General features: G+C 60.7%; 101 protein-coding genes and 2 pseudogenes (1 of these 103 running past the window's edge). 45 read left to right on the top strand and 58 right to left on the bottom strand.

Annotated features, from left to right (window positions below; translation table 11 throughout):
- From ABID12_RS14395 to ABID12_RS14375, 5 genes are all read right to left on the bottom strand, one after another.
- On the bottom strand, positions 1 to 719 hold the 5' portion of the coding sequence (locus tag ABID12_RS14395) for a carbohydrate ABC transporter permease (RefSeq protein ID WP_319520552.1). Its footprint begins 211 nt before the window's first position; only the first 719 of its 930 coding nucleotides appear in the window; its start codon is at positions 717 to 719; its stop codon lies beyond the left edge, outside the window.
- Positions 716 to 1,603, bottom strand: coding sequence for a carbohydrate ABC transporter permease (locus ABID12_RS14390; protein ID WP_354434810.1), 888 nt, complete (start codon positions 1,601 to 1,603; stop codon positions 716 to 718). The genes ABID12_RS14395 and ABID12_RS14390 overlap by 4 nt, the downstream gene beginning before the upstream one ends.
- A gap of 222 nt (positions 1,604 to 1,825) precedes the next feature.
- The gene (locus tag ABID12_RS14385; protein WP_354434809.1) at positions 1,826 to 3,112 is read right to left on the bottom strand and encodes an ABC transporter substrate-binding protein; all 1,287 of its coding nucleotides are present in this window, start codon (positions 3,110 to 3,112) and stop codon (positions 1,826 to 1,828) included.
- 40 nt (positions 3,113 to 3,152) lie between these two features.
- A complete protein-coding gene (locus tag ABID12_RS14380) occupies positions 3,153 to 4,913 on the bottom strand; it encodes a DUF2264 domain-containing protein (RefSeq protein ID WP_354434808.1) in 1,761 nt (586 codons plus the stop codon).
- Between the two features lie 7 nt (positions 4,914 to 4,920).
- Complete coding sequence (locus ABID12_RS14375) at positions 4,921 to 6,105, bottom strand: YyaL domain-containing protein (protein WP_354434807.1); 1,185 nt, start codon at positions 6,103 to 6,105, stop codon at positions 4,921 to 4,923.
- A gap of 215 nt (positions 6,106 to 6,320) precedes the next feature.
- Between ABID12_RS14375 and ABID12_RS14370 the strand changes: the two genes are divergently transcribed.
- Complete coding sequence (locus tag ABID12_RS14370; protein WP_354434806.1) at positions 6,321 to 7,370, top strand: LacI family DNA-binding transcriptional regulator; 1,050 nt, start codon at positions 6,321 to 6,323, stop codon at positions 7,368 to 7,370.
- Positions 7,371 to 7,469: 99 nt separating this feature from the next.
- On the opposite strand, the gene ABID12_RS14365 is transcribed toward ABID12_RS14370, so the two are convergent.
- From ABID12_RS14365 to ABID12_RS14335, 7 genes are read right to left on the bottom strand one after another with little or no spacing between them, the layout of a single operon-like run.
- Positions 7,470 to 8,423, bottom strand: a complete 954-nt coding sequence (locus ABID12_RS14365) for an ABC transporter substrate-binding protein (RefSeq protein WP_354434805.1) — start codon at positions 8,421 to 8,423, stop codon at positions 7,470 to 7,472.
- Between the two features lie 37 nt (positions 8,424 to 8,460).
- Positions 8,461 to 9,495, bottom strand: a complete 1,035-nt coding sequence (locus tag ABID12_RS14360) for an ABC transporter permease (protein WP_354434804.1) — start codon at positions 9,493 to 9,495, stop codon at positions 8,461 to 8,463.
- Positions 9,495 to 10,253, bottom strand: a complete 759-nt coding sequence (locus tag ABID12_RS14355) for an ATP-binding cassette domain-containing protein (protein WP_354434803.1) — start codon at positions 10,251 to 10,253, stop codon at positions 9,495 to 9,497. Before ABID12_RS14355 ends, ABID12_RS14360 begins: the two co-directional genes overlap by 1 nt.
- Positions 10,250 to 10,582 (bottom strand): hypothetical protein, encoded by a 333-nt coding sequence (locus ABID12_RS14350; protein WP_354434802.1) that lies wholly within the window; start codon positions 10,580 to 10,582, stop codon positions 10,250 to 10,252. The genes ABID12_RS14355 and ABID12_RS14350 overlap by 4 nt, the downstream gene beginning before the upstream one ends.
- A complete protein-coding gene (locus ABID12_RS14345) occupies positions 10,575 to 11,351 on the bottom strand; it encodes a hypothetical protein (protein WP_354434801.1) in 777 nt (258 codons plus the stop codon). The genes ABID12_RS14350 and ABID12_RS14345 overlap by 8 nt, the downstream gene beginning before the upstream one ends.
- 2 nt (positions 11,352 to 11,353) lie before the next feature.
- Positions 11,354 to 12,196 carry a BtpA/SgcQ family protein gene (locus tag ABID12_RS14340; protein WP_354434800.1) on the bottom strand — a complete coding sequence of 281 codons (843 nt, stop codon included), beginning with the start codon at positions 12,194 to 12,196 and terminating at the stop codon, positions 11,354 to 11,356.
- Entirely contained in the window at positions 12,193 to 13,086 is an 894-nt protein-coding gene (locus tag ABID12_RS14335) for a carbohydrate kinase family protein (protein WP_354434799.1), read from the bottom strand. Before ABID12_RS14335 ends, ABID12_RS14340 begins: the two co-directional genes overlap by 4 nt.
- Positions 13,087 to 13,323: 237 nt before the next feature.
- Here ABID12_RS14335 and ABID12_RS14330 point away from each other — a divergent pair, with 237 nt between their 5' ends.
- Positions 13,324 to 14,067 carry a GntR family transcriptional regulator gene (locus ABID12_RS14330; RefSeq protein WP_354434798.1) on the top strand — a complete coding sequence of 248 codons (744 nt, stop codon included), beginning with the start codon at positions 13,324 to 13,326 and terminating at the stop codon, positions 14,065 to 14,067.
- 54 nt (positions 14,068 to 14,121) lie between these two features.
- Here ABID12_RS14330 and ABID12_RS14325 read toward each other — a convergent pair whose 3' ends face one another.
- The 7 genes from ABID12_RS14325 to ABID12_RS14295 all read right to left on the bottom strand — a co-directional run bounded on the left by ABID12_RS14325 (position 14,122) and on the right by ABID12_RS14295 (position 22,612).
- The gene (locus ABID12_RS14325) at positions 14,122 to 15,120 is read right to left on the bottom strand and encodes a Gfo/Idh/MocA family protein (protein ID WP_354434797.1); all 999 of its coding nucleotides are present in this window, start codon (positions 15,118 to 15,120) and stop codon (positions 14,122 to 14,124) included.
- 37 nt (positions 15,121 to 15,157) lie between these two features.
- Entirely contained in the window at positions 15,158 to 15,970 is an 813-nt protein-coding gene (locus ABID12_RS14320) for an HAD hydrolase family protein (RefSeq protein WP_354434796.1), read from the bottom strand.
- Positions 15,967 to 16,980 carry a Gfo/Idh/MocA family protein gene (locus ABID12_RS14315; RefSeq protein ID WP_354434795.1) on the bottom strand — a complete coding sequence of 338 codons (1,014 nt, stop codon included), beginning with the start codon at positions 16,978 to 16,980 and terminating at the stop codon, positions 15,967 to 15,969. The genes ABID12_RS14320 and ABID12_RS14315 overlap by 4 nt, the downstream gene beginning before the upstream one ends.
- 1 nt (position 16,981) lies before the next feature.
- Positions 16,982 to 17,980, bottom strand: coding sequence for a Gfo/Idh/MocA family protein (locus tag ABID12_RS14310; protein WP_354434794.1), 999 nt, complete (start codon positions 17,978 to 17,980; stop codon positions 16,982 to 16,984).
- Positions 17,977 to 19,017: a Gfo/Idh/MocA family oxidoreductase gene (locus ABID12_RS14305; protein WP_354434793.1), complete on the bottom strand. Its 1,041-nt coding sequence runs from the start codon at positions 19,015 to 19,017 to the stop codon at positions 17,977 to 17,979. The genes ABID12_RS14310 and ABID12_RS14305 overlap by 4 nt, the downstream gene beginning before the upstream one ends.
- Positions 19,018 to 19,228: 211 nt before the next feature.
- On the bottom strand, positions 19,229 to 20,644 hold the full coding sequence (locus tag ABID12_RS14300) for a glycoside hydrolase family 1 protein (protein WP_354434792.1): 1,416 nt from the start codon (positions 20,642 to 20,644) through the stop codon (positions 19,229 to 19,231).
- Positions 20,645 to 20,656: 12 nt separating this feature from the next.
- The gene (locus tag ABID12_RS14295) at positions 20,657 to 22,612 is read right to left on the bottom strand and encodes a beta-glucoside-specific PTS transporter subunit IIABC (protein WP_354434791.1); all 1,956 of its coding nucleotides are present in this window, start codon (positions 22,610 to 22,612) and stop codon (positions 20,657 to 20,659) included.
- Positions 22,613 to 23,439: 827 nt separating this feature from the next.
- Here ABID12_RS14295 and ABID12_RS14290 point away from each other — a divergent pair.
- The 7 genes from ABID12_RS14290 (at position 23,440) to ABID12_RS14260 (ending at position 34,396) form a co-directional block, all read left to right on the top strand.
- Positions 23,440 to 24,303, top strand: coding sequence for a PRD domain-containing protein (locus ABID12_RS14290; RefSeq protein WP_354434790.1), 864 nt, complete (start codon positions 23,440 to 23,442; stop codon positions 24,301 to 24,303).
- Positions 24,304 to 24,351: 48 nt separating this feature from the next.
- Positions 24,352 to 24,759, top strand: a complete 408-nt coding sequence (locus ABID12_RS14285) for a PTS sugar transporter subunit IIB (protein WP_354434789.1) — start codon at positions 24,352 to 24,354, stop codon at positions 24,757 to 24,759.
- 87 nt (positions 24,760 to 24,846) lie between these two features.
- Positions 24,847 to 26,910, top strand: coding sequence for a phosphoenolpyruvate--protein phosphotransferase (ptsP, locus tag ABID12_RS14280; RefSeq protein WP_354434788.1), 2,064 nt, complete (start codon positions 24,847 to 24,849; stop codon positions 26,908 to 26,910).
- 514 nt (positions 26,911 to 27,424) lie between these two features.
- The gene (locus ABID12_RS14275; protein ID WP_354434787.1) at positions 27,425 to 29,218 is read left to right on the top strand and encodes a sigma-54-dependent Fis family transcriptional regulator; all 1,794 of its coding nucleotides are present in this window, start codon (positions 27,425 to 27,427) and stop codon (positions 29,216 to 29,218) included.
- Between the two features lie 136 nt (positions 29,219 to 29,354).
- Complete coding sequence (locus ABID12_RS14270) at positions 29,355 to 31,499, top strand: hydantoinase/oxoprolinase family protein (RefSeq protein WP_354434859.1); 2,145 nt, start codon at positions 29,355 to 29,357, stop codon at positions 31,497 to 31,499.
- A gap of 22 nt (positions 31,500 to 31,521) precedes the next feature.
- Positions 31,522 to 33,831, top strand: a complete 2,310-nt coding sequence (locus tag ABID12_RS14265) for a hydantoinase B/oxoprolinase family protein (protein WP_354434786.1) — start codon at positions 31,522 to 31,524, stop codon at positions 33,829 to 33,831.
- Between the two features lie 61 nt (positions 33,832 to 33,892).
- A complete protein-coding gene (locus ABID12_RS14260; RefSeq protein WP_354434785.1) occupies positions 33,893 to 34,396 on the top strand; it encodes an acetone carboxylase subunit gamma in 504 nt (167 codons plus the stop codon).
- A 205-nt stretch (positions 34,397 to 34,601) separates the two neighbouring features.
- Here ABID12_RS14260 and ABID12_RS14255 read toward each other — a convergent pair whose 3' ends face one another.
- The 5 genes from ABID12_RS14255 to ABID12_RS14235 all read right to left on the bottom strand — a co-directional run bounded on the left by ABID12_RS14255 (position 34,602) and on the right by ABID12_RS14235 (position 40,062).
- Positions 34,602 to 35,558, bottom strand: a complete 957-nt coding sequence (locus tag ABID12_RS14255) for an ABC transporter substrate-binding protein (RefSeq protein WP_435528238.1) — start codon at positions 35,556 to 35,558, stop codon at positions 34,602 to 34,604.
- Between the two features lie 48 nt (positions 35,559 to 35,606).
- A complete protein-coding gene (locus ABID12_RS14250) occupies positions 35,607 to 36,593 on the bottom strand; it encodes an ABC transporter permease subunit (RefSeq protein WP_354434784.1) in 987 nt (328 codons plus the stop codon).
- A 30-nt stretch (positions 36,594 to 36,623) separates the two neighbouring features.
- Positions 36,624 to 38,153 (bottom strand): sugar ABC transporter ATP-binding protein, encoded by a 1,530-nt coding sequence (locus ABID12_RS14245; protein ID WP_354434783.1) that lies wholly within the window; start codon positions 38,151 to 38,153, stop codon positions 36,624 to 36,626.
- Positions 38,150 to 38,935, bottom strand: coding sequence for a DeoR/GlpR family DNA-binding transcription regulator (locus tag ABID12_RS14240; protein WP_354434782.1), 786 nt, complete (start codon positions 38,933 to 38,935; stop codon positions 38,150 to 38,152). The genes ABID12_RS14245 and ABID12_RS14240 overlap by 4 nt, the downstream gene beginning before the upstream one ends.
- Positions 38,936 to 39,297: 362 nt before the next feature.
- Complete coding sequence (locus tag ABID12_RS14235) at positions 39,298 to 40,062, bottom strand: SDR family NAD(P)-dependent oxidoreductase (RefSeq protein ID WP_354434781.1); 765 nt, start codon at positions 40,060 to 40,062, stop codon at positions 39,298 to 39,300.
- Between the two features lie 233 nt (positions 40,063 to 40,295).
- On the opposite strand from ABID12_RS14235, the gene ABID12_RS14230 reads away from it, so the two are divergent.
- Positions 40,296 to 40,946: a TetR/AcrR family transcriptional regulator gene (locus tag ABID12_RS14230; RefSeq protein ID WP_354434780.1), complete on the top strand. Its 651-nt coding sequence runs from the start codon at positions 40,296 to 40,298 to the stop codon at positions 40,944 to 40,946.
- 15 nt (positions 40,947 to 40,961) lie between these two features.
- On the top strand, positions 40,962 to 41,378 hold the full coding sequence (locus ABID12_RS14225; RefSeq protein WP_354434779.1) for a hypothetical protein: 417 nt from the start codon (positions 40,962 to 40,964) through the stop codon (positions 41,376 to 41,378).
- Positions 41,379 to 41,711: 333 nt separating this feature from the next.
- On the opposite strand, the gene ABID12_RS14220 is transcribed toward ABID12_RS14225, so the two are convergent.
- A complete protein-coding gene (locus ABID12_RS14220) occupies positions 41,712 to 42,404 on the bottom strand; it encodes a GntR family transcriptional regulator (protein WP_354434778.1) in 693 nt (230 codons plus the stop codon).
- Positions 42,405 to 42,901: 497 nt separating this feature from the next.
- On the opposite strand from ABID12_RS14220, the gene ABID12_RS14215 reads away from it, so the two are divergent.
- The 12 genes from ABID12_RS14215 to ABID12_RS14160 all read left to right on the top strand — a co-directional run bounded on the left by ABID12_RS14215 (position 42,902) and on the right by ABID12_RS14160 (position 59,538).
- Entirely contained in the window at positions 42,902 to 44,164 is a 1,263-nt protein-coding gene (locus ABID12_RS14215) for an ABC transporter substrate-binding protein (protein WP_354434777.1), read from the top strand.
- Between the two features lie 113 nt (positions 44,165 to 44,277).
- Positions 44,278 to 45,240, top strand: coding sequence for a carbohydrate ABC transporter permease (locus ABID12_RS14210; RefSeq protein WP_354434857.1), 963 nt, complete (start codon positions 44,278 to 44,280; stop codon positions 45,238 to 45,240).
- Positions 45,241 to 45,242: 2 nt separating this feature from the next.
- Positions 45,243 to 46,325, top strand: a complete 1,083-nt coding sequence (locus ABID12_RS14205; RefSeq protein ID WP_319520519.1) for a carbohydrate ABC transporter permease — start codon at positions 45,243 to 45,245, stop codon at positions 46,323 to 46,325.
- Between the two features lie 14 nt (positions 46,326 to 46,339).
- Positions 46,340 to 47,422: an ABC transporter ATP-binding protein gene (locus ABID12_RS14200; RefSeq protein ID WP_319520518.1), complete on the top strand. Its 1,083-nt coding sequence runs from the start codon at positions 46,340 to 46,342 to the stop codon at positions 47,420 to 47,422.
- Between the two features lie 32 nt (positions 47,423 to 47,454).
- The gene (locus ABID12_RS14195; protein ID WP_354434776.1) at positions 47,455 to 49,122 is read left to right on the top strand and encodes a glycoside hydrolase family 43 protein; all 1,668 of its coding nucleotides are present in this window, start codon (positions 47,455 to 47,457) and stop codon (positions 49,120 to 49,122) included.
- 156 nt (positions 49,123 to 49,278) lie between these two features.
- Positions 49,279 to 51,450 (top strand): alpha-glucuronidase family glycosyl hydrolase, encoded by a 2,172-nt coding sequence (locus tag ABID12_RS14190; protein WP_354434775.1) that lies wholly within the window; start codon positions 49,279 to 49,281, stop codon positions 51,448 to 51,450.
- Between the two features lie 433 nt (positions 51,451 to 51,883).
- Positions 51,884 to 52,951: a LacI family DNA-binding transcriptional regulator gene (locus tag ABID12_RS14185; RefSeq protein ID WP_354434774.1), complete on the top strand. Its 1,068-nt coding sequence runs from the start codon at positions 51,884 to 51,886 to the stop codon at positions 52,949 to 52,951.
- Positions 52,952 to 53,070: 119 nt separating this feature from the next.
- On the top strand, positions 53,071 to 54,342 hold the full coding sequence (locus ABID12_RS14180; RefSeq protein WP_354434773.1) for an ABC transporter substrate-binding protein: 1,272 nt from the start codon (positions 53,071 to 53,073) through the stop codon (positions 54,340 to 54,342).
- A 128-nt stretch (positions 54,343 to 54,470) separates the two neighbouring features.
- Positions 54,471 to 55,367: a carbohydrate ABC transporter permease gene (locus ABID12_RS14175; RefSeq protein WP_354434772.1), complete on the top strand. Its 897-nt coding sequence runs from the start codon at positions 54,471 to 54,473 to the stop codon at positions 55,365 to 55,367.
- Positions 55,364 to 56,188, top strand: a complete 825-nt coding sequence (locus ABID12_RS14170; RefSeq protein WP_354434771.1) for a carbohydrate ABC transporter permease — start codon at positions 55,364 to 55,366, stop codon at positions 56,186 to 56,188. Before ABID12_RS14175 ends, ABID12_RS14170 begins: the two co-directional genes overlap by 4 nt.
- Positions 56,189 to 56,198: 10 nt before the next feature.
- Complete coding sequence (locus ABID12_RS14165; RefSeq protein ID WP_354434770.1) at positions 56,199 to 58,463, top strand: glycoside hydrolase family 2 protein; 2,265 nt, start codon at positions 56,199 to 56,201, stop codon at positions 58,461 to 58,463.
- A complete protein-coding gene (locus ABID12_RS14160) occupies positions 58,456 to 59,538 on the top strand; it encodes an ABC transporter ATP-binding protein (RefSeq protein WP_354434769.1) in 1,083 nt (360 codons plus the stop codon). The genes ABID12_RS14165 and ABID12_RS14160 overlap by 8 nt, the downstream gene beginning before the upstream one ends.
- 63 nt (positions 59,539 to 59,601) lie before the next feature.
- Here ABID12_RS14160 and ABID12_RS14155 read toward each other — a convergent pair whose 3' ends face one another.
- Positions 59,602 to 59,733, bottom strand: a complete 132-nt coding sequence (locus ABID12_RS14155) for a hypothetical protein (RefSeq protein ID WP_354434768.1) — start codon at positions 59,731 to 59,733, stop codon at positions 59,602 to 59,604.
- A 357-nt stretch (positions 59,734 to 60,090) separates the two neighbouring features.
- On the opposite strand from ABID12_RS14155, the gene ABID12_RS14150 reads away from it, so the two are divergent.
- From ABID12_RS14150 to ABID12_RS14125, 6 genes are read left to right on the top strand one after another with little or no spacing between them, the layout of a single operon-like run.
- A complete protein-coding gene (locus ABID12_RS14150) occupies positions 60,091 to 61,125 on the top strand; it encodes a LacI family DNA-binding transcriptional regulator (protein WP_354434767.1) in 1,035 nt (344 codons plus the stop codon).
- A 20-nt stretch (positions 61,126 to 61,145) separates the two neighbouring features.
- Complete coding sequence (locus ABID12_RS14145) at positions 61,146 to 62,099, top strand: ABC transporter substrate-binding protein (RefSeq protein WP_435528237.1); 954 nt, start codon at positions 61,146 to 61,148, stop codon at positions 62,097 to 62,099.
- A complete protein-coding gene (locus tag ABID12_RS14140) occupies positions 62,096 to 62,905 on the top strand; it encodes an ATP-binding cassette domain-containing protein (protein WP_354434766.1) in 810 nt (269 codons plus the stop codon). Before ABID12_RS14145 ends, ABID12_RS14140 begins: the two co-directional genes overlap by 4 nt.
- Complete coding sequence (locus ABID12_RS14135) at positions 62,902 to 63,909, top strand: ABC transporter permease (RefSeq protein ID WP_354434765.1); 1,008 nt, start codon at positions 62,902 to 62,904, stop codon at positions 63,907 to 63,909. The genes ABID12_RS14140 and ABID12_RS14135 overlap by 4 nt, the downstream gene beginning before the upstream one ends.
- Positions 63,909 to 64,988 carry a phosphotriesterase family protein gene (locus ABID12_RS14130; protein ID WP_354434764.1) on the top strand — a complete coding sequence of 360 codons (1,080 nt, stop codon included), beginning with the start codon at positions 63,909 to 63,911 and terminating at the stop codon, positions 64,986 to 64,988. Before ABID12_RS14135 ends, ABID12_RS14130 begins: the two co-directional genes overlap by 1 nt.
- 19 nt (positions 64,989 to 65,007) lie before the next feature.
- Positions 65,008 to 65,778 carry a glutamine amidotransferase gene (locus ABID12_RS14125; protein ID WP_354434763.1) on the top strand — a complete coding sequence of 257 codons (771 nt, stop codon included), beginning with the start codon at positions 65,008 to 65,010 and terminating at the stop codon, positions 65,776 to 65,778.
- A gap of 42 nt (positions 65,779 to 65,820) precedes the next feature.
- On the opposite strand, the gene ABID12_RS14120 is transcribed toward ABID12_RS14125, so the two are convergent.
- The gene (locus tag ABID12_RS14120; protein ID WP_354434762.1) at positions 65,821 to 66,720 is read right to left on the bottom strand and encodes a PfkB family carbohydrate kinase; all 900 of its coding nucleotides are present in this window, start codon (positions 66,718 to 66,720) and stop codon (positions 65,821 to 65,823) included.
- 23 nt (positions 66,721 to 66,743) lie between these two features.
- Between ABID12_RS14120 and ABID12_RS14115 the strand changes: the two genes are divergently transcribed.
- Both ABID12_RS14115 and ABID12_RS14110 read left to right on the top strand, forming a co-directional pair.
- Complete coding sequence (locus tag ABID12_RS14115) at positions 66,744 to 67,589, top strand: BtpA/SgcQ family protein (RefSeq protein ID WP_354434761.1); 846 nt, start codon at positions 66,744 to 66,746, stop codon at positions 67,587 to 67,589.
- A gap of 11 nt (positions 67,590 to 67,600) precedes the next feature.
- Positions 67,601 to 68,257, top strand: a complete 657-nt coding sequence (locus ABID12_RS14110) for a TenA family protein (RefSeq protein WP_354434760.1) — start codon at positions 67,601 to 67,603, stop codon at positions 68,255 to 68,257.
- Between the two features lie 109 nt (positions 68,258 to 68,366).
- Here the strand turns inward: ABID12_RS14110 and ABID12_RS14105 are convergent, their stop codons facing one another.
- From ABID12_RS14105 to ABID12_RS14065, 9 genes are all read right to left on the bottom strand, one after another.
- A complete protein-coding gene (locus ABID12_RS14105; protein WP_354434759.1) occupies positions 68,367 to 69,209 on the bottom strand; it encodes a BtpA/SgcQ family protein in 843 nt (280 codons plus the stop codon).
- Positions 69,210 to 69,299: 90 nt separating this feature from the next.
- A complete protein-coding gene (locus ABID12_RS14100; protein WP_354434758.1) occupies positions 69,300 to 70,571 on the bottom strand; it encodes a M20 family metallo-hydrolase in 1,272 nt (423 codons plus the stop codon).
- A complete protein-coding gene (gene allE / locus ABID12_RS14095; RefSeq protein WP_354434757.1) occupies positions 70,552 to 71,349 on the bottom strand; it encodes a (S)-ureidoglycine aminohydrolase in 798 nt (265 codons plus the stop codon). Before allE ends, ABID12_RS14100 begins: the two co-directional genes overlap by 20 nt.
- Before the next feature lie 81 nt (positions 71,350 to 71,430).
- On the bottom strand, positions 71,431 to 72,255 hold the full coding sequence (locus tag ABID12_RS14090; RefSeq protein WP_319520497.1) for an ABC transporter permease: 825 nt from the start codon (positions 72,253 to 72,255) through the stop codon (positions 71,431 to 71,433).
- Entirely contained in the window at positions 72,252 to 73,163 is a 912-nt protein-coding gene (locus ABID12_RS14085) for an ABC transporter permease (RefSeq protein WP_354434756.1), read from the bottom strand. Before ABID12_RS14085 ends, ABID12_RS14090 begins: the two co-directional genes overlap by 4 nt.
- On the bottom strand, positions 73,147 to 74,130 hold the full coding sequence (locus ABID12_RS14080) for an ABC transporter ATP-binding protein (protein WP_354434755.1): 984 nt from the start codon (positions 74,128 to 74,130) through the stop codon (positions 73,147 to 73,149). The genes ABID12_RS14085 and ABID12_RS14080 overlap by 17 nt, the downstream gene beginning before the upstream one ends.
- 72 nt (positions 74,131 to 74,202) lie before the next feature.
- Positions 74,203 to 75,489, bottom strand: a complete 1,287-nt coding sequence (locus ABID12_RS14075; protein ID WP_354434754.1) for an ABC transporter substrate-binding protein — start codon at positions 75,487 to 75,489, stop codon at positions 74,203 to 74,205.
- Positions 75,490 to 75,546: 57 nt separating this feature from the next.
- A complete protein-coding gene (hydA, locus tag ABID12_RS14070; RefSeq protein ID WP_354434753.1) occupies positions 75,547 to 76,998 on the bottom strand; it encodes a dihydropyrimidinase in 1,452 nt (483 codons plus the stop codon).
- Between the two features lie 264 nt (positions 76,999 to 77,262).
- Complete coding sequence (locus tag ABID12_RS14065) at positions 77,263 to 77,646, bottom strand: Rid family hydrolase (protein WP_354434752.1); 384 nt, start codon at positions 77,644 to 77,646, stop codon at positions 77,263 to 77,265.
- A gap of 227 nt (positions 77,647 to 77,873) precedes the next feature.
- Between ABID12_RS14065 and ABID12_RS14060 the strand changes: the two genes are divergently transcribed.
- The 4 genes from ABID12_RS14060 to ABID12_RS14045 are packed head-to-tail and all read left to right on the top strand — an operon-like array spanning position 77,874 to position 80,743.
- Complete coding sequence (locus ABID12_RS14060) at positions 77,874 to 78,647, top strand: transporter substrate-binding domain-containing protein (RefSeq protein ID WP_435528240.1); 774 nt, start codon at positions 77,874 to 77,876, stop codon at positions 78,645 to 78,647.
- Positions 78,648 to 78,704: 57 nt separating this feature from the next.
- A complete protein-coding gene (locus ABID12_RS14055) occupies positions 78,705 to 79,379 on the top strand; it encodes an amino acid ABC transporter permease (protein ID WP_354434750.1) in 675 nt (224 codons plus the stop codon).
- Positions 79,372 to 80,022: an amino acid ABC transporter permease gene (locus ABID12_RS14050; RefSeq protein WP_354434749.1), complete on the top strand. Its 651-nt coding sequence runs from the start codon at positions 79,372 to 79,374 to the stop codon at positions 80,020 to 80,022. Before ABID12_RS14055 ends, ABID12_RS14050 begins: the two co-directional genes overlap by 8 nt.
- Positions 80,009 to 80,743: an amino acid ABC transporter ATP-binding protein gene (locus ABID12_RS14045; RefSeq protein ID WP_354434748.1), complete on the top strand. Its 735-nt coding sequence runs from the start codon at positions 80,009 to 80,011 to the stop codon at positions 80,741 to 80,743. Before ABID12_RS14050 ends, ABID12_RS14045 begins: the two co-directional genes overlap by 14 nt.
- Positions 80,744 to 80,788: 45 nt before the next feature.
- On the opposite strand, the gene ABID12_RS14040 is transcribed toward ABID12_RS14045, so the two are convergent.
- From ABID12_RS14040 to ABID12_RS14000, 9 genes are all read right to left on the bottom strand, one after another.
- The gene (locus tag ABID12_RS14040; protein WP_319520487.1) at positions 80,789 to 81,538 is read right to left on the bottom strand and encodes a GntR family transcriptional regulator; all 750 of its coding nucleotides are present in this window, start codon (positions 81,536 to 81,538) and stop codon (positions 80,789 to 80,791) included.
- A gap of 321 nt (positions 81,539 to 81,859) precedes the next feature.
- Entirely contained in the window at positions 81,860 to 83,065 is a 1,206-nt protein-coding gene (locus tag ABID12_RS14035; protein ID WP_354434747.1) for a 3-hydroxybenzoate 6-monooxygenase, read from the bottom strand.
- 160 nt (positions 83,066 to 83,225) lie between these two features.
- A complete protein-coding gene (locus tag ABID12_RS14030) occupies positions 83,226 to 84,488 on the bottom strand; it encodes a TRAP transporter large permease (protein WP_354434746.1) in 1,263 nt (420 codons plus the stop codon).
- Positions 84,485 to 84,979 carry a TRAP transporter small permease gene (locus ABID12_RS14025; protein ID WP_354434745.1) on the bottom strand — a complete coding sequence of 165 codons (495 nt, stop codon included), beginning with the start codon at positions 84,977 to 84,979 and terminating at the stop codon, positions 84,485 to 84,487. Before ABID12_RS14025 ends, ABID12_RS14030 begins: the two co-directional genes overlap by 4 nt.
- Positions 84,976 to 85,965, bottom strand: a complete 990-nt coding sequence (locus ABID12_RS14020; RefSeq protein ID WP_354434744.1) for a TRAP transporter substrate-binding protein — start codon at positions 85,963 to 85,965, stop codon at positions 84,976 to 84,978. The genes ABID12_RS14025 and ABID12_RS14020 overlap by 4 nt, the downstream gene beginning before the upstream one ends.
- 72 nt (positions 85,966 to 86,037) lie before the next feature.
- Entirely contained in the window at positions 86,038 to 86,685 is a 648-nt protein-coding gene (maiA, locus tag ABID12_RS14015) for a maleylacetoacetate isomerase (protein WP_354434855.1), read from the bottom strand.
- The gene (locus tag ABID12_RS14010) at positions 86,685 to 87,386 is read right to left on the bottom strand and encodes a fumarylacetoacetate hydrolase family protein (RefSeq protein ID WP_354434743.1); all 702 of its coding nucleotides are present in this window, start codon (positions 87,384 to 87,386) and stop codon (positions 86,685 to 86,687) included. Before ABID12_RS14010 ends, maiA begins: the two co-directional genes overlap by 1 nt.
- Positions 87,387 to 87,412: 26 nt before the next feature.
- Positions 87,413 to 88,009, bottom strand: a complete 597-nt coding sequence (locus ABID12_RS14005) for a maleylpyruvate isomerase N-terminal domain-containing protein (protein WP_354434742.1) — start codon at positions 88,007 to 88,009, stop codon at positions 87,413 to 87,415.
- Positions 88,006 to 89,082, bottom strand: coding sequence for a cupin domain-containing protein (locus ABID12_RS14000; RefSeq protein WP_435528236.1), 1,077 nt, complete (start codon positions 89,080 to 89,082; stop codon positions 88,006 to 88,008). The genes ABID12_RS14005 and ABID12_RS14000 overlap by 4 nt, the downstream gene beginning before the upstream one ends.
- Before the next feature lie 171 nt (positions 89,083 to 89,253).
- Here ABID12_RS14000 and ABID12_RS13995 point away from each other — a divergent pair, with 171 nt between their 5' ends.
- A complete protein-coding gene (locus ABID12_RS13995; protein WP_354434741.1) occupies positions 89,254 to 89,724 on the top strand; it encodes a MarR family winged helix-turn-helix transcriptional regulator in 471 nt (156 codons plus the stop codon).
- Positions 89,725 to 89,823: 99 nt separating this feature from the next.
- On the opposite strand, the gene ABID12_RS13990 is transcribed toward ABID12_RS13995, so the two are convergent.
- From ABID12_RS13990 to ABID12_RS13975, 4 genes are all read right to left on the bottom strand, one after another.
- On the bottom strand, positions 89,824 to 90,324 hold the full coding sequence (locus ABID12_RS13990; RefSeq protein WP_354434740.1) for an Lcl C-terminal domain-containing protein: 501 nt from the start codon (positions 90,322 to 90,324) through the stop codon (positions 89,824 to 89,826).
- A 139-nt stretch (positions 90,325 to 90,463) separates the two neighbouring features.
- Positions 90,464 to 90,865: a DUF2000 domain-containing protein gene (locus ABID12_RS13985; protein ID WP_354434739.1), complete on the bottom strand. Its 402-nt coding sequence runs from the start codon at positions 90,863 to 90,865 to the stop codon at positions 90,464 to 90,466.
- 66 nt (positions 90,866 to 90,931) lie between these two features.
- Positions 90,932 to 91,738 carry an AraC family transcriptional regulator gene (locus ABID12_RS13980; RefSeq protein WP_354434738.1) on the bottom strand — a complete coding sequence of 269 codons (807 nt, stop codon included), beginning with the start codon at positions 91,736 to 91,738 and terminating at the stop codon, positions 90,932 to 90,934.
- 329 nt (positions 91,739 to 92,067) lie between these two features.
- Positions 92,068 to 92,976: an ABC transporter substrate-binding protein gene (locus ABID12_RS13975; RefSeq protein ID WP_354434737.1), complete on the bottom strand. Its 909-nt coding sequence runs from the start codon at positions 92,974 to 92,976 to the stop codon at positions 92,068 to 92,070.
- Positions 92,977 to 93,073: 97 nt separating this feature from the next.
- Between ABID12_RS13975 and ABID12_RS13970 the strand changes: the two genes are divergently transcribed.
- Genes ABID12_RS13970 through ABID12_RS13960 form a run of 3 tightly spaced genes read left to right on the top strand, consistent with a single transcriptional unit; the run spans position 93,074 to position 95,872 of the window.
- The gene (locus tag ABID12_RS13970; RefSeq protein ID WP_354434736.1) at positions 93,074 to 94,069 is read left to right on the top strand and encodes a FecCD family ABC transporter permease; all 996 of its coding nucleotides are present in this window, start codon (positions 93,074 to 93,076) and stop codon (positions 94,067 to 94,069) included.
- On the top strand, positions 94,066 to 95,079 hold the full coding sequence (locus ABID12_RS13965) for a FecCD family ABC transporter permease (RefSeq protein ID WP_354434735.1): 1,014 nt from the start codon (positions 94,066 to 94,068) through the stop codon (positions 95,077 to 95,079). Before ABID12_RS13970 ends, ABID12_RS13965 begins: the two co-directional genes overlap by 4 nt.
- Positions 95,072 to 95,872 carry an ABC transporter ATP-binding protein gene (locus ABID12_RS13960; protein WP_354434734.1) on the top strand — a complete coding sequence of 267 codons (801 nt, stop codon included), beginning with the start codon at positions 95,072 to 95,074 and terminating at the stop codon, positions 95,870 to 95,872. The genes ABID12_RS13965 and ABID12_RS13960 overlap by 8 nt, the downstream gene beginning before the upstream one ends.
- Before the next feature lie 7 nt (positions 95,873 to 95,879).
- Here ABID12_RS13960 and ABID12_RS13955 read toward each other — a convergent pair whose 3' ends face one another.
- Entirely contained in the window at positions 95,880 to 96,812 is a 933-nt protein-coding gene (locus ABID12_RS13955) for an ABC transporter substrate-binding protein (RefSeq protein ID WP_354434733.1), read from the bottom strand.
- A 280-nt stretch (positions 96,813 to 97,092) separates the two neighbouring features.
- On the opposite strand from ABID12_RS13955, the pseudogene ABID12_RS13950 reads away from it, so the two are divergent.
- Positions 97,093 to 97,250 (top strand): annotated as a pseudogene (locus ABID12_RS13950) (winged helix-turn-helix domain-containing protein); the annotation flags it as partial.
- Between the two features lie 165 nt (positions 97,251 to 97,415).
- Here the strand turns inward: ABID12_RS13950 and ABID12_RS13945 are convergent.
- The 8 genes and pseudogenes from ABID12_RS13945 to ABID12_RS13910 all read right to left on the bottom strand — a co-directional run bounded on the left by ABID12_RS13945 (position 97,416) and on the right by ABID12_RS13910 (position 107,803).
- A complete protein-coding gene (locus ABID12_RS13945) occupies positions 97,416 to 99,365 on the bottom strand; it encodes a MacB family efflux pump subunit (RefSeq protein ID WP_354434732.1) in 1,950 nt (649 codons plus the stop codon).
- Between the two features lie 3 nt (positions 99,366 to 99,368).
- On the bottom strand, positions 99,369 to 100,589 hold the full coding sequence (locus ABID12_RS13940; protein WP_354434731.1) for an efflux RND transporter periplasmic adaptor subunit: 1,221 nt from the start codon (positions 100,587 to 100,589) through the stop codon (positions 99,369 to 99,371).
- A gap of 235 nt (positions 100,590 to 100,824) precedes the next feature.
- Complete coding sequence (gene garD, locus ABID12_RS13935; protein WP_354434730.1) at positions 100,825 to 102,369, bottom strand: galactarate dehydratase; 1,545 nt, start codon at positions 102,367 to 102,369, stop codon at positions 100,825 to 100,827.
- Between the two features lie 17 nt (positions 102,370 to 102,386).
- Positions 102,387 to 103,220, bottom strand: a complete 834-nt coding sequence (locus ABID12_RS13930) for an aldo/keto reductase (protein WP_354434729.1) — start codon at positions 103,218 to 103,220, stop codon at positions 102,387 to 102,389.
- Positions 103,217 to 104,500 (bottom strand): glycerate kinase type-2 family protein, encoded by a 1,284-nt coding sequence (locus ABID12_RS13925; RefSeq protein ID WP_354434728.1) that lies wholly within the window; start codon positions 104,498 to 104,500, stop codon positions 103,217 to 103,219. The genes ABID12_RS13930 and ABID12_RS13925 overlap by 4 nt, the downstream gene beginning before the upstream one ends.
- A 121-nt stretch (positions 104,501 to 104,621) precedes the next feature.
- Positions 104,622 to 105,533 (bottom strand): annotated as a pseudogene (locus ABID12_RS13920) (2-hydroxy-3-oxopropionate reductase); the annotation flags it as partial.
- A 21-nt stretch (positions 105,534 to 105,554) separates the two neighbouring features.
- Positions 105,555 to 106,346 (bottom strand): 2-dehydro-3-deoxyglucarate aldolase, encoded by a 792-nt coding sequence (garL, locus tag ABID12_RS13915; RefSeq protein ID WP_354434727.1) that lies wholly within the window; start codon positions 106,344 to 106,346, stop codon positions 105,555 to 105,557.
- Between the two features lie 92 nt (positions 106,347 to 106,438).
- Positions 106,439 to 107,803, bottom strand: a complete 1,365-nt coding sequence (locus tag ABID12_RS13910) for an MFS transporter (RefSeq protein ID WP_319520735.1) — start codon at positions 107,801 to 107,803, stop codon at positions 106,439 to 106,441.
- Between the two features lie 206 nt (positions 107,804 to 108,009).
- Here ABID12_RS13910 and ABID12_RS13905 point away from each other — a divergent pair, with 206 nt between their 5' ends.
- From ABID12_RS13905 to ABID12_RS13885, 5 genes are all read left to right on the top strand, one after another.
- The gene (locus tag ABID12_RS13905) at positions 108,010 to 109,635 is read left to right on the top strand and encodes an IclR family transcriptional regulator domain-containing protein (protein ID WP_354434726.1); all 1,626 of its coding nucleotides are present in this window, start codon (positions 108,010 to 108,012) and stop codon (positions 109,633 to 109,635) included.
- Positions 109,636 to 110,066: 431 nt separating this feature from the next.
- On the top strand, positions 110,067 to 111,098 hold the full coding sequence (locus ABID12_RS13900; RefSeq protein ID WP_354434725.1) for a Gfo/Idh/MocA family protein: 1,032 nt from the start codon (positions 110,067 to 110,069) through the stop codon (positions 111,096 to 111,098).
- Position 111,099: 1 nt separating this feature from the next.
- Positions 111,100 to 112,173 carry a Gfo/Idh/MocA family protein gene (locus ABID12_RS13895; RefSeq protein ID WP_354434724.1) on the top strand — a complete coding sequence of 358 codons (1,074 nt, stop codon included), beginning with the start codon at positions 111,100 to 111,102 and terminating at the stop codon, positions 112,171 to 112,173.
- A 30-nt stretch (positions 112,174 to 112,203) separates the two neighbouring features.
- Positions 112,204 to 113,565 carry an MFS transporter gene (locus tag ABID12_RS13890; protein ID WP_354434723.1) on the top strand — a complete coding sequence of 454 codons (1,362 nt, stop codon included), beginning with the start codon at positions 112,204 to 112,206 and terminating at the stop codon, positions 113,563 to 113,565.
- 256 nt (positions 113,566 to 113,821) lie between these two features.
- Positions 113,822 to 114,844 carry a LacI family DNA-binding transcriptional regulator gene (locus tag ABID12_RS13885; RefSeq protein ID WP_354434722.1) on the top strand — a complete coding sequence of 341 codons (1,023 nt, stop codon included), beginning with the start codon at positions 113,822 to 113,824 and terminating at the stop codon, positions 114,842 to 114,844.
- Positions 114,845 to 115,343: the final 499 nt, after the last annotated feature.

The following is a 115,343-nucleotide window of genomic DNA, read 5'->3' as shown; positions in this document are numbered from 1 at the left end:
TTCATCGTCCAGATGAACTGAAACAGCGCCGCCGAGATCAGTGCCGGCTTCAACAGCGGCACCACGATATGCCACAGCAATTGCAGGGCATTGCAGCCGTCGATGATGGCCGCCTCCTCCATGTCGCGCGGTATGCCCCGCAGGAACTGGACGAACAGAAAGGTGAAGAACGTATCCGTCGCAAAGGCCGACGGCAGGATCAGTGGCCAATAGCTGTCGATCATGTGCATCTCCTTGAACAGGAGATATTGCGGAACCCGCAGGACGATCGGCGGCAGCAGCATGGTTGCGATCATGATCGCGAAGAGGATCTTGCGCCCGGGATATTCGAACCGCGCGAAGGAATAGGCCACCAGCGTGCACGACAGCAGCGTCACGAAAACCCGCGGAACGGTGATCAGCAGGGAGTTCATGAAATAGGTCGCGAATGTATATTCCGTCCGGGTGGTCCAGCCGTCGACATAGGCGCTGAAATCCAGCAGCTGGCTGAGATCGTGCGGCAGGAACCAGATCGAGGTGAAGATCTCCTGATTGGTCTTGAACGATGCGCCGACCAGCCAGAGCAGCGGATAGAGCATCAGGACGCCGACCACGATCAGGATGATGTAGCGCAGGGCCGCATTGATCCGCTGGCGCCGGCGGGTGCGTTTGATCTCCGAATGCGAAAGAACCGTGTTTCTGAGCGCGGCAGATGTGTCGATTGCATTGAGGCTGCTCATTTTGTCCGCTCCTTTTCTCCGGAGTAAAACACCCAATAGCTCGACGACCAGAACAGCAGCCCGGCGAGAAGGACGATAACCAGGAACAGCACCCACGAAAGCGCGCTTGCATACCCCATGTTGAAGTATTCAAAGGCTTCCTCGTAGATATACATCGCCATGACATAGGTCGAATACATGGGCCCGCCGTTTGTAATCATGTACGGCGCGTTGAATTCCTGAAAACAATTGACGATCTGCATGATCATGTTGAAGAAGATGACAGGCGTGATCAGCGGGACCGTCACATTCCAGAACTTGCGCCACATCGAGGCGCCATCGACTTCCGCCGCTTCGTAAAGCGAGACCGGCACGCCCTGCAGGGCCGCAAGAAAGATCACCATGGCCGCGCCGAACTGCCAGACATTGAGCAGCACGATCGTCCAGATCGCATAGTGTTCGCTTGCCAGCCACTGAATGGGCTCGATACCCACGACCGAGAGGATCAGATTGACCAGACCGTGGGTCTGGAAAAGATACTGCCACAGGATCGAAATCGCGATCGAACCGCCGAGGATTGTCGGCATGTAGTAGGCAGCGCGAAAGAAGTTGATGCCGCGCAGCTTGAAGTTCAGAACCTGCGCCATGAACAGCGCGACCACGAGCCGCAACGGCACCACGACAAAGGTGAAGGCGACCGTGACGAACAGCGACTGCCAGAAAAGTTCGTCGTCGAAGAACATCTCCTGATAGTTTTCCAGGCCGGTATAGGTGGGCGAGCCGATCAGCGGATAGTCGGTAAAACTCAGCGCAAAGGAGGCCACAAAGGGAAACAGGTTAAAGGACAGGATTCCCAATATAAAGGGCAGAACAAACAGGTAGCCCAGTCGCTTGCTTTCATACATTCGTATCACCAAGAAGCGTTTGCGCAGCCGTGAATTGGACGCACTGCGGCAGGAATATGCGATGGTTGAAGTCTGCGCGCTCCAAAAGAATGACAGGAAAGACGACCTGCCATTTTACCGAAGCGCCCTACGGTCTTCACCGGCACAAAAATCGGATCCCGGAACTGCGAAATTCCGGTTCGATCCGGCGGCAAGACACCTGCCCTGCCGCCGGGACGGTTTTCAGAGTTTGGAAAGAATCCTGTTGCCCTTCTTCATCAGGGATTCGGCCCCCTGTTCAGGCGTGATCTTTCCGAAGGACAGCTGTTCGAAGGTATCGTAGAGCAGCCGGTACATCAGCGGGTGTTCGAAATAGAGCGAGAATTTCGGCACCAGTCCGGCTTCCGTCAGTTCGGTAATCTGATCGGTGCCCTCGACCTGGATCGGCGGGATGAGATTTTCGCTCACCAGCACGTCCCACTGCGCCTTCGAAGCCGGGATGGCTCTGGAAACACCGATCACGCGCGCAACATCCGGATCGGTGGTCAGGTAGTTGATGAACTTTGCCGCCGCTTCCGGGTGCTCGGAATTCTTGCTGATCGAATAGACGAACCCGGTGCGGCTCATCATGCCCGTGGTCTCGGCCCCCGGGATCATCACATACGGGCCGACATCCAGCTGGTCGAGGCCATCCGGCAGCGTATCGCCGCGCGAGGTCAGCGTCGCATCCTGCGAATAGATGCCGCCCCACTTGCCCTCGACCCATTCCGACATTTCCGTGGTGGGTTTTTCCGCGCCGCCAAGCGCGATGCGGTCCTTGATCGAGACCATGACATGCTCGTCTTCAAGCCTTTTGAAGAAGCTGAGCCAGTCGGCAATCTGTTCTTCGGTCATGGCGATTTCGGGTTTATCCGGATCGACGAAGTTGACGTTGTACTTCTGCATCGCCCAGGACAGCGAAATCAGGATACTGCCCTGGATGGTCGGATCGATGGGATAATAATCCTCACCGAGCCGTTCGCGCATCAGGCCGGCATCTTCAAAAAGATCGTCCCAGGTTTCCGGATAATCGAGCCCGGCCTCTTCCCACGGAACCTTGTTCCATACGAACAGGAACCCCGTGGAGCCCACCGGAACGCCCTGAAGCCTGCCATTGATGGTGACCTGATCGAGCGTCGACTGCAGGAACTGGCTGAGATCGATGGTATCCGACACTTCGTTTATGTCGTAAAAGCCGTCGCCGTCTTTCGAAAACAGCGGCAACCATGCCAGCAGAACCTGGCTGATATCCGGCTCAGCGCCACCGGCAAACTGCGTGGAAAGGCGGGTCTGATAGCCGTTATAGCCGGAATATTCCGCCTTGACGGTGATGTCGGGATACTTCTCCTCGAACATCTCGATGACCTTGAGCGTGTTGGCCGCGCGGGCTTCATTGCCCCACCAGCCAAAACGGATTTCGGTCTGCTCTGCAAGAGCGCTGCCTGCCGACAGCGATACGAGCGCTGTTGCCGCCATTGCGGCAAGTGTCAAATTCCTGAAAATGGTACTTCCTCCCAAGTTTTACGGTGGTTCAGATGACTGCCGGCGACCTCCGGCCCGCAGTCAGACGGGTTCGCAGTTCCGTGCGCCCGACCGGAACAGAGCCGATCAGCGCCGGAACCGCGCAACGGGGATAAATAAGGTTGGTATTGGGCGCGCTCGGCAGAACCCGGCGCGCCATCCGACCGTCGAGATCGCGCAGGTCGCTGAAAAGCACACTGCCGATGGCGGCAGGCGCATCACCCGCAGGTTCCTCGTCCTCGACAACCTGCTGCAGCGATCGCGGTGCAACCCAGAGATCGGCGGCATGACCGGTAGCGACAAGCTGTAATGGCTTATCCGTCTCGATGATGCTGGTGCGCAGCTCGCCATCGCCATCCGGTTTCTGCAGCGTGGTCACACGGCAACCGGCAAAGGGCGAGAATACGGTTTTGAGTTCTCCGTTTTCCAGAGAGGCATCTTCTGCTTCATCGCGGAAATACCAGTCCTGCCCGTCGCGGCTGAGCGCCAGGATATTGTCGCCGGCAAAGCCACTGGAAAGCCATTCCAGCGCCTCGACGCAAAACCCGTGATGCGAGGAATAGGCAAATTTCGCGTATTTGTCGGCACTGCGACGGACTTCGCGGTGGCGCGGCGGCGGGGCCATCAGATAGGCCACACCGCCGGCGTGCCAGTTGATCTGCTTCGTCGCTGCGACATTGCGTATTGCGGGCGACGCATCCGCCTGCGCCGGCTCCGTCCAGAAAGGATGGTCGGCCGGCAGCAGGAGCGGTGCAAACGCCTTGAGCGCCCATAACGGCGACTGCGCGCTGTTGTAAAACTCGCTCATCAGCAGGTTCGGATAGCTGTAACCCACCGTGAACCGGCCTTCACCATCCCAAAGCGGCTGACCGAACCACCAGCGGATGGCGCGCGACCAAAGCCCGCGCAGCACGCCGGGGCTCAGCTCCGGGTGCCCGAACCCGGCCAGAAGCCCCCAGAAACCGGCCGATGCAAAACGATATGTCAGCGACCGGCCATAAGCGACCGCCGCGCCGTCTTCGGCAAACCAGTGGCGATAGGACAGGGCGAATTCCTGTGCCCGCTCGACAAAGCGGCGGGCGCGTTCAGGGTCATCATCCGCGTGCCAGCGGGCATAGAGCAGTCCGTAAAAGTGGAAGGCCAGCGGGTTGTAATAGTCAAACCGCTGCGCATATTCGCCATCCCGATACCAGCCATCGCCGACATATTGCCGGTCGATGAAATCGAGTTCACGCGCAAGGCAATCCTGATCGACGGGCCATCCGAGACTGGCGAGCGCATCGATCACCAGAACCCGGAAAAACCGCCAGTTGCTCGGATTGATATGGACAGTCTGGATGGTCGCTAGAAAGCGGCAGAGATTGTCCCGCGCCTGCTGCGACAGGCCGTCATTCACCAGCGCCGGCGTCTCGCGGATAAGAAAGGCAAGAGCCGCCATTTCCACCAGCCGCTGGTCCATATCGCCGGGTTGGCGCCAATAGGCCGGGTTTTCGGGATCGGTACCGTTGGCGATGCCGTTGAGGATGCGATCCAGCCCCGTCACCTGAAAACCACCGGCAACAGCGGGAACGATCCCCCAAAGCAGACGCGAAAATCCCTCCATCTGCGCCGCACCGGCATCGAACGCGGCGGCGGTCGGACCGATCTCCATTCCGGCATCGCCCCGGACGAGTGCGCCGAGATGATTGCCGACGATCCAGTCCAGCAGGCGACCGGTTTCCTCGCGTCCGAGATCCGCGGTTATATCGAATGGGGGGACAACGTGTTTCATGAGGCGTTCACCAGCCGAACCGGCGGTGGCCCAGCGACCGCATCAGCGCTTCCATATAGTAGTAATCGCCATAGGGAAGCATGGTGTCATAGCTGCCGCGCGGCACATTCGCCGCGCCGCCGGACAGGAGCCCGAGCGCGCCTTGCGTCTGCGTCAGGTCGCAGTTTTTCACAAGACCGTCCAGCAGGCGCTCGGCCAGCGCCCGCCAGTGCAGGCTTTCCTCGCCGGTGGTCACATCCGCAAGAATGAACAGACCCGCCGACATGACCGCGCCGGCCGAACTGTCCAGATGCTGCGGTTCGCCAGCCGGCAGGCGGAAATCCCAGAGCGGAACCGCGTCATCGCCGAGCAGAACTTCCGCAGCCGATGCCAGACGGCGCGCGGTTGCGAGATAATCGGCGTTGCCGGTGGTCTGATAGCACAGGGAAAAACCGTGAATGAGCCAGGCCTGGCCCCGCGACCAGCAGGAATCATGGGCATAGCCCTGATGCGTTTCACCGCGCAGCGGCACACCCGTGACCGGATCGAAGACATAGGTATGAAACGATGTTCCATCATCGCGGACCAGCGTTTTTCGCGTGGTTTCGGCGTGGCTGTCCGCAACAGCCTTGAAATCCGGGTTTCCCGTCTCCGCATGCGCCCAGTACAGGAGCGCAAGGTTCTGCATCGTATCGGCGATGATCCGGCCGGCGACGAATGCCGCGCGCTCGGGCCTCTCCGGCCCTGCCGCATTCCAGGCCTGAATATAGTTTCCCGCGCAGTTGAACCGCGCCCGCAGCGCGTCTGCCGCCCGCAGCGCAAGCGCCCGGGACGCCTCATGCCCCGTGAGCTTCCAGTCGGCGACGCAGTTCAGCGAGAAGATGAAACCGAGATCGTGGTCCTGCCCGGCCACGGTGTCGAGCACCAGCCGCAGATCGGCCTGCCGCGCCCGCGCCAGATTGGCGAGCGCCGGATTGCCGCTAAACTGGTAGGCCAGCCACAGCTGGCCGGCATAAAAGCTGATGACCCAGTCGAACGGATCGCAATAGTCCCAGCTCAGATCCGCCCGCCCGACCCTCGGGTTTCGAAGTCCGATGACCCGGGATGTTTCCGAAACGCGCGCAACACACCGGTCGAGAACAGCCTGCCGGTCAGCGGCCAGCGGCGAGGTCATCTGTGTAGCATCGGCAAGGGGGGCAGTGCTGATGGTCATGCGTCTCGTCCTTTCAAGATACAAAAAGGTTACTGCTATAACGAAAAATTTGTCAACAGAAAAAACTTTTCGTTATTTTCGCAAATGATGCTAGACCGTCGGACACCGGCGCAAAAGCGCCGTGGCAAGGCCGTTGACCTCGCGAAAGTTTTCGTTCTTGATGCAAGGCCGCGCCCGGCCGGTGTGCCGCGGCAACAGAAGGAATGGTTTGCGAAATGAGTGACAGGCGAAAGCTTGCGACAGCAACGCTTCAGGATGTGGCCAATGCTGCCGGCGTATCCGTCGGGACCGTTTCGAAGGCGCTCAACCGCCGCGAGGGGGTCAGCCCGGAAGTCACCTCTCGGATCATCGACACGGCGCGACGGCTGGGTTACCAGAAACGCCAGCTTGCCCCCCAGCCGGTCTACGCAATCGGCAGCACGACAATCGTCACATTCGACCACTTCATTGTCAGCGGCCAGTTTTACGGAGAGATCCTGGATGCGATTCTGGAGGAGTCCGAACGGCAGGGCATAGCCACATCGGTCGAACTGGTCCCCTCGGGCAATCTGGAATCGTTTCTGGAGCGCGGACGGCTGTTTACCGCGCAAAGGCCGGAAAGCATCATCGTGCTGGGTATAGACCAGCCCGAGCTTGTCGATGCCATCGCCGCGCTGGGCTGTCCGGCCGTTCTGGTGAACGGCGCCGACCGGCACATGCGGGTTTCGAGTGTTTCACCGGATTATCATTTTGGCGGATGGGCTGCCGCCCGTCACCTGCTGGAACAGGGACATCGCAACATCGCCCATGTGACCCATCTGCGCCGCGTTTCCTTCGCGCTCCGCCTGGATGGGTTTCGCGATGCGCTGGCAGATTTCGGCATTGCCTATGATCCGGAAATCCATCTGATCGACACGCAAAGCCCCGCACTGATGAGTGAAGATGCCCGGCTGGCCGTGGAAGCGCGCATGTCTGCGGGAACCTTCGATTATACGGGCTTTGTCTGTGCCGCCGACATGCTCGCCGTCGGCGTCATGCAGGCCGCCGCAGGCGCGGGCCTTTCCATCCCCGACGACATATCGGTGATCGGTTTCGATGACCTGCCGATCTGCGCCCACTGCAATCCGCCGCTCAGTTCGATCCATGTCGACCGGCGCGAGATCGGCCGCACGGCGGTCAGCCTTCTGCTGGAACGTTCCAGCCTGCCTCAACTGCCCGAACGCCGCCTTGCCATGGGCGTATCGGTAACGCCGCGCGCCTCCGTCAAGGACCGCACCGCAAGCTGAAGACCGACGGCACGGACAGCTGCAAGCCCGCAAACAAAACGGCAAGAAAAAGCCGGACGGAAACATGCTTCCACCCGGCTCTTTCATGTTGGACAAGGATTACATGCAGTCGGCGATGTACTCGTACTTGTCGGCCAGCTCCGGTTGATCGGCGGTGATCGTGACGATTTCGGTCATGGTCACCTTGTCGAGTGTTTCGCCATTGATCAGCGCCGCAGCTGCGTCCATTGCCGCTTCGCCCTCGGCCTTGGGGTTCTGGGCGATCAGTGCCTGGATCGCGCCGTTTTTCAGCGCTGCGACTTCGGCGGAAGCGGCGTCATAGGCGACCATCTTGACCTTTCCGACGGCGCCGGCCTGACGCAGGCCGGTAATCGCGCCGATTGCGCCCTGGTCGTTGGTGGAGAAGATCGCGGCCAGATCGGGATGCGCCGACAGCGTCGATGTCACGATCTCGGCCGCCTTCTGGGGATCGTCGGACTGGTATTGCGGACCGAGATATTCGATGTCCGGATATTTGGCGATTTCTTCTTCGAAACCGGCGGTGCGGGCATCCTGCGCCAGCGAGCCGGGCGGCTGCGTGATGACCATGACCTTGCCCTTTTCGCCGATGAGCTTGGCCATAGCATCCGCTGCAAGCTTGCCGCCTTCCTCGTTGTCGGTGAGAACCTGGGTCTCGATGAAGGATGTATCGGCCAGTGTCTGGTCCACCGTCAGCACCTTGGTGCCGCGTCCGGCCAGTTCCTTCATCGGCTGCACCAGTGCCTGCATGTCGGTGGGCACGATGACGGCAGCGTCGGGCGCGGTTGCGGTGACGGCGTTGACGACCGGGATCTGACTGTCGGCGGCAAACTGGTCCGGCGCCGAGACGGTAAGATCAAGGCCCAGTTCATCGGCACGGGCCATCGCGCCGCACTGAAGCGCCTGATAGAAAGGGCTGCCTTTCACGCCGAGAACCAAAGAGACCGTGCCGTTTTCAGCGGCATGGGCCGGCATTGCCGTTGTTGCGAGACCGGCGGTAAGAAGAAGAGCCGATGCGATTTTCATTGCAGTCATGCTTGTTCCTTTATGGTTGGTTTTATTCCCGCGCGGTTCATCCGCGCTTTCTGAGCCGCCTTTTAAGCTGATCGATCCAGACGGCGAGGATCAGCACCGCCCCCATGGCAACGGTCTGCCAGAAGGGCGGTATTCCAAGGATGACGAAGCCATTGAGCAGGATGATCGGAATGAAAACGCCGATCACGGTTCCGAACATGCCGCCGGCGCCGCCGAAAAGACTGGTGCCGCCCAAAACCACGGCCGAGATGGTGGTGAGGTTGTCCATCGTGTGGCCGTTGATCGTGGTGGTGGCAAAGCGGGCATTGGCCATGACCGCGGCAATGCCGGCCATGGCGCCGGAAACGGCATAGACCGTCATCATCCGCGCCGTAACCGGAATGCCGCTGCGGCGCGCGCCTTCCTGGTTCGAGCCAACGGCATAGACATGCAGGCCGAAGCGGGTGAGTTTCAGCACAGCACCGGCAATCACCACGCAGACGACGGCGATGACCACCAGTGACGGAATGCCGAGAAGCCGCCCCGCACCGACATGGGTGACGAGCCGCTCCGGCATGGCCCGCACATCGACGCCGCCGGACAGGATCTGTGCGCCGCCGAGCGCCATGCCCATCGTGCCGAGCGTAACGATCAGCGCCGGAATGCGGGCAACCGCAACGAGAAAACCGTTCAGCAGCCCCCACAGGACACCGGTTGCGACCGCCGCCAGCGCGCCGATGGCGATGACGCCCCAGCCGGCCGATGTCGTGCCGAATGTGGTGCCGGCATCGCCGGAAAGCGCCAGCATGACTTGCGCCGAAACCACCGAGCAGAACACCAGAACGGACCCGATGGACAGATCGATACCGGCTGCGATGATGACATAGGTCTGGCCGGCGGCGAGCACCAGAATGATCGCGGCATTGATCGCGATCTGCTGCATGTTGTAGCCGGAGCCGAACTGGGCCGGACGAAACGCAGTGAAAATGCTGACCAGAACCAACAAAAGCAGAAAGATCCAGCCCGAGGCCAGAAGGCGCAGCAGCCGTCCGTCGCCGGATTGCGGCATGTTGAATTCTTCGCTGCTGCTCATCAGTGCTGCTCCGCTTTTCCGCTGGTCATTGCCTTTACGAGGTCGTCCACCGTGACGTCGGCCGCCCTGAGGCTGGCCACCGACTGGCCAAGCCTGAGAACGTGGACGCGGTCTGCGACTTCGAGAACCTGCGGCATGTTGTGGCTGATCAGGACAACGGATGTGCCGCTGTCGCGAACACGCTTGGCCAGTTGCAAGACCCGTTCGGTCTGCACCACGCCGAGTGCGGCGGTCGGCTCATCGAGAAAGACGATCTTTTCCGCCCACATGGCCGCGCGGGCGATTGCGACCGACTGGCGCTGGCCGCCGGACAGCGTTTCCACGGCCACGCTTTGCGATTTGAGTTTGACGCCGAGCTCATCGAAGACGGTCGCCGCCCGCCTGCGCATCGCCGGCCGGTCGAGCAGGCCGAGCTTGCCGGCAAGGCCCGGCCGCAGCATCTCGCGGCCCAAAAACAGGTTTTCCGCCGGCGGCAGGTCGGGCGCCAGCGCCAGGTCCTGATAGACGGTGGCAATGCCGGCTTCCTGCGCTTCGCGCGGCGATGAGAAATGAACCGGCCTGCCGTCGATCTTCAGTTCGCCGCCATCCGGCCTGTCTGCACCGGAGAGGATTTTCACCAGTGTCGACTTGCCGGCGCCATTGTCGCCGATCAGGGCGACGATCTCGTTCGGCCGGACTTCGAAATCGACACCGCGCAGCGCCTGAACATGTCCGAACGTACGGCGTATACCCTTGGCCTCAAGCAGCGGAGACGTCATTCCGCCTCTCCACCCATCGCCAGGCCGATATTGTTCGAGAAGGCGAAGAATTCGCTGTAGCGAGCCTCGACGAGCGCCTGCCAGTGATCATAGGCAGCCTGGCTGCCGGGAAAACGCCAGACGTCGACGGTTTCGAAATCGTGCTGGCCGCGGATATGAAACCGCCCCTGGAATGTTGCGCCGTTTGCGCCCGCGTCAGCGCGGATGTCCTGCCAGCGGCGCGTCAGTTCCTGTTTCACGGCCTCTTCCGTCAGATACCAGTGCGGCCGGGGGCGCGCATAGTGCAGCCAGATGCAGTTGGTATCGCTGTTTGTTGCAAGGTCAGCCATTGTGCCTCTTTTCCTTGTCGTCGCCCTTCTCGTCGCTCTTGTCATGGACAGGTTCGATCAGTTCGCTCAAAGGGCGAATGCGCCCGACGATGTGCCGGGATGTGGTGAATTTGAAATCGGCCACGCGCTCGTGACCGCGAATGGCGCTGTCGGCGATATCCGGCCCGGCGATTTCCCAGTAGCCGAGGTGATGCCAGTGATGGGCGATATCGAGACGCATGCGCCCGGAGATATTGACCTCGTGATCGAGGTCGCCCTTGAAGGCTTCGTCGCATTCCAGATCGTAGGCATTGCGCTCATCGACGCTGGCCTCGCACCACTGGTCGTTCCATTCCCAGAGCGCCAGAAACGCCCATTGGCGATCGGCATGTGCGCCCTTGCCGAAAACCGGTGCAAATTCGCGCAGGCCGATCATCCATTCGGTTTTGAAGGCGCGCGACCATCCGGCCTTTTCGAGGCGGACCGTGCCGTTCAGCGCCGCGTCGAGGCTCGGGGCCTCGAACACGCCGGCGAAATCGTGGGCATGGGTGAAACCGGTATCGATCCCCATCGGTCGATTTTCGGCATCGGGATCGAAGACGCGCCGCTGCGACAGGATCCAGCCTTCTTCGGCAAGTTCGCGCAGAACCGTTTCGATCGCGGCGGCATGGGCGCGTGTGTAGATGCCGGGCAGGTCATCCTGCCGGGTGGCGGTAAACAGTACGCAGGCGCGGGCTGCCGCCGTCTTTTCGGCGGTGAAGACATCCGTGTCTCCGGTCAGTGCGCTCATGATCAGCGCGCCTTCAAAACGGCCGTCATCAGCCGTTCGACACGGTCCGGATCGACCGGGTTCCACCACACACCGTCCTTCTTCAGCCACTGGCCGACGATGGCGCCATCGGCAACCGACATCAGCGAGGGCACCTGTTCGGGCGAGAGGCCGGAGCCGACGATGACCGGAAGATGAGTGCCGGCGCGAACCTGCTCGACTTCGTCCGGCTGGGTCGGTGAGCCGGTCCGCTGGCCGGTGGCGATCAGCACATCGGCATCGAACCATTCGGCATCGGTTGCCTGTTCGGTGATCGTCCGGTCGGCGGTGATGGCATGCGCGCCGAATTTCACATGAACATCGGCGAGGATCGCGACATCCTTGGCGCCGATATTGGCGCGGTAGCGCAGCGCTGCCGAGGCGGCGCCGTTGAGAAAGCCCTCATTGGCGACATAGGCATTGGCCCATTGGTTGACGCGCACCCATTTGGCCTCCACTGCCTTGGCGACGGCAAGGCCGGGGATCGCGCCATTGGCAACGCAAGTCAGCCCGATCGGCGTATCGACGGCCGCCCGGACGGCCTCGCAGGCCGCCGTCAGGCAGGAGACCGTCTCAAAACCGATATCCTCCGGGCGGGCGAACGGCATGTCGCCGGCGTTTTCGATCATGATGCCGTCGACACCGCCTTCGGCAAGCGTTTTGGCATCGCGCACGGCCGCGGCATAGATTTCGCGCACCGGCATGCCTTCGTAACGCGGCGCGCCGGGAAGCGCTGCCAGATGGATAACGCCGATGATCGGTTTGCTGACGCCAAACAACCGCTCAAGCGTATTTTCCTTCGGCGGCATTACTACGGGAGCTGTCATTTTGCCCTTTTTTCCTTTTTTTCATTGAATTCTTCGAGAGACGGGTAAGCGGTCTGCGCGCCCTCGCCGCTGCATGACATGGTTGCCGCGAAAACCGCGTCTTCCAGTGCTGCAGCCGGGGAAAGGCCGCGCGCGCGGCCGGCAAGAAACCACCCCGCCAGGCAATCGCCCGCCCCTGTCGTGTCGCGCACCGGCATCCCTTGCGGCGCGGAAATGGAAATGCTGGTGTCTGCCGCGTGATATTCGGCGCCCTCGCTGCCGCGCGTGCGGATGACGGCCTGGGCGCCCATCGCCAGCAGGCGTAGAACCGGATCGTCGCCGATCAGGGATGCGGCCCGGTCGTTGACGAATAGAACGGCTGCGCCGTCAATGGCATAGGCCAGTTGCCGGATACCGTCGGGAAAGGTCGCCGGTTCGAGATCGAGCGACCAGCCGATGCCCGCCTTGCGCGCCATCTCGATCAGCGGCCGGCCGGCCGACCCGTAAATGGCGGTATGAAGATGGGAAACACCGACAAAATCGAGCAATTCCAGGTCGTCCGGCGCCGGATAGATCGAAACGCCGGGGTAAAGGGCAAGCCGCTTTTCGCCATGCGGTTCGATGATCGAGACAACGCGGCACAGCATGCCCTCACGGCGCGCCAGCACGGGGCGGATGCCATTCTCCCGCATGTGTTCTTCGAACCGCAAGGATATCGCATCGGTCCCCGTCCGCCCCATGAAGACGACGCCAGCTCCCGCGCGTGCAGCGGCAACGGCACTGTTTGCGGCCACACCGCCAAAACCGTCGGTGACACCGTCCGCGATCACTTTTTCATCCGGCAGCGGGAAGTGGGAAACCCGAAAGGTCTCATCCCAGCTGATGTCGCCGACGAAGACAATGCCACTCATTGAACACCTCATTTGTAATGATGATTACTATCAATGTAATGACATTTTCCGTCAACAGTTTTAGATTATTTTTTGGACAAAAATTATCTTGGTACAAAATATGTGCAAAATTCCATCGAAATGACGGAAATCAAGGCGACAAACCATCGTTTCCAGCTGTTTTCCGTTCATATGTTGCTGTTGCGATGCCGTGCAAAAACTGCGAATGTAATGAGGAAATGATACAAATGGTGCCTTATGAAATGGACTGAGCGCGAAATCACGGCCAATGGCGCATCACGATGGCAGCAGATTGCGGAGATATTGCGCGAAGCCATTGAAGGCGGTGAATTCAAGGCTGGCCAGAGCATCCCGACAGAGGCGGAGATCAACAAGACCTTCGGCGTCAGCCGGACAACCACCCGCGCGGCCATGCAGAAGCTTGTTCAGGATGGGCTTGTCTCGCGTCACCCCGGTCTCGGCACCATCGTTTCCGACCGGCGGCTCGACCAGCCTCTTCATCAGATCCGCAGTTTTGCCGAGGATATGCGCAGCCGCGGGATGACGCCGTCTTACGAGGTTCTCCGCTGCGGCATGACCGCCGCCACACCGGAAGCCGCGCACGGGCTGGAGTTGGCGACAAGCGACCGGCCCTATCACGTCGAACGCCTTCTGAAAGGCAATGGCCGGCTGATCGGCCACTCGCTGTCGTTCATCCGTCCCGACATCTTTTCGGACATTGAACCGCCGGACGCGGCCTTCCTCGCGCAAGGTTCGCTCTATGACTGGATTGCACAGGAATGCGGGATCGAGATCGCCGGCGGCGTCGAGTTCATCGAGGCAAGCCTTGCCGGTGGCGAACTGGCCGGCACGCTGGGACTTTCCGGCGGTGATCCTGTCCTGATCGCACGCCGTATCGCCCGTTCGGAAAACGGGCTACCGATCGAATTCGCCGTGATCACCTACCGGGCAGACCGCTACAGGTTTCGGGTGGAACTGTAATCTTTCCGGTTTTCCACGACCTTGCAGATCAGGCAGGCGTCCGCTGCTGAGCCCTCATCCCTCGCGCCGGCCGAGCGCATGATCGCCCCAGCGTTCCAGAAGCGTGTTGGTCACGAGCGAATCCGACCAGGGCATTTCCGGGGTCTCACACCGCCCTTCGGCCAGCGCGTGGGACAGGCTGTCGGCCTCGCCGGCCATCGGGTTGACGGTCGGGGTTTCGATGGAGCGCTGCAGGCGGCCATGACGACGAAGCTGGATGACGGAAGCGCTTGCCGCTCTGCTGCCCCAGCCGTTCGGCAGAACGATTGTGCCTTTCGAGCCGCGAATGCGCACGGTGCGGGTGCGCGGCGTGATGATTGAAGCATGCACCGCGGCGGTAAAATCCCCGGTGCGCAGCCGGGCATGAATGGTGCCGTCAACGCCGTGGGTCATGCGCGCGCCGGCGCTGTCCACCGTCGCGGTTTCAAGCGCAATGCCCACGGCCGAAGCCATGCCGGTTGCAAAGGCCAGCGGATAGCCGCCGACATCGTATAATGCCCCTCCGGCAAGCGCCGGGTCGAAAAGCCGGCCCGTCCGGCTGCCCGCCCTGAAACCGAAAGACGCATCGAGCGCGCAGACGTCGCCGATTTCGCCTTCGGCCAGCAGCGCGGTCAGTGTTTTGAAAAATGGGCCGAAACGGAATTTATAGGCTTCGACGAAGGGCAGACCGGCTTTGCGGGCGGCTTCGATGACCCTCTGCGTTTCGGCAGCCGAGAGCGCCATCGGCTTTTCGCAGAGCACGGCCTTGCCGGCGCGAAGGGCCGCCAGCGTCAGTTCGACATGGGTCGTGTGAACCGTGCCCACATAGACCGCGTCAACGTCATCACGGGCGAGAATATCGGCGTAAGTGCCGCTATGCGCTGCGCCGTGTGTTTCCGCAAACCGGGCGGCCCGCGACGGATCGGAACTGCCGATGGCATGCAGCATGCCGAATTCGGAAACGGCCAGAGCCGCGGTGAAATCGCGGCAGATTGCGCCGGTGCCAAGGATGGCCCATCGTGTTTTTGCCGTCATGTCCGCCGTCTCCCGATTACGCGTTTCCCGATACCGTTTACGTCAGGCCAAGCCGGGCAAAAAGCGGCGCCAGACCGCCATGTTGCGGGCCCGGCGCGGTCATGTCGGCAACGGCCAGGACGGCGGGCGGCGCGCCTTCGATTGCGACACCGGTTCCGGCCCATGACAGCATTTCAAGGTCGTTGTAACCGTCTCCGACGGCAACGATGTCCTGCACTTCGGCGCCGAATGCGTCGGCGGCGAGACGCGCGCCCCGTTCCTTGTGCTCGTCGGCGAGAAAAATCTCGCCGGCCGACGACCCCATATCCGGCATGGAACTCGGCAATGTCGCGACTGCCGCTCCAATCATTTCGCCAAGCCGCGGAACGGGAACGGAGGATTCGAAAACCGTGATCTTGCTGAACGGCGTTGTCAGGGCGTGCGGTTCGGTCAGCACCTCTCCCAGCACGGCCGGCGTGGAACGCGGTGCGCCGGAACGGTCCTTCAGCCGGCCGAAGACGGTCGCCAGCCGTTCGGCGATATCCGCAGGCCCGCTGAGATTTTCCGGCGCTTCGAGAAGATAGGCAACCTTGTGCGTATCGAGCACGCAAACGGCCTTTTCCGCCAGATCCTGCGGGAAACGCCGGTCGCGCAGAACCTTCCCGCCGACTTCCACATAGGCGCCGGCGCTGGCGACAACGCCATCGAAGCCGGCGCCGGAGATCGACGGCGGCAGCATGCAGGCGGGGCGGCCCGTGCACAAAAGCACGCGGTGGCCGCGGCTGCGCGCCGCGCGCACCGCCGCCGCATTGGCTTCGGGCACGATGCCGTGATCGGCATAGGTTCCGTCAACGTCGAGAAAGATGATCATCCCGCTGCCTCGTCGGACGGGAAACGGACGCCGACCTGACGGCGGGCTTCATCCAGAATTTTATGGGTGATGACGGTATTTTCCAAGGGATGCACCTCCGACTCATGCGCGCCAGCGCGCAGAAGTGTGATAAACGCATCGATCCCGTAAGCCAAATGGTTCCCCGCGCGTTCGCGCGTCAGATCCTCGACCGGCTCCATACGTCGGGATGCGCCGCGTTTCAGAAAATCGATACGGCGCGGCGTGGCGATGTCGTCGAGTGTGAGCGCCTCGCTTTCGCCTGCCAGTTCCGAGACGAGGGCCGAGCCCGCGATCTTCGAATGCAGGCAATCGACCTCGAAACCGTCATAGCCGAGGATGATCGAACCCTGGCCATCGACGCCGGAAGACAGCATCAGCCCGCGCGCGATGACGCTTTGTGGCGCGCCGAACAGATGAACCGCCAGCGATACCGGATAAAAGCCGAGGTCAAGAATCGAACCGCCGCCGAATGCCGGATCGAATGCGGCGGGACGTTTGCCCGCCTTGAAGGCATCATAGGCCGAGGAATACTGGTTTTTCACCAGCACCGCGCGGCGCAGCTGGCCGATACGCGGCAGGGCCGCGCGCAGGGCGGCGATATTGGGCTCGAACGGGGCTGGATAAAGCTCCAGCAAGAGCCGGTCCGCCGCACGCGCCGCTTCCACCATGGCGGTAGCCTGACGGGCATTGGCGGCCAGGGGCTTTTCGACAAGCACATGCTTGCCCGCCCGCAGCATCGCAATTGTGTGTTCGGCGTGCTGCGTATTGAGGCTGACGACATAGACGGCATCGATGCTTTTATCGGCGCCCAATGCTTCATAGTCATCGTAAACGGCAGGCACGTCGAAGCGGGTTGCGAAAGCAGCCGCATCCTCGTCACCTGCCGGGCAGACAGCGCGTATCGACACACCGTCCGTTTCGCCGATGGTGCGGGCGAAGAATTCCGCCATGGTGCCGGCGCCGATGAGGCCTATTCCGATTGTCTCCATGTCACGCTCCCGCCGGAGCCGAGCCAAGCCGGATGCCGGCATCCTTCAGCGCCGTGCCCGCAAGTTCGAGAACCAGTTCGGAGTGATCGAGTGAACGGTCGCGTGCGGCAAGGTCGCGGTCGCGGATCATCGCCGCGAAAGCCCGGAATTCGCCGATCATGCGATGCGGATGCGCCTGCGCATCGATCGTTTCCGGATCTTCGCCGCGCAGCGCCAGGGTAAAGCCGCCACGGGCCGAATTCGGCGTGCCTGTCATCACGATGGCGCCGTCTTCGCCCTGGATCTTGGTGCGGATCGGACCGCCGGAATCCTTGGCGCAGATGCATACGGCGCTGAAATCGTCATAGGCAAGCACGGCGATGCCGGACGTATCCACACCGCGTTCGACATTGGCGGTATAGGTGATCGATTTCGGACGACCAAACAGGCCGGCGACGAAATGAAGCGTATAGATGCCGATATCCATCAGCGCGCCGCCGCCCCTGGCCGGGTCGAATGCGGGCAGCACCTCGCCCGCCTGAAACGCGGGATAGCGCGAGGAAAACTGAGAATATTCGCACTGAATCAGCCTGATCCTGCCAAGGGCGGGAACACACTCCCTGATCGCCGCGTAATTGGCGAGATATAGCGTGGTGATCGCTTCGACCAGAATGAGGTTGTTTTCTTCCGCGATCCTGCGCAATTGCCGGAGTTCATCGAGGTCCAGCGTGAACGGCTTTTCGCAGATCACATGCTTGCCGGCCTCAAGGGCGCGCCGGGCGAACTCGAAATGCAGACCGTTGGGCAGGCCGACATAGACCGTATCGATATCCGGGTCGGCCAGACATGCGTCATAATCGACATAGACCTTGCCGATCCCGTGTTCCGCCTGAAGCCGTTCCAGCTCGGGGCGGGTGCTCTCCTGCCCGAAAATCGCGGCAAGGACGAGGCCCGGGATTTCGTCGGCGATCGACAGGAAATCCCTGACGATCATGCCCGATCCGAGGATGGCGAGTTTCATGCCTGCCCCTCCCGTTCCAGCATCGGGCGCAGGCCGTCCTCGAGGATGGAAATCAGCTCGATGGTCTGTTCCGGCGTCACCACCTGCGGCGCACCGTTGATGATCGCATCGTAAATGCCGTCATACATGCGGCCATAATCGCCGACCTCGGAAATCACCTTTTCCTCGTGATAGCGACCGTCATCGTCGTAATAGGTCAGCGTGCCGTAATGTTCCGGCTGGTCGACGCCGAAACCGGGTTCACCGGGCATGTAGAACATCTTCAGATGGTCTTCCTGACGGTCCTTGGTTTCCTTCACGAACATGCCCTTCGTGCCGTAAACGACGAAGCTCGGGCGATCCTTGACCCGGAAATAGCTCGATTTCACCGAAACCTTGAGCGGGCCTTCGTAAAACAGGTCGATGTCGAAATAGTCGTTCATCCGGCCGGGGCCAAGCAACTGCCGCACATCGCTGCGCACTTCCTTCGGGCTGCCGAAATAGCTCAGCACCTGGTCGATGGTGTGGACGCCGTGGGCGAACAGATAGGTGCGCTTGGGGGTGAAGACCGGCACCTGTTTCGTCGGCACTTCGGGGCGGTAATAGTCATAATGCATCTCGACTTCCAGGAGATCGCCGAGGCGGCCGCTTTCGATCACCTTCTGCACGGTGAGGAAGTCGGAATCATAACGCCGGTTCTGGTAGCTCTGCAGGAACAGCCCCTTTTCCTTCGCCAGCGCGAACAGTTCGCGCGCTTCCGCTGCACTCGGCGCGAAGGGCTTTTCGACCAGCGCGTTCTTGCCGTGTTGAAGGATCTGGCGGGCGATCTCGACATGGGTTGCCGATGGCGTGCAGACAACGACGAGCTGGATTTCCGGATCATTCCAGATGGCATCGAGATTATCGACATAATTGACGCCGTCCATGGGCGCCCATGGCGTATCCGACCCTGAAGGCGAATAGATCGTTTTCACCCGCAGATTGTCGCGGGTTTTCACGAACGGCAGATGGTAGCGGTTGGCGCTCTTGCCGTTTCCGATATAGGCGATCGTCAGCATGGTTTGCTTCTCCTTCGGGCCGGACATGCGCAGCACTGGATCTCGCCGGCGGTCCCCGTTTTCAACGGGGCGGACAATTTTCGGCGCGCGATGCCGGATATTGCAGTTTTGGTCATGCGATTTGCATCCCCGGCGGGATGCACGAATGCGCGGCGGTCGGGCCGGTCGCGCATTCGCAGGCTTCAGTCAGTTTCGTTTCCGCGCGGCGGCCTCAGCCGAGATCGGTGCCATTGGAACCGATCACACCGTGATACCAGTGGAAACTGTCCTTCTTGATCCGCGCAAGGTCGCGCAGGTCCTGTTCATCGCGGTTGATATAAATGAAGCCATAACGCTTCGCCGCGCCCTGATGGGTCGAGATCAGGTCGATGGCCGACCACGGGCAATAGCCGAAAATGTCCACGCCGTCGCCGAGCGCCATCTGGATCTGCTCGATATGCCGGCGCAGATAGTCGATGCGATAATCGTCATGGATCTTGCCGTCGACCACCTCGTCGAACGCGCCAAGGCCGTTTTCGGTGATGATCAGTGGCAGGTGATACCGGTCCCACAGCCGGCGCATGGTGGTGCGCATGCCAATGGGGTCGATCTCCCAACCGAAGGCGTTGGTCGGCAGGTGCTCGTTCTTCACCGCGCGATAAAGCCCGACCTCGCCGCGCACGATCTGCTGGTCCGCACCGCGATGCTGCAGGTCGCTGGCATCGCCGCGTGAGGCCCCAACCGTCTGGGTCGAGTAATAGTTGAAGGCGATGAAATCCGGGTGGGCGGCGGCAAGGGCTTCCGCATCGCCATCCTCGAAGGTCGGGGCCCAGCCCTTTTCCTTCAGGTAGGTCCAGGCCAACGGGTGGTAGATGCCTTTGACCGCGATATCCAGGTACATCAGGTTGCGCACCGCATCCCAGTCGTCCGCCGCGATCACGTCTTCCGGCGCGCAGCTTGCCGGATAGACCGAAACGATGTTCGGCGCGGGGCCGATCTTCGCTTCGGGCAGGATGTCGTGGCACAGCGTCATCACCTTGGCCTGCGCCACGAACATGTTGTGGTTCTGCTGGTAGATGACGTCCTCGGAAGCCACGCCGCTGCGACCGGTCGTGCCGATCGCCTTGCCGTGCAGAATCATCATGTTCTGTTCGTTGATGGTGATCCAGTAACGGACCTTGTCGCCGAATTCATCGAACAGAACCCTGGCATAGCGAACGAAGGCTTCAACCGTGTTGCGGTCCGACCAGCCGCCCTTGTCATCAAGGGCGGCGGGCAGGTCGAAGTGGTACATGGTGACGACCGGTTCGATGCCGCGTTCATGCAGGGCATCGATCAGGCGGTGGTAGAAGGCCACCCCTTCCGGGTTCACCGCACCGTCGCCATCCGGAATGATCCGGCTCCAGGCGATGGAGAAGCGATAGGCCTTCAGGCCGAGTTCGGCAAACAGCGCCACGTCTTCCGCATAATGGTGGTAGTGGTCCGAGGCGACCTTGTAGTCGGCGACGCCTTCGGCCCGGTGCATATAGGTATCGATGATCGAGGGGCCCTTGCCGTCCTCGTTCCACGCGCCTTCCGTCTGGTAGGCCGAGGTCGAGGCGCCCCAGAGAAAATCGTCGGGGAACGGTGTCTTTTTACTGTGTTGCATGCGTGTCTCCCGTCAATGCTTGATCGTGATGATGTCGGCGCCGGACGAGACGGGACCGGCATCGGCAACCGAAATTTCAGCGCCGTCGGCGGCATTGGTGACCACGACAACGACGGTTGCCGGATGGCCGGCGGCCTTGATGGCGGCGAGGTCGGCGGTGACCAGCGTCTGGCCGGCAACAACGCGGGTGCCCTGCGGAACGGCGCCGGCAAAGCCTTCGCCCTTCATCTGCACCGTATCGACGCCGACATGGACCAGCACCTCGGTTCCGTCTTCGGTGACGATGCCGAAGGCGTGCCCGGTATCGACCGCCGATTCGACGACGCCGGAAACCGGTGCGATGATTGTGCCGTCAGCCGGTTCGACGCCGACGCCGGGGCCCATGGCGCCCGATGAGAAGGCCGCGTCCGGCACGTCGCTCAATGCAACGATTGTGCCGTTGCAGGGTGCGGCGATAGCGGCTGTGGCAACCGGCGCTGCTGCCGGAACGGCGGGCGCGGCGGTGGCGGCGACACTGGCTGCGGGGGCCGGTGCAGGCGCAGCGGCGGGGCTGGCCGGAACCGGGCCGGCAGCGGCTGCGGCAACTGTCTGGCGCTTTTCGAAGTAGAACGACAGCAGATAGGTCAGGACAGCCGTGACCACGGTGGTAATCGCCAGAGCGATCAGGATGTTGACCAGATAGCGGGTGGTGTTGTCGCCGATATAGAGAACGACGGCCGGAAGCCCCGAAGAGCCGACGGCGAAGCGGCGGGTTGCCGTCAGACCGGCATAGAGGCCGCCGACGCCGCCGCCAATAAGCGTTGCGATCAGCGGATAGCGCTTGGGCAGCGACACGCCGTAAAGCGCCGGTTCCGTCGGTCCCATCAGGGCGGTAAAGCCGGTTGCCGTTGCCAGCTGGCGGGTCTTGGCATCCTTGGTGATCAGCATGACGGTGAGCATGGCAACGCCGGTGGCGATGTTCGAGCACAGCGCGCCGGGGCCGAAAATGCTCTCATGACCGAAAGCTGCCAGCTGCGCGAAGCCCAGCGGGGCAATGGCGTTGTGAATCCCAAACATGACCATAATCGGCAGCAGCGAACCGATGATGACCGGCGGCGCCCAGGGCGCGTTTTCGGTCAGGAACGAGAAGAAGATCGCCAGATAGCCACCGAGGAAAGAACCGATCGGGCCCAGCAGCGCCATGGCCAGCGTGCCCATGATCAGGAAGGTCATCATCGGCACGACCACCAGCTTGGCGGCATTCGGCGTGATCCGGTCGAGCCAGCGTTCGACATAGGACTGCACGAAGACGATCAGCAGGATCGGGATCACCGTCGAGCCATAGGTCGTCAGCGTCAGCGGAATGAAACCGAAGAGATTGACCGGCTCGCCGGCAGCGACCATGGCATTCCAGTTCGGATGCAGCATCATCGCGGCGACGACACCGGCCATGATGCGGCTGGTCTTCAGCTTGTCGGCAGCCGAAATCGCAACGAACACCGGCAGGAAGTAGAAGACGGCATTGGAGAAGAAGGCCAGAACCCGGTAGGTCTGCGAATCCGTCGTGATCACATCGAAGACGACGAGCACGGCCAGCAGGGCCATGATCATACCGGCGCCGGACAGTGCCGGAATAATCGGCTGGAACGTGCCCGAAACGAAGTCGATCACGACGCTCAGAAAGTTCCTGTGCTTCGGCGTCACGGTCATGTCCGGGGCCTGCGCCTCGACGCCCGCATCGCTCATTTCGCGGTCGACCTCTTCGAAGACGTCCTTCACATGGGTGCCGATCACGACCTGGAATGTGCCGCCCGAAGACGCGGTCGCGGCAACGCCGTCGAGGGCATTGAGTTCGGCGTTCCTGACCGCGGCTTCATCGCGCAGGGCAAAACGCAAACGCGTCTGGCAATGGTAGACGGACTGGACGTTCTGCGGCCCCCCGACCAGTTCGATAATCTCATGCGCCAGCGGCGCGTATTTCTGTGTCATTGCGTAAACCTCCTCCATTGAGGCGCAAAAAGGCAAAAAAAAGGACCTGAGCGACACCTGACCTTCCGGTTTCAGTGTCAAATCTCAGATCCTGCTCCGCGACGTAAAAACGCACGGATTACATTCTGTTTTATCGCGGTCGCCGTGACCGTGGCCTTTACGCTAAGCGCCGTGAGGTACGGAAGTCAAGACGGTGAATCGGGGCAAAGCGGCGATCTGTGCAGCTTGCGCTATCGGTTGCAGGCCACGTTTCCGCACACGCGAAGAACGGGCGAAAGGCGGCAAGTCTCCCGTTGAATCAGGGCGGAGAAGCCCAAATATGGCGAAGAAGTGGCAACGCCGGAAAAGGCATACTAACAGCGCGTTCTGCGCCAGATTGTCGCATATCCAGACGAAGGTCCGCTGCAGGACGATGCCCTGTTGCAAGACAGCCGCAGCGCCGCTGACGGCCCGTGAAAACGGCAGACGCCAGACCGTTTGGGAACGCCCCGGGCACCGGCTCCGGCAGTGCCGCGGCGGTAACCGGACGACGGTTTCCTGCGACCTTCCGCGGCGAGGTACGTCTTGCAAACACAAAAATAAGAGCCTATTTGAAGGTCATGGATTGTAACCGCTTCGGGCGGGCAAAACCTGGGTTCGGCTTGCTGTGGCCGTCTCAGGTTTTTTTTTGCCCTGATGAGCGTGTTGAACCGGGAGAGAACATGCAAGATCGTCCTGAAAGGCTCCGCTCCGCGCCGACCGGCAGATGGCAGCGCGATGCCCGTTTCGGGTCGACGAACAAGGCGCCGGCGGAGGAACACCGGCGCGGGAGCGGGAGGGAGACGCCGATGCTCGTGCTGAAGATATTCAACAACAATGTTGCGCTGGTGCGTGACGAAACCGGTCGCGAGGTCGTCGTGCAGGGACGCGGCCTGGCGTTTCAGGTGCGTCCGGGCGATCAGCTCGACCCGACGGTCGTCCAGCGCCGCTTTGTGCCGGAGCCGTCCTATACGCCCGAAAACTTCGCCCAGCTCATAGCCGAAATCCCGCCCGGCCACATCGCCATTGCCGAGACGATCCTGGGCATGGGCGAAAAGGTCGGGCTGAAGCTCGACCGGCATGTCGTCGTCGCGCTGGCCGACCACATCTCGATGGCGATCAAGCGCCAGCTTTCCCATCAGTCGTTCGAAAATCCGCTGGAATGGGAAGTGCATCTTCTCTATGTGCGCGAGGCCCGGCTGGGGATGATGGCGCTCGACGAGATCGAAAGACAGACCGGCGTCCGCCTGCCCGATATCGAAGTGGTGCCGCTGGCGCTGCATTTCGTCAATGCGCAGGTCGGTGCGCGGCAGCTGAGTTCCGCAGTGCGCACCGCGCGGCTGATCCGGGATATCCTCGCAATGATCGAGGACGAATTCGGCATCAAGATCAGCGCCGACGATTCGCTTGGCAGCGCGCGCTTTGCCACCCATCTGCGCCACCTGTTTCTCAGCCATCTGAGCGGCGAAACCTATACGCCGCTGATTGCCCAGCTGGCCCAGACATTCAAGGCGGAAGATCCGCGCGTTTATGAATGCGCCGAGCGGATCGGACATTATCTCACGGAAAAGATGGACTGGACCATCAGCGAAGACGAGACGGTTTACATCGCCCTGCATATCCAGCGCATGACACGGCGCGCCTTCAGCAATCCCGACATTCCGAAAGAGTAAGGAAAGCCACGCGCAGCCGGCCACAGGCGCGCGGAAAAGGACGGAACCATGAACGACACCATCGGCAAATCATCACAGAAGATCGTGGCCCTCATCGGCGGTCCGGCCAATGTCGAATCCGTCACGCACTGCGCCACCCGTCTCAGGTTTAATCTGAAGGATGACAGCAAGGCCGACCGTCCGGCCCTTCTGGACGTCGATCCGGTCCTGTCGGTCGTTGAAAGTGCCGGCCAGTTTCAGCTGGTGATCGGGCCTCAGGTTCCGGACGTTCATGATGCGGTGCTGGCCGCACTCTCCGGCATGCAAGAGCCCGCCCCTGCGCCTGAAGACCCGGCGCCCCAAAACCCGCCGCCGGCGCGCGACGCCGCCGCAACCGGTCAGCCCGGTTTCAAAAAACGCACGCTCTCCCTCATTCGCGGTTTCCTGAAACCGGGCGCTGAGGCGGATCGTGAATAAGCCGGCAAGACAGCGGCCGAAACCGCGTGATTTCGAACTGGCGATTGTGCAGATCGCCCCCTGAATGCAGCAATGGACGACATAAAGATGGACAACAACGCTACGGAACTTCTCGTACCCCTGAAGATCGCACACGGATTGCACGCGCGCCCCGCCGCAATGCTGGCCAATGCGGCCAAGGCCCACAAGGGCGCGGTCACCATCTCCTGCAACGGCAAGACGGTCAACGCCAAGAGCGTGGTGGCGCTGATGGGTCTGGGAACGCATTTCGGCGACAATCTGGCGATCCACATCGAAGGCGATGGCGCGGAGGCCACCGGCGACACCCTGATGGATCTGGTGCTCTCCGGCCTTGGCGATCCGATTGCCGATGCCCCCGCGCCGGAAGCGGAACTGCCGGAAAAGAAGGAAGACAAGCCGGCTGAAAGCAAGCCGCAGGGCGACGCCCTGCCTGCCTTTGCGCCCGGCGCCGATGCGGTTGTGACCGGCCGTTCCGCCGTTGGCGGCTTTGCCGCCGGCCCTGTGACGCGCCGCGTCTCGGCAACCGCAGACCTGAAGAAGGATGGCGATGGCGCGGAGACCGAACGCGCACGGCTGGCATCCGCACGCGCTGCCGTAATCGCCCGGCTGACCAATTCTGCCGATGGCTCGCCGCTCAACCCGGTTGCCGCCGCGCACCGCGATATCGTTGACGACCCGGCGTTGATCGAGGCAGCGGAAGCCGGCATTGCCGCCGGACGCAGCGCCGAATGGGCATGGAACGAGGCCTGCCGGGAACAGGCGGAAGCGCTGGCCACCATGGCCGATGCGCGCATGGCCGAACGGGCCGCCGACATGCGCGATATCGCCGGACAGGTGATCGCCGAACTGTCAGGCAAGGGTGCAACCCCCGGCCTTGCGGCCCTGCCGGCCGGCAGTATCGTCCTTGCCGATGAAATCCTCCCCTCCGAAATGCTCGGCCTTTCCGCCGGGCACATCGCGGCCATCCTGATGCGCGACGGCGGCCCGACCTCCCATGCCGCGATCCTGGCTGCCGGTCTCGGCATTCCCACCATCGTCGCAATCGGCAGCGATGCCGACCGCATTCCCGACGGCGCGCCGGTGATCATCGACGCCAAGGCCGGAAGCCTGACGGTTTACCCCGACGATGCGGCCTTTGCCGAAGCCCTAAGCAAGGTTGCCGCACAGGCCGAAAAACGCGAAACCCTGCGCGCGGCGGCAAAGCGCGACTGCTATCTCGCCGATGGCGCCCGGATCGAGGTTTTCGCCAATCTCGGCCATTCCGGCGAAGGCACGCTGGCCGTTTCGGAAGGGGCCGAAGGCTGCGGCCTTCTGCGCACCGAATTCCTGTTTCTCGACCGCGCGACCGCACCCAGCGAGGAGGAACAGCTTGCCGAATATCAGACCATCGCCGATGAACTCGGTGGCAAGCCGCTGATCATCCGTCTGTTTGACGCCGGCGGCGACAAGCCCATGCCCTATCTGCCGCTGCCGGCTGAGGATAATCCGTTTCTGGGTCTTCGCGGCATCCGCGTGGGACTTGCCAAACCGGAACTTCTCCATGCCCAGATCCGCGCGATCCTGCGCGTGAAACCCTATGGCGTGGCCCGGATCATGGTGCCGATGGTCGCTTCGGTTTCAGAAGTCGAGGCAGTGCGCGCGCTGGTCGAAGAGGAAAGCCGCAAGCTCGGGCGCGAAGCCCCGATCGAGGTCGGCGCGATGATCGAAACCCCGGCCGCCGCCGTCACCGCGGCGCAGTTGGCGCGGGTCTGCGATTTCTTCTCGATCGGCACCAATGACCTGACCCAGTACACGCTGGCCATGGACCGCGGCAATCCGGCCGTCGCCAAGGATGTCGATGCCCTGCATCCCGGCGTTCTCGGGCTGATCCGGATGACGGCGGAAGGCGCGGCCTCCGACCGGCGCACGGTCGCCGTTTGCGGCGGCGCGGCCTCCGACCCGGTCGCCGCACCAATCCTGGTCGGCCTCGGCGTCACCGAACTTTCCGTCGCCCCGGCCATGATCCCCGAAATCAAGGGCTTGCTGGAAACGCTGACGCTGGAGCAATGCCGGGCACTGGCCGAAAAGGCCCTGAAAGCCGACAGCGCCGCGCAGGTCCGCACGCTGGATAAAGGCTCCGCCACCGCGTAACGCCAGTCCGCCTGACAAACGGTATCCGGATCAATCTGAAACGGCGGATTTTGAAGGAGGCCCGCCGTTTTTGGCTGCTGACAAACCCGAAGACGTGTGGATTGTTGCCTCCGCCAGCCGTCCCCACAGGTGTCATGCTCGGACGTGATCCGAGCATCCATTCCGCTCAACCCTTTGATAAGAAAGGGTTTCAAGCAAGAATACATCGTGTAGCCCTGGATCCTCGGGTCAAGCCCGAGGATGCCCCGGAGTGAGGGGTAGCTTTGTCAGCAAACTGACGGCGGGTTTCAAGAAAAGCCCGCCATCAGATGTCGGGGTTCGCTGGTCGCGCCGGATCAAAAATTGAAAAAAGACAAAAAACTGTCCGAAAATCGGACAATAAAGTAGTCTGCCAATTGATACATTCGCGCAATCCGTTCTCGTTGTCTTGTGGAGGAGCCAAGATCGGAGCACGCGACCCCCGCCGGTGAAGATCTCTGGCGACCTGTCTTTTCGGGAGGAGAAGATGGAGCGCATGGTAAGAAAAAAAGAATGGGAAGACTTCATGGCCGTGGGGCGTGTGCCCACCGGCCTGAACCATGACATCCTGGCCAGCTGGCAACGTTCGGCCAAGCATTCGGTTGCCGGACGCACGCGCGCGCCCGTCGTCAACGATGATGAGCTGGAAGGCCGCCGGGTCCAGGCGCGCCGGCTCGGCCGCGCCGCGCGCAGCGCGCTGAACCGGGCCGGCAATCTGCTGATCGGAACACGCGACATCCTGCTGCTCAGCGATGATGCCGGCGTGGTTATCGACACCGTCGGCGATCCTCATACGCTGTCTCAGGCCGAGGAAAATCATCTGCATACCGGCGGCCACTGGATCGAGGAAGCGATCGGCACCAATGCCATCGGCACGGCGCTGCATCTGGGAGCACCCACGCTCATTCAGGATGCGGAGCATTTCTGCGAGGCCATCCAGCGCTGGAACTGTGCCGCAACGCCGATTACCGATCCGGGCACCGGCCGTATCCTCGGCGTGGTCGATATTTCCTGGCCCGGCGGCATTCAGCAGCCCAATGCCGTCGCGCTTTCATCCGCCCTGGCACTGCAGATGGAGACCGAGCTGACCCACATGCTCGGCCATGAACGGGAAATCCTTCTGGAACAGTCCCACATCCGGCGTTTGCGCCGCGGCAGCGGGCCGATGCTGATCATGGATCGCAGCGGCGCCAATGTTTTTTCGACCGAGAATTTTGCACGGTTTTACGATGACGACATCGATCTCGAACAATTGCGAAGACGGCTTCCGGCACTGATCGACCAGCCGGCCGAGCAGATCGGCGAGGTTCTGGCCGATTGCCTGAAGAGCACCGATTTCGAGGTGATCAGCGACCGGGATGAGCCGATCGGCATCCTGATCGCCCTCAGACGGTCGCGGCTGCGCGCCCAGACGGACAGATCGACCGCAACGGAGCTGGAGCAGATCGCCAGTGCGGGAGAAGCCTCGGCCGCGCTTTGCGCTCAGGCCCGGCGGCTTGCAGAAACCGGAATTTCGATCCTGATCGAAGGCGAAACCGGGACCGGAAAGTCCTTTCTGGCGAGAGCCATTCATAACGCCAGCAAACAGTCTGACGAACCGTTCGAAATGCTCGACTGCGCGCAACTGACCGAGGAAACCCTGCGCAATTGCTTCGCTTCGGATCACCAATGCATCGGGAAAGGCACGCTATGTCTCAACAGTCCCGGCGCCGTTCCGGCATCCATACAGAAACTGCTGCTCACTCTGGTCGAACAGTTCATGGAACAGGGCGGCCGGATCATCGCGCTTTCGGCACGCTCTCTTTATGAGGAGATGCGCGGGAACAATTTCCGCGGCGATCTCTATTACCGGATCGCGGGCGCGCGGCTTGAGATCACGCCGTTGCGGGAGCGCGCCGGGGAAATCGCGCCGCTCCTGCGTCAGCTCGTCCAGAGCCATGCCGCCGAAACAGGCCGGCGGGAATTACGGTTTTCGCCAGGCGCGGTGGGCGTTTTGAAAAACTATGCCTGGCCGGGCAACCTGCTTGAAATGCGCAATCTTGTCGCCGCCCTCGATGCCTTGTCGCCCACCGGCCTGATCGACGAGCGCATATTGCCGCGCGAATTCCGGCAGCCGGCGCGGCGCAACGGAAGCGACACCCTGCGCGACGTCGAGCGAGCCGGCATTCTCGATGCCCTCGAGGCCGAAGACGGCAATCTTTCGCGGGTGGCGAAACGCCTCGGCATTGCCCGCTCCACGCTTTACCTCAAGCTTGACAGCTACGGGATAGAGACCCGGCGAAAGACCTGACCGGGCGTCCGAAACCTGTCTGTCCGGATGGCTGAAAACCGGACACTTTCTGTTTTGGCAAAAGATACATCCTCCTGTTTGTGGCCTTCCCGTCTCGGGATGGCCGGAACAATGGGAGGAGTTTTTCGTGACGATAATGGAGAAAAACAGCCGTTCCGTGCAGGTGCTTGGCATCGATGCGGGCGGAACGATGACCGACACATTCTTCGTCGATGCAGACGGGGATTTCGTTGTCGGCAAGGCGCAGTCGACGCCCGATAACGAAGCGCGCGGCCTGCTCGAATCCAGCCGTGAAGGACTGGAGCACTGGGGCCTGTCGCTTGAGGATGCGCTCGGCTCGATCCAGACCGGCGTCTATTCCGGCACGGCGATGCTGAACCGCGTGGTCCAGCGCAAGGGCCTGAAGACCGGCCTGATCGTCAATGCGGGCATGGAGGATTTTCACCGCATGGGCCGCGGCTGCCAGGCCTATCTGGGCATGGCCTATGAAGACCGCATCCATCTCAACACCCATTATTACGACGAACCGCTGGTGCCGCGTCAGCTGACGCGCGGCGTGATGGAGCGCGTCGATATGTTCGGCGATGTGGTTATTCCGCTGCGTGAGGAAACCGCGCGACAGGCGGCGAAGGAACTCATCGCGCAGGATGTCGAAGGCATCGTGATTTCGCTGCTGCACAGCTACAGGAACCCCGGACATGAACGCCGGGTCCGCGACATCGTGGCCGAGGAGGTCGAAAAGGCGGGCAAGACCATCCCGGTTTTCGCCTCGACCGATTATTATCCGGTGCGCAAGGAAACCCACCGCACCAATACCACGATCCTGGAAGCCTTCGCCGCCGAACCGTCGCGCCAGACGCTCCGCAGGATTTCGACGGAATTCAAGGATAACGGCTCGAGATTCGATTTCCGGGTGATGGCCACCCATGGCGGCACGATTTCGTGGAAGGCCAAGGAACTGGCGCGCACCATCGTCTCCGGTCCCATCGGCGGCGTGATCGGCGCGAAATATCTCGGCGAGGTTCTGGGTTACAAGAACATCGCCTGCTCCGATATCGGCGGAACCTCCTTCGACGTTGCGCTGATCACGCAGGGCGAACTGACCATCCAGAACGACCCGGACATGGCCCGCCTTGTGCTGTCGCTGCCGCTGGTCGGGCTGGATTCCGTCGGCGCCGGCGCCGGCTCCTTCATCCGGCTCGACCCCTATACCAAGGCGATCAAGCTGGGGCCGGATTCGGCGGGTTACCGCGTCGGCGTCTGCTGGGCGGAGTCGGGCATCGACACGGTGACGATTTCCGACTGCCACGTCATTCTCGGCTATCTGAACCCCGATAATTTCCTTGGCGGTCAGGTCAAGCTCGACCGGCAGCGCGCCTATGACGCAATGAAAGAGCAGATCGCCGATCCGCTCGGCCTGAGCGTCGAAGAAGCGGCAGCCGGCGTCATCGAACTTCTGGACAGCGATCTTCGCGACTACCTGCGCTCGATGATTTCGGGCAAGGGTTATTCGCCGTCCTCCTTCACCTGCTTCAGCTATGGCGGTGCGGGCCCGGTCCACACCTATGGTTATACCGAGGGGCTGGGCTTCGAGGATGTAATCGTTCCGGCCTGGGCAGCGGGCTTTTCGGCCTTCGGCTGCGCCGCGGCGGATTTCGAATACCGCTACGACAAGTCGCTCGACGTCAACATTGCCGAGAATGCCCACGACGAGGCCAAGGCAATCGAAGCCAGAACGCTTAACGATGCCTGGCACGAGCTGGCCGAACGCGTGCTCGAGGAGTTCGAACTGAACGGCTATTCGCGTGATCAGGTGCAGTTGCAGCCCGGTTTCAGGATGCAGTATCGCGGCCAGCTCAACGATCTGGAGATCGAAAGCCCGATCAATACGGCCACGACCGCGGCCGACTGGGACAAGCTTGTCGACGTCTTCAACGACACCTATGGCCGGGTCTATGCGGCTTCGGCCCGCTCGCCGGAACTGGGTTACTCCATCACCGGGGCAATCATGCGCGGCACGGTTCCGATCCCCAAACCCAACATCCCCAAGGAAGAAGAAGGCAGCCCGACGCCTGCGAAGGAGGCCATGCTGGGCACCCGCAAATTCTACCGCAAGGGCAAATGGGTCGATGCACAGCTCTATCAGATGGAGCGCCTGACGCCCGGCAATCATGTCACCGGTCCCGCCATCATCGAATCCGACGCCACGACCTTTGTCGTTCCGGACGGTTTCGAAACCTGGCTCGACGGCCATCGGTTGTTTCACCTGAAAGAAGTGTGACAGCCAAGGGAGGAGATTTACAATGAATATGCAAAGCAAAATCAAAGGCATCGTTCGCGGCGGACAGACGCTGAAACAGCACCGCGACGAAATCATGGCCAAGACCAAGGCCAGCGGCCATTATGCCGGACTGAAGGAAAGGGAACTGCACAAGGAAAGCCCGATCCTCTACAACAAGCTGTTCTCGCGCCTGCGCGCCGGTGTTGTCGATGCCCGCGAAACCGCCAAGAAGATCGCCGCCTCGCCGATCGTGGAACAGGAGGGCGAACTGTGCTTCACCCTCTACAATGCCGCCGGCGACAGCATTCTGACCTCGACGGGGATCATCATCCATGTCGGCACCATGGGTGCGGCGATCAAATACATGATCGAGAATGACTGGGAGGGTAATCCCGGCATCAACGACAAGGATATCTTCTGCAACAACGATTCCCTGATCGGAAACGTGCACCCCTGCGATATCCATACCATCGTCCCGATTTTCCATGAGGGCGAGCTGATCGGATGGGTCGGCGGCGTCACCCACGTCATCGATACCGGCGCTGTCGGCCCGGGTTCGATGACCACCGGACAGGTGCAGCGCTTCGGCGACGGCTATTCCGTCACCTGCCGCAAGATCGGCGAAAACGACGAGCTGAAACGCGACTGGCTGCATGAAAGCCAGCGCGCGGTGCGCACCACGCGCTACTGGATGCTGGATGAACGCACCCGCGTTGCCGGTTGCCACATGATCCGCAAGCTGGTCGAGGAAGTGATCGCCGAGGAAGGCATCGAGTCCTACTGGAAATTCGCCTATGAGGCGGTCGAACATGGCCGGGTCGGCCTGCAAAACCGCATCAAGGCGATGACCATTCCCGGCGTCTATCGCCAGGTCGGCTTTGTCGACGTGCCCTATGCGCATGAGGATGTGCGGGTGCCGTCGGACTTCGCCAAGGTCGACACGATCATGCATACGCCATCGGAAATGACGATCCGGCCCGACGGCACATGGCGACTCGATTTCGAGGGCTCGAGCCGATGGGGCTGGCATACGTATAACGCTCATTCGGTGTCGTTTACCTCCGGCATCTGGGTGATGATGACGCAAACGCTGATCCCGACCGAGATGATCAATGACGGTGCGGCCTACGGAACCGAGTTCCGCCTGCCGAAGGGCACATGGATGAACCCGGACGACCGGCGCGTGGCCTTCGCCTATAGCTGGCATTTCCTCGTCAGTTCATGGACGGCGCTGTGGCGCGGCCTGTCGCGCAGCTATTTCGGCCGTGGCTATCTCGAAGAGGTCAATGCCGGCAACGCCAACACCTCGAACTGGCTGCAGGGCGGCGGGTTCAACCAGTATGACGAAATTCATGCGGTGAACTCGTTCGAATGCGCGGCCAACGGCGTTGGCGCATCGGCGGTTGCCGACGGCATCAGCCATGCCGCCGCCATCTGGAACCCGGAAGGCGATATGGGCGACATGGAAATCTGGGAACTGGCCGAACCGCTGGTCTATCTCGGTCGCCAGGTCAAGGCCAGTTCGGGCGGCGCGGGCAAGTATCGCGGCGGCTGCGGCTTTGAATCGCTGCGCATGGTCTGGAACGCCAAGGACTGGACGATGTTCTTCATGGGCAACGGCCATATCAGTTCCGACTGGGGGCTGATGGGCGGTTATCCGGCGGCATCCGGCTATCGCTTCGCAGCCCACGACACCGGGCTGAAGGAAAAGATCGCCAATGGCGACCCGATCCCCTTCGGCGGCGATACCGACCCGGAACACCCGACCTTTGACGCGCTCGTCAATCCCGACGGCATCAAGCGCGACAAGCAGGCGATCACCACCGAGGAGATGTTCAAGGATTACGATCTCTACCTCAACTATATGCGTGGCGGGCCGGGCTTCGGCGATCCGCTCGACCGTGACGCTGCGGCCGTGGCCAAGGACGTCAACGGCGGGTATCTGCTCGAACGCTTCGCCGAGACCGTCTATGGCGTGGTGCTGACAAAGGGCGCCGACGGCCTGTTTGCCGCCGATGCGGCCGGAACGGAAAGCCTGCGTGCGAAGATCCGCAAGGATCGGCTGGCAAAGGCGAAGCCGACCCGCGACTGGATGGCAGGCGAGCGGGAACGCATTCTGGCCAAGGATGCGGGCACCCATGTGCAGCAGATGTTTGCCGCCAGCTTCAAGCTCGGCCCGAAATGGGAACAGGGCTTCCGCAAGTTCTGGGATCTGCCCGACACCTGGCAGCTCAAGGAAGCGGATCTGCCGATCCCCTCCTATGGCCGCGAATATTCGATGGATCTTTCCGATCTGCCGGATGTGAAAACCGTCCAGTTCGTCGAGGAATGATCCCGCAGGGTGCCGCCCCCGCCTGTCTTCGCGGCACCCCTTTTTATTTAGGAGAAAGACAATGGCTTACACCAAAGCGAAGATCAAAGACCTGGTCGACGGCAAGATCGACCGCGATACGCTCCAGACGATGTTGTCGACGCCCAAGGACGGGGACCGCTTCGTCAAATATATCGAAATCCTGCAGGAACAGGTGCCATGGGATGACAGGATCATCCTGCCACTGGGGCCGAAGCTCTATATCGTCCAGCGCCCCTCGGACAAGAAATGGGTGGTCAAATCCCATGCCGGTCACGAGTTCTGCGACTGGCGCGAAAACTGGAAGCTTCATGCCGTGATGCGGGTGCGTGAAACGGCAGCCGATATGGAGGAAATCTATCCCAAACTGATGGCGCCCTCCTCCGACTGGCAGGTCATCCGGGAATATTACTGCCCGATCTCGGGCGACCTGCTCGACGTCGAAGCGCCGACGCCATGGTATCCGGTGATCCACGACTTCGAACCGGACATCGACGCCTTCTATACCGAATGGCTGGGCCTCGAAATCCCCGAGCGCGCCGCCTGACCGGAAACCGGCCCGAAATGAAGACGCCGCACGCATGAACCCGTGCGGCGTCCTTGTCTGTCATAATCAGTGCTTTGCCAGTCTCATCTGTCCGAAATCCGGACAGGTCAAGGCCCGGTCGCATCGGGAAAAGCAGTCATATCCGTCCCGGTCCTGGCCGGGTATCGGTATGACGGCGTCTTTTGCTTTCCCAGTTCAGGCTGTTCTAGTCGCGTGCAGCCGTCCAGCCCTGATATTCATCGACATTGTCGGCCGTAATCAGCTTCGGTTCGATGAGAACCGTCGTGCCTTCCTCTTCCTCGCCCTGCATGAACTTGTAGCCGAGATCAAGCGCCTGCCCGGCCATGACATAGGGGTCCTGAGACGCAGATGCCTTGATCAGGGAATTGCCGGATTTCAGCGATTTTTCCGTATCCGGTGCGCCATCGACCCCGGTAATGATGATGTTGTCACGCCCAAGCTGCCTGGCGGCGAGCTGTGCGCCCAGCGCCATCGGATCGTTGGCACCGAACACCGCATCGAGATCGGAATAGCGGGTGAGCAGTCCCTGCATGACATTCATGCCGCCTTCGCGGGCGCCGAGACCGTTCTGATCCTTCGACAGAACTGTGATACCCGGATTGGCCTCGAAGACTTCGAGGCAACCATTGTAGCGGTCATTCAGGGATGACGAAGACGGCCCCTTGATGATGGCCACATTGCCCTCCCCGCCCAGCGCATCGACGATATACTGGCAGGCCTTTTTACCGGCGGCGATGTTGTCGGTCATCACCGTCACATCGGCGCCCGGCGCGGACACGTCGAAGGCGGCAATGGTGATGCCGGCATTCTTGGCACGTGTGACGGCGGGCGCAATCGCCTTGTCGTCAACAGCGTTCAGCATGATGATGTCCACGCCCTTGGCGATGAAATTGTCGATCTGGCTGACCTGCTTGTTGAGATCATAATCGGCCGAGACGGTGGTGATCTCGACATCCGGATTGATCTTGTGCGCCTGGTCTTCAATGCCCTTGACCGTTGCGACGAAGAAGGGATTGCCGAGAAGCCCGACGGTAATGCCGATACTCTCAAGCTTTTTGTCCTGGGCCTGGGCAGGAATACTGGCCGCCGTCATGGCCAGAGCCGCGACGGCTCCCATAAGGACTTTCTTTGTCATACGCATGATTAGCTCCTCCGCTTTGCGTTGTTTCAGTCGAGATTGAGGCCCCGGTCAGGTCGCCGCGCCGCTCTTGCCGCGGAAGCGGTCAAGGGTGACGGCCGCGATGATGACGAGGCCCTTGATGATGAACTGCCAGATATCCGACGTACCGGTCAGAATAAGGCCGTTCGAGAGAATGGCGATGATAAGCGCACCGATCAGCGTCCCCCAGATCGAGCCGACCCCGCCGACAAAACTGGTGCCGCCAAGAATAACGGCGGCAATGGCATCAAGCTCGTAGGACTGACCGAGCTGAAGACCGTTGGCCGCATAAAGCCGCGCGGCCGACATGACCCCGCCAAGCCCGGCCATCAGACCCGAAACGCCGTAAACGAACAGCAGCACCACCGGTACCTTGATGCCGGTCAGGCGCGCTGCTTCCTGATTGCCGCCGACGGCATAAATCCAGGTACCGAGCACGGTGCGCCGCAGGATGAACCAGGAAATGACGATGACGGCAAAGGCGATGATTGCCAGGATCGGCACACCGAACAGCGCGCCGTTGCCGATCCAGGCAAAGGGCAGTTCGGCATTGAAAACAGTGGTATCCGCCCCCATCAGACGCGCCACGCCACGCACCGCCGTCAGCGATCCGAGCGTCACGATGAAGGGCGGCAGTTGCAGGCCTGCGATAAAGGCGCCGTTGGCAAGCCCGAAAAGCAGCCCGATGCCAAGCCCCGCCGGGATGCCGATCCACCCCAGTTGCGGCGACAGCGAGAAAATGATCGCCGCCATGGCCGATGCCGCCAGAATGGAACCAACCGAAAGATCGATACCGCCGGTGAGGATAACGAAGGTCATCCCGGCGGCCAGCACGATATTGATCGACGCCTGCTGCATCACGATCGAGAGATTGTTGACAGCCAGAAACTTGCCGGTGAGGAGCTGGAACCCGATGGCCAGCAATATCAACACCGGCAGCATGCCCAGCGTCTTGATCAGATTGCCGAACTGAAAGGACGATTTGCGCGCGGCAACGTCCTTTGCGGTCTCATTCATTCCTGCTTCCTCCTGATTTCCGGCGATTGTTCAGGCGGCGGTTTTCGCGCCGGTGGACAAACGCATGATGGCTTCCTGCTCAATGGGTTTTCCGGGCCGGGATGTCACTTCGCCGGCAATTTCCCCTTCGCGCATCACAAGAGCGCGATCGGCAACATTGATGATTTCCTGCAGCTCGCTCGAGATCATGACGACGGCCAGTCCCTGGCGGGCAAGCATATCGATCAGCCGATAGATTTCGGACTTGGCGCCGACATCGACCCCGCGCGTCGGTTCGTCGAGAATGATGACCTTCGGCTTGACCTCCAGAAGCCTGCCGAGCAGCACCTTTTGCTGATTGCCGCCCGAAAGAGAGCCGACATCGACGAAGGGCGACTGGGCGCGGATTGAAAGCGTGTCGATTTCGGTATCAGCGCGTGACCGGGCGGTCTTGAAATTACGAATGCCGGCAAAACCGGAATCATGCGCCATCACGCACATGTTGATGTTGTCGGCGATGGTCATGTCGAGAAACAGGCCGAGTTGCTTGCGGTCTTCGGTCAGGTAGACGATCCCCTCCGCAAGTGCGGCGCTCGGACTTTTGGGCGTCACATCGCGCCCGTTCAAAACGACCTTGCCCGACACCGCCCTGTCGGCGCCATAGATCAGACGGGCAAGTTCCGTACGGCCGGAGCCGACCAGACCGGAAATGCCCAGCACCTCGCCCCTGCGCACGGAAAAAGAGCAGTTCTTGACCTTGCGTCCATCGCTGACATCGGTGACGTCGAGAACCACTTCGGCGTCTTCGAGATCGCTTCTGTGCTCCTTGGTATAAAAACTCGACAGTTCCCGGCCGACCATCATCGAAATCAACCGTTCGGCACTCAGTTCCTCGCGTGCGAGGGTCCCGATATATTTGCCGTCGCGCAGAACCGAACAACGGTCGGAAATACGGTAAACCTCCTCCATGCGATGGCTGATATAGATAACGGCGATATTGTCTGCCTTCAGGGCGGCGATGACCTCGAACAGGCGCTCGGTTTCCCGGCTTGTCAGCGAGGTCGTCGGCTCGTCCATGACGATGATACGGGCATTGGCAGAAAGCGCACGGGCAATCTCGACCAGCTGGCGCTCGCCCAGGGACAGGGTGCCGACAATCGTCGATGGTGAAAAATCGACCCCCAACCGATCCAGAATGGGCTGTGTCTGGCTCCGCATCTGCGAACGGTTGACAATGCCCCTGCTGGAACGCTCATTGCCGAGAAAGATGTTCTCCGCCACCGAAAGATTGGGCGCCAGCGACAGCTCCTGATAGATGACCGCCACACCCATGGCTTTGGCCGCTTTCGGCCTGCCATGCGGAAGCGGTTCGCCGCCGACAAGAATAGTGCCGCCGCGATCCGGCACATAGGCGCCGGAGAGAATTTTCGTCAGCGTCGACTTGCCCGCGCCGTTTTCCCCCATCAGGGCATGCACCTCGCCACCGTAAGCCGTCAGGGAAACATCGGTCAGCGCTTTTACCGGGCCGAACGTCTTCGAAATGTTCTGCATATCCAGAACCGGTTTTCCCGCATCGGTCATACTGCATGATCTCCCTTCGCTTCGGCGACCAAGTAATCGACGCCTTCTTCTTCCAGCATCGCGGCATCCGCATCGGTCAGGCCATCATCGGTCACAAGCCGGCGGATCCGGGAAAACGGCAGGGTCAGCGTGGTGGGACGCTCTGCAAATTTGCGGCTGTCGACCAGAACGACGACCTCATTGGCAAAACCGACCATTTCGCGGGTCAGTCTGACCAGCAGCGGATTGGTTTCCAGCAACCCCTGCCGGTCGACACCGAGCGCGCCGACGAAAAACTGCGAGGCAAAGAACGCATGGGCGCCGGAGAAACGATCGTAAACAATGCCCGGCTCGCGATGGAGATCGCCGCCGCCGATGGTCAGCTGACACTCGCCATTTTCCGCAAGATAGGCGGCAAGCGGCATGGAATGGGTAAACACCCGCACATTCCGCCGGGCGATCGCCATGCCGAAATGAAAGCAGGTCGAACCGCCATGCACGATGATCGACGTGCCGTCGCGCACAAACGTCGCGGCGACGGAGGCGATGGCGCGTTTGGCATCAACGGCGATGTCACGGTTTTCCATGAAAGGAAGCGGCACGGCACGGCGGGCATGGCGGCTGCGTTCGGCCGCGATGCCACCATGGACACGCTGACCGAGCCCTGCTTTTTCGAGCTTGTCGATATCCCGCCGGATTGTCGCTGCGGAAACACCGATCCTGTCTGTCAGTTCGGAAACGGACAGAAATGAACGATCTTCAAGCAGGTGCAGTATCTGTTTGTGTCTGATTGACTCCGCCACTCTGCCCTCCCAAGCAGATGGTGACGATGATGACACCCTGCGATCAAACCTGCAAGAAAAACGTCCCGAATGTTCAAAAATTGCGTTTTCGCAATCATCAAATGATTAAAAATGAACACGCTGAACGATATTTTCCGCGCTGCCCCTCTCTCCGGGTCATCCTCGGGCTTGACCCGAGGATCCAGAGCCACACGATGTATGCTTTCTTGAAACCCTTTCTTATTAAAGGGTTGAGCGGAATGGATGCTCGGATCGCGTCCGAGCATGACACCTGTGGGACGGCTGGCGGAGGCAACACCATGCACGTCTTTGGGTTTGTCAGCAGTCTGCGGCGCGCAGCGAAAGCTGCGCGCCGTTTTCTGTCACGAGGTCGAGAGGATCTGGCTGATGCCGCCGTCGATGATGAAGTCGGCCCCTGTGACCCATTCCGACTCGTCGGAGGCCAGATAGAGCGCGCAATTTGCGATATCGTCGGGCTGGCCGGCTCGTCCGATCGGCTGCATGTCGTTCATCTCGACGAGCTGTTCTTGGGTGAGAACGCCGAGGGCGGGGGTCATGACCGTCCCCGGAGAAATCGAATTCACGCGGATCTTGTGCGATGCGCCTTCGGCCGCCAGTTGCCGTGTCAGAGCAAGCACGCCGCCCTTGGCCGCGGCATGAGCGGCCTGCCCGGTTGCGCCATAGCCGCGGTGACCGATCACCGAAGCCGTGTTGATGATGTTCCCGCCGCCTTGCGCGACAAAGTGGTTCCACGCGGCACGGGTTGCGTAAAACACGGTGTCGAGTTCCATGTGGAGCGTGTGGGACCAGTCTTCCCACGACATTTCTCCAAACGGGCTCATCCGCGGATTGCCGGCATTATTGTAGAGAACGTCGATCCTCCCGGCGGCTGCGATACCATCCTCGATCCAACGCGTCACGGCATCGGAATCGGTCAGATTGACGATGGAAGAGTCCATTTTTCCGCCCTGCGCGCGGACCATTTCAACCGTCTCAGCTGCTTCCTTTTCCTTCAGGTCGCAACCAATGACATGCGCGCCTTCTTTCGCAAACAAGAGCGCGGCAGCGCGTCCCTGACCACCGGCGGTTCCGGTGATGAACACGACCTTGTTGTCCAGTCTTCCCATGAATTTCTCCTGTTTTTCCCGGTCCCTGAAGGCCATTGGTCGGCAAGGCATATCCTGGGGAGCACCGGCTTCGGGAACCGCTTTCAGTCTGACTTTCGCGCTCTCGACAACGCATCTGACGTCCACATCACTCAAACTGGACGCCTTCGTCTGCTTCTAATAGTATTAGACAAAAGTGTCTAGTTTATCGATTTGCCATCGGTCTGATCTGTGATGTGGTAAAGGAGGGCCTCTTGTCTCAGGCACATGAAGGGAAGTCATTGTCGGAAGATGCTCCGCGCGGAACCCCGCGCACGCCGATGCAGCTGCGTGGCCAGGCGCGGGTTGAGGCCATCCTTGACGCAGCAGCCGGGATCATCGCGGAAAACGGCCTGCCCGCGCTGACCATGCACGGCATCGCCCGTCGGGCATCGACTTCGATTGGCTCTCTCTACCATTTCTTTCCGGATCAGGCCGGCGTGCTCGAAGCGCTGGCGGCGCGGCACAATGCGCGCATCGAACAGATCAAGGCCGAACTGAATGCCGTTCCCGAGGAGTCCTGGCGGGACTTGTCGGTCGACGCGGCGATCCAGCGTCTCATTTCGCCCTATCTCGACTATGCAAGGCGACACCCCGATTTCTTCCCGTTGATGCACGGCAAGCGCACGCCGGCAGAAGAAGCGGGTTTCATCGAGGAGGTCAGGCGCATGCTGGCGGCCCGTTTGCCGGACCTGCCGCCTGCAGCACTGGAGCGCCATGCGGCGATGCTGCACGCCATAGCAGCAGGCACGCTGCATGTGGCCTATGTGCTCGAGCCGGAGCAGCTGGCCTACTACATGCGGGAGGTTCCACGCGTTCTGACCGCCTATCTCACGGAGATCGAGCGCGAACGACGCGACTGTTGACATCAAGGCACGAGCATGGCCAATTCCGCCGATGCTATTGTATTTCAAGGGAGATTAGCAATGCGGCGAAATGCTTTGATAGCCATTATGTTCACCACCCTTCTCGCCGGCGCCACCACGTCCTCTGCGAACGACACCATGAGCGAGGACCAATGCCTGGCCGTTGTCATGGCCATGTCAAAGCTGGAAATCTCCATGATTGGCAAGGCGCCGCTCGACGAGGCCACTGCCGCATTGGCAGACGTGCAGCCGACCCTTCCCGCAAGCGTGACGCCGACCGTTGATGATCTGATCGCCGTGGCAGAAGAGGCACAGGAATTCGAGACCGGGGATCCACAGCACCCCATGGCGACAGGCGCGTTTCAGACGGCCAGCCGCAGCTACCGCGAAGCGCTCGCGCCCTATTGCCCCAGCTTCGACCTGAACTACTGACAACGGGTTGCCACGCCGGTTGAAAGCCCTTCCTCAGACTGCTGGAAAAGCTCATTCCGCGTTCTTTCGTCATACCGGCCTTGAGCCGGTATCCAGGGCCGCTTGTTATGCCCTTTCAGAAAGAGTCTTTGCGCGCAAGGACTTGGCCCTTACAGGATTCCGGCTCAAGGCCGAAAGCCTTCCTTCAACAGACCTTGTTCGAGGTCGGCGTTTCAGCCTGCCATTCCTCCGCTGCAGCCTGCACCTTCAGCCTTTCAAGCTCAGCCTCGGTTCCGACTACCGCCCTGCCCGAAACAGCATGGTCGACGTCCCGTCGCAGGCAGCGACATTGGATCAGTCGGTAAAGTAGCTGCTGTTTCTGCGGGCGATGACGGGCAGGTCGCGCAGGACATTCCGCAAATGCGCCCGCATTTCCATTTCGGCGCGATCCGGATTGTGGGCGGCGATCGCTTCGACAATGGACGCATGCTGCTCTTTCAGCGCATTCGACATCATCTCGTTGAGAGCCAGAAAGCGGACGCGGTCGAGTTGCGCCTTCTGCATCTCGATAACACTCCAGGCAAAAGGCAGGTCCGCGCCCTGCGCCAGCGTCTTGTGAAAAAGATCATCCAGCTCCATGAACCTGGAGGGTATGCGCGCCTCCTCGGCGGACTGGTCTTCCAGCTGGCGGTATAGTTCGTCGATCTGGCGTTTCGCCATCAGCCGCGCCGCCGCGCGCGCGATATCAGCCTCCAGCGCCTCCCGGATCGCCTGTATCTGGACGACTTTCGAAATCGAAATCTGCGGAACGCTGCTGCCGCTTTTCGGACGGATATCGAGCATGCCCTGGTCCGCCAGCCTGATAAAGGTTTCGCGCACCGGCTGACGGGAAACCTTGAGAGCCTCGGCAACGCCGGCTTCCGAGACCCGGCGGCCCGGCACAAGATAGTTGCGAATGATGGCGTTGCGCAGCTTTCGATGCACCTGCGGAACGATGGGCTGGGTGAAATCCACAGGCCCCAGAAAATCAAGATTCGTTTCCGTCATGTCTTCCGCCATCCCCTAACATTACCATTCCGATGCCGACGGGCAACCATACCACCACGCGACTCGCATTTACCATACTAAATAAGCCAATTCTGGGGATTTTAGTCGTTACACAGGTCAAAACCGTTGGTTTTTGACGTTGGCGGCCTCTGCCTGAAAACGGACACTCACCCTCCTCACAATCGAAATTGAATATAAAATCAAAACATTTTAGACTTTAAAATATAAATATCATTACAACAAATTTAAATATCAATTTAAAAAATTATAATATTCAACACACTAGCGCATAATAACAAATTATGTACCTGAATTTCACAAAGCATACTCCGATGTGGCGATCAAGAAGGAGAAAATGACGAAATCTCCGCGCATAAACATACGATTCCGGAACTCCAAGACGGGTGAGCGTGATCGTTGACATGGGAAAATTGTATGGTAGTTTTTCTCCATCACTTGACCTTGTCAGTCAGTCATAATCTTCGGGAGGTTAGATAATGAATTGCCACAAACGGCGCCTTACGGCGTTCGCAGCCACTGTTGCGACCCTTGCCCTTGCAACAGGCGCAAGCGCGCAGGAAATCACCGTTCAGGCGCTGGACCATTTTCTCGAGCCGGTCATCGAGGCATTCGAAGCGGAAAACCCGGGAACGACCATCAATCTCGAGGTTGTCAGCTATCAGTCCGTCGCCGAAAGCCTGCCGGTACAGCTCGCGTCGGGCGGCGGCCCCGACATCTCCGTTGTGACCGATTTTGGTGGCATGTCCGAGTATTACCTGGATCTGACGCCCTACGTCGATCAGGACTATTTCGAGCAACAGTTTGGTATGGTACTTGACTGGATGCGCGGCGAGGGTTCCGATCCGAACGCCATTTACGGCCTGCCGGATTCGATCACGGTGACCGGCGGTTTCGTGAACAAGACATTGTTCGAACAGGCCGGCGTCGCGCTTCCGGGTGCCGATGCGACCTGGGCAGACTGGGGTGCGGCGGCGCACGAAGTCGCTGAAGCAACCTATACCGATTTCCCCGTCGAGATGGATCGCTCCGGGCATCGTTTCGCCGCCATGGCGATTTCCTACGGCGCAGAGCTTGTCGACGAGGAGGGCATGCCGGTTATCGACGAGGGGCTGCGCAACGCGATCGAGCAATTCGTCGAGTGGCACCGTGACGGCACCATGCCGATGGACCTGTGGGGTGCCGTCGGCGGCGCGACCATGCGCGACAATTTCACCGATTTCGTCAACGCCACGACGGTTCTTTACTATGGCGGCTCCTGGCAGCTGCGACGCCTTGATGAGGAAGTCGGCGATTTCTTCGACTGGGAAGTTATCAACGCGCCATGCGGCGTTGCTGCCTGCTCGGCCATGCCCGGCGGCGGCGCTCTCGCCGGCTTCAAACATACGGACGAGCCGGAACTGGTCGGCAAGTTCCTCAATTTCGCGGCACGGGACGAGAACCTGCGTACGATGATCGCGGCAGCCGTCAACATTCCCACCGCGCAGTCGATGGTTGAATCCGGCATTGAATATCCGGGCGTCTCCGAGAAGGTCCAGAACGGGCTTTCGACCTTCATCAACCAGATCCCGAAGATGTCGCCGACCGCCTATCGTTTCCAGGGCTGGACCTTCGAGCGGGCGATGATGAATTCGATGACGACGCGCATCAGCCAGGTTCTGAACAACGAAATGGATATCGACACCGCGCTGGAGCGCATTGATCAGGACGTCCGGCTGGCGATCTCGGCGGCGCAAAACTGATCGGTCCCCGCCAAGGTCAATACTGAAACGGCGTGACGGATGCTGTCCGTCATGCTCAGTCAGCGCCAATCTCTAAAGGTGATATTGTGGCAAGTGGTACGATTTCGGCCGTGCTGGGAACAGTGGCGTCATTGCCTGCCCGGGCCGTCGACCCTCTCTGGAAATGGCTTCAGAAGGTCATCGGCGTCAAAAGGCTGCCCTGGGTGTTTCTGACGCCGAACATGGCAAGTGTTCTGTTCTTCTCGCTGCTGCCGGTCTTCATCAATATTTATTATTCGGTTACCGGCAGTGACAATCTGTTCCTGAGCGAGCGGCATTTTGTCGGCGGTGCGAACTACGCAACGCTGCTGGACTGCCAGAACTATCTCGATCCCTCGAGCTGCTCGCGTGACCTGTTCTGGCGCGCGCTTGGCAACCTGCTCATGTTTGTGCCGCTACAGGTCGTCTTCATGATGGGCGTGGCGCTGATCACCGCCGTGGCGCTGAATGGCAAAATCAGGGCACGCGGCTTCTTCAGGGGCGTGTTCTTCTTCCCGGTCATGCTCTCTCCCGTCGTCGTGGCGCTGACCTGGCAGTGGATCCTGCAGAGAAACGGCATTCTGAACGGGGTTCTGGGGCTGTTCGGATTTGATCGCTTCTCATGGCTGGCGGATTCAAACTGGGCGTTTTTCTGGGCAATCTTCGTGACCGTCTGGGCGCATTCGGGCTTCTTCATGATTATTCTCCTGGCCGGCCTGCAGTCGATACCGCAGGATGTTTATGAAGCCGCAAAAATGGACAGGGCCTCGCCGTGGCGGGTTTTCACACGCATCACAGTGCCGATGCTCAAGCCGGTTCTGCTGGTGGTCTTCATTCTCGCGGTTATCCGTTCGGTCCAGACCTTTGATGAAATCTACGTGCTGACAGGGGGCGGCCCCGGTTCTGCGACCATGCTTCTGGTTCAGTATATTTATGAAACGGGCTTTGCCGCGCAGCCACGCAATTACGGCCTTGCCGCAGCCGCCTCGCTGCTTCTCGGCGCTGCTCTCCTCGTCTTCACACTCGTGCAGATGAAGCTGTCGGGAGACAGGAAATGATCATGAACGCTTCTTCCCAAAACCGTCGCGGTATCATTCCGTTCCTGACCCGCAAGCAGGGGGGCATCAAGGCGACCTGGGGCGACTATGTCACCTATGGTTACCTGCTGCTCGGTGTCGTGGTCATGCTCCTGCCCGTGCTCTGGGTGCTGATCTCGTCCTTCAAGGCGCCTGCCAACCTTTCCGAATATCCGCCGACGCTGCTGCCGCAGACGGTTCAGACCATCGAGGTTGATGGATATGACGAGCCGCTGCCGCTCTTCAATGTGACGCAGGAGGATGGTTCGGTCACGCCGATGGCGCAGCTGAGGCGCATCGGTATCCGTGCGCAGATGGTTGACCCGGCAAATCCGGAAGCAGGCCGGGTGACCGTGGACGTCAATGACGCCACGCCGGTCAGGCAGTTTCATCTTGCCTTCGAGAATTACAGCGAACTGCTCGAAACTTCCGGCGGCAATATCTGGCTGAATATCTACAACTCCGCCTTTATCACGGTCGTGGCGACGATCATTACCCTGATCATGAACTCCATGGCGGCGTTTGCGCTTTCGAAATACAAGTTCACCGGCTCGACGGTCGCGCTGGTGGCCATCATCGCGACCTTGATGGTGCCGCCGACCGTGATCCTTGTGCCGACCTATCTGATCGTGTCGGAGCTCGGACTGGTCAACAATCTCTGGGGCGTCATTCTGCCGACGGTGGCAACGCCGACGGGCGTGTTCCTGCTGCGCCAGTACATGCTGACCATTCCCGACGAGCTTCTGGAAGCGGCCCGCATGGACCATGCTTCGGAATGGCAGATTTACTGGCGGATCGTGTTGCCGCTCGCAACGCCGGCTCTGGCTGTTGTGGCTGTGTTCTCCGTGATGAGCCGCTGGAACGACTTCCTGCTGCCCCTGATCGTTCTCAACCGTCCTGAAGTTCACACATTGCAGCTCGCCCTTGCCGGCTTCCAGACCGAAAACGGCATTGTCTGGCATCTGCTGCTTGCAATGACGACGCTCACGGCACTTCCGCTGGCCTGTGCCTTCCTGTTCCTGCAGCGTTACATCACCGCCGGCATCGCTTCGTCGGGCGTCAAATAAGAAGGTTACCTCCCATGGCTAATCTCAAACTCAGAAACCTCAACAAGACCTTCGGTTCCGTCGAGGTTATTCCCAATGTCAATCTCGATATCGAAGACGGCGAGTTCGTTGTTTTCGTCGGTCCGTCGGGGTGCGGCAAGTCCACCCTGCTGCGCATGATCGCCGGTCTGGAAACGGCGACCACCGGCGACATTCTGATCGACGAAAAAAGCGTGGTGCGCACGCCGGCGGCCGATCGTGGCGTGTCGATGGTGTTCCAGTCCTATGCGCTCTATCCGCATATGACGGTCCGCCAGAACCTCAGCTTCGGGCTTGAAAACATCGGCATGGCAAAAGCCGAAATTGAAAAGCGCATTCAGGCGGCCTCCGTATTGCTGCAGATCGACGAATTGCTGAACCGCCGTCCGACACAGCTTTCCGGCGGCCAGCGGCAGCGCGTGGCCATCGGCCGCTCGATCGTGCGCGAGCCAAAGATCTTTCTGTTCGACGAGCCGCTTTCGAACCTCGATGCCGAGCTGCGCGTGGTCATGCGGTTCGAGATCAACGCCCTGCATGAGCGTCTCGGCAACACGATGATCTACGTGACCCACGACCAGATCGAAGCCATGACCATGGCAGACAAGATCGTGGTGCTGCGCAAGGGCAATATCGAGCAGGTCGGTGCCCCGCTGGAGCTTTACAACCACCCCGACAACAAGTTCGTCGCCGGTTTCATAGGCTCGCCCCGGATGAACTTTCTGGAGGGCCAGATCGCCCTGAAGGGCGACAGCGAACTGGTCTTCGCATCCGAAAAGCTCGGAAAGATTTCACTGGCAAGCAAGGGATTACCGGTGCAGGATGGCCAGTCCGTCAGTCTCGGTATTCGCCCGGAGGATCTTGAAGTCGTCGATGACAACAGCGAGGGCTGGCAGTTTTCCGTTTCCGTCGCGGAACAGCATGGCCGCGATACCTATCTGCACGGCACCCTCGCCGATGGCACGGAAATCCTGCTGCACAAGCCCGGTCAGTTCAAGACGCAACGTGGCGATGTGCTTGTCGTGCGGCCCAAGGCGCACGCCTGGCATCTCTTCGATACCAACGAACAGGCCATCCGATGACCCGTGACGCCCAACCGCAAGGCCGTGTTTCCATGACCGAAAACATGATCACCAACCCCATTTTGCCGGGTTTCAACCCCGATCCGTCCATCTGCCGGGTCGGCGAAGACTACTACATCGCCACGTCGACCTTCGAATGGTATCCCGGCGTGCAGATCCACCATTCCCGCGATCTGGCAAACTGGACGCTGGTCAGCCGCCCCCTGGCCCGCGCCGATTTGCTCGATATGCGCGGCAATCCCGACAGCTGCGGCATCTGGGCGCCGTGCCTGACCTATGCGGATGGTCTGTTCTGGCTGGTCTACACGGATGTCAAACGGCTTTCCGGCAGCTTCAAGGATGCGCCGAACTATGTGACAACCGCGCCGTCCATTACCGGCCCGTGGTCCGAACGCGTCTATCTGAATTCCAGCGGCTTCGACCCTTCCCTGTTTCATGCTCCCGACGGCAGGAAATATCTGGTCAACATGCTCTGGGATCATCGTCAGACCGGCCATGGCGATCAGTTTGCCGGGATTGTCCTGCAGGAATACAGCGTCGCCGAAAAAAGGCTGACCGGTCCCGTTCACAACATCTTCAAGGGAACTGACCGCAAGCTGACCGAGGCGCCGCATCTCTATTTCCGGGATGGCTGGTACTATCTGATGACGGCCGAGGGCGGCACGGGCTATGACCATGCCGTCACCCTGGCGCGCTCCCCCGATCTGCTTGGCCCCTATGAGGTTCACCCGCAAAAGCATGTTCTGACGACGGCCTTTGCGCCGGACGCGCCTTTGCAGCGTTGCGGCCATGCCGATATCGTCGACACACCCGCCGGCGAAACCTACATGGTGCATCTGTGTTCCCGGCCGATCACGGTTACCGGTTCTGCGGGCCAATCCGAGATCCGCCGCGACCTGCCGGGATCGAACGTGCTGCAACGCCGCTCGCCGCTTGGCCGCGAAACGGCGATCCAGAAAGTGGAGTGGCGGGACGATGGCTGGCTTTATCTCGCCGAAGGCGGCCAGCATCCGACATCGCTTCATACGCCACGGCCGGCGGGCATTGTTGCCGCCGCGGCAGAAGAGACGACCGTGCGGACCAGCTTTGCGCCCGGTCCATTACCCTCTGCTTTTCAGTGGCTTCGCAGTCCCGAGCCGGACCGGCTGTTTTCGCTCGATGCCAGTCCGGGGCAGTTGCGCATATACGGCCGGCAGTCGCCCGGAAACATGTTCGAGCAGGCGCTTCTTGCACGGCGGCAAACAGCACATCGCTACCGCGCTGCCACGCGTATGCATTATGAACCACGGGACTTCCAGAGCTTCGCAGGGCTGATCTGCTGGTACAATCAGTGCCAGTATCATTTCCTCAGCGTGACCCGGGAAGACGACGGAAGCCGTGCGCTTCGGATCATGTCGACACTCGGCGATTTCCCGTTCGGCAAGGCGGTCTTTTCCGGCGAACCGGAAAAACTGCCGGACGGTCCGGTGGAGCTCCGCGCAGAAGTCGATGAAGCAGCACTACAGTTCAGCTGGCGGGTCTCCGACGGCGCCTGGCAGACAATCGGCCCGGTTCTGGATGCGACGATCCTGTCTGACGAAGCCGGTGTCGGCGAGGGCAACAACTTTACCGGCGCCTTTGTCGGCATGGCAGCCTACGACATCGGCGGACAGGGGCACGCCGCCGATTTCGACTGGTTCGACTACGAAACGCTCGGATAGGCGGCGTTTCCGCACCGCGCTTTTTTGAACACAGCAAACCCGCCTGACTTCGGTGCACAGCGCCGGGGACAGGACGGCCTTGCTCCCTGAAACAGGGCTGACGCCGAAAGCGGCCGATATTCCGCCCGCGTCATCCGGTTCCAACGGTACAAACTGATGAACACCTTGCTATCGCGCCTGCTCAAACTGGAAGCTGACAGAAACAACCAGCACTGCGCCGCAGCAGCTGTCGATGAAGACGGCTATGATCTCTGGCTTCGCTATCTGCCGCTTGCGCAAACCCGTCTGAAAGACGTGGAGGACTGTGTCCGCGCTTTCGTGTTCGGCGCCGAAAACCCGACGCTGACCGTTGCCCGTGACGAACTGGAGCGGGCGTTTTTCGCAATGCTGGTCAAATGTGTCCCGGTTCGCGAGGGCGGCGGGATCAGCGACGGTGCAGTCCTTGTCGGAACGCCCGACAGCCTGCCTGTGATCGCGGACCTCGACCTCTCATTGCCGGAACTCGGCAAGGAAGGCTATCGCGTTCGCAGCCTGATCCATGAGGGCAAGCGCGTTACCGCTATTGCCGCCAACACCGATATTGGCGTGCTTTATGGCTGTTTCGCGTTTCTGCGTCATATCCAGACGGGGGGTGATCCGGCGCGGATCGATATCAGTTCCGCCCCCAAGGTCGAGCTGAGACTGCTCAATCACTGGGACAATCTCGATGGCTCTGTCGAACGCGGTTATGCCGGGTTTTCAATCTGGGACTGGTGGACGCTGCCCGATTACGTCAACCGGCGCTATATTGACTATGCACGCGCCAATGCGTCCATCGGCATCAACGGCACGGTGTTGAACAATGTGAATGCCGCCCCGGAAATTCTGACGGAGGCCTATCTGGCAAAAGCCGCCAGGCTGGCGGATATTTTCCGCCCGTATGGCCTGAAGGTTTTCCTCTCGGTGAATTTCGCATCCCCTTCGGCGTTGGGCGAAACGGCCACATCGGACCCTGCCGATCCGGCGGTGCAGGCGTGGTGGAAGGACAAGGCAAGCGAGGTCTATCGCTGGATCCCGGATTTCGGCGGCTTTCTGGTCAAGGCCAATTCCGAAGGCCAGCCGGGGCCCGGAGACTATGACCGCAGCCATGCCGACGGCGCCAATATGCTTGCCGACGCGCTTGCGCCCCATGGCGGCATCCTGATCTGGCGCGCCTTCGTCTACGCGTCCGATGCCGGAACCGACCGGGCGACGGAAGCGCTCAATGAATTCAAGCCACTCGACGGGACATTCCGGAACAACGTTCTCCTGCAGGTCAAAAACGGTCCGATCGATTTCCAGCCGCGCGAGCCGTTTTCGCCGATCTTCGGCCAGATCACAAAAACGCCGCTGGTCATGGAGTTCCAGATCACCAAGGAATATCTCGGCCAGGCAACCCATCTGGCCTATCTCGGCCCCGTCTTCGAAGAGGTGCTGAAATTCGATACCCATGCGCGCGGGCCGGGTTCGACCGTCAGCGAAATCGTCAAGGGCAAAACCTTCCCCCACCCGGTCACCGGGATCGCAGCGGTGGCCAATATCGGCACAGACCGGGACTGGACCGGCGGCACGTTCAATCAGGCAAACTGGTATGTGTTCGGGCGTATGGCGTGGGACCCGGATGAAACGGCTGCTGCCATTGCCGAAGACTGGGTGAAAATGACCTTCACCTGTGAGCCCGGCTTTGTCAGCACTGTTGTCGAGATGATGATGCGTTCACCGGAAACCCTGGTCAACTACATGATGCCTTTCGGCCTGCATCATCAGGTGGCGACCGGCCATCATTATGGTCCCGGCCCCTGGGTCAGCGAGCTGGACCGACCGGAATGGAACCCGACCTATTATAACCGCGCCGACAAGGACGGTATCGGCTTTAATCGCCTTGCCGACGGCAGCAACGCAATCGCGCAGTATAGCCCCGAAGTTCAGGCGCTGTTTGCCGATCCCCATGCCCTTGACGAGCGCTACCTGCTCTGGTTCCACCACGTTTCCTGGGATTTTCCGCTTTCCTCGGGCAAAACGCTGTGGCAGGGACTTGCCGAGCGTTATGACGCAGGCGTTGCGGAAACAGCGCGCATGATCGACATCTGGGACCAACAGCGCGCCCATGTCGATGGCCAGCGTTTTGCCCAGATCCGCACATTCCTTGAGATCCAGCATCGCGAAGCGCAATGGTGGCGCGACGCCTGCCTGGCCTATTTCAGTGCCGTTGCACAACGTCCGCTGCCGGAAGGCCACAAGCAGCCCGCACACGCGCTTGCCCATTATCGCGAAATCCATCACTGCCACGCGCCGGGAAATCCGGCATAGCTTCTAACCCCGGCAATCGACGGCCCGGGAGCGCCCTATTTTCGCAGCGCTCCCGGCGCCCCGACCGATCCACGTCTGCCGCCGCTCATATCCATGCGAACCTTGTCAAGTTCCTCGGCATAGCGGACAGACAGTCGAAGCCTGACTGTCCGGCATGTGCCGCTCGGCCCTGCTGAAAGACGTTGCGGTACGCCTCCACGACCGCGCCTCCGTGTTCTAAAACTGCGGCAATCTGCCCACACTGATTAGTAAAAATTTACTAATCCGGACACAACTGCCATAAGACTCTGGTAAAGACGTCTGTGGTTGCGTCAGTTAGGGGAGAGCAGTACCGGGAGTGAGTGCTGTTCCGTCGATCAAGCAGCCAGCCAGCGCCTGGGATCGGGACAGGCTGTTGCCGGCAAGGCGAGGTGAAGGCCGAGGAGGATAGGACGTGGTAACGATACGCGAAATTGCCAGAGCGGTAGGCGTTTCATCCGGCACGGTTTCGCGGGTGCTGAATTATGACCCTTCGCTTTCGATTTCGGAGCCGAAGCGAAAAGCGATCATTGAAACCGCCGAGGCGCTCAATTACGAAACGCCGCGCAACCGGAACCGACACAGGCTCGGATCGCTGCGTTCGGCTACCCGGATGCCCGCCCTGCCCCAACTGGCGACGGTGCATTTTCTGGAAGCCGATGAGGAACTGATCGACCCCTATTATATCGGCGTCCGGCTTGGGATCGAGCGGCGTTGCCGCCTGTTCGATACGGAAATCGTCAAGGTGTTTCATGCCGATCTGGCCGCCAGTGCCGCCCTTCTGGAGAGCATGGCGGGCGTGATCGTGATCGGCAAGCATCGCTCTGCTGATATCGAATTCATTGCAAGCCACAGCGCCCATACGGTCTTCGCCGACTTTGTGCCCAAGCGTGAAGACTTTGACTGCGTTTTCAGCGATCTGGGTGCAGCAACACGGACGATCCTGGACGGTCTGAAGCAGGCGGGATACCAGCGCATCGCGTTCATCGGCGCCCATGACCGGATCGATGAACCGAGCCAGCCCTACAGCGAAATACGCTGCCGCACCTATGTCGACTGGCAAAAGGCCAATGGCACGTTCGACCCTGCGCTGATTGCGCTCAACGATGATTGCAACAACGGTCAGAACCTGAAGCTTGAAGTGGGTTACGAACAGGCCAGAGCGCTGCTTTCACACGACATCAGACCGGATGTCATCCTGACGGCCAATGACAATATTGCCATCGGCACGGCGCGCGCAGCGCTGGAAGCAGGACTGTCGATACCGGACGATATTGCGATCGCCTCCTATAACGACATTCCGGTCGCCCAGTTTCTGAACCCCGCATTGTCGACCATGAAAATTCCGGGTGAAGCCATCGGCGAGACCGCCGTCGATCTTCTGATCGAACGGATCAACGGACGGGAAGACTACGCCAAGCGGGTCACGATACCGACGACCATGATCTGGCGTGACAGTTGTCGACATCCGAAGACATGCTGACGGACGCTGTCTAAAAATTTACTAAAAATTTTCTTGCTTACGCTTCCGTTTTATCGTTACCTTCAAAAAAGCGGCATGGAGAGAGCCGCCTGGAGCAATAATCCGATTGGGAGGAAACCATGGATAAGCATTCCGTGCTGAACCGGGTGAAGGCCGTTGCCTTGTCCGGCGCCTGCGTCATGACCGCGACCACCGCCTTTGCCGGCGAAATCACCGTCTGGTGCTGGGACCCGAATTTCAACGTCGCGATCATGGAAGAGGCCGGTGCGCTTTACACCGCCGAACATCCCGATACGACGTTCAACGTTGTCGATTTCGCCAAGCTCGACGTCGAGCAGAAGCTGCAGACCGCACTTGCCTCCGGCACCACACAGGCGCTGCCGGACATTGTCCTGATCGAGGACTACGGCGCGCAGAAATACCTCCAGTCCTTCCCCGGCGCCTTTGCGCCGATGGACGACGTTGTCGATTATTCCGCCTTTGCGCCCTACAAGGTCAAGCTGATGACGCTTGACGGCAAGGTCTACGGCATGCCGTTCGACAGTGGCGTGACCGGCCTGTATTACCGCCGCGACTATCTGGATGAAGCCGGTTTCAGCCCGGAAGACATGCAGGACATCACCTGGGACCGTTTCATCGAGATCGGCAAGCAGGTCGAGGAAAAGACCGGCCACAAGATGACCACGCTCGACCTCAATGATGGCGGCATGACCCGTATCATGATGCAGTCGGCCGGCGAATGGTATTTCAACGAAGACGGCAGCCTCAATATCGAGGACAATGCAGCGCTCAAGCAGGCGCTTCAGACACAGGCCGATATCGCCAATGCCGGACTGATCTATCCGGCGACCGGATGGTCTGATTATGTCAATGCCTTCACCTCCGGCAATGTCGCCTCGGTGATCACCGGCGTGTGGATCACCGGCACGATCAAGGCGCAGGAAGATCAGGCAGGCAAATGGGGCGTTGCGCCGATCCCGTCACTTGAAGGCGTTGACGGCGCCACCCATGCCTCCAATCTCGGTGGTTCCAGCTGGTACGTCCTGTCGTCGTCGGATGTGAAGGACGAGGCCATCGACTTCCTGAACGAAGTTTATGCCAAGGATGTCGATTTCTATCAGAAGATCCTGACCGAGCGCGGTGCGGTCGGTTCGCTCCTGGCGGCGCGCGAAGGTGCGGCCTATCAGGAGGCCGACCCCTTCTTCAACGACGAGAAGGTCTGGCAGAAATTCTCTGACTGGCTGAACCAGATCCCGCCGGTCGAATACGGCATCTTCACCAATGAGCTGGATACAGCGGTGACGACCAACCTTCAGTCGCTGGTGGACGGAAAGCCGGTCGACGAGGTGCTGCAGGCCATTCAGCAGCAGGCCGAATTCCAGATTCAGTAACAATACTGCAGGCGGTGGAGAAGGCTCAGACCTCCCTCCGCCGTCCCCGATGTGCAATGACAGCGGCCCGGCCGCTGTCATGATCTTCCGGCGTAGCCACATGTGCTGCGCCCTGGCGGGATTTCACCATGGCAAAAGCAAGACCCGGCAATCTGAAGCGTTTCTACGATGTTAACGGCTGGCTGTTTGTCGGCCCGGCGCTCATCCTGATTGCCACCTTCATGTTCTACCCGATCATCCGGTCACTGATCCTGTCGTTTTATTCCGGTCGCGGCATGATGATGAAGTTTGCCGGCTTCCGGAATATCGACCGGCTCTGGCACGATCCGGTTTTCTGGCAGGCGCTGACCAACACGATGACCTTCCTCATCGTGCAGGTGCCGATCATGATCATGCTGGCGCTGATCCTCGCCAATGCCCTGAACAATCCGCGCCTGAAATTTCGCGGCCTGTTCCGCACGGCGATCTTCCTGCCCTGCGTTTCATCGCTTGTTGCCTATGCCATCCTGTTCAAGAGCATGTTCGCCGTCGACGGTATCGTGAACCGGACGCTGACCATGATCGGCATCACCGACGGACCGATCCACTGGTTCACGGATCCGTTCTGGGCAAAGGTGCTGATCATCCTCGCCATCACCTGGCGCTGGACCGGCTACAATATGATCTTTTACCTCGCCGCCTTGCAGAACGTCGACAAGTCGATCTACGAGGCCGCCCGCATTGACGGTGTTCCGGCATTCCGGCGATTTCTGCATATCACCATTCCGATGCTGAAACCGGTGATCCTGTTCACCACGATCACGTCGACCATCGGCACGCTGCAGCTTTTCGATGAAGTCTATAACCTGACCGAGGGCAAGGGCGGCCCGGCGAATGCAACGCTGACGCTTTCGCTTTACATCTACAATCTGACCTTCCGCTTCATGCCGAACTTCGGCTATGCGGCAACGGTTTCCTACGTCATCGTGCTGATTGTCGCCGTTCTGTCCTTCCTGCAGTTCTATGCCGCGAGGGAACGCAAATGACCCTGCGCCTTATCAAACGCTACACCGCCGCAACCCTCGTCTATGCGGCACTCGGTCTGGCCGCCTTCATCTCTGTGTTTCCGTTCATCTGGATGGTGATCGGGGCAACCAATACGACGGCAGACATCGTGACCGGCAAGGTGTCTTTCGGCGCCGCCCTTCTCGATAATATCAGCACCTTCGTCACGCAGGTGGACGTGCCGCTGATCATGTGGAACTCGGTCAAGATTGCCGTAGCCGGCACACTTCTGACCCTGTTCGTGTCCTCGCTGGCAGGCTATGGCTTCGAGATATTCCGCTCGAAAATGCGCGAGCGCATCTATGCGGCTGTCCTGCTGACGCTGATGGTGCCGTTTGCGGCGATCATGATCCCGCTGTTCATGCTGATGGGCAAGGCAGGGCTGATCGACACCCACCTTGCCGTTATTCTGCCGACCATCGCCTGGGCGTTCGTGATCTTTTATTTCCGGCAGGCATCGAAAGCCTTTCCATCGGAGCTGAGAGACGCGGCCAAGGTCGACGGCCTGAAGGAATGGCAGATTTTCCTGTTCATCTATGTTCCGGTGATGCGCTCGACCTATGCGGCAGCCTTCGTCATCGTCTTCATGCTCAACTGGAACAATTACCTGTGGCCGCTGATCATTCTGCAGTCGAACGAGACCAAGACGATCACGCTCGTGGTGTCGTCGCTCGCCTCCGCCTATTATCCGGATTACGGCACGGTGATGATCGGCACCATTCTTGCCACGCTTCCCACACTTTTCATTTTCTTCGCCATGCAGCGCCAGTTCGTCCAGGGCATGCTTGGCTCGGTCAAATAGGATGACGACAATGCGCCAGATCGAAAATTTCAATGCAGGCTGGACTTTCCGTGAGGGCTTCGATGCCAGCGCGCTTCAGGCCATGCAGACCGGTGAAACCGTGCGTTTGCCGCATACGGCAGTCGAACTGCCCTATAACTATTTCGATGAGCGTCGTTATCAGAAGGCGTTCACCTATCAGAAGGTGCTTGCCTGGCAGCCGGCATTTGAGGGCAAGCGGGTTTCGCTGGTCTTCGATGCCGCGATGGCCGATGCAAAAGTCTATCTGAACGGTGAGCAGGTCGCCCATCACAGGGATGGCTATACGCCATTCGAGATCGATGTGACCGCGCATCTGCGCCGCGGCGACAACCTGCTGACCGTACACATTGACGGTTCTGAAAATCCTGAAATTCCGCCCTTCGGCGGGCAGATCGACTATCTCTGCTATGCAGGCCTTTACCGCGACGTCTGGCTGAAAGTCACCGCGCCGGTCGCGATCGGCAACGTCAAGGTCGAGACGCCGGATGTGCTTTCGGAGAAAAAATCCGTATCGGCGCGGGTGTTTCTGATCGGCGATATGGCGAAGGCGCAAAACGGCGTGCTGCATGCAAAGCTGACCGATGCCGAGGGCGATGTGCTTGCCGTGGCGAAAGTCCCAGTCACCGGCCCAGAAGCACTGATCGAGTTGCAGGACCTGGAGGGCATCAGGCTCTGGGATATCGACGATCCGGCGCTCTACACGCTTGCGCTGACGCTGGAAACGGAGACGGGCACGGACACATGCGAGACCCGCTTCGGCTTCCGCACGGTTTCATTTGAGACCGATGGTTTTCGCCTCAACGGCCGGCCACTCAAGCTGCGCGGCCTCAACCGCCATCAGAGCTGGCCGCATCTTGGCTATGCCATGGGCAGGCGCGGCCAGGAAAAAGACGCCGATATTCTGAAACACGAGCTTGCCTGCAACATCGTGCGCACCTCGCACTATCCGCAGTCGAGCTATTTCCTCAATCGCTGCGATGAAATCGGGCTGCTTGTTTTCGAGGAAATTCCCGGCTGGCAGCATATGGGCCCGGATATCTGGAAGCAGGAATCGATCGAGAATGTCCGGCGGATGATCACCCGCGACTGGAACCATCCCTCGATCATCATCTGGGGCGTGCGGATCAACGAATCTGCCGATGACCATGATTTCTACACCGAGACCAACCGGCTGGCGCATGAACTCGACGCGACGCGCCCGACCGGCGGCGTGCGCTGTATCGAAGACAGTGAGCTGCTGGAAGACGTCTACACCATGAATGATTTCATTCTCGGTGATGAAGAACAGCCCGGCCGCAATGCCGGACGCGAATTCCGCCGCGAACAGAAGCGCGTCACCGGGCTTTCGCACGATGTGCCATACATGATCACCGAATATTGCGGCCATATGTATCCGACGAAACGGTTCGATCAGGAGCAGCGGCAGGCCGAACATGTGACCCGGCATCTGCAGATGCTCAACGCCATTGCCGGCGATCCGGCGATTGCCGGCGGAACCGGCTGGTGCATGTTCGACTACAACACGCATGAGGATTTCGGCTCGGGCGACCGCATCTGCTACCACGGCGTGATGGACATGTACCGGGAACCCAAATTCGCGGCCTATGCCTATGCCTCGCAAGGCGACCCGAAAAACGGGGTCGTCATGCAGCCGGTCACCTTCTGGGCGCGCGGCGAGCGCAATATCGGCGGCGTGCTGCCGCTGATCATCCTGACGAACTGCGACTATGTGGAACTGAGCTTTGGCGATGACGCGCCGAAACGGATCGAGCCGGACAGCGCCACATATCCGCATCTGGCCCATCCGCCGGTGGTTGTCGATCTGCGCTCGGTCTCGCAGGAGGAGTTCGGCGAATGGGGCCGCATCTGGCGTGACGGAACCGTGACCGGCTACCTCGATGGCAAAGCCGTTACCACCATGAAGCTGCCTGCCGGGCCTGTTCCGACGACGCTGGAAATCGATCCTGATGCGACAAGGCTCTACGCGGGCGAGAAGGACTGCGTTCGCGTGATCCTGCGGGTCCGCGACCAGGGCGGCAACATTCTGCCCTTCTTCGATGAGCCGGTGCATCTCTTTCTTGACGGACCGGGACGGATCGTCGGACCGGATTGCCTGAGCTTCAGGGGCGGCACGGCCGGTCTTTATATCGAGGCCGGGGACGAGACCGCAGACCTGACGCTTCGGGTTCGCGCCCATGGTTTTGATGACCAGAGCGTTACATTTTCTGTTGAGGGAGCACGGATCGATGGCTGATGTTTCGCTTTCCGGCATTCGCAAGACGTTCGGTAATATCGAGGTCATCAAGGGTGTGGATCTGAATGTCGCATCCGGCGAATTCGTCGTCTTTGTCGGCCCGTCCGGCTGCGGAAAATCGACGCTCCTGCGCATGATTGCAGGGCTTGAAGATGTTTCCGCCGGCAAGCTTGCCATCGGCGGTACAGACATGACCGACGAGGACCCGGCCAAGCGCGGCATCGCCATGGTGTTTCAGACCTATGCGCTCTACCCGCATATGACGGTGAAGGAAAACATGGGTTTTGCCCTGCGCTTTGCCGGCATGGACAAGCGCGAAATCGAAAGCCGCGTCGACGAGGCGGCGCGGATGCTCGAGCTTGAAGCGCTGCTGGACCGCAAGCCCAAGGCGCTTTCCGGCGGTCAGCGTCAGCGCGTCGCCATCGGCCGCGCGATCGTGCGCCACCCGGATGTGTTCCTGTTCGACGAACCGCTTTCAAACCTCGATGCGGAACTGAGGGTGCACATGCGCGCCGAGCTTTCGGCCCTGCATGACCGGCTGAAAACGACGATGATCTATGTGACCCACGATCAGGTCGAGGCGATGACGCTGGCAGACCGGATTGTGGTGCTGCGGCAGGGAAAGGTCGAGCAGATCGGAACGCCGCTCGAACTCTACAATGAACCGGCGAATACATTCGTGGCCGGTTTCATCGGCTCGCCGTCAATGAATTTTCTGCCCGCCACCGTCATTGCCGGTGATGATGGCGCTCCGGCACTCAACCTGCTCGGCGAGACGCTGCCGGGCATTGCCTTGCCCGCCTCCGTCAGCGCCGGAACCAAGGTCACGGTCGGCGTTCGCCCGCAAAACATCCGTCTGGCGGAAACAGACGCAGCAAGCATTGAAATCACCATCAAACTGGTTGAGGCACTCGGCGCGGAAACCGTTGTCTATGCCACAGCCAGACACGGTGAAGACATACTGGCAGTGCTGTCCGGCCAGCACATGCTGAAGTCCGGAACGACCATTCAGGTGACCTTCGACCGAAACGACATTCATCTGTTCGACGAGGCCGGAAACCGGCTGGCGGGGTGATGATATTTCGCAAAAGGCCCAAAGCCGGCCGGTAGGGCGCTGCAGGGCGAAGAGCGTCCGTTTTTATTGCGTGGGCGGGTGCCAGCCGCGTTCGGCAAGTGGTTTGTCGGGGGCCTCGATGGTGATGAAGCTTGCGAGCTCCGGGCCGAAAGTCGGCAGCGCCATCGGGCAGCGCACGCCGGGCAGCACACGCACGTCGAAGAGTTCCTTGAGGCCTATATCCGTAGTTGGCGGCCACGGCACAGGAAGAACTTTGCTTTCAGTCCGTTTCTGTACCGCCATCGAAATCTGGTAAAGCCGTTCTTAAACCATCTCCAGGAAACGCGCGGTATCGCAACACGCTATGACAAGCGCGCAGACAACTGTCTCGCCACCATAAAGCTCTTCTCAATGCGCATCTGATTAAGCACCAAGAGACTGCCCCCTCAACCCATCCGAAAAAACTGCATTGACAAAAAGGGAACTTTGTAATCTTTTTGTAAAGCGGTTTAGTAAATCGCTTTACAGATTCTGAAAGACAGCCGGAAAAACGGTTGCGTGAGGGCGAATGAGATGGCGAAGGCACCAGGCCTGAAAGATGTGGCGAAGGCTGCGGGGGTTTCCGTGGCGACGATTTCGCGTCTGCTGAATGGCTCACTGGTGCTGCCGGATGAGACCCGTACCCGTATCGAAACCGCCATCCGCGATCTCGGTTACGTGCCGAACCCGCATGCGCGGCGCTTGAGCCGTGGCCGGTCCGACATGATCGGTCTGGTCATTCCCGACATCGCCAACCCGTTCTTTGCCATGCTGGTTGCGGCGATCGAGGAGGAGGCGGACAAGCTTGGCCTTGCCGTCTCGCTCAACGCGACGCTCAACCGGCCGGGGCGCGAGATGAAATATCTCGGCCTGATCGAACACCACCATGTCGACGGGCTGATCTTCGTCACCAACCACCCGGATGACGGCGAACTGGCCGGCCTGATCAACCGCACCGGCAAGGTCGTCATCGTCGATGAAGATGTGCCGGGCGCCATGGTGCCCAAGCTTTTCTGCGACAATCACCAGGGCGGCTATCTTGCCGGCAAGCATCTCGCCGAGTTCGGCCACAAGAAGGTGGTGTTTGTCGGTGGTCCGGACGAGATGATCTCCACCACGCGCCGTTATGCGGGGCTTGAGCAGGGGCTGCGTGAACGGTTCGGCGAAGAGGCTGAAATCAAGCGCTATCGCGGCGAGTACACGGTTTCAGCCGGGCGTCACGCCGCGCGCCGTTTTCTGGACGAGAAGCTGCCGGCCACCGCCATTTTCGCAAGCTCGGACGAAATCGCCATCGGCATGATCGAGGTGCTTTATTCCGAAGGCGTGAGCATTCCCGACCGCGTGTCTGTTGTGGGCTTCGATGATGTCGGCCCGCTTCATCTGTTCACGCCACCCTTGACCGCCGTGCGTCAGCCGGTCCGCGCCATCGGGGCGCGTTCGCTTTCGCTTCTCCTTCAAACCGATTGGCAGCAGTCCGCCCCGCTCGAGAGGCAAGAGCTGCTGCCCGTTGAAATCGTCGTGCGGAGTTCCGTCGCGCCGCCGGCGATCGAAAAAAAGCGACGTTCATAACCAAACCAGAGGATGAACTCATGTTACCCAAATTTTCCCGCAGAACGCTGCTTTCGACGGCTCTCGCTGCCGGCGTGATGGCCGGCGCGCTTTCCACCGCGGCCAATGCCGCCGACAAGACATTCGCACTTGTCCAGATCAACCAGCAGGCCCTGTTCTTCAACGACATCAATCGTGGCGCCGAGGAAAAGGCCGCCGAACTCGGCGTCGAGCTGCAGATCTACAATGCCAACAACGACCCGGCGATGCAGAACAACGCCGTCGAGACCTATATCCAGGAAGGCGTTGACGGCCTTGCTGTCGTCGCCATCGATGTCAACGGCATCATGCCCGCCGTCGAACAGGCCGACGACGCCGGCATTCCGGTTGTCGCCATCGACGCCATCCTGCCGGACGGCCCGCAGAAGGCGCAGATCGGTGTCGACAATGCCAAGGCCGGTGGCGATATCGGCGCTTACTTCCTCGACTACGTCAACGCCAATATGGACGGCACGGCAAAGGTCGGCGTCGTCGGCGCGCTGAACTCCTATATTCAAAACGTGCGTGAGAAGGGCTTTGAAGACAAGATCGCCGGTGTTGACGGCATCGAGGTCGTCGGTGTTGTCGACGGCCAGAATATTCAGGACAACGCCCTGACGGCGGCTGAAAACCTGATCACCGCCAACCCCGACCTCACCGCGATCTACGCAACCGGCGAGCCGGCCCTGATGGGCGCGATTGCCGCTGTCGAAAGTCAGGGCAAGCAGGACGACATCAAGATCTTCGGCTGGGACCTGACGGCGCAGGCCATCAACGCCATCGATGACGGCTTCCTCGTTGCCGTCATCCAGCAGGACCCGTCCCTGATGGGCGCGGCTGCCGTCGAAGCACTCAACGACATTTCCAATGGCGACAGCGTCGAGGCCTCGATCTCGGTTCCAGTCACCATCGTCGACGAAACCAATGTTGAACCATACCGCGCTATCTTTAAATGACATCTGATCTTCACCAGTCCGGTGCTGACGGCGGCGAAGGGGATATTCCCCTTCGCTCGCCCGAAGAGCCCGCAAAAGAACCCGCCGTCTCTCTCCACGGCATCACGAAAACCTTCGGCTCGCATCAGGCCTTGCGCGGCGTCGATCTCGATCTTTATCCCGGTGAATGCCTCGGACTGGTCGGCGACAATGCGGCGGGCAAATCGACGCTGACCAAGATCATCTCGGGCACCTACATTCCCGATGGCGGCACGATCAAGGTCGGCGGCGAGGCGGTCGAGCTGACCGGTCCCGCCGATGCGCGAAACCGCAATATCGAGATGGTGTTCCAGGATCTGAGCCTGTGCGACCATATCGATGTCGTCGGCAATCTGTTTCTGGGTCGTGAAATCTCCAGCGGCCTGTTTCTCGACCGCAAGAAAATGGCCGAGGAAGCAGCCCGCATGCTGGAAGCGCTGGAAATCCGCATTCCCCGGCTTTCCGCCAAGGTGGAAAAGCTCTCCGGCGGTCAGCGGCAGGCGATTGCCATCGCGCGCGCAGCCTCGTTCCAGCCGAAAGTGTTGATCATGGACGAGCCGACATCCGCGCTTGCCGTGGCCGAAGTCGAAGCCGTTCTGCATCTCATCAACCGGGTCAAGGCCAAGGGCGTTTCCGTCGTGCTGATTACTCACCGGCTGCAGGACCTGTTCCGCGTCTGCGACCGCATTGCCGTCATGTATGAAGGCACCAAGGTCGCCGAACGCATGATCGGAGACACCAGCCTTGAAGACCTCGTTCAGCTTATCGTCGGGGGAGAAAAACATTGAGCGCCTACACTGAACGCGCGAAGGGCTCGCCGCTCGCCGATTTCCTCGGCGAGAATGCGCAGGTTCTCTCCATCGCCTTCTTTTTCATCGTCTGCGTCGTGTTCTTTTCGGCCACGACCGATACGTTTCTGACCGCCGGCAATCTGCTCAACGTCGTGCGTCAGGCAGCCCCCATTCTGGTCGTCGCCGTCGCCATGACCTTCGTCATCGTCACCGGTGGCATCGACCTTTCCGCCGGATCAATCATCGCCGTGATCAACGCCGTCGTCGCCATGATCATCGCCGCCGGCATGCCGTGGCCGCTGGCCATCGTCGCGATGCTAGCACTTGGGGGCCTGATCGGCCTGTTTCAGGGCTGGTTCGTTTCCTATCAGGGCATCCCCGCCTTTATCGTCACGCTGGCAGGCCTTTCGATCTTCCGCGGCATCGCGCTTTACCTGACCAAGGGCTATTCAATCCCGATCCGTGGCGTCGATGGTTTCCTGTTCCTCGGCCGCGGTGAACTCTTCGGCATCCCCTTCCCCGCCATTGTTGCCGTGGTTGTCGCCATCCTCGGCTATGTCGTCATCGCCAAGACCCGTTACGGCCGCCAGGTGGTTGCCGTCGGCTCCAATCTGGAAGCCGCCCGCCGTGTCGGCATGCCCGCCAAATTTGTGCTGATGTCGGTTTATGTTCTCTCGGGCCTTGCCTGTGCGCTGGCCGGCCTGCTGATGGCCGCCCGTCTCGGCTCCGGCTCGTCCAATGCTGCTGTCGGTTTCGAGCTTCAGGCGATCGCCGCCGTGGTTCTTGGCGGCACGTCGCTGATGGGCGGACGCGGCACCATTCTGGGCACCGTGCTCGGCACGATGACCATCGCCGTAATCGGCAATGGCCTGATCCTGCTGCACATCTCGCCCTTCTTCACCCAGATCGTTACAGGCGCGATCATTCTGCTGGCGATCTGGCTCAACACCCGCATCTTCGGAACGAATTTCAGTTTCGGGCGCGGCAAGGGAGGCAAGTAATGTCTGCAACCGAGCTTTCCGAAGCCCATACGGGCTCCGGCAAGGTCATGACCGTCAACGGCCCGATCAGCGCCGCCGATCTCGGCGTTACGCTGATGCACGAGCATGTGCTGAACGACTGCACATGCTGGTGGAACCCGCCGAAAACGCCCGAGCGCCAGTACCTGGCCGACAGCTTCATCTGCATGGAGATCCTCAGCGAACTGCATCAGGACCCCTTCGTCAACAAGCACAATATCACGCTGGATGACGAGACGCTGGCGGTTGAGGAACTCTCGGCGCTGGTGAAGGCTGGCGGCAAAACGCTGGTCGAGCCCACCTGTCAGGGCATCGGCCGCAATCCGCTGGCCATGCGACGGATTTCGAAGGCGACCGGGCTCAACATCGTCATTGGCGCCGGGTATTACCTTGAAAGCTCGCATCCGGAAAAGCTCGCCGCGATGTCCGAAGACTACATTGCCGACGAGATCGTCAATGAAGCCGTCAACGGTGTCGATGGGACGAATGTCAGGATCGGCCTGATCGGCGAAATCGGCGTTTCCGCCGACTTTACCGAAGCCGAGCGAAAATCGCTGCGCGGTGCGGCACGGGCGCAGGCCCGCACCGGCCTGCCGCTGATGGTCCACCTGCCCGGCTGGTTCCGCCTTGGCCATGACGTTCTGGATATCGCCGAGGCCGAAGGGGCGGACCTGAAACACACCGTGCTCTGCCACATGAACCCGTCCCATGACGATTTCACCTATCAGAGCGAACTCGCCGCCCGCGGCGCCTTCATCGAATACGACATGATCGGCTCGGACTTTTTCTACGCCGACCAGCAGACCCAGTGCCCGAGCGACGAGGAATGCGCCCGCGCCATCGTCAAGCTGGTCGAGGCCGGGCATGAGAGCCGCATCCTGCTGTCGCATGACGTGTTCCTGAAGATGATGCTGACCCATTATGGTGGTCACGGCTATGCCTTCATCCTCAAACACTTCCTGCCGCGCCTTGCGCGCCACGGGCTTGATGAAGGCGTGCTGACCCGGCTGATGAACAACAATCCGCGCGCCGTTTTCGACAGCGGCTTTACCGCGCAATGAACAACAAAACGGAATTGAAATGACAACAAAAGTACTTCTGGTCGGCGAAAGCTGGGTCACCTCCGAAACCCATTACAAGGGTTTCGATCAGTTCGGCAGCGTCCACTTCCACCTTGGCGCAACGCCGCTGGTCAACGCCCTGAAGGACAGCGAATTCGAGCTGACCTACATGACCGCGCATGAAGCCGCCGACGGCTTTCCGTTCGAGATGGAAGGGCTCGATGAATATGACGTCATCATCCTGTCCGACATCGGCGCCAATACGCTGCTCCTTCCGCCGGCGGTCTGGCTGCAGTCGAAGACGGTTCCCAACCGCCTGAAGCTGATCAGGGCCTGGGTTGAAAAGGGCGGCGGCCTTCTGATGTGCGGCGGCTATTTCTCCTTCCAGGGCATTGACGGCAAGGCCCGCTGGCGGCGCACGGCTGTCGAAGAGGTTCTGCCGGTCACCTGCCTGCCGTGGGACGACCGCGTGGAAATCCCGGAAGGCACGACGCCCGATATCCTGATGGCCGATCACCCGACGCTTGCCGGCATCTCCGGCGAATGGCCGGTCATGCTCGGCGTCAACGAGGTCGAGCTGCGCGAGCGGGACGATATCGACGTGGTTGCCCGCCTGCCCGAAGATCAGGGCGGCCACCCGCTGCTGGTCACCGGCAAGGCCGGCAAGGGCAAAAGCGCGGTCTGGACCTCGGATATCGGCCCGCACTGGCTGTCGCCGGCTTTCTGCGAATGGGAAGGCTACGGCAAGCTGTGGAAGAACATCCTCGGCTGGCTGGCCGCAAAGGATTGACGGGACCGGGACGGACTTGCCTCCCCAACCCGCCGGTTCCCCCTAACCGGCGAAAATTTCGGCAAGTTCGTCCCGACTGGGAAAGGCACGGCGCGTTCCGCGCCGGGCCACGGCCAGCGCCGAGGCGGCCGCTGCATGGGAAATGGCGCGCTGGTCGAGCATGCCACCCCTGCGTGCCGCGGACGCCAGTGCCGCGCCCATGAAGGTGTCGCCGGCGCCGGTGGTGTCGATGGCTTTCGCCTTGACGGCGGGAATATGAATCAAGTCGCCGCCGGCCGTGCTCAGCATGGCGCCGTCGGTACCGGCGGTCAGCACAACCTGGCGAATGCCCTTGGCGTGGAGCGCTTCGGCGGCTTTTCGCCCGGTGGAACCGGCAAGGCTCAGGCTTTCGCTCTCGTTGAGAAAGGCAATGTCGATGAAGGGCCAGAGGCGCTCGAAATACGGCCTGAGCGGCGACGGATTGAAGGCCGTCACCAGTCCGCGTTCGCGGCCGGTTTTCAGCAGCGTTTCGGTGGTTTCGGCCCCGAGATTGCCCTGCATGACGAGGAAGTCGCCGGGGGCGGCCTCGCCGAGCGCTTCAAGCGCTGCCTCAAGCGGCAGGGCCTCGGCGGCCTCGGTGGTGGTGACGATGGAATTTTCGCCGTCCGGGGTGGTCAGAACCATCGAGAAATCGGTGGAGATGCCGGCAACGGAGGAAAGCCGCGCAGCAAGCGGTTCCTCTGCAAGCTGTTCGCGGATCATGGCGGAGCGGAAATCCTCGCCGGTGGCCGAAACGAGTGTCGTTTCAAGCCCGCCGCGCGCCATCACAACGGCCTGGTTCGTGCCTTTGCCGCCAAGATCGCGGCTGGCGATCCGGCCCAGAATAGAAACGCCGGGCTCGGGAAGCCCGTCGACTGAAATTGTTTCGTCAATGGCGGCATTGCCAATCACAAACGCACGCATTTTTTAGCTTCCTGGAGAACTTTATGCAGAAAATATCAAGTGGAACTTCAAGCGCCATACGGGAAATATTCCAGGCTGACAAGGCTTTGCTTGGAATGATCCATTGCCCGTCCTTTCCCGGCTCGCCGCGTTACAAAAACGCCTCGATCGATACCATCTACGACGCCTGCATGCGCGATGCGGATGCCCTGATCGGCGGCGGGCTCGACGGGCTGGTGATCGAAAACCATGGCGATATCCCGTTTTCCAAACCCGAGGACATGGGCCACGAAACGGCGGCCTTCATGTCGGTGGTGACGGATCGTATCAAGACGGCAACCGGCGTTCCGCTCGGCATCAATGTGCTGGCAAACGCGCCGATCCCGGCCTTGGCAATCGCGCTTGCCGGCGGCGCCAGCTTCATCCGCGTCAACCAGTGGGCCAATGCCTATGTCGCCAATGAGGGCTTCATGGAAGGCCGTGCCGGCGAGGCGCTGCGCTATCGCTCGCTGCTGCGCGCCGAGCACATCAAGGTGTTCGCCGACAGCCACGTCAAGCACGGCGCCCACGCCATCACCGCCGACCGCACCATTCCCGAGCAGACCCGCGACCTTGCCTTCTTCGATGCCGACGTGGTGATTGCCACCGGCCAGCGCACCGGCAATGCCGCGACCATCGAGGAGATCGACGAGGTCCGCTCGGCCACCGACCTGCCGCTGATGGTGGGCTCGGGCGTGACCAAGGACAATATCGGCGAAATCCTCGCCCGCACCAACGGCGTCATCGTTGCGTCTTCGCTGAAAGAAGGCGGCGTATGGTGGAACCCGGTCGATCCGGAACGGGTGAAGGCCTTCATGGATGCCGCGCGCCCGGCGCTCGGCCGCGATTGAGGAACCGGAATATGGAAAAGCTTTCCGACTTCATCCTGCGCGAAAACAGAACCGTTTTCGACGAAATGGTCGCCCACCGTTTCGTCGAGGACATCAAGGCCGATACGCTGCCGAAAAGCGCGTTCGAACGCTATCTCGTCTTCGAGGGCGCCTTTGTCGAAACCGCGATCTCGATCTTTGCCTATGCGACCGCCAAGGCCGAGACCATGACCGACCGGCGCTGGCTGATCGGCGTTCTCGACGCGCTCGCCAACAGCCAGATCGCCTATTTCGAGCGCACATTTATCGCACGCGGCATCGATGTGGCCGATTTCGACGTCGACCTCCCGGCCGTTGCCCGTTTTCGCGATGGCATGCTGGCGATCGCCCAGGATGGCGGTTTCATCGATACGGTCGCGGCCATGTTCGCGGCCGAATGGATGTACTGGACATGGTCGAAACAGGCGGCGCAGAACACCATTTCCGATCCGCTTCTCGCCGAATGGGTCGGTCTCCACACCGACGAGACCTTCGCCGCACAAGCCACATGGCTGAAGGACCGGCTGGATGAGGCCGGCGAAACGCTGAGCGGGGCCGAACGGGCGCATCTGAGCGCCGTCTTCGGCAAGGCGATGCGGCTTGAGATCGACTTTCATTCCGCTGCCTATGAGGAGAAAACGGCGGCATAACCGCGCGCCATGAAAACCGGTTCCTGCCGATTACATGTCATATTTTCCAGCATAAAAAAGACGGGCGGAAACATGCTCCGCCCGTCTCTCTTCGACAAAATATACGGTCTCAGCGGACCTTTCCGATGGCAGACATCAGGTCCTCGACGCGGCGGGGATCGACAGGGTTCCACCAAAGGCCGTCTTCCTTCAGCCACTGGCCGACAATCGCGCCATCGGCAACCGCCATCAGCGAGGGGACCTGTTCCGGCGAAAGGCCCGAGCCGATGATGACCGGCAGGTTGGTTCCCGAACGGACATCCTCGACCTCGTCCGGCTGGGTGGGAGATCCGGTCCGCGTGCCGGTGGCGATGAGAACGTCGGCGTCGAACCATTCGGCATCGGTCGCCTGTTCGGTGATCGTCCGGTCGGCCGTGATCGCATGCGCGCCGAACTTGACGTGAACATCGGCGAAGATCGCGATATCTTTTGCGCCGATATGGGCGCGATAGCGCATCGCGTCGGGCGCCGGGCCGTTGAGAAAACCCTCATTGGCGACATAGGCATTGGCCCACTGATTGACGCGCACCCATTTTGCGCCCGAGGCCTTCGCCACGGCCAGCGCCGGGATTGCGCCATTGGCGACGCAGGTGATGCCGATCGGCACATCGACGGCATTGCGCACTTCCAGACATGCGGCCGTCAGCGCGGCCACGGTTTCGGGACCGATGGATTCCGGCCGGGCAAAAGGAAGATCGCTGGCATTTTCAACGATAATGCCGTCGATCCCGCCATCAGCCAGCGTCCTGGCATCGCGGGCGGCAGCGGCATAGATGTCCCGGACGGCCTCGCCTTCATATCTGGGCGCACCGGGCAGCGGTCTCAGATGGATGACGCCGATCACCGGTTTTTTGACCGGAAAAAGCGTTTCCAGCATATCGTCTTTTGGCGGCAGTACCTTGGGCGGTGTCATCGTTTCCTCTTTGATATGATTTGAAGTTTGTTTTTTCAGGATCAGACAGACGCGGTTCCGCACCGCGCCCGATGCCGTCTGCAAGCGCGGTCAGGACCCTTCCGGTGAGGGCAGCACCTGCTCGCGCTCGTACAATTCGATGAACCGGTCCATGGCGCCGATTGCAGCAGCAATGTCATGCACATCGACGGCTTCGTCCGGGTGGTGGCTGATCCCTTTTGCACAGCGGACAAAGATCATCCCGATCGGGCAGATGTTGCTCATGGCAATGCCATCATGGCCCGCGCCGCTCGGAAGACGCCGAACCTGGTCGGCATTTCCCGGGATCGATTTCTCGATCATCTGGATCAGTCGGTCGTCGCAGCGTGTCGCATGCGCGCCGCCCGTTGTCTCGAAGGTAACGTCGACATCGCGCCGTGCACAGATTTCGGCGATCTTTTCCTCGATCCCGTCGCAGACCGACTTCAGCAATGCATCATCGTGACTGCGGATATCGAGAGAGAACCGTACGCGGCCCGCAATGACATTGCCGGCATTGGGATGGGTTTCGAGAAAGCCGACCGTGCCGACCATATCGGGCCGCCGGCAGGCATCTTCGATCAGGCAAATGCATTCCGCAGCGGCCGCCAGCGCATCCTGCCGCTCGCTCATCGGAACGGTCCCCGCATGGCCCGACAGGCCGTTGATCTCCACCAGCATCCGGCGCGATCCGACAATGGCGCTCACGCAGGCCAGACTTTCACCCGCCGTGTCGAGCACCGGCCCCTGCTCGTTGTGCAATTCCACATAGGCTGCGGGCGGACTGTCCGTCATCGACGCAGCCGCGAAGTCTTCCGGCTCGAAACTGGCCTCTATCAGCGCATCATACACCGTTACCCCATCCGGGTCCGCACGCTTAAGGTCATCCGCCGTTGTCAGACCCGCCACGGCGCGGCTTCCCAGTATGGTCGAGCCGAAGCGCACGCCCTCCTCATCGCCGAAGGCAACAAGCCGGATCGGGACGGAGGGGGGCACGCCCCGCGCCTTCAGATGTTCCAGGCAGTTGAGCGCAACGAGGACGCCCAGCGTTCCGTCATATTTTCCGGCATCACGCACCGTGTCGATATGCGATCCGAGCATCAGGGGCGGGCGGGAATTCGTCGTTCCGGGGAGTTCACAGATGACATTGCCGACCGGATCGGCAAAACCGTCCAGCCCCGCCTGTTCCATCCAGCTGAGCAAGGTTCTGTTTGCCTTGATATGGGCCGGAGACAGGAAAAGCCGCGTCAGTGCATCGGTGTCGTCGGAGATCGATGCCAATGCATCGATCCTGTCCAGAACCGCTCTGGCGCGCGCCATCAGTTCAGTCGAAGGTGACGTCACGGTTGACATCCTTGTAGAGAAGATAGGCCGACGTGGTCCAGCCGGTCGGATAGAAGAGCTGCGGGCAGTAGGGCCCCATCCAGATGAAATCATCCTGCCAGACTTCATGCCAGTCGGTGTCGAGCAGATACATCCCCTGCCCTTCGAGCATGAACAGGCCATGCTCCATGATATGGGTTTCCACATCCGGGAAGTGTGCGCCCGGCGCGAAGCTGAGGATATTCATCTCCATATCGAAGCGGAGATCGCCAAAGGGAAGCAGATGCTCCCATGTGCGCCCTTCGGTATTGTTGTGATTGACTTTTTCAACCGCTGACCGTTGGGACACGATCGCTTCCGGCGGCTCCAGCCCGATCGATACATATGGTTTCTTGAGGCCGAGCACCCTCGCCTCCTCCGATCCGTGATTGCGGATCGAAAAACGCCGGCCCGGCGGAATATAGGCAAAACCATCGGCCTCCAGGGTTTGCGGACCAAGCCCATCGATATCCAGTTCGACAGCACCGCCGATGACATAGAAGAACCGCTGCAGCGGATCGGAAAACGGCTGGACCGTGCCGCCGCCCGGCGCGATGTGCAGCATTGCCTGCGCGAACCGCGCGCCAAGGGCGGGGGCGGCCTGAAAGCGGACAATGGTGTTTTCGTAATTGGGCAGGTAGCTGTCCATGATGCCTTCGGGGGGCATAACCGCATAATTGCGCTGGACGACGCCACGATTATGGCCGAAAGCGCCGGGCATTATACGTCCGGGTTTGATCTTGAAGTCCCGGGGATGCATGTCGTTTTTTCTCCTGAGATTGCGGGAATGATGAATGTCGCGACGGCCGCGCCCGTTTCCGGCAATACGCGGTGCAGAGAGCTAGTGTCCTTTCGCAGATGACCGGACACGCCGCCGCGACAGCGTTATGAGGAAAAAGCCGATGGCCATGGCGGCGAAGGAAACGGCCGTCGTCGCGGTTCCAAGCGCATAGAGCACCGGCGTGGTGACGTTGTTGGTCATGGCATAGATCTCGAGCGGCAGGGTGTTGTAGCTGCCGCCGGTCAGCACGGTCCGGGCGAACTCGTCATAAGAGAGGCTGAAACCGAAGAGCATGATGCCGATGATGTTCGGCAGCACGATGGGAAAGACGACATGCCAGAAGGTCTGCCAGCGGGTCGCGCCAAGGTCGATGGCGGCTTCCTCATAGCTCCTGTCCAGCCGCGACAGAACGCCGATCATCACCAGCAGGCCGAAGGGCAGTGTCCAGGTCAGCTGCGCGCCGAAAGCGCTTGAATACCAGGCTGAGTCCAGCCCCGCCTGACTGAACAGCAGGCCGACACCGAGGCTGACGAGAATGGACGGCACCACAAGGCTCACAATGGTCATGGTGAAGATCAGACGATCGCCTGCAAACCGCTTGCGCAGCGCCAGACCGGCCGGCACCACGATCAGGACATTCGCCATCATCACCATGCAGGCGAGAATGAGCGAACGTGAGAGCGAACCGCCGATATCGCCAACCCGCTGGACCGCGAAAAGCTGCGCGAACCAGTGTGGAGACGGATCGACGAGCGGAAAGGTCAGCCCACCCAGCGGCCCCTGCCACGCAAGGATGCCGATCGTGATCGTCGGCCCGTAGAGGAACAGAAGAAACGCTGCGAAGATAATCTGCAGAAGACGGGACAATGCACTGTGCCGGATCACAACGACCTCCTGATATCGACGTTACGCAACATCGCGCCGATTGCGCTCATCACTACCACAAGAAGCAGAATGGCGTTGGCGCAGGCGGCCGGATACTGGAGAAGCGAGATCTGATTGGAAATCAGCAGCACCGTTGAGGCGCTCTGCCCGCCGCTCATCAGCCGGACGGTGACATAATCGCTCATCACCAGCGTAATGATGAACACCGCGCCGATGGCAAAGCCGGACCTGCACAGCGGCAGGATCACAAACATCATGATCTGCCAGGGTTTTGCCCCTGCATCGGTCGCCGCCTCGACAAGGCTCTTGTCGATCCGCATCATGCTGTTGAACAGCGGCGTGACCATGAAGAGCGTATAGAGGTAGACATAGACGAGGATGACTGCAAAGGGCGAATACAGCAGCATATCCAACGGCTTGTCGATAACCCCGGTCGAAACCAGCGCATCGTTCAGCAATCCGTTTCTGCCGAGATAGGGAACCCAGGAAATCATGCGGATGATGTTCGAGGTCAGAAACGGAACCGCGCAGGCGAGAAAGAACAGCGTTTTCACGCCCGGACGACGGACATAGAACGCCACGTAATAGGCAACCAGAAAGCCGAGAACGGCGGTGATCGCCAGCACATAGAGCGTGAAGCGGATCGTGCTCCACAGCGTCCGCCAGATCGTCGCCGAAAACAGCATCTCCTTGTAGTTGGTCAACACGAAATCCGGGATGACCCGGAAGGAATCGTAGTCGAAGAAGCTGACGATCAGAACCATGATCAGCGGCAGGACGAGGAACAGGGTCAAAACCAGCGTGAGCGGTGCGATCTGCACGTAGGCCAGCCATCCCGGCGGCTTGTTCGGATGGCGCCGACGGGACCGTTTGGACGGGTTTGTTACAGCATCAGAGACTGTGCTCATCGGCGGCCTCCCAGCGAATGCCGATATCGGCGCCGACGTCAATCGGCCGTTCCTTGAATTCCGCGTCAGGGACCTGCATCGTCAGGCTCTCCGCCGCGTCGGGATCCTTCATGACGATCCGCGCATGGGTGCCCTGATATTCGACGGCGGTCACGTTGCAGGTCATGAGTGCTGTCGCGGCGCTTTCGGCCAGTTTGAGCCGGTCGGCGCGCACGGCGACCTTTCTGTCTTCGCGGGTAATCACGTTGTGACCGCCGATAAAGCGCGCCACGAAATCATTGTCCGGCCGGTCGAATACGTCGGCTGCCGGTCCGCTCTGGCTGATCTCGCCGTCATGCATGACGACGATCTGGTCGCCGAGCGCCAGCGCCTCGTCCTGGCTGTGGGTTACATGAATGAATGTGATGCCGAGCTCGCGCTGAAACTGTTTGAGCTCCTCGCGCATTTTCAGCCGCAGGAACGGATCGAGCGCGGAAAGCGGCTCATCGAGAAGCAGCACCTTCGGCTTGGTGATCAGCGCGCGCGCCAGGGCGACACGCTGCTGCTGTCCGCCTGAAAGCTCTCCCGGACGGCGTTTTTCGAACGCGCTCATCTCGACAAGCGAGAGGAACTCTCGCGCCATTTCCAGACGCCGGGCGCGGCCAACCCCCTTCATACGCTGGCTGAAGGCAACGTTTTCAAGGCAGGTCATATGCGGGAAGAGGGCGTAATTCTGGAACATCATCGCCGTTCCGCGTTCGGCGGGCGCGAACTCGGTGACATTCCTGTTGTTGACGAGAATGTCGCCTTCCGAAACATCTTCGTGGCCTGCGATCATGCGCAGTGTCGATGTCTTTCCGCATCCGCTCGGCCCCAGAAGGCAGCAATAGGTTCCGGAAGCAATGCGCAGGGAGATCGCGTTGACGGCGACGGTATTGCCGTAACGCTTCGTCGCTGCAATCAGTTCAACGTCGTATTTGGTGGTCACGGGTGCCCCGCTATCGATATCGTGAGGATTGCCCGGCCTTTGCGAGGCCGGGCACGGGTGGCAGACAGCCGCTTATGCAGCGACGAACTCATTCCACTTGCTGACCATGTGGCGATCCTCGTCCATGACCGAGTTCCAGCATGCGATATTGCCCATGCGTTCCTCGAAGGAGCCGCCATCGCGCACGGCCCCGGGCCCTTCCATCTTCACGCCTTCGGGGCTGACGATATCGCCCTGCGCCGGTTTGCCCTCGACCCAGAAGCCCCATTCGTCCTCGGTCATGAATTTCTTCGCCGAGGTCATGTTGGCGCTGTAATAGCCTTCACGGTTGAGGTAGGCGCCGACCCAACCGGACAGATACCAGTTGATGTATTCATAGGCTGCGTCCAGTTCGATCCCGCTCAGGTGGCTGGCAATGCCGAAGCCGCCGCCCCATGCGCGGTAGCCTTCCTGCAAGGGCTGGAACACGCACGGAATGCCCTTGGAGCGGACCGCGGCAACGGCGGGCGACCACATCGACTGGATGACGACCTCGCCGGAGGACATCAGGTTGACGCTCTCGTCGAAGGATTTCCACAATGCCCGGAACTGCCCGGCACGCTTGGCTTCGATCAGGAAGGCGGCGGTCTTGTCGATTTCTTCCTTGGTCATGTTGCCCTTGTCGCCATAGGTTATAGCGCCCTGGGATTCCAGGATCATGGCCGCGTCCATGATGCCGATCGAGGGAATGTTGACGATGGCGGTGCGGCCCTTGAAGGCCGGGTCCATGATGTCGCTCCAGTTGGTGATCGGCCGGCCGACGAGATCGGGACGGATACCGAGCGTATCGGCATTGTAGGTCGTCGGGATCAGGGTCATCCATTCGGTCGGCGACGGCGCGAATTCGGTCGAATCCTGGCCGGTCACATAGGAAACCGTGTGCGGGGCAGTGCCCTGCGCCAGTTTGCTGTCCGGCGTCAGCTTGCCGTCCTTGAAGATGGAAACGATGTCGTCATAGGATTTGACGCGGTTCACATCGATCGGCTGCAGAACGCCGGTCGGGAAGATCTTCTTGCAGCTGAAATACTCGATATCGGCCAGTTCGTAGGAATTTGGCTGGGTAACAATACGGTTGTTGACGGAATCGGTATCCAGCGCCGTCATCTGGATCGTGATGCCGAGGTCTTCCTTGGCCTTGGCGGCAATGGCATTGGCAGAGGCCGTGCCGGTGCTCGTCGAGCGCAGGACGATGTCCTTGATGTTCTGCGCCCAGATGGTCGGAAAGCCGGTGATCACACCCGATCCGGCGGCCGCACCACCCAGAGCCGCCGCGCCTTTCAGCACGCTACGGCGCGAGATTTTCGATTTTGTCCCAGTCATTGCGAAGTTCCCTTTTTATATTGGACCCACCCGTCGCCCTCGGGTGGCGTTTACGTTTCATGGCTGGCCCGGAGCGATACAGGACGGGTTGAAATCATTGGCAAGAACGTTGCGAGGCGTGGCTTTCTCATACGGCCCGCGCGCCAGAAATTGACCGGCGCCCGGCTCGGCGGAAACGACGCCGTCGCGCATGACAAGCGCGCCGCGCAACCATGTCATCTGCGGCCAGCCGACAACTTCCATGCCCTCATAGGGCGTATAGTCGACGACGTGCTGAAGCAGGTCATTGGTGATGGTGACGCGCCGGTCCGGGTCCCAGGCCACGATGTCGGCATCGGCGCCGACGGCGATCTGCCCCTTCGCCGGCCACAGGCCGTAGAGCTTGGCCGGATTGGCGGCGGTGAGCGCCACGAACTGTTCGAGCGAGATGCGCCCTTTCGAAACGCCCTCGGAAAACACGATCGGCATGCGCGAGCCGACACCCGGAACGCCATTGGGAATCTTGTCGAATGAGGCATCCGTTCCGTGGCGATCCTTCGAAAACACGCCCGTCATGTTGAAGGCGCTGTGGTCGGACGAGATCACGTCGATGGTGCCGCGACCGATCATCTCCCACAGCCCGGCGGCATCTTCCTGTCGGCGCGGCGCGGGGCTGCACATATATTTCGCGCCCTCGAAGCCGGGCCGGTCCATATCGTCTTCGCTCAGCACCAGATATTGCGGGCATGTCTCGCCCCAGACCTTGAGCCCGCGCGACTGGGCGCGGCCGATCTCCTCGGCAACCTCGGCGCAGGACACATGGAAAACCTGGATGGGCTGGTCCACCAGTTCGGCAAGCGCTATCGCCCGGTAGGTCGCCTCACGCTCCAGAACCTTGGGCCGCGACCATGCGTGATATTTCGGCGCGGTCATCCCCTGGGCGAGCAGTTGCTCGGTCATCCAGCCGATGCCATCGTAATTCTCGCAGTGAACGCAGACCATCGCGCCTTCCCGGCGCGCCGCCGCCAGCACTCTGAGAAATTCCCGGTCGCTCAGATGGGCATCGTCATAGGTGAGAAACACCTTCAGGCTGCGCACGCCCTTTTGCACAAGATCGGGGATCGCGCCGATGGTCGCGTCATCGGCATTGGTAATGATCTGATGGAACGAATAGTCGATCAGGGAGCGTTGCGCGCGCCGCATCGTTTCGGCGAAAATTTCCTCGATCGAGGCCCCTTCGAACTGCGCTATGAACGAGACCGCCGTGGTCGTGCCGCCGGCAAGAGCCGACCGCCCGCCGGTTTCGAGGCTCTCCGCACCATAGCCCATTCCGGGCTCGACCTGATCGAGATGGCAATGCGTGTCGACGCCACCGGGGGTCAGGACCAATCCGGAAACATCAATGCTCCGGCGGGCATCACCAACATCGCCGACGGCGACGATCTTCCCGCCTGCAATACCCACATCCGCTGTCAAAACACCGTCCGCATTGGCAATGACACCGCCCCGCAAGGCCAGTTCGACGTCCATTTCGCTCTCCTGATTACCTGTCCCATTGTACAAACGTCATAACATTTAACAAGACACTTGCTTAAAAAAATGCGACATTTTGTAATGATTAATAGTTGTGCGGATATCCGATAGACGGCGGCAAAACAGTGCGGCGCGGATCAAAGAGCGCACTTGCATAGCAGGCCGGGCGAAACCCATCGCCGCCCCGAGACCTGGAAGCACCCCGAAGCCCAGCGAAGCACGCCGCCGGAACAGCGGCGCGCTCCATTTCTGCAGTACGGATCAGGGCGCGGGATAGTCGGCCGGCAGCGCGACCGTGATGATGATTTCGACCTGATCGCCTTCAGGCATGACGGACTGGACGAAAGAGCGCACCGGCCCATGATCGATCGGCATCCACTCGGACCAGACCTTGTCGAAAGCCGGCTTCTGATCGTGGTCGGTGACGACGACCTCCGCCTTGACGATCCGCGTGCGGTCGAGGCCGGCATCCTTGAGATACTCATCGATGACGGCAAGGGCGCCTGCCGCCTGCTCCGGCAGGCCAACGCTGGTATCACGCGATGTCGCTACGGCCCACATGAAACCGCCGCCGCCGGGCAGGTGATAGAACGCCACTTTCGATTTGTAGCGCATGTCCTCGATCGGGATGCGTTTGATGGTCATCAACAACTCCTTGTTCTTCACAAAACCTGTTCAGGGTCATGACCTTAGTATCAATACGTACGAACGTCATTACTTTTATCTAGCAATAGCTAAAAAAATATGCATTCTTCAATTGTGCGCATTGTTTCGGCAATTTCATTGAGCCAGACTGATTGGCTCTCGCGTAACAGTTTCATGCCGGACAGAACCCAAGGCACCTGAAAGTGGAGACAAAAATGAAATCAACGATATTGAGGGCAGTCATCGGCATCGGTATTGCCGCCCTGCTTGCCGTTCCGGCAGCAGCCCGTTCGCTCGAAGACATTGTCGAATCCGGCGTCATCCGCGTGGCCGTTCCCCAGGATGGACCTCCCTTCGGCATGACGGACGCCAATCTCGAACTGGTCGGCTATGACATCGATATGGCCAAGCTCGTCGCCGAAAAACTCGGCGTCGATCTGGAAATGACCTCGGTCATCGGCGCCAACCGCGTGCCCTACCTGACGAGCGGCCGCGTCGACATCGTCATCTCGAGCCTGGGTCGCAATCCGCAGCGCGCAGAGGTGATCGACTTCACCAACGAGGCCTACGCCCCGTTCTTCAGCGGCGCTTTCGGTCCTGCGGACCTTGACGTTTCTTCGGCTGACGATCTTGCCGACATGTCGGTTTCGGTTGCCCGCGGCTCGATCGAGGACCTCGCCATTACGGATATGGCGCCCGAAAGCACCGAGATCCGCCGCTTCGAGGATGGCAGCACCACGATGGCGGCCTTCCTTTCAGGTCAGGTTGATGTCGTCGTGACGGCCAATGTGGTCGCCGCAACGATCCTTGCCACCGACCCGGAGCGCCGTCCCGAAACCCTGTTCGTGATCGCCGAATCGCCCTGCTACATCGGCCTGCCAAAGGGAGAAGCAGAGCTTCAAACCGCCCTCGACGACATCATCGTCGCGGCCAAGGAGGACGGCACGCTCAACGCCATGTCCGAGCAATGGTTCTACCAGCCCCTGCCGGAAGGCTTCTAAACAGGCATACCGCCCTGCCGCCCCGCCGGCGGCAGGGCCTCAAACCGGGTCCACAGAATGAATTACACCTTCGACTATGGATGGGTGATACCCTATGCCCCGATGCTGCTTGAGGGCGTTTTCGTCACGATCGTTCTTTCCCTTTTCGGAACCATCGGCGGGGTCGCGCTCGGACTGATCTGCGCATGGACGCTGACCAGCGGACCGGAGCGCCTGCGCCTTCCCGTCACCGTCTATGTCGAGGTGATCCGCAACACCCCGTTCCTGATCCAGCTGTTCTTCATCTTCTTCGGCCTGCCCGCCCTGGAATTACGGGTCTCGGCCTTTGCGGCGGCGACGATCACGATGATCCTCAATGTCGGCGCCTATTCCTGCGAGATCGTGCGGGCCGGCATTCAGGCGACGCCACGCGGACAGATCGAGGCCGGCACAAGCCTCGCAATGTCGCCGTTTCAGGTGTTTCGCTACATCATTCTCTTCCCGGCGCTTGAGCGGGTGTGGCCGGCGCTGTCGTCGCAGTTCATCATCGTCATGCTCGGCACGGCGGTTGTCTCGCAGATTGCCGTGCGCGATATCACCTTCGTGGCGAGCTTCATCCAGTCGCGCAATTTCCGCTCCTTCGAGACCTTTTTCGTCTCGCTCTTCATCTATCTCGCACTCGCCGCCGTGATGCGACTGCTTCTGGACCTTCTCGGCAGAAAAATCTTCCCGCGGAGGTATGCCCGTGACTGAGTTGACGCTCTGGGACATCGTGCGAAACCTTGTCTTTTCGGCCAGGTGGACGGTCCTGCTCTCGCTGATCGCATTTTCCGGCGGCGGCGTTCTGGCGCTGCTTCTGCTGCCGCTGCGCACCACGTCGATGACATTCTTCAATGCCGTCAGCCGCGCCTATGTCGACCTTTTTCAGGGCACGCCGTTGCTGATCCAGCTGTTCGTCCTGTTTTTCGGCCTACCCCTGATCGGGATCAGCACATCGTCATGGTCGGCCGCCGTGATCGGCCTTTCGCTGTGGTCGTCCGCATTCCTGACCGAGATCTGGAAGGGCTGCGTCCAGTCGGTCCACAAGGGGCAGTGGGAAGCCTCGGCCAGCCTCGGCATGAGTTATCTCGAACAGATGCGCTACGTTATTCTGCCCCAGGCGGTCCGCATCGCCGTGCCGCCCACGGTCGGCTTCATGGTTCAGATCATCAAGGCCACCGCTATCACCTCGATCATCGGTTTCATCGAGGTTTCCCGCGCCGGCGGCATGGTCGCCAATGTCACGTTCAAGCCGTTTCTGGTCTACGGCATCGTCGCGCTGATCTACTTCATTCTCTGCTGGCCGCTGTCACGGGGAAGCCGTTATCTCGAAAGGAAGCTCGATGTCTCTCATTGAAATCAACGATGTCCACAAGAGCTTCGGCGACGTCGAAGTACTCAAGGGCATCGATATCAGCATCGGGCACGGCGAGGTGCTGGCCATCATCGGCAAGAGCGGATCGGGAAAGAGCACGCTGCTGCGCTGCATCAACGGGCTTGAAACCATCGACCGGGGCTCGATCACCATCGGCGGAAACCACCTGCACGGAACCGCAGCCGATCTGCGCCGCCTCAGGCTTCAGGTCGGCATGATCTTCCAGCAGTTCAATCTGTTTCCGCACCTGACGGCGGGCCGGAACGTGATGCTGGCCCAGACCGTGGTCAAGAAGACATCCGAAAGCGAGGCGGAGACCGTGGCCCGGGATGTGCTCGCCAGCGTCGGCCTTTCGGACAAGTTCGACGTCTACCCCGACAAGCTTTCCGGCGGCCAGCAGCAGCGCGTCGCGATCGCCCGGTCTCTGGCGATGAAACCGGTCGCGCTGCTGTGCGACGAAATCACATCCGCGCTCGATCCCGAGCTTGTCGGTGAAGTGCTTGCCGTCGTCAGGTCTCTCGCGCGTGGCGGCATGACGCTTGCCATGGTGACCCATGAAATGCAGTTCGCCCGCGAAGTCTGCGACCGCGTGATTTTCATGCATGAGGGGCGCGTTCACGAAACCGGCGCCCCGGAAGATGTGTTCGGCGCGCCAAAAACTGCCGAATTGCGCCAGTTTCTCGGTATGGCAAACGTGACCTGAAGACTGCCATTGCCGAGAACAGCCCCGGCTCCGGGACAGGGGGGGTTACGCCTCCAGATCGATCCAGTAGCGGTACCGGTCCGACCGGTAGCTGTTGACGGCATATTCGACGGGACGGTTGCGCTGGTCACGCGACAGCCGCCGCGCGACCAGGGTCGGGTGCGAGGGCGTGACCTCGAGAAGGCGGGCGGTCTCGGCATCGAGCGAGGCGGCCTCGATATATTCGCGTCCCCCGCTCAGAATAATACCGCAGCTCTCGGCCAGCCAGGCGTAGAACGACCCGGTGTCGAGATAGGCCGCATCCGGCGGAGACGCGCCCTCCATGATAGCGGCCGGGATCCATGATGTGGCCACCCCGATCGGCTTGCCGTCGGCAAGAAGCAACCGCCGGGTCTTGAACGTCTGCTCACCGCGTCTCAATTCAAGCGCGCGCAGAACATCCTCTTCCGGCTTGGCAAACCCGGTAAAAAGCGTGCGATAACCCGGCTCGATATTGCGCCGGCGCATATCTTCGGCAAAACCGGACAGGATATTCAGCGGCTGGTCGACCTTGGAGGGCACCACGATCGATCCCCGCCCCGACTGGCGCACGATCAGCCCTTCGTTTTCGAGCTTGTCCAGTGCCGAACGCGCGGTCGTCCGGCTGACCCCGAAAGCCGTGTTCAGTTCACCTTCCGAAGGAAGCTTATCGCCCTCTTTGAATTCCCCGGCAGAAATCGCGGAACGAAGAACATTGGCGATCTGAAACCAGATGGGCACAGGTCCTTTCTCGATCTGCGCTTCATTCCAGGTCATTTCAAACTCCCGATTTCGAAGGCAACCAGCCTGATTGCCCATAAACGTCATTACGTCAGTACGAAATACGCCGAGTCCCCGGTGTCAATCAAGGGCTATCTCCCGCCTTGCCCCATCGGCATCGCCCTGCCCCGACCACCCGCGCGTCATTGTCCTTTGGTTGGAGCAATGCCGAATTCCGCATTATTGGCTGGCGCGACCGGGCAGAAGGTCTCCGCGTGGGCGACTTTCATCTCGGACGTCACGCCTGTAAAAAGGAAAGGTTGGCCAGTAGTCTGGCGGCCGCGCTTCAGCAGGAGCGCGGCCGTTTTCGTGAAGGGCTCAGGCGCCGACCGCGCCCTCAAGGCCCGTCGAGCCGTAGAGCCAGGCGACCGTGTCGTACCAGTCGGCGGGGGATTTCGCGCGCATGATGGTGTTGCGCAGGGCCGCGTGGGCGCCGCCGGGGTGGTAGATATGCTGGCCGATCTCGCGTGACTGCAGCTGCACGCGGGCGGTGCGCAGATTGCGCAGGTCCTGGTAGCGTTTCAGCGCGGTATCGGTGTCGTCATCGCCGTCGCCCAGAATATGGGCGAGCGCCACGGCGTCCTCCATCGCCATGCAGGCCCCTTGCGCGAAATACTGCATGGTCGGGTGGGCGGCGTCGCCGAGCAGGACGACGCGGCCGTCGATCCAGTTGTCGACCGGGTCGCGGTCGCAGAGCACCCAGCGTTTCCAGCCCTCGCCGCGCTCGATGATCTCGCGGGCAACGGGTGCGACATGTTCGAAACCCTTGCGGACCTCGTCATGGGAAACCGGCACGCCGGCTTCCGGCGACGGCGCGTCATTGTGGTAGGTGACGACCAGATTGAACAGCTCCCAGCCGCGCAGCGGATAGTGGACGATATGACATTTCGGCCCGGCCCACAGCGTTGCCGCGTTCCAGCGCAGGTCTTCCGGCATGTCCTTTGTCTGGATCACGGAGCGGTAGGTGGTATGGCCGGAAACGCGCGGTGCGCCGTCGCCGACCACCTTCTTGCGGACATTCGACCACAGGCCGTCCGCGCCGATCAGCAGCGAGCCGGTCACGCGCTCGCCGTCCTTCAGGGTCGCCGTGACGGTTGTCCCGTCCTGTTCGTAGTCCATGACTTCGGCGCTGGTGCGCAACGAGACCAGCGGATGTGCCTCGCAAGCCTTGAGGAAGACGGCATGCAGGTCACCGCGATGGATAACCGCATAGGGATTCTTGAAACGGGCGCGGAAGGCATCGTCAAGCGGAATACGGGTGATCTCGGTTCCGTCGATGGCGTCCATCAGGCGCAGATTGTCGATATAGACGGCGATTTCGCGGGCGGCATCGCCAACGCCGAGATAGTCGAAGGCGTGGAAGGCATTGGGGCCGAGCTGGATACCCGCGCCGATCTCGCCGAGTTTCGCCGCACGTTCCATGACGATGGATTTCAGCCCTTTCTGGGCCAGTCCGATGGCGGCGGCAAGGCCGCCGATCCCGCCGCCGGCAATCAGGATGGGAAGGTCTGATGTGGTTGACATGGCAATACTCCTCCGTTTGCCGCGGAGCCGCGCTCCGGACATTTTGAAATACGTTACTGGTTTGTGGCCGGGACGCCCCCGGCCGTTTCAGGCCATTGCGGGGCGGATGCCGGTATCCGTCATGCTTCGCGTCCCGGTTCCGGGGCGCCGGCGAACCCGTTCAGAACGGGTGCACCATCCAGGGTATGAACACCACTGCGAGAATGACCGCCAGGGTTGCCAGGACATAGGGCAACACCAGTTTCGAAAGCCGCATGACCGGCACTTTCGAAAGGGCGGCGGCGATATAGAGGCCAGTTCCGACCGGCGGCGTCAGAAGGCCCAGAACCAGCGTCATGGCGAGGATCACGCCGAACTGGATCGGGTCTATGCCGTATTGACTGATGGCAACCGGCAGAAGAATGGGCGTCAGGATGATCAGCGCGGCAATGCCATCGAGGAACATGCCGACGATGAACAGGAAGACGACGATGATCAGCAGGAAGACGGTCGGATTGTCGGTCAGGGAGACGATGAAGTCGGCGACATGCTGGGGCACCTGATTGAAGGTCAGCACCCAGCCGAAAATCTTGGCCGCAACCACGAGAAACAGCACGATCGCGGAATTGGCAACGGTCCGGTCGATGATGGCGATGAGGCGTTTGAACGTCTGGCCGCGGAATTCAATGACGGCGAAGACGAGCGCGACGACGATGGCCGCAGCCGCCGATTCCGTCGGCGTGAACACGCCGAAGGATATGCCGCCGACAATGACGAGCGGGATCGACATGGCGGCGATGCCGGGCACCGTTGCCGCCAGTTTCTGGCGCAATGTCAGGCGTTCGGCGGCCTCGCCCTGCGTATGATTGCGGGACGCCTGCCAGAAGGCCAGCGCCAGGATCAGAACGAAGAGCGTCACGCCCGGCACGATACCGGCCATGAACATGTCGGCGATGGAGACCTGGGCGATCACGCCGAAGATGATGAACAGCATCGAGGGCGGGATGATCGGCCCCAGAAGGCCGGCCGACGCCGTCAGGCTGGCGGCATAGCCACGGTCATAACCGTCGCGTTCCATTTCCGGCACCACCACCCGGCTCATCACGGCCATCTGCGCCGTGGCCGATCCCATGATGGCGGCCAGCGCCAGGTTGGAGACCAGATTGACGATGACGAGATTGTGCGGCAGGCGCGAAATCCACACCCGGACGGAGGCGATGATCCGGCGGGTCAGGCCGCTCTCGTTCATGATCTCGCCGAGAAGGATGAACAACGGGATCGCCAGAAGATCGAAATTTTCCACCGAGCCGAAGGAAATCTGCGGGATCGCCGCAATCAGCTGCTCGCGCCCCGACATGAAGACGAAGACCAGCGTCGCGCCGATCAGCACGAAGGCGACCGGCATGCCGGTCAGAAGCAGAATGACAAAGGACAGGCCGGTCATGATGCCCGCTCCCTGAGCGCGCCTGCAGCCCGCACGACCTGGGCAAGCGCATGGATGAGCGCGCAGGCGCAGAAGATCGGAAAAATGGTGAAAAACGGCGCCTTGGCCCAGCCCGTGGTGATGATCTGTTCGAACTCCACCACCGGCGAGCGGACCCATGTAATGCCTGCCTTCAGCAAAATGGCGAGCATGCAGGCGATCAGCACCCAGACGACCAGATCCACGGCCTTGCGGGCTGCCACGGGAAGCGTATCGACCAGAAGCGTGACGCCGATCTGGGCGCGCGTGTGGATCGAGATCGAGGTCGCGATAAAGGCCAACCAGACGAGTAGGATGGCGGCCAGTTCTTCCGCAAAGATGATCGGTCTTCCAACAAGATAGCGCATGGCCACATTGGTGGTGATCAGGCCGACAAACCCCGCCATCAGCACCCTGCTGGCCCAGCGTTCAAGCCAGGCCAGTCCCACAGAAAGCGTGCCGACAGGGTTCACTTGGCCTGCTCCGCGGCAACCTGCGCCTGGAAATCGGCGATCAGCGGATAAGCGGCGAAGCTTGCGTCGACAGCCTCGTTGGCTTTGGCGAATGCCTGTTTGCCATCGGTCAGGCGGGTGACGGTCATTTCGTTTTCAAGCGTTGCGAGGTTGGTTTCCTCGGCGGTAATCTGCTGCTCGGAACCCCAGGCCAGCGCTTCGTCGGCAACCTTCTGGAAAGCCTCCTGGTCTTCCTGCGAAAGACTGTTCCAGGTCATGTCCGAGACCATCATCACGGCCGGAAAGGTCATGTGGCTGGTCAGCGTCAGATCATGAGCGACTTCCTGGAATTTGAGGCCGACCAGCGCGTCGAGGTCGATATCGACGCCGTCGAGAAGGCCGGTCGGCAGCGCTTGATAGACTTCCGTGAGATTGACCGGCGTGGGCACGGCCCCGACCTCCTGCCACCAGACCTTCATGGCCGGAAAGGGCACGATGCGGATTTTCTTGTTCTGCAGGGCGGCGACATCGGTGGCCGGCTCATCACGCATCAGAATGTGGCGCATGCCGGCGAAGGTGTAGCCCATGCCGTGCAGACCGGCCCTGTCGAGCTCGCCGAGCATCTGCTGTGCGGCAGGGGTTTTCGCGGCGTCGATCGCATCGGAAACGCCGGTGAAGAGATAGGGCGTGAACCAGCCCTGCAGCGAGGGGGCGCGCAGCGATGTGATGGCGGCCGTCATCAACCCGGCGTCAAGCAGGCCGGTGGACATCTGCTGGAACATTTCCTGTTCCGTTCCAAGCTGGCCGGCCGGGAAAACGGCAAGGGTCAGGTCGCCATCCGTCGCTTCGGGAAGCTTTTCCGCCATGCGCTGGGCGACCTTGGTCCAGACGTGGCTTGGCGGCGTGATCAGCCCGATACGCAATTCGCGCGCCTCGGCGACGAACGGAAGGACGGCAAGACATGCCGCGGCCAGAAGGGCTCTGGAGCCGATTTTCGAGAATATCATGATTTCTCCTCCTGTGTTTCATGAAAGATGACGGAAAGCCGGGCTCTCCCTTGCGCCCGGCTTTCGCCCGTTTCAGGCGTCCGCGTCGGGTTGATTGCGCGGGTGGGCGTCGGCAAAGGCGGGCAATCTGTTTGCCGCTTCGGCGATCGCGCGCACGCGCGGCATGGCGGCAAGGTCGACGCCGAACCTTTCGGCCGAAAAAACCTGCGGAATGAGACAGATATCGGCCAGCGTCGGGTTTTCGCCGAAGGCGAACGTCGCTGTCGGCTGCTTTTCCAGAAGCGCCTCGCATGCGGCAAGACCATCGCCGATCCAGCGCCCACACCAGCGGTCGAGTGCTGCCTGATCGGCGCCGAATTCGGCCTTGAGATAGTCGAGCACGCGCAGGTTCTGGAGGGGGTGAATGTCGCAGGCAACGACCTGTGCAAAAGCCCGCACCTTCGCCCGCACCTCCTTGTCCTCGGGAACAAGCCGGACGCCCTCGGGATGGGTTTCATCCAGCCATTCGATGATGGCGAGCGATTGCGTCAGGGTGAAATCGCCGTCCTCAAGGGTCGGAACCAACGCCTGCGGATTGCGGGCGCGGTAATCCTCTTTCTTCTGCTGGCCGCCATCCTTCCTCAGATGCACGGAGACGAAATCGTAGTCGATGCCCTTCAGATTGAAGGCGATCCGGCAGCGATAGGCGGAAGACGAGCGGAAATAGCCGTAAAAGCGGATCATTCCGCAGCTCCGACCGTCAGCTTGACCGGATCGAGCCCGTCAATGCCGCCGGTGATCACGTCGCCCGCAACGACCGCTCCGACGCCGGCCGGCGTGCCGGTCATGATTACGTCGCCCGGCGCGAGGTGGTAGTAATGCGACAGGTCGCCGACGATCTCGTCGACCTTCCAGATCAGATCGGAGAGATGGGCGTCCTGTTTGACGTCGCCGTTGACTTCGAGATGGATGCGCTGCGGACCAACCTCGCCGAAGGCCTCGGCTTTTGTGATCCCGGCGAAAACGGCGGACTGTTCCACATCCTTGCCCAGATCCCACGGCCGCTGCTTGGCGCGGGCGGCAAGCTGCAGGTCGCGGCGGGTCATGTCCAGCCCACAAGCATAGCCGTAGATCGCGGCGGCGGCTGTTGCCGGATCGGCGCGGAAAACGGGTTTGCCGATGAAGATGGTCAGTTCCATTTCATAATGGAAGTTTTCCGTTCCCGGCGGATAGGCGATGGTGGTGTCGGTGGCCTGTGTCGTCAGCGCCGATTTGGTGAAATAAAACGGCGCCTCGCGGTCGACTTCGACGCCCATCTCGGCGGCGTGAGCGGCATAGTTGCGGCCGACGCAGAAAATGCGATGGACCGGGTATGCGGCGTTCTCGCCTTTCACCGGAACGCTCGGCCATGCGGGAGACGGGAACAAAGCCTCTTTGGTCATCCAGAAATTCCTTTCATGATCATGTCTTATGCCGCGCCCGGGGCGGCGAATTCCGTGCATCCGGCAGCGCGCAGGGCCGCCGGGACATCGCGCTGGCGCGCGCCATTGCCGAGGTCGAAGGCGGCGGACCAGATGAAACAGGCCCGGGCGCGCACGCTGTCGGTAAACGGCTGCATTTGGCCATCGGCATCCGGCGCCGGGGCACTACAGCCCGGACCGGGAAGGTCGCGCCAGACGACGTTGAGATGAACCGCCGAATGGTCGAAGAGGTGGCGCAGCGCCCGCGCGGGCAGCGTCGCGCCAAGCTCGATCGTCGCCTGCCTCTGGTCCGCGCTGTCATAGAGCGGCGGCGCGGGTTCGCCGGCGGTGATGGCCTCCGCCTGACGGGCGATGGCGCGGGCCTGATAGGAAACGGCGCAGACGACATGAGCGGGCGTATCGCCGCCTGCCGTCCTGCTTTGGTAAAGCGCGCGGTCGGAAAGACGGTTCAGAAACCGCGCGAAATAGGCCGTGCCCGTGCGCGCCAGCGCGAGCATGTCCGCCGGGGCCTCGGGCGCATCATAGCGCGCACCCGGCCCCTGACGCGCCATCAGCGCGCGGCGAGCCTCATCAAGATTGCTCATGCCGTGGCTTCTTCGACCAGCGTACGATTGAAGTTCAGCCGTTCCATGATCGGCGCGTCGGAGAACCGGAACAGATCGAACTGGGTTTCGGCCTCGAGCGACCAGGCAACCCAGGACGGAACGACGAAAATATCGCCTTTTTCGAGCTTGGTGCGTTCGCCGTTCATCACCACAGCGCCGCGCCCTTCGAAGACCTGGAACACGGTCGATCCGACCTCGCGGCGCGTTGCCGTTTCCACGCCTTCGCGTAGGCGATGGAATTCCGCGCGGATCGTCGGCATCACATCGCCGCCGGTCGTCGGGTTGATGTAGCGGACGGCGGCGTGGCCCTGACCGAAGGTCGCGGGCTGGCCTTCATCCTCCAGCAGAAGCTGCTCCGTCAGCGCCCGGTCGGTAAATTCCCAGCGATAGGCACCGATCGGCGAAGATACCGTGTTTTCGAGGCCGGACAGCGGACGCAGGCCCGGATGGCACCACAGCCGTTCGCCGCGCGAAAAGGCGGGCGTGGCATAGTCGGTGACCCGCTCCGAGCCGTATTCGAAAAAGCCGACATCGTTCTGGAACGAGAACGGGATGTCGAGGCCGTCGATCCATGCCATCGGCTGGTCGGTTTCATTGTGATGGCCGTGAAAATTCCAGCCGGGGGTGAGCAGAAAATCGCCCCGGCTCATGCGCACCGGATCGCCGTTGACGACCGTCCAGACGCCCTCGCCCTCGACGACAAAGCGGAAGGCGTTCTGTGAATGGCGGTGCTCGGGCGCAGTTTCCTTGCCGCCAAGATACTGGATCGCGCACCACAGCGTCGGCGAGATATAGGCTTCGCCGCCAAGCCCCGGATTGGCAAGCCCGATGGCGCGACGCTCGCCGCCGCGACCGACCGGAACCAACTCGCCGGAACGCTGCGCAAGCGGATAGAGATCGGCCCATTTCCAGACATGGGCCACGGCTTTCGGCTTTGGATGCTCCGGCATCAGGTCGCCGATCTGGGTCCAGAGCGGGTTCAGGTGATTTTTACGGAAAGCCTCATAAAGCGCATCGAGTTCCGCGCTTTCCTCGCGCTGCATCGTATCCATCGAATGTCTCCTCCCGAATTCGATAATATATGTCGTATACTTACTATATTGACTGGTGTCAATAATTAATGCGTATACTTATCATATCGGGAGGCGGCGCTGGCGCCGCACGGAGGACTTCGGTTGGGCAAAACCGTTTCGTTTTGCCGGCTGATGCGATAGAGGGAAAACATGACAAATCTTGACGACTTGCCGGGACATCTGATCCGCCGTTTGCAGCAGATCGCCGTATCCGCCTTTATGACAGAGACCGGTGCGGCCGGTTTCGACCTGACGCCGGTGCAATTTGCCGTGCTGGCGACGCTGGAGGACAATCCCGGGATTGATCAGGCGACGCTTGCCGGGCTGATCGCCTATGACAGGGTGACGATCGGCGGCGTGATTGCGCGCCTTGAGGGGCGAGGACTGATCGAACGCAAGGTAAGCGCTTCGGATCGGCGGGCGCGGACCCTGAAACTCACCGAGGAGGGGCATGCCTTCCTCGCCAGCGCCCGGCCATCCGTATTTGAAACCCAGAACGTCATTCTGAAAGAGCTGGACGACGCGGAAAAAGACGTTTTCATGGTGCTGTTGCGCAAACTGACAGACGCCAATAATGAGCTTTCCCGCGCACCATTGCGGCGCGCAGTCGACGAGCCTTGAAAGGCCTTGTTGCAAAACGCCCCGCCGGAGTGATCACGCTGTTCGTTCATGAACCGCTCGTTCTCGGCGTGTCTGCGAGAACGATTCCTGTTCCAGCCCTTAACGGGCACTGTCTTTCACGAGCAGAACGGACAGGTGGAAGCCCTGGCCGTGCATGTCGACGAAGCCGTTGGTGAAGTCGAAGAAATAGAACATGTCCGGCATTGCCTCCGTGGATGTCCAGAACAGCGCTCCGTCGCCAAAGTCGGTGGCAGCGATATTGGGAAAGGCAATTGTATCGAGTTTCGGTCCTTCGCATGTGTCGAGGGTAAGGGTTTCCAATTCCCGCCCGGTCGGGACACGCCAGCCTTCCCCTTGCGCTCCTGCGTAATCAATCGCCGCGTTCAGTCCAAGGCCGCGCGCCTCTCCGGAACAGGTCTCAGCTCCGGCGTCCCACTGCATGCCGACCGCGCATCTTTTCCAGGTCAATCCGTGCTGCGGGTTCGTCGCCTCATCCCCCTGAAGAAGAAAGCCGGAACCATCCGCCGTGATGCAGTTCGCATAAGCATTAAGCGGAAAAAGAAGAGACAGAAAGAGGGTCGATATAACGCCGGATCGCATGATTTTTCCTTGAATCGAAATTGATCGGGGCGACCAATCATCAGATCGGAGCCGGTACGTTTGGTTTGTGGCAGAAAGCAGCGCACATCCCATGATTTTTCGAAAATCATTCATTGCGCGCAGCGTTCAGGTCATCCTGTCAGCGCAGCAGCGGCAGGGAACCGCAGATCCGGTCCACGGCCTTGCGCGGCCCGGCCAGCAGGACAGCCTGCGGGATATGCGCATCCAGGGGTTCTGCGGTGATCCGGGCGGTATAGTCGGCATAGTCGCGCGCTTCGAAAGCGGCACGCATATAGGCCAGCCGGATCGGCAGATCGACGGCCTTGGCGAACAGAAACGGCAGGTCTTGTGCCGGCGCGCCGAGAACCGGCATTGCGACGGTTGTGATCCCGGCAAGGGCAATGCCGTCCTCGGTGGGCGTATCCGCGCCGACAAGGTCGGGGCGCAGCTTTCCCAGGCTCATGGCCAGAACAGCGGAGAAATTCGCCTTGAGGCCGGTTGGCAGCGTTTCATCCAGAATAATCGCGGGTTTGAATGACATGGCAGTATCCTTTCGCACGACGCCATGTCATGCGGACGGAAACCGGGTCTTGGACAAAATTGACCTTCAGTGCCGGATGAGCGCACCGGGCGTCACGCCGTATTGGCGGAGGAAATGCCGGATCAGATGGGCCTGGTCGTAAAAACCTGCCGCAACCGCAGCCTCGACCGCAGGAGCGCCATCGAGTAGCAGGCGACGGGCATGACCCAAACGGGCGCGCACCACATGGCCGCGCGGTGTCAGACCGGTGGCGCGAACGGTGCTGCGGATGAGATAGGATGGATTGAGGTCGACCGCTGCCGCGAGGTCGGACAGGCTTAATGTTTTGCCGGCAGCAACGCCATCCTCGATAAACGCGAGCATGATGCGTATCGCAGATGGCTCGTTTCCCGGCCGGCGCAGCACGGCACGGCCGTAATGCGCGAAAGCCTGCGTCAGCACCGCATGGACGGCTTCTTCCACGGCCAGCCGGTGATCGGCCATCTGCACACTGTTGAGGCATTGGGCGAGCCGAACCAAAGCCTCAGACAATTTGAAACCGCGATCACGGGGCGCGATCTCGGCAAAGCCGGGAAGCTCTCGCACCCCCAGAACCGCACGCACCGCCGCCTCGGAAGCATATAGCATGTTGTAGCGCACCCGCTCGGCGGCTGCATGGCCTGTATGGGCCTCCTCCGGGTTCATCAACGAGAGCGAACCGGCAGGCAGCACCATGCTTTCTCCACGGCAGAGATAACCGCCCGCACCTTCGGCAATGGCACCAATGGCAAAGCCCTCATGCGCATGCCGGGAAAAGGTCTGCGTACTGAAGGCAGCTTCGAAAAAATCGATGCCGTAAAGCCACCCGAGATGATGATAACGATTGTGTTGCATGCACCCGAATATCTTGCGGCGCGTCGTCTATGCGCACAGGTGTGCATTGATCGACAGGACCCGTCCAATCTTGGATTTCCCGAAGCAGCTCCGGAACCTCGATCAACGGATATATCTCGTTTATCTCGGCATTTAAATCATCTGCTGGTTCAGGGATACCGCTCGCTTAGGAGCTCAAGACCAAGGTGACTGCGTCCCCCGCTCTCACACATGCGAACGGAGAACAGGGCATGAGGCGCTGTTAGCACCCCGATGCCCCACCATTTCTCGGTCTGCCCCGAAGCATGCGGATTGCAGAGCAGCCGGGGCGGCCATTATCGGCAAGCGCGTTACTCGACGCCGTAGATCCGGGCGATGTCGGCGAGCATCAGCCGTGCTGCGATGATGCCGCCGGCGGTGTTCCAGACAGCATCCGAAACGGCGTGGACCCTGCCGGCCTGAACCGCGGAAAGAGACTGCCAGAGCGGATCGTTCAGCACGTCCTCTTCCATCGCCTCGCCCTCGCCGTTTCCGGTCTCCCAGGTGAAGTAGAAGATACGGTCGCCATCCATATCGGGAATGCTTTCCTTGCCGGTGCGGATCGCGAAGGCGTCGACGTTCTGGTTTTCGGGCCGATCGAAGCCGATATCCTTCAACAGCACGCCTGAGAAGCTGTCGAGCTGATAGATGCGGATCTGTCCCGGCAGAAAACGGATGACAGAGACCTTTTCATCGATGGCATCGCCGAGTTTCGAACGCAGATCGGCAACGGCCTCGTCATAGCCGGCAATCGCCTCCCTGCCCTTTTCCTCCTGTCCCAGTGCTGCGGCATAGAGTTCGAAGTTCACCTTCCAGTCGCCGCGCAGTTCCTCCGACATCACCGTCGGCGCAATGGCGGAAAGCTGCGGATAGATTTCCTCGTGACGCTGGCGGTTGGCAAGAATGAGATCCGGTTCAAGGGCTGCGACCAGTTCGAGATTGACCGCCGTTTCCTTGCCGACAGGCACGGCATCGCCCATCGCCTCCTCGATATGATCCCACCAGGGATCGCCATGCCAGGAATTGACGGCGCCGACGGGCTGCACGCCAAGGGCCAGAACGGCTTCCGTCCCCTCGTTGGTGAGAACCACCACACGCTGCGGTTCGTCGGGCACGTTCACGGTTCCCATGGCATCCTGCACCTCGCGCGCGGAAAGGGGCGCGGAGCAGAGGCCTATCGCGAGAGCCACGAGCGTGGCGAATTTGAACAAGGACGACATATGATTCCTCAAGTTGACTATTAATTTCATATTTTTCTTTAAAGTTGACCTTTGCACTCCGCAATGCCAAATCGTCCACAAAAAGGATGGAACGGTCGTGATACGCTCCCTGTTGTTGCTGCTTCTGACATTGCTGACTGCCGTGATCGCCAGCTTGCATCTCGGCGTGCACATCTATGGCCCGGCGACGGTGTGGTCGACCTTTGCCGGCGGCGGTGACAGCACGCATGACATCATCATTCGCACATTGCGGCTGCCGCGCACGCTCAACGCCGTGCTGACCGGCGCCGCGCTTTCCCTTTCCGGCCTGTTCATGCAGGCCGTCACCCGCAATCCGCTGGCCGAACCGGGGCTTCTGGGCGTCAATGCCGGGGCGGCCTTCGCGGTCACCTTTGGCCTTGTGCTGTTTGGCGTCCTTTCAACCGCCGGCATCGGCCTCATCGCCATTGCCGGTGCGCTGGCGGCGGCTGCGCTGGTGTTCGGCCTTTCCGGCGCGCTTGGCCCCGAGGCCGGGCCAACCGGCATCCTGCTTGTCGGCGTGACCGTGGCGGCCATGCTTGCTGCGCTCACCCAGCTCGTCCTGCTTCTCGACGAAACGGCGCTTGAAACCCTGCTGTTCTGGCTTTCCGGCGGATTTGCCGACCGGCCTTTGCCGCTGCTGTGGATCGGCGTCGGCGCGCTCATCATCGCCGTCGCCGGCGCGGTATGGCTCGCCCCCTCGGTCGATGCGCTGCGGCTCGACGATCACAGTGCCAGCGGCATCGGCGTCAATGTGGCCCGCACGCGCCTCGTGGCGCTGACGCTGGCGGCCCTGCTTTCCGCGGGCGCGGTCGCCATGTCGGGACCGGTGACCTTCCTCGGCCTGATCGCCCCGCACATCGCCCGGCGATTGACGGCACAACGGCCGGGTTTTGCCGCCCTTGCGCTGCTGACCATGCTGACCGGCGCGATCATCGCCGTTTTCGCCGATATTCTCGCGCGGCTGATTGTGGCGCCCGGCGAAGCGCCCATCGGCGCCGTGCTGGCCTTTGTCGGCGTACCCTTCCTGATCCATCTGCTGCGGGCAAAGCGGCTGCGCGAGGTCGGTGTGTGAAGAATACTGCGTTCCGCATAGCCGCCTTGCTGCTGCTGTTGGCCGGCTGCCTGATCCTGGCGACCGGGCTCGGCTCGAGCTTCATCGGCCCCTCGCGGGTGACGGCGGCACTGCTCGGCCATGGCAGCCGAACCGATGCAATCATCGTCTGGACGTTGCGGCTGCCTCGCGTTGCGCTGGCCACTCTTGCCGGCATGGCGCTCGGCCTTTCCGGCGCGCTGCTGCAACGCGCGCTGCGCAACCCCATGGCCGCCCCCTCCATTCTCGGCATCACCGATGGCGCGGCACTCGGCGTGGTCACCTTCCTGTGGCTTTTTTCCGACCAGGCGAATGTGCTGACGGTTTCGATCCATTGGCAGCCGCTGGCGGCGATCATTGGCGCCTGTGCCTTCGCGCTCCTTGCCGGAATGCTGACGCTTGCCGACCGGAGCCGCCGCGATCCGGTCCGGCTCATTCTTTACGGCATCGCCCTTGCGGCACTGGCCAAGGCCTGCGTCACGCTGATGATGATCGTCGGCCCGGTCTACCGCGCCAGCCAGGCGCTGCAATGGATCACCGGATCCGTCAGCGCCGCCCACTGGATGGATGTCGGCGTGGTGGCCGCGGGGCTTGCGCTCAGCGTTCCGGTCCTCATTCTCATGCGCCTGCCGATGCGCCAGATCGTGCTCGATCAGCAGACGGCGATGACGACCGGACTGGCGGTCGATCGCAGCCGGATCGGGCTTCTGGTGCTTTCGGTTCTGCTGACCGCGCTTGCGATCTCGCAGGTCGGCGCGATCGGGTTCGTAGGCCTGATCGCGCCGCATGCGGCCCGTCTGTTTCACGGGCAGTTCCGGCCCGGATATCTGCTGGCCACCGCGCTCATCGGCGGCATTCTGGTGCTCGCCGCCGATACGCTGGCCCGCACGATTGCAAGCCCGCTGGAACTGCCGGCCGGTGCGGTGACAGCGCTGATCGGCGCGCCGCTTTTCCTCTCGCTTGTCCTCAGGAGGCATCGACGCAATGGCTGACACCCTCGCCGCCCTCACCGCGCTTTCGGCAGATTACGACGGCTTCAGGGCGCTCGATGAGATCGACCTCGTTCTCCCGGAAGAAAAGGTGATTGCCTTTTGCGGACCGAACGGCAGCGGCAAATCCACCGCGCTGAAAGTGCTGCGGGCGCTCCACATGCCGCAGTCCGGGACGGTCGACATTGCCGGACGGCCGCTTGCCGACTGGACCGCCCGGGAGCTTGCGCGCGAAATTGCCATGCTCAGCCAGTCTCCCGATGCGCCGTCGGACATGACAGTCGCCGATCTTGTCATGCTTGGCCGTTACGCCCGGCGCAGCCGTTTCTCCGCCCCCTCCGCCGAAGATGCACAGGCCGTCGACCGCGCGCTGGAGAAAACGGGGCTGCAGGCCCTTCGCGAGCGCAGCCTCGGACAGCTTTCGGGCGGGCAGGTTCAGCGCGCCTGGATCGCGATGACGCTGGCCCAGGAAGCGCCGCGCATCTTCCTCGACGAGCCGACCAACCATCTCGACATCTGCCACGCGCTGGAAATCCTCGATCTGCTGCGCGTGTTGAACCTGCGGGAAAAACGCAGTTTCGTCATCGTTCTGCACGACCTCAACCACGCCCTGCGCTATTCAGATCACGTGGTCCTTTTCGATGACGGGAAGATTGCCGCCGAGGGGCCGACATCCGAGGTGCTGACGGCGGAACGGATCAGCGCCGTGTTCAACATCGATTGCCGCATGCTTGCGCTGCCGGGCGAGGACAAGCCTGTCATCGTGCCCTTTGCCCGGCCGGGCGCGACGGTCTGACCGTTTTCTACCGGCCGGCACTTGCCGCCGGCGGCAGGGTCACATCATAGACTGCGGCAAGATCATCCAGCATGGCCTGCGCGGCAAACCAACCGCCCGCCGTCGCCCAGACGCCGTCATCCACCGCATGGACACGCCCGGCCTTGACCGCGCCGAGGCGGACCCACAGCGGATCGGCCAGAAACGCATCCGCCATCTGCTTTCCCTTGCCGTCACCGCTGTCATAGGTCAGCCAGAAAATCCGGTCGCCATCCATGTCGGAAATGCTCTCGCGCCCGACCGCAAGCGAGAGACCGTCACCCTGCTGCTGGAGAGGCCGGGAAAAGCCGACATCGGACAGCACATGGCCCAGAAAGCTGCCTTCCAGATAAAGATAGGTCTGACCGGGCACGAAACGCACGACGGAAATGCGCTCGCCGACGCGGTCGCCAAGTCCGGCACGCAATGCTTCGACACGGGTTTCATAGGAGGAAAGCGCCGCCGCCCCTTCCGCACTGCGGTTCAGCGCGTTGGCCACAAACGCCAGATTGTCCTGCCACGCACCGAGCCCTTCCACGAAAACGGTCGGCGCAATCGCCGAAAGCTGGCCGTAGATCTCCTCATCCCGCTTGCGGCTGCCGATGATGAGATCGGGCTGAAGAGCTGCGACCAGTTCAAGGTTCACCGCAAGCTCGGAGCCCAGAACCTCGGCGCCGGACAGCCTGTCACCGAGATGCGGATACCACGGATCGCCATACCAGGAACGGGCCGCGCCAACCGGCGCCACCCCCACGGCAAGCGCGGCTTCCGTGGTCTCGTTCGTCAGCGTGACGATCCGCTGCGGCCGATCAGGCACAGCGGTCGACCCCATCGCATGATCGATCGTGATTTCAGCACGCGCCGCCCCTCCCGAAAAAAGGCACAGGGAGATGAGCGCGGCCGTAACAAACTTGAATGACATGAACGAAGGCCCCGAAAACAATTGCAACGGCCATACCTGAGTAAAAAAATCATATTTGTCAACGGCACGCTGTTGTCCGAAGGCGCTAGCAAGCGCGCGGTCGTTTCATCTTGAAACCCAGCCCAGCATATTGAGCATCCGTCACCGAACATGTCGTTTACAATCAGTTCCCTGATCGATGAAATGCTTCGCTGAATACGATTTTCATGGACCTGTATCAGGCGATAAACAGACGTTCGCGTTCCGATGCGCCAGGGTGGGCTTCACCGCTCCCTCGACGCATCCGAACGTCGTCCTCACACGCGATCAGCTTTTATCGATGACACATGTCGGTTCGGCCGGACCCGCGGAGCGAAACGTCGATGCGCATATCCGCCGTATCCGGCAGAAGATCGAGCCGAATATCAAGGACCCACGTTCATTAAGACCGTTTGTCTTGATCGCCTTGTCTGCCGTCGATGTGCGTGGTCTGGCTTTCTGTCTCATCGTCACGTCCTTTGCGTGAGCTATGATGAGCGCAATTCATCCCTTATCCGTTAAGCCAGATTTGTCTCAAAGGCGTTGAGACGGAACATGCACCGTTGCCCCGGCGACCGGGCTTTTTCATTCCCCCGAAAGCGCGGCGACCGGATCCAGTTTCGAGGCGTTTCTGGCCGGGAGGTAGCCGAAGGTGACGCCGATCAGTGTTGAGCAGATTACCGCGGCGATGATCGAACCTGGCGAATAGAGCACGGAGAAGCCGGAGTTGAGCGCCGTCAGCAGACTGCCGAAGCCGAGTGCCGTCGCGATCCCGAGGCAGCCGCCGATCAGGCAGACGATGATGGCTTCGATCAGGAACTGCAGCAGGATATCGCTGCGCCGCGCGCCAACCGCCATGCGCACGCCGATTTCCGAGACCCGTTCGGAAACGGCAACCAGCATGATGTTCATCACCCCGATGCCGCCGACCACCAGCGAGATGACCGCGATGGCCGCGATCAGCAGCGCCAGCGTCGACGCTGTGCTGGTAATTGTCTGGCGGATATCGTCCGTGTTGAGAATGTAGAAATCCCGGGTGCCGTGCCGTTGCGTCAGCAGTTCCGTCACGGCGTTTTCGGCATCGCCCATGTCATAACCGTCGTCGACCTGAAGGATGACGCTGCGCAGCGTCGTGTCTCCGAGGAAGCGTGTCTGGACGGCGGTATAGGGCATGTAGAGCGAGAGAGAGCCGCTTGAGCCGAACCCGCTCTGGCTGGTCTTCACCACGCCGATGACCCTTGCCGGAACGTTACCGGCCAGAATGACCTTGCCGATCGGGTCCTCGCCCGCCGCAAACAATGTGTCGCGCGTATTGCTGTCGATGACGACATCCTGCGAACGGGCCCTGACGGCCGACTGGTTGAAGAGGCTGCCCTCTGTAAGCTCGAGCGCCTTGGCGGTGAAATACTGCGCGCCGACGCCATTGATGAGCGCGTTGGATTCCCTCGATCCGTAACGGACCGTCGACGAGCTCGAAACCGTCGGCGTGACGGCGGCGGCATAGGGCTGGTTGGAGAGCGCGACAGCGTCGTTGACCACCAGCGTGGTGATCTTGCCGGCGCGGACATCGCCGAAGGTCCTGCCCGCGAAGATCTCCAGCGTGTTGGTGCCGAGGCTGGATATGTTTTCGAGCACCTTTGCCTGCGCCCCCTGCCCGATGGCGACCACGCTGACCACCGAGGCAATGCCGATGATGATGCCGAGCATGGTGAGAAAGCTTCTGAGCTTGTGCGCCCACATGGCGACAAGCGCCATCTGAAAAGCCTCCGAAATCGCAGCGCCGATGCGGAATGGCGATCTTCTCTCACGGAGTTTGCGGGTCTTACGCGTTTCAGTTCGGCCTGCCTCACGCGTCACCGTGTCGGCGGTAATCTCGCCATCGGCGATTTCGATGATCCGTGCGGCGCGGCTGGCCACTTTCGGATCGTGAGTCACGATGATGACGGTGTGACCTTCGGCATTGAGCTCCTCGAGAATTTCGAGGACATCATCGCCGCTGTGGGAATCGAGCGCGCCGGTCGGCTCGTCGGCAAGGATGACATTGGCGCCGTTCATCAAGGCACGGGCGATGGAAACACGCTGCTGCTGGCCGCCCGACAATTGCCCCGGACGGTGGCCGGTGCGGTCCGCCATGCCGAGCCGTGTCAGCAACGCCACCGCGCGTTCGCGCCGTGACGATGACGCGGTCCCGGCATAGATCGCGGGAATTTCGACATTACCGACGGCGTTCAGTTCGGGCAGCAGATGGTAGCGCTGAAAGATGAAGCCGAAATGCTCGCGTCTGAGCGCCGCCAGTTCATCGCCGTCGAGGCTGGAAACCGCGCGCCCGGCAATCCGGTATTCGCCGGCGGTCGCCCGGTCGAGGCAGCCGAGAATGTTCATCAGCGTCGACTTGCCGGATCCCGACGAGCCGATGATGGCCACCATCTCGCCCTCCTCGATATCGAGGGTGACGCCCTTGAGGGCTTCGATCTGCTCATCGCCGGCCCGGAAGGCGCGGCAAATTCCCGAAAGACTGATAAGTGGCGCGCTCATGGTTCAAAGCCCCATTGACGGCGGATGGCGCACGCCGCCGCGCTCACCGCCTGCAGGACCGCCACCGGCGATATCGCCGGTAACAATGCGGTCGCCCTCGCTGAGACCGGATTTCACTTCGGCCCTGACGCGGTTGTCGAGACCGATTTCGATTTCGGCCGGCGTGATGTTGCCGGCCTCATCCAGCACCTGAACCGTGTAGCGGCCGTCGCCATCGGGCGTTCCCAGCACGGATGAGGGGATGGTCAGCACATTGCTGGCCGTGCCGAGCACGATCTCGACCTCCGCGGTCATGTAGGTTTTGAGCTTTCCATCGTCGTTTGGAACGGTGAAAACACCATTATAGTAGACCGCTTCCGATGACGACGAACCGGAGGACGCGGCGGACGACGCGGTTGTCGAGAAGCTTGAATCGTTTTTGACCGATTCAGGCGCCGGCTCGATGAATTCGAGCGTCGAGCGGTAGACCGTGTCGGGATCGCCAAGCACGGTAAAGGTGACGGGCAGGCCGGGCGAAACCCTGGTGATGTCCGCTTCGGAAATTTCGGTTCGCACCGTCATCCTGTCAAGCTGACCGAGAACGACAATGGTCGGAGCCGATTGCGCCGCGTTCACCGTCTGGCCCTCCTGGCTGACGATGGCAAGCACCGTGCCGTCGCTGGGCGCGGTAATTCTGGTGTAGCCGAGGTTGACCTTCGCGGTGTCGACGGCAACTTCGGCCTCGACGATAGCCGCGTTGATGGCCGCAATCTGGGCGGTGGTGACGCTGACATCGGCAAGCGCGCTTTCGTAGTCCGCGCGGGTTCCGGAATTCTTGTTGAACAGTTCGGTGTAGCGATCGAGCGCCTGCTGGTTGAGCGTCAGCGTCGCCTGTTTTTCCTGAAGCTGCGCCCTGGCGTTGTCCAGTGCCGCCTGGGCGGTTCGAAGGGCATTTTCCTGGGTGCCGGAATCGATCTCGGCGATCAGGTCTCCCGCCTTGACCGTTTCGCCGAGTTCGACGTCGACGGCGGTGATGCGGCCGGACGCCTGCGCCCCGACGGCAACGAGACGAACGGGTTTGACAATGCCTGTGGCAAGCACGGTCTCCTCGATATCACCACGCGTGACGGCGGCTGTCGGCGGCAATTGCCCTTTCGGCGCCTCGTAACGGTTCCAGAGCCAATAGCCTGCGCCCGCGAGGACGATGAGGGCGAAAACGGTCGTGACGATTGCGCGGGATTTCATCTCGGGACCTTCGGTTGACGGCGGGAGCGCCCGACGGCGCTGCATCTCCTGATACGGGACGGCAGTGTCGTCCGAATTTTATAATCGTTTTTTTGGCGCGCCAGACAATCGACGCGCCTGTTTACGCACTACCATACTCCGCCGTCTGTGAAGAACCGAAAAGCGACGCACCTGGCGAAAGCGGGATTGTTTCGCCAGGTGCGCATGAAAGGATTGGGCTGTTGTCTGGTTTTGCTCAGGTGATCGGAGCAGGGTTGAAGATCGCAAGGTCGTTGTGCAATCCCAACTTGTCCGACCAGGGTTCCTTGATGCCGCTGGCAACATCCAGAATGAACCGGAAGAGCTCCCAGCCGACATCCTCGATCGTCTTCTCGCCAGTGGCGATGCCGCCGGCGTCGATGTCGATCAGGTCGCCCCAGCGTCTGGCCAGATCGTGACGGGTTGCCATCTTGATGACCGGAAGCAGGGCCAGCCCGTAAGGCGTTCCGCGGCCGGTCGAAAAGACCTGCAACGTGATGCCGGATGTGGCCTGCATGGTGCCACAGACGAAATCGGATGCCGGTGTGGCAGCAAAGGTCAGCCCCTTCTTGCGCACGAACTCGCCCGGCCCCAGGACGTCAACAATGGCGCTGCTGCCGGATTTGGCGATCGACCCCAGCGCCTTTTCGACGATATTGGCAAGGCCGCCTTTCTTGTTTCCGGGCGTCGGGTTTGCGGACCGGTCGGTCTGACCATTGGCAAGATAGTTATCGTACCAGGCCATTTCGCGGATCATCGCCTTGCCGACCTCTTCGTCGACACAACGCGGCGTCAGAAGGTGCACGCCATCGCGCACCTCGGTGACCTCGGAAAACATCACCGAAGCGCCCGCGCGCACGAGCAAGTCGGAACAGTAGCCAATGGCCGGATTGGCGGTCACGCCGGAAAACGCATCCGAACCGCCACACTGCATGCCGACGATCAGCTCCGAAGCCGGAACGGTTTCACGCGTGCGTCCGTTCAGGACTTGCAGGCGCTGTTCGGCCGCTTCCATCATCGCGTCGATCATTTCCTGAAAGCCGTTGAACTGCTCATCCTGCATGGCGATGATCGTGTCTTCGTCGCCACCGGGCGCGATCAGCTCCGGGCGCAGCTTTTCACAACCGAGCGAAACCACGAGAACCTCGCCGCCCAGATTGGGATTGAGCGCCAGGTTCTGAATGGCCCGGATCGGAATGACGGCTGCAGGGGCATTGATGGCAACGCCACAGCCATAGACATGGTTGAGCGCGACGACACCGTCGACATTGGGGTATTTGGGAAGCAATTTCTCACGCACCTGCCGCACGAGATATTCAAGCGTTCCGGCCACACACTGGACAGATGGCAGTATCCCCAGAAGATTGCGCGTACCGACCGAGCCGTCGGCGTTTCGATAACCCTCGAAGGTGTAGCCTTCCAGCGGCGGCAGGTCTTCGGGCACGCGTGTTGCAATCGGAAGCTCATCAAGGGCCGGCGGAACAGGCAGGTCAAGCTTGTTCTCGTTGATCCATGCGCCACGCGCGATGTCGTCGATGGCGTAGCCGATCACCTCGCCATAGCGGCGGATAATGCCGCCGGCGGGGATGTCTTCCAGTGCAACCTTGTGCGACTGCGGAACGAATTCCACCAGCGTGGTGCCGTCTTCCAGTTCCGTGCCTTCAGGCAGACCACCCGAATTTGCGACAATCGCGACATTGTCGGACGGATGAACCTTGACCGTTAAGGGAACGACTTTTTCCTGTGTTTGTGTATCTGACATTTTAATCCTCCGCGTGTTTACAGTATGTCCAGCGGGCGCGGGCCGACAGGCGGCGGAAAAAGCCGGTCAAGTCTGGAGAGCGTCTCTGGCGACAGGTTGATTTGGGCAGCCCGCGCATTTTCCTGCACATGCGCTGTGTGTCCTGCCTTCGGGATGGCGATGACGTTTTGCTGACGCAGGATCCATGCAAGCGCCAGTTGGGCGACTGAAAGACCGAGTTCATTGGCCAGCGAAACAAGGCCGGAATCATTCAGCAGGCGCGCCTGCTCAACCGGTGAATACGCCATCACTGGCAGACCGCGGTTTTGACACCAGGGCAAAAGGTCCCATTCGATGCCGCGTCTGCTCAGATTATAAAGAAGCTGATTGGTTGAGACCTGCTCGCCACCGGGCGCGGCAACCAGTTCATCCATGTCGTCAATATCGAGGTTCGAAACACCCCAGCGACGGATCTTGCCATCACGTTTCAGGGTTTCGAAAGCCTCAATCGTTTCAGAAAACGGTACGCCGCCGCGCCAGTGCAGCAGATAGAGATCGAGCCGGTCTGTCTGCAGCCGTTGCAGAGAGCGCTCGCAAGCAGCGATACAGTCTTTGAAACCGGCATTGTTCGGCAGCACTTTCGACACCAGAAACACCTGATCGCGCCGGCCCTGCAGCGCCTCTCCGACAAGCCGCTCGGAGCGGCCGCTGCCATACATTTCAGCCGTGTCGATCACCGTCATCCCCAGGTCGATACCGGCGCGCAGCGCGGCAATCTCGTCCTTCCTGTTTGCCGGCTTGTCGCCCATGAACCAGGTCCCCTGGCCAAGCGCGGCGACCTGCTCGCCGTCGGGAAGCGTAACCATCTTCATGTTTTCTCCTCCGCTCTTTCACGAATATAAATGGCGCGGAAATCGTTGACATTGGTCGTCGTCGGACCGGTGACAACCGCATCGCCAAGGGCGCCGAAAAAGCCATGCCCGTCATTATCCGCCAGTGCCGCGGCCAGCGTCATGCCTTTCGCCAGCCCCCGCTCGCGCGTATCGGGCGTTACAATGGCGCCGGCGGTTTCTTCGATACCATCCACGCCATCGGTATCGGCGGCAAGCGCCCAGATGCCCGGCTGCGCCTCAAGCGTTTGCGCAAGCGAAAGCAGGAATTCGACATTGCGGCCACCGCGCCCCTGGCCGCGAACGGTGACGGTGGTTTCCCCGCCGGACAGCAGAATGCAGGGCGGCTCGAAAGGCTGACCGCGCCGGGCAACCTGCAGGGCAATGCCTGCCAGCGTCTTGCCGACATCGCGCGCCTCGCCTTCGATCGCATCGGACAGGATGTGAACCGGCAAACTTTCCCGGACGGCAATTTCGGCGGCGGCTTCAAGTGAAATCTGGGGCGCGGCAATCATCACATTTTCAGTGTTCTTCAACCGCTCGTCGTCCGGCTTCACGCTTTCGCAGCGCACAGAGGCCAGCACATCCAAAACGGCTTGCGGGGCCGATATGTCGTAGCGTTTGAGGATGGCGCGGGCATCGTCAGCCGTGGTCGGATCGCCGACCGTCGGGCCTGATGCAATATCCAGCGGGTGATCGCCGGGAACATCCGAAATCAGCAGGCTCACAACCCGTGCAGGATGCGCCGCAGCAGCCAGACGTCCGCCCTTGATGCCCGACAGATGCCGGCGCACGCAATTGATTTCGCTGATCGGCGCACCGCAGGCCAGAAGCGCGCGGGTCACGGCCTGCTTGTCTTCAAGCATCAGCGGTTCCAGCGGCATCGGCAGCAAAGCGGAGCCGCCGCCGGAAATCAGACAGAGAACGGTATCATCCGGCCCGGCAGAGCGAGCCAGATCCAGAATGCGCGCGGCAGCATCCAGCCCGGCCTTGTCCGGCACGGGATGGGCCGCCTCGACAACCTCGATTTTATCGCAGGCGACAGCATGGCCATAGCGCGTGACCACAAGGCCGGAAAGCGGCCCACTCCAGTGTTGCTCGACGGCACGCGCCATGGATGCCGATGCCTTGCCCGCACCGATGACAATCAGTTTGCCTTCGGGCTTTTCCGGCAGGTGCGGCGGAACGCAAAGTGATGGCTGAGCGGCCGCAACGGCTGCGTCAAACATCGCTCTCAACAGCTTTTCAGGGTCTGAATACATCCCGTCCCGGGCTCCTGTGGCCGAACGGTCCGGACCTGTCTGGCACGGTCCGTCCGGTTCATTGGTCTTGCATTGTTGTTTCAGGCGGCAAGCGCAGTGCTTTCCGCCTGAAAAGGTTCCGTCAGTCGTCCTGACCGATTTCGAAATCGGCGAGAAGTTCAAGCGCCTTGACCATGCCGGAGTGATCCCAGCCGCTGCCGCCATGCGCCGCGCAGGCGTTGAACAATTCCTGGCAGGTTGCCGTATTGGGGAGCGACAGGCCCATCTGGCGGCCGGCGGTGAGCGCAAGGTTAAGGTCTTTCTGGTGCAGGTTGATGCGGAAGCCGGGATCGAATGTCCGCTTGATCATCCGTTCGCCATGCAGTTCCAGGATTTTCGACGATGCAAAACCGCCGGAGATCGCCTGGCGGACCCGTTCCGGGTCAACGCCGGCGCGTGCGGCAAACAGCAGTGCCTCGCCGACGGCCTCGATATTCATGGCGACAATCATCTGATTGGCAACCTTGGCGGTCTGCCCGGCGCCGACCGCGCCCACCAGCGTGACGTTCTTGCCCATGATCTCGAAAAGCGGCTTGACCTTTTCAAAGACCGCATCTTTCGCGCCAACCATGATCGACAGCGTGCCGTCGCGCGCGCCAACCTCACCGCCGGAAACCGGTGCATCGACATATTCGCAGCCAAGCGCCTCGATCTTTGCGGCATATTGCTTGGTTTCAACAGGCGAAATCGAGCTCATATCGATCACGATGGTGCCGGCGCGCAGGCCTTCAGCCGCGCCGTTTTCGCCGAACAGGACATCACCGACATCCGGCGTATCCGGCACGATGGAAATGAAAATCTCCGCTTTTTCGGCAGCTTCCTTGCTGGAAGCGCAGGCCGAAACACCCTTGGCCGTCAGAAACTCGGACAGCGGATTGCGGTCATAGGCAAAAACCGTATGGCCGGCATCAGCAAGCCGTGCTGCCATCTGGGTTCCCATAATGCCCAGGCCGACAAAACCAATATTACTCATCGTCAAACTCCTTTTATTTAAGTGCTTTTGCTTGCTGCACGTTTACGCGGCCGTGTTTTTGAACTTGTCGCAAAGGGTTTGCGTGGCCGAGCGGAACACACCGAGGTCTGATCCGACGGCAACGAAAGTTGCGCCCATTTCCAGATATCGGCGCGCATCCGCCTCGGCCGGTGCCAGAATGCCGGAGGCCTTGCCGTGATCGGCGGCGACATCGAAAACATGTCTGATGGCTTTCTGCACTTCGGGCGCGCCCGCATTGCCGAGAAAGCCATAGCCGGCGGCCAGATCCGAAGGGCCGACAAAAAGTCCGTCCACACCATCGACCGCAGCGATTTCTTCGATTGCATCGACAGCCGTCGGGCTTTCGATCTGGACCAGAACCGTGATGTTCTTGTTGACCAGTTTCATGTAGTCGGGAACCGTGCCGTATTGGTTCGAACGCTGCGAAACCGAGACACCGCGCACGCCTTCCGGCGGATAACGCGTTGCGGCAACGGCCTTGCGCGCCTCGTCAGCCGACTGAACGAAGGGAACCAGAAAGTTGTAGAAGCCTGAATCCAAAAGCCGCTTGATGACCACCGTGTCATTCCACTGCGGGCGGACGACAGGCGCTGACGGACTGTCCTTCAATGCCATGAGCTGAGGAATGAGGGTCAACACATCATTGGGTGCGTGCTCGCTGTCCAGAAGGATCCAGTCGAACCCGGCATGGCCCAGAACCTCGGTCGTAATCGGGCTGCCAAGCGCCGACCAGCAGCCGACCTGCACTTTCCTTCGCAACATATTTTGGCGGAAACCGTTGGGTATTCCCTGGTATGGCTGTGTGTTGCTCATTTTACGCCCCTTCTCTTGCTTGGCTTTCTGCCCGGATACTCTGCCGCTCCACCCGTTTTTGTTTACGGACAGAGCGGCAAAGGCATGCCCGATTATTTTGCAATCGCGCCCTTGAGTTCAAAGCGGTGAATGTTGCCGACCATGAAAACCATGGCCAGGATGGCGACGGCCGCGCTGGCACCGACAAAGACAAGTGCGCTGTTAAAATTACCGCTGGCCTGAACCAGGTAGCCGATAATGATGGGCGTGATGATGCCGGCTGCATTGCCGAATGTGTTGAACAGGGCGCCCGAAAGCCCGCCGGCTTCCTTGGGCGAGGTGTCGGAGACCACCGCCCAGCCGAGTGCGCCAAATCCCTTGCCGAAAAATGCCAGAGACATGAGGGCAATGATGACAACATTGGAATCGACGTAATTGCAAAGCATCATCGCCATCGCCAGCACCATCCCGATGATGATCGGAATCTTGCGGGCAAGTGAAAGCGACATGCCGGCCTTGATCAGACGGTCGGATACCCAGCCGCCCAGCAGGCCACCGGCAAATCCGCAGATGGCGGGAAGAGCGGAGACAGCACCGGCCTTCAGGATGGTCATGTGACGGGCGACAACCAGATAGGTCGGGAACCAGGTCAGGAAGAAATAGGTCAGGGTGTTGATGCAGAACTGGTAGATATAAAGGCCAAGCAGCATTCTCGAACCCAGCAGCTCTTTCAGACATTTGGCGGTGTCGACATGCTGTTGGGACGCAGCGCTCTTCTTCTTGGCGTCCAGATCGACAAGGCCACCGCCCTCGCGGATATAATCCAGCTCGGCAGCATTGGCGGAAGGATGATCCTTCGGGCCGTAGACGATCTTGTTCCAGAACAGCGCCAGCAGAATGCCGATGCCGCCGATGATGAAGAAAGCGGCCTGCCACCCGTAATAGTGAACGATCAGACCGATGATCGGCGAAAAGAATGCCGTGCCGGCATATTGGGCCGAGTTGAAAACGGCTGATGCAAAGCCGCGCTCCTTGTCAGGAAACCAGGCCGACGTGATGCGGCCGTTGGCGGGGAACGCCGGCGCTTCGGCCACGCCGACAAGCAGGCGGAGCACAAAAAAGGCGATCACGGCGGCTCCACCGGCCAGAAAGCCTACGGCCCCTTGCAGAACGGTGAATACGGACCAGAGGGACAAGGCAATGAAATAGGTCTTTTTGGAGCCCAGATGATCCAGCAGCCAGCCACCGGGCAATTGCGCCAATACGTAGGACCAGGCAAAGGCCGAAAAGATATAGCCCATGGAAACGCTGGAAAGCCCGAGCGTCTGCTCGATATCCGGCCCGGCAACCGAAACAACGGCCCTGCAGGCAAAGTTGACGATCGTGACGCCGAACAGCATCAGCAATATGAGCCAACGAATATTGGTTGGTCGCGTACCGGCTGAAACCGGCCCCGGCGTGGCGGTTGTTTCGGACATCTCCGAAATCCTCCCTGTTGGTGTCGTGATGAGCCTGACTGTCATAACCTCACCAAACAATCAGGCCTGTTTGACGCGAACTTTCTCCCAAATGACGGGACGGTCAACCACGATGTAGACCACAAAGCAGATCAATCGATCATTTTCGCTTTTCTGTTTCATATTGTGGGAAACGTGTTATTCTGTGCGGGAAAGAGGAGCTGGAAATGGACGTGATCGAACAAAAGCCGAAACGCGACGCACGTGCGCAGGATGTCAAAGGCGCCGGTTTGCTGACAAAGGCCTGCGATATTCTTGATCTCGTCGGCCGCTCGCCCGGACGGTTGGCCTCAAAAGATCTGGTCGAGGCAACGGGATTGTCGAAATCGACCGTCTACCGGATTGTCTCGGCCTTGAGCACACGCGGCTTTCTCCGCACGGATCAGGCAACCGGCCAGAAACTGCTTCTTGGTTTTCATATGCTGGATCTTGCGCAAAGCGCATGGGGTGAGCAGGATCTGAGCACGATCGTCGCCGACGAGCTGCGCAGGCTTCGTGAAATGACGGGCGAAACGGCGTATCTGGCAGCCCTGTCCGGAAACCAGATGGTTTCGATATCGAAATCCGTCGGCGCTCACGAAAACAGCTCGACTGCGGCGATGGGGAAAACCAAGCCGGTCTACGCCACCAGCCAGGGCAAGGCCGTGCTGGCGTTTCTGCCCCAGCGGCAACTGGATCATATCCTCTCGACGCTGACGTTCGAGCCGATCACATCCCATACGATTACGGACAAAAATGCGCTCAGATTGCGCCTCAACATCGTGCGTCAGCGCGGATTTGCCATCGACGACGAGGAAAACATCCCCGGTGTGCGGTGCATCGGCGTGCCGCTTTTCGATGCCAATGGCGTGCCGGTTGCCGCGATCAGCGTTTCCGGACCGACCTATCGCATGACGATGGAACGCGCCGAACAACTGGCACCGGAACTGATCGAGGCCGGCAAGCGCGCAAGTCTGCTGATTCAGGATCACAAGGCCAATGCCGAGCAGCCGAGCCATAGCGACATACACCCTGTCGGAAACCCGGCTTTTCACGGGGACAAGCCCCTATGGAGAAACCGCGAAGCCTGCCTTTATTGGGTCGACCGGCTGGCGCCGGCAATCTATGCGATGCCGGAGGATGAGCAACCGGTGCAGATTGCCACGACGCCGGGACCGATCGAGCATGTGATCCCTGCTCGCAATGGCGGCATCAATCTTGTATGCGAAGGCGTCTGGTACCATGCCCGTCTGGGGGGAATGTGCGAACGGATTGACCGGCCCTACTTCGAACACGATTCTGCTTTTGCCGCCGGCCCCAACGGCGCTGTCTGGACTTGCCGCGAGGCGGACGGCGCCTGGGAAATCGGACAGATATCCGCACGTGGAGCCTTCACGCCGGAATGGACCGTTGCGCATGCGGCCACAAACATGGCCTGGAGTTTCGACGGCAAACTGCTTTATGCGCTCAACAGCGAGGAAGGCATCATCTATGAACTGGTGCACGGCCGGCGGGCGCCCATGGTGCTCTGCCGCATTCCGCGTGGCGCGGGCACACCATGTGCTCTTGCCGTCGACAAACTGGGCAGGCTCTGGGTTGCGCTGCGCGATGGCTGGAGCGTGATCAGGCTTGATGAAAGCGGTGAGGTGGAACAGATCCTGGCATTGCCCGTACCGCGACCCACCGGACTGACCTTCGGCGGCAGCGACGGCGCGACCCTTTACATCACAACCGAACGGCTTGGCGTCGCCCAGGACATTCTCAAAAATGCTCCGCTATCGGGCCACCTCCTGACGGTTCAAATCGACGTATAAACAGATGGCCGCAGTTTCCGCGAAGACGGAAGCGGCCCTCTCTTCAGCCTGCTAGCTGAGAACGATTTGCCGTGATGCAGCGTGGTCCGGTCGCCGACTGGCATGCTGAGCGTGACGGCTATATTGCCTGCCTGACAATCCATCTGTCGCACCGTGAAAGCCGGATCAGCCACATCCATTTCCACCAGCGTCTACCGATGCGTGCTTCGCCTCCTTTGACGCATGGGCCGGGCTGGTCTGTTTCACGCGCTGTCTCCCCCCTCCCATGCGCTGAACCAACCCAAATCGAAAATAAACCGCAATTTGACAGGTAATCGTTTACATAAATCAAGGTCAGCCCTCAAACAAACATGTAAACGTTTACCTCACGAGGAAAACAACACGATGCAGGGCATGCCTTTTGCAGTTCGTGCGCAATGGAGGCAGTTCATATGGCCAGTTACCCAACGCTGAAGTTTGGCGTCATCGGGATCGATCACCGACACGTGTATGATCAGGTCGCAAGCCTTTTGGAGGTGGGAGCGCAATGTGCCGGATATTATTCAAACGGCGATGTATCCACACTGCCGGGATTTCAGAAACGGTTCCCGGATATTCAGCGCGTCGACGATCCTCGCCGTCTGCTCGATGACCCTTCTATCCATCTGATCGTTACAGCAGCAATTCCCTGCGACCGCGCGGACATCGCCATTTCGGCCATGCGCCACGGCAAGGATATCATGGTGGACAAACCCGGCGTCACGACATTCGAGCAGTTGGAGGCTGTTCGCAAGGTCCAGAAAGAAACCGGCAGGATTTTCACAGTCAATTTCACGGAGCGTTTCGAGGTCCGCGCCGTCTCGCGGGCAACGAAACTCGTTCGCGAAGGCAGGATCGGCAAGGTGCTTCAGACCGTCGGCCTGGGGCCGCACCGTCTCAACCGGCACCTTCGGCCGGACTGGTTCTTCGATCCGGCCAGATATGGCGGGATACTGACCGACATTGCATCGCATCAGATCGACCAGTTTCTCCATTTTACCGGTTGCGACGATGCCCGCATCGTGACCTCACGCTATGGCAATCTCGCTCATCCGGACCTGCCCGGCCTGCAGGATTTCGGCGAGCTGATTTTGTCGAACGGTCCAGCCAGCGGCTATATCCGGGTCGACTGGTTCACGCCCGATGCGCTTGATAGCTGGGGAGACGGAAGGCTCACGATCCTCGGCACAGAGGGATATATCGAGCTCAGAAAATATATCGATATCTGCGGCCGGAGCGGCAAGGACCACCTGTTCCTCGTCAACAACGAGACGGCGGAATACATCGACTGCTCAAGCGACGAACTTCCCTACTATACGCACATCCTGCACGACATTTTCGACCGCACCGAGACCGCAATGACCCATGCGCACGGCTTCAAGGTCTGCGAGCTGGCGTTGCGCGCCCAGGAGAACGCCGAAGTCATCAATGAAGGAGGCATGTGACATGACAGACGTTGGTAAAGACAAGGTCATCGGCTTTGGACTGATCGGCGCAGGCATGATCGCCAACTATCATGCAAGGGCAATCGCGGGACTGGCGGCTGAAGGCTGCAAGGTCCGCCTCGCCGGCGTTGCCGATTTGTCGTTGCAGTCTGCCGAACGGCTTGCCGAAGAGCATCATATCCCGTTTTTCACAGACGACGTCGAAGCGCTGCTTGCACGCGACGATGTGGATGTCGTGTGCATCGTCACACCGAGCGGTGCGCATCTGGAACCGGCGCTTCAGGCCATTGCGGCGGGCAAACACCTCGTTATCGAAAAGCCGCTCGAGGTTACCGTTGAGCGGGTAAACCGTCTGCTGGATGCCGCCGATCAGGCCGGGGTGCTCGTCGCCGCGATCTTTCAGGGGCGTTTCGGCATGGCCGCCCGGACCATCAAGCAGGCCATCGATGCCGGACGTTTCGGGCGCCTTGTTCTGTGCAGCGCTTATGTGAAGTGGCACCGCGCCGCGGATTATTACAAGGGCTGGAAGGGTTCGCTCGCGCTCGATGGCGGCGGCGCAGTGATGAATCAGGCCATTCATGCGGTCGATCTGCTGCAATGGCTCGCCGGCATGCCTGCGGAGGTCTCCGCCTTCACGACCCGCCGGGTCCATCTGCAGATCGAAGCCGAAGACACCTGCTGCGCCACCTTCCGATACGAAAACGGTGCTTTGGGCACGCTTGAAGCCACCACCGCCGCCTATCCCGGCTGGGAGCGGCGGGTCGAAATCTGCGGCGCGTTCGGCTCGGCCGCGCTCGAAGATGACCGGATTGTTCGCTGGGATTTTCAGGACCCCGTGCCGGATGACGCGACCATCCTCTCGGACAACCGGACTGGCGCCGGTTCCGGGGCCGGAGCCCCGGACCAGATCAGCCATGAAGGTCATCAGAAACAATTGCGGGAAGTCGTTGACGCGCTGCGCGGCAAAAAGCCGCTGAGCGTAACAGGCCGGGAAGCTTTGAAAACGGTCGCCCTTGTTCGCGCAATCTACGCATCGGCTGAACAGAATTCACCCGTTCAGCTCAACAACTTGTAATCAAACACTTAATTGGTGAGGAGAATTATCATGACTGTGAGCACTGACAGCGCAACACCATCGTCAGTCCCCTGGTGGCGCCTGCTTAACCGAGGCCACTGGGTGGTCTTCTTCCTGGCAGCGATGGCCTGGCTCATCGACTGCATGGATCAGCAGATCTTTAATATCTCCCGCGATGCCGCGGTCGCCGATCTGGTCGATAAATCGCTGGCCATCGAATACAGCCCGTATACGACATCGATCTTCCTCGTTGGCTGGGCCATCGGCGGCATGATCCTCGGTTCGCTCGGCGACCGCTACGGTCGCGCCCGCGTCCTGTTTTTCGCGGTGTTGATGTATGCCGCCTGCACGGGGCTCAGCGCCGCATCGACCGGCTTCTGGGACTTCAGCTTTTACCGGTTCATAACCGGCATCGGCGTCGGCGGTGTTTTCGGCCTGTCGGTTGCGCTGGTCGCCGATTCCATTCCCGATGGCGCACGCGCCCAGTCACTTGGCGTGCTTCAGTCGCTTTCGGCTTTCGGCAACATCACCACCGGCCTTGTCGGCATGGGTATCGGCGCCCTGGCAATCCGCGGTCTTCTGCCCTTCCACCTGGCGACATGGCAGGTCCTGTTCATCATCGGCGCCTTCCCGGCCCTGATCATTCTTCCTTCGCTGTTTCGTCTGAAGGAGCCCGAAAAGTGGGTCAAGGCCAAGGCTGAAGGTGAACGCAAGGGCATCAAGTTCGGCTCGATCAAGACCCTCCTCAGCCATCCGACCTGGCGCAAGAATGCCTGGCTCGGCATGATCGTCAGCAGCGCCGGTATTGTGGGCCTGTGGGGCATCGGCAATTTCGCACCCGCAATTGTCCGCTCAATCGTCGATACCCATCTGGCAAATGCCAATCTGACGGCAGAGGCCATGTCCAGCGAGAAGGCCTATTGGGCGGCGGTCGGCCTGTTGCTGCAGACCACGGGCGGTTTCTTCGGCATGCTTGCCCTGTCGAAGTTCGCCCAAGTGAAGGGTCGCCGCGCCGCAGCAGCCCTCGCTCTGCTGCTGTCGTTTGCCACGACGGTCATGGTGTTCAGCTTCATGCGCACCACCAGCCAGATGTACTGGATGCTGCCGATCATGGGCTTTGGCCAGTATTCGATTTTCGGCGTCTATGCCGTCTATCTGCCTGAGCTGTTTCCCACCAGCCTTCGAAGCACGGGCGTAAGCTTCTGCTACAATCTGGGCCGGCTGATCGCCGCAACGGCGCCGTTCACCATCGGCCAGATCACCCGGAGCCTCGGCGGCAATATCGAGGCCTTCAGAACCGGCGGCATCATTGTCAGCATGGTTCTGCTCATCGGCATCGTTGTCCTGCCCTTCCTGCCGGAAACGATGAACCGACCACTGCCGGAAGAGTGATCGTCGCTCCCGGCAACATGTGCCACCCCCGATGACGGGGATGGCACTCTGTCCCGCGCACTTTATCCGGAAGAACGCGACGCTCCAAACACCCGGTTCTTTTGAAGAAAGATGAAACCGTCATTCCTCTGACAAGCCACTTTTTTCCCGTCCGCCCGGGCTCCGGTCGTTTCCGGAGGAAATGCGCAATGACAGGTCAACTTGAAAAAAAATCTGCTATTTTGGGTGTCGCGAGTGATAAAACCGGATGCCCCTGATGACCAAAAAGGCCCCCACGATAAAAGACGTTGCCAGAAAATCCGGCACGTCAACAGCCACGGTCTCCTACGTCTTCAGCGAAAAGGACCGCTACATCAGGCCTGAACTGCGCGAGCGCGTGCTGCAGGCCGCCGAAGAGCTGGGCTATGTCAAGAACGCCGTGGCCAGCAGTCTCAAGGGCAATCCCCGCGGCATCCTCGCGGTCATCATTCCCCAGTTCAGCAACAACTTCTTCACCGATATCTGCGCGGAAATAGAATCCGTGGCGCAAAAGGCGGGGTTCGTCGTCATCATCTGCAATACCGATGACAGCGTCGAGCAGGAAGAAAAGATCGTCAAACGGCTGGTTTCACAGAAGATCGACGGCTGCATCATCTGTCCGGCGCTGTCCACGTCGAAGAACATCAAGACGCTCGACATTCACAATATTCCCTATGTCGTGCTGGAGCGCGACCTCGAAGGCGAGACCCCCGATTTCGATTTCGTCGGCCACGACAATTTTCAATCCGGCTATCTCGCCACGAAAACGCTTCTGGATGCCGGTCACAGAAATATCGCGTTCCTCGGCTGGACAACGCCGATCGCGAATTTGCGCGACCGGCTGTCCGGATACAAGGCAGCTCTGGATGAGGCAGGCATCGCGGTCAACGATGACTGGATCCTTCTCGACAACCTGTCGGAAGATGCCGGCAAGAGAATGGCCGCAAGGCTCCCCGTCGACAAAGTGACCGCGATGGTTCTCGCCCATCACTACTACATGGCGAAAGGCACGCTTCTCGGGCTGCAAAAGCGCGCGCTCCGATATCCCGAAGACCTCTCCATCGTGCTGATCGGAACACCGGAATGGCGCGACCTTGTCCACCCGAGCCTGACCTGCATCAAGCGTCCGGAAAAGGAAATGGGCCGGGCCGCGGCATCTGTCTTGCTGAAAAAGGTGAAAAAGCCGCTTTATAGAGAAAAAAGGCACGTCTTTCCGGTCGAATTCATGACCGGCTTGTCTGTGAGGGATATGCCCGGATAGCGATGCTTGCGCCGACAAATTGCGTGAAGTTGAAATATAACTCTCGTACTTCAAATGAGATTCCGAAGCGAATTTCTTGCGCTCGGATCGGGGCGCGTTGGAAAGCGTAACAAACTACCCTTTTTTGGGCTAGCTGAACGAAAAGTCCGAATGATAGGCCTCTCTTCACCTTTGAAATCAGGAGGGAAGAATGGCGTCAGTAGACATCTGGGGCTTCAAGGCCGGGCTCTCGACCGATGGTAGGACGATCTGGCCGAAGCCGATCAAACGTGAAGCCGTGCGTCGGGTTGGCGCGCCATCGGGCATTACCCTACTGCCGTACAGATACTGCGCTGCGGATATAGTCCCGCAAAGTAGAGCGGACGCCGTCACAGTTCAGCTGCTTTATCCATTTTGTGAAGCACGACTGTCAACGGCGGTGTAAAAACCGGCCGCGGGGCGGAGCAAAAGTCGGCCACTTTGGACGCAGGCATGAGGGCCGCGGGAGGGCGTAGCCCGA

Source organism: Martelella mangrovi (assembly GCF_040545495.1).
GTDB lineage: Bacteria > Pseudomonadota > Alphaproteobacteria > Rhizobiales > Rhizobiaceae > Martelella > Martelella mangrovi.
Note: the sequence above shows the minus strand (reverse complement) of the source record. Positions and strands in the feature narration are given on the sequence as shown.

What these genes read in the sequence shown, in the direction of transcription:
- ABID12_RS14120 (WP_354434762.1), bottom strand. Translation starts at nt 66,720, where the DNA reads ATGCGTGCGTTTGTGATTGGCAATGCCGCCATTGACGAAACAATTTCA.
- ABID12_RS14370 (WP_354434806.1), top strand. Translation starts at nt 6,321, where the DNA reads ATGAGTGACAGGCGAAAGCTTGCGACAGCAACGCTTCAGGATGTGGCC.
- ABID12_RS14320 (WP_354434796.1), bottom strand. Translation starts at nt 15,970, where the DNA reads ATGATCATCTTTCTCGACGTTGACGGAACCTATGCCGATCACGGCATC.
- ABID12_RS13890 (WP_354434723.1), top strand. Translation starts at nt 112,204, where the DNA reads ATGACTGTGAGCACTGACAGCGCAACACCATCGTCAGTCCCCTGGTGG.
- ABID12_RS14160 (WP_354434769.1), top strand. Translation starts at nt 58,456, where the DNA reads ATGGCTGATGTTTCGCTTTCCGGCATTCGCAAGACGTTCGGTAATATC.
- ABID12_RS14260 (WP_354434785.1), top strand. Translation starts at nt 33,893, where the DNA reads ATGGCTTACACCAAAGCGAAGATCAAAGACCTGGTCGACGGCAAGATC.
- ABID12_RS14125 (WP_354434763.1), top strand. Translation starts at nt 65,008, where the DNA reads ATGACAACAAAAGTACTTCTGGTCGGCGAAAGCTGGGTCACCTCCGAA.
- ABID12_RS14365 (WP_354434805.1), bottom strand. Translation starts at nt 8,423, where the DNA reads ATGACTGCAATGAAAATCGCATCGGCTCTTCTTCTTACCGCCGGTCTC.
- ABID12_RS14175 (WP_354434772.1), top strand. Translation starts at nt 54,471, where the DNA reads ATGGCAAAAGCAAGACCCGGCAATCTGAAGCGTTTCTACGATGTTAAC.
- ABID12_RS14085 (WP_354434756.1), bottom strand. Translation starts at nt 73,163, where the DNA reads ATGAGCACAGTCTCTGATGCTGTAACAAACCCGTCCAAACGGTCCCGT.
- ABID12_RS13980 (WP_354434738.1), bottom strand. Translation starts at nt 91,738, where the DNA reads ATGCAACACAATCGTTATCATCATCTCGGGTGGCTTTACGGCATCGAT.
- hydA (WP_354434753.1), bottom strand. Translation starts at nt 76,998, where the DNA reads ATGGACGTCGAACTGGCCTTGCGGGGCGGTGTCATTGCCAATGCGGAC.
- ABID12_RS13885 (WP_354434722.1), top strand. Translation starts at nt 113,822, where the DNA reads ATGACCAAAAAGGCCCCCACGATAAAAGACGTTGCCAGAAAATCCGGC.
- ABID12_RS14270 (WP_354434859.1), top strand. Translation starts at nt 29,355, where the DNA reads ATGGAGAAAAACAGCCGTTCCGTGCAGGTGCTTGGCATCGATGCGGGC.
- ABID12_RS14360 (WP_354434804.1), bottom strand. Translation starts at nt 9,495, where the DNA reads ATGAGCAGCAGCGAAGAATTCAACATGCCGCAATCCGGCGACGGACGG.
- ABID12_RS13910 (WP_319520735.1), bottom strand. Translation starts at nt 107,803, where the DNA reads ATGTCCGAAACAACCGCCACGCCGGGGCCGGTTTCAGCCGGTACGCGA.
- ABID12_RS14105 (WP_354434759.1), bottom strand. Translation starts at nt 69,209, where the DNA reads ATGACACCGCCCAAGGTACTGCCGCCAAAAGACGATATGCTGGAAACG.
- ABID12_RS13930 (WP_354434729.1), bottom strand. Translation starts at nt 103,220, where the DNA reads ATGAAGATGGTTACGCTTCCCGACGGCGAGCAGGTCGCCGCGCTTGGC.
- ABID12_RS14000 (WP_435528236.1), bottom strand. Translation starts at nt 89,082, where the DNA reads ATGGATACGATGCAGCGCGAGGAAAGCGCGGAACTCGATGCGCTTTAT.
- ABID12_RS13990 (WP_354434740.1), bottom strand. Translation starts at nt 90,324, where the DNA reads ATGCGATCCGGCGTTATATCGACCCTCTTTCTGTCTCTTCTTTTTCCG.
- ABID12_RS13940 (WP_354434731.1), bottom strand. Translation starts at nt 100,589, where the DNA reads ATGAAATCCCGCGCAATCGTCACGACCGTTTTCGCCCTCATCGTCCTC.
- ABID12_RS14180 (WP_354434773.1), top strand. Translation starts at nt 53,071, where the DNA reads ATGGATAAGCATTCCGTGCTGAACCGGGTGAAGGCCGTTGCCTTGTCC.
- ABID12_RS14065 (WP_354434752.1), bottom strand. Translation starts at nt 77,646, where the DNA reads ATGACCATCAAACGCATCCCGATCGAGGACATGCGCTACAAATCGAAA.
- ABID12_RS14350 (WP_354434802.1), bottom strand. Translation starts at nt 10,582, where the DNA reads ATGGCTGACCTTGCAACAAACAGCGATACCAACTGCATCTGGCTGCAC.
- ABID12_RS14055 (WP_354434750.1), top strand. Translation starts at nt 78,705, where the DNA reads ATGAATTACACCTTCGACTATGGATGGGTGATACCCTATGCCCCGATG.
- ABID12_RS14390 (WP_354434810.1), bottom strand. Translation starts at nt 1,603, where the DNA reads ATGTATGAAAGCAAGCGACTGGGCTACCTGTTTGTTCTGCCCTTTATA.
- ABID12_RS14035 (WP_354434747.1), bottom strand. Translation starts at nt 83,065, where the DNA reads ATGTCAACCACATCAGACCTTCCCATCCTGATTGCCGGCGGCGGGATC.
- ABID12_RS13900 (WP_354434725.1), top strand. Translation starts at nt 110,067, where the DNA reads ATGGCCAGTTACCCAACGCTGAAGTTTGGCGTCATCGGGATCGATCAC.
- ABID12_RS14205 (WP_319520519.1), top strand. Translation starts at nt 45,243, where the DNA reads ATGAACGCTTCTTCCCAAAACCGTCGCGGTATCATTCCGTTCCTGACC.
- ABID12_RS14285 (WP_354434789.1), top strand. Translation starts at nt 24,352, where the DNA reads ATGAACGACACCATCGGCAAATCATCACAGAAGATCGTGGCCCTCATC.
- ABID12_RS14380 (WP_354434808.1), bottom strand. Translation starts at nt 4,913, where the DNA reads ATGAAACACGTTGTCCCCCCATTCGATATAACCGCGGATCTCGGACGC.
- ABID12_RS14110 (WP_354434760.1), top strand. Translation starts at nt 67,601, where the DNA reads ATGGAAAAGCTTTCCGACTTCATCCTGCGCGAAAACAGAACCGTTTTC.
- ABID12_RS14300 (WP_354434792.1), bottom strand. Translation starts at nt 20,644, where the DNA reads ATGCAACACAGTAAAAAGACACCGTTCCCCGACGATTTTCTCTGGGGC.
- ABID12_RS14215 (WP_354434777.1), top strand. Translation starts at nt 42,902, where the DNA reads ATGAATTGCCACAAACGGCGCCTTACGGCGTTCGCAGCCACTGTTGCG.
- ABID12_RS14310 (WP_354434794.1), bottom strand. Translation starts at nt 17,980, where the DNA reads ATGAAACTCGCCATCCTCGGATCGGGCATGATCGTCAGGGATTTCCTG.
- ABID12_RS14075 (WP_354434754.1), bottom strand. Translation starts at nt 75,489, where the DNA reads ATGACTGGGACAAAATCGAAAATCTCGCGCCGTAGCGTGCTGAAAGGC.
- ABID12_RS14355 (WP_354434803.1), bottom strand. Translation starts at nt 10,253, where the DNA reads ATGACGTCTCCGCTGCTTGAGGCCAAGGGTATACGCCGTACGTTCGGA.
- ABID12_RS14195 (WP_354434776.1), top strand. Translation starts at nt 47,455, where the DNA reads ATGACCGAAAACATGATCACCAACCCCATTTTGCCGGGTTTCAACCCC.
- ABID12_RS14325 (WP_354434797.1), bottom strand. Translation starts at nt 15,120, where the DNA reads ATGACGGCAAAAACACGATGGGCCATCCTTGGCACCGGCGCAATCTGC.
- ABID12_RS13985 (WP_354434739.1), bottom strand. Translation starts at nt 90,865, where the DNA reads ATGTCATTCAAACCCGCGATTATTCTGGATGAAACGCTGCCAACCGGC.
- ABID12_RS13955 (WP_354434733.1), bottom strand. Translation starts at nt 96,812, where the DNA reads ATGTCATTCAAGTTTGTTACGGCCGCGCTCATCTCCCTGTGCCTTTTT.
- ABID12_RS14275 (WP_354434787.1), top strand. Translation starts at nt 27,425, where the DNA reads ATGGTAAGAAAAAAAGAATGGGAAGACTTCATGGCCGTGGGGCGTGTG.
- ABID12_RS13925 (WP_354434728.1), bottom strand. Translation starts at nt 104,500, where the DNA reads ATGTATTCAGACCCTGAAAAGCTGTTGAGAGCGATGTTTGACGCAGCC.
- ABID12_RS14040 (WP_319520487.1), bottom strand. Translation starts at nt 81,538, where the DNA reads ATGACCTGGAATGAAGCGCAGATCGAGAAAGGACCTGTGCCCATCTGG.
- ABID12_RS14375 (WP_354434807.1), bottom strand. Translation starts at nt 6,105, where the DNA reads ATGACCATCAGCACTGCCCCCCTTGCCGATGCTACACAGATGACCTCG.
- ABID12_RS14010 (WP_354434743.1), bottom strand. Translation starts at nt 87,386, where the DNA reads ATGACCAAAGAGGCTTTGTTCCCGTCTCCCGCATGGCCGAGCGTTCCG.
- ABID12_RS14165 (WP_354434770.1), top strand. Translation starts at nt 56,199, where the DNA reads ATGCGCCAGATCGAAAATTTCAATGCAGGCTGGACTTTCCGTGAGGGC.
- ABID12_RS13895 (WP_354434724.1), top strand. Translation starts at nt 111,100, where the DNA reads ATGACAGACGTTGGTAAAGACAAGGTCATCGGCTTTGGACTGATCGGC.
- ABID12_RS14250 (WP_354434784.1), bottom strand. Translation starts at nt 36,593, where the DNA reads ATGAATGAGACCGCAAAGGACGTTGCCGCGCGCAAATCGTCCTTTCAG.
- ABID12_RS14115 (WP_354434761.1), top strand. Translation starts at nt 66,744, where the DNA reads ATGCAGAAAATATCAAGTGGAACTTCAAGCGCCATACGGGAAATATTC.
- ABID12_RS14330 (WP_354434798.1), top strand. Translation starts at nt 13,324, where the DNA reads ATGAAATGGACTGAGCGCGAAATCACGGCCAATGGCGCATCACGATGG.
- ABID12_RS14225 (WP_354434779.1), top strand. Translation starts at nt 40,962, where the DNA reads ATGGCCAATTCCGCCGATGCTATTGTATTTCAAGGGAGATTAGCAATG.
- ABID12_RS14245 (WP_354434783.1), bottom strand. Translation starts at nt 38,153, where the DNA reads ATGACCGATGCGGGAAAACCGGTTCTGGATATGCAGAACATTTCGAAG.
- ABID12_RS14265 (WP_354434786.1), top strand. Translation starts at nt 31,522, where the DNA reads ATGAATATGCAAAGCAAAATCAAAGGCATCGTTCGCGGCGGACAGACG.
- ABID12_RS14340 (WP_354434800.1), bottom strand. Translation starts at nt 12,196, where the DNA reads ATGACAGCTCCCGTAGTAATGCCGCCGAAGGAAAATACGCTTGAGCGG.
- ABID12_RS13995 (WP_354434741.1), top strand. Translation starts at nt 89,254, where the DNA reads ATGACAAATCTTGACGACTTGCCGGGACATCTGATCCGCCGTTTGCAG.
- ABID12_RS14220 (WP_354434778.1), bottom strand. Translation starts at nt 42,404, where the DNA reads ATGACGGAAACGAATCTTGATTTTCTGGGGCCTGTGGATTTCACCCAG.
- ABID12_RS14045 (WP_354434748.1), top strand. Translation starts at nt 80,009, where the DNA reads ATGTCTCTCATTGAAATCAACGATGTCCACAAGAGCTTCGGCGACGTC.
- ABID12_RS14145 (WP_435528237.1), top strand. Translation starts at nt 61,146, where the DNA reads ATGTTACCCAAATTTTCCCGCAGAACGCTGCTTTCGACGGCTCTCGCT.
- ABID12_RS14315 (WP_354434795.1), bottom strand. Translation starts at nt 16,980, where the DNA reads ATGGAGACAATCGGAATAGGCCTCATCGGCGCCGGCACCATGGCGGAA.
- ABID12_RS13905 (WP_354434726.1), top strand. Translation starts at nt 108,010, where the DNA reads ATGGACGTGATCGAACAAAAGCCGAAACGCGACGCACGTGCGCAGGAT.
- ptsP (WP_354434788.1), top strand. Translation starts at nt 24,847, where the DNA reads ATGGACAACAACGCTACGGAACTTCTCGTACCCCTGAAGATCGCACAC.
- ABID12_RS14345 (WP_354434801.1), bottom strand. Translation starts at nt 11,351, where the DNA reads ATGAGCGCACTGACCGGAGACACGGATGTCTTCACCGCCGAAAAGACG.
- ABID12_RS13960 (WP_354434734.1), top strand. Translation starts at nt 95,072, where the DNA reads ATGGCTGACACCCTCGCCGCCCTCACCGCGCTTTCGGCAGATTACGAC.
- garL (WP_354434727.1), bottom strand. Translation starts at nt 106,346, where the DNA reads ATGAGCAACACACAGCCATACCAGGGAATACCCAACGGTTTCCGCCAA.
- ABID12_RS14190 (WP_354434775.1), top strand. Translation starts at nt 49,279, where the DNA reads ATGAACACCTTGCTATCGCGCCTGCTCAAACTGGAAGCTGACAGAAAC.
- garD (WP_354434730.1), bottom strand. Translation starts at nt 102,369, where the DNA reads ATGTCAGATACACAAACACAGGAAAAAGTCGTTCCCTTAACGGTCAAG.
- ABID12_RS13945 (WP_354434732.1), bottom strand. Translation starts at nt 99,365, where the DNA reads ATGAGCGCGCCACTTATCAGTCTTTCGGGAATTTGCCGCGCCTTCCGG.
- ABID12_RS14140 (WP_354434766.1), top strand. Translation starts at nt 62,096, where the DNA reads ATGACATCTGATCTTCACCAGTCCGGTGCTGACGGCGGCGAAGGGGAT.
- ABID12_RS14290 (WP_354434790.1), top strand. Translation starts at nt 23,440, where the DNA reads ATGCTCGTGCTGAAGATATTCAACAACAATGTTGCGCTGGTGCGTGAC.
- ABID12_RS14295 (WP_354434791.1), bottom strand. Translation starts at nt 22,612, where the DNA reads ATGACACAGAAATACGCGCCGCTGGCGCATGAGATTATCGAACTGGTC.
- allE (WP_354434757.1), bottom strand. Translation starts at nt 71,349, where the DNA reads ATGCATCCCCGGGACTTCAAGATCAAACCCGGACGTATAATGCCCGGC.
- ABID12_RS14005 (WP_354434742.1), bottom strand. Translation starts at nt 88,009, where the DNA reads ATGAGCAATCTTGATGAGGCTCGCCGCGCGCTGATGGCGCGTCAGGGG.
- ABID12_RS14335 (WP_354434799.1), bottom strand. Translation starts at nt 13,086, where the DNA reads ATGAGTGGCATTGTCTTCGTCGGCGACATCAGCTGGGATGAGACCTTT.
- ABID12_RS14030 (WP_354434746.1), bottom strand. Translation starts at nt 84,488, where the DNA reads ATGACCGGCCTGTCCTTTGTCATTCTGCTTCTGACCGGCATGCCGGTC.
- ABID12_RS14235 (WP_354434781.1), bottom strand. Translation starts at nt 40,062, where the DNA reads ATGGGAAGACTGGACAACAAGGTCGTGTTCATCACCGGAACCGCCGGT.
- ABID12_RS14255 (WP_435528238.1), bottom strand. Translation starts at nt 35,558, where the DNA reads ATGCGTATGACAAAGAAAGTCCTTATGGGAGCCGTCGCGGCTCTGGCC.
- ABID12_RS14020 (WP_354434744.1), bottom strand. Translation starts at nt 85,965, where the DNA reads ATGATATTCTCGAAAATCGGCTCCAGAGCCCTTCTGGCCGCGGCATGT.
- ABID12_RS14200 (WP_319520518.1), top strand. Translation starts at nt 46,340, where the DNA reads ATGGCTAATCTCAAACTCAGAAACCTCAACAAGACCTTCGGTTCCGTC.
- ABID12_RS14150 (WP_354434767.1), top strand. Translation starts at nt 60,091, where the DNA reads ATGGCGAAGGCACCAGGCCTGAAAGATGTGGCGAAGGCTGCGGGGGTT.
- ABID12_RS13975 (WP_354434737.1), bottom strand. Translation starts at nt 92,976, where the DNA reads ATGTCGTCCTTGTTCAAATTCGCCACGCTCGTGGCTCTCGCGATAGGC.
- ABID12_RS14170 (WP_354434771.1), top strand. Translation starts at nt 55,364, where the DNA reads ATGACCCTGCGCCTTATCAAACGCTACACCGCCGCAACCCTCGTCTAT.
- ABID12_RS14305 (WP_354434793.1), bottom strand. Translation starts at nt 19,017, where the DNA reads ATGCTGACGATCGCCTATATCGGAAACGGCAAGAGCGCCAACCGCTAC.
- ABID12_RS14130 (WP_354434764.1), top strand. Translation starts at nt 63,909, where the DNA reads ATGTCTGCAACCGAGCTTTCCGAAGCCCATACGGGCTCCGGCAAGGTC.